105 protein-coding genes, 7 tRNA genes and 1 riboswitch (2 of these 113 only partly in view) are annotated in these 115,343 nt (G+C 45.0%); of the genes, 21 read left to right on the top strand and 91 right to left on the bottom strand.

Annotated features, from left to right (window positions below):
• A protein-coding gene (serS, locus tag ACPEIW_RS01740; RefSeq protein ID WP_425664013.1) for a serine--tRNA ligase crosses the window boundary here: on the top strand, nt 1-804 show its 3' portion. Its footprint begins 483 nt before the window's first position; only the last 804 of its 1,287 coding nucleotides appear in the window; its start codon lies off the left edge, out of view; it ends in the stop codon at nt 802-804.
• A 132-nt stretch (nt 805-936) separates the two neighbouring features.
• On the opposite strand, the gene ACPEIW_RS01735 is transcribed toward serS, so the two are convergent.
• The 9 genes from ACPEIW_RS01735 to pgi all read right to left on the bottom strand — a co-directional run bounded on the left by ACPEIW_RS01735 (nt 937) and on the right by pgi (nt 13,025).
• Entirely contained in the window at nt 937-1,710 is a 774-nt protein-coding gene (locus tag ACPEIW_RS01735) for an HNH endonuclease family protein (RefSeq protein ID WP_425664011.1), read from the bottom strand.
• Nucleotides 1,694-4,255, bottom strand: a complete 2,562-nt coding sequence (locus tag ACPEIW_RS01730; protein WP_425664009.1) for an ABC transporter ATP-binding protein — start codon at nt 4,253-4,255, stop codon at nt 1,694-1,696. The genes ACPEIW_RS01735 and ACPEIW_RS01730 overlap by 17 nt, the downstream gene beginning before the upstream one ends.
• Before the next feature lie 330 nt (nt 4,256-4,585).
• Nucleotides 4,586-5,269: a ribonuclease HII gene (locus tag ACPEIW_RS01725; protein ID WP_016636363.1), complete on the bottom strand. Its 684-nt coding sequence runs from the start codon at nt 5,267-5,269 to the stop codon at nt 4,586-4,588.
• A 76-nt stretch (nt 5,270-5,345) separates the two neighbouring features.
• On the bottom strand, nt 5,346-6,299 hold the full coding sequence (gene lepB, locus ACPEIW_RS01720) for a signal peptidase I (RefSeq protein WP_016636362.1): 954 nt from the start codon (nt 6,297-6,299) through the stop codon (nt 5,346-5,348).
• Nucleotides 6,300-6,334: 35 nt separating this feature from the next.
• Nucleotides 6,335-6,703: a 50S ribosomal protein L19 gene (gene rplS, locus ACPEIW_RS01715; RefSeq protein ID WP_004127473.1), complete on the bottom strand. Its 369-nt coding sequence runs from the start codon at nt 6,701-6,703 to the stop codon at nt 6,335-6,337.
• A gap of 257 nt (nt 6,704-6,960) precedes the next feature.
• A complete protein-coding gene (locus ACPEIW_RS01710; protein WP_425664006.1) occupies nt 6,961-8,493 on the bottom strand; it encodes a nitrate/sulfonate/bicarbonate ABC transporter ATP-binding protein in 1,533 nt (510 codons plus the stop codon).
• 138 nt (nt 8,494-8,631) lie between these two features.
• A complete protein-coding gene (locus ACPEIW_RS01705; protein WP_425664004.1) occupies nt 8,632-10,380 on the bottom strand; it encodes an ABC transporter permease in 1,749 nt (582 codons plus the stop codon).
• 106 nt (nt 10,381-10,486) lie between these two features.
• Entirely contained in the window at nt 10,487-10,630 is a 144-nt protein-coding gene (locus ACPEIW_RS01700) for a hypothetical protein (protein WP_162861482.1), read from the bottom strand.
• 113 nt (nt 10,631-10,743) lie between these two features.
• Nucleotides 10,744-10,904: riboswitch (M-box (ykoK) riboswitch) on the bottom strand.
• Between the two features lie 426 nt (nt 10,905-11,330).
• Entirely contained in the window at nt 11,331-13,025 is a 1,695-nt protein-coding gene (gene pgi, locus ACPEIW_RS01695) for a glucose-6-phosphate isomerase (protein ID WP_004131739.1), read from the bottom strand.
• 335 nt (nt 13,026-13,360) lie between these two features.
• Here pgi and ACPEIW_RS01690 point away from each other — a divergent pair.
• Nucleotides 13,361-13,433: transfer RNA gene (locus ACPEIW_RS01690), tRNA-Thr, on the top strand.
• 36 nt (nt 13,434-13,469) lie between these two features.
• Nucleotides 13,470-13,550: transfer RNA gene (locus ACPEIW_RS01685), tRNA-Leu, on the top strand.
• A gap of 69 nt (nt 13,551-13,619) precedes the next feature.
• Here the strand turns inward: ACPEIW_RS01685 and ACPEIW_RS01680 are convergent.
• The 3 genes from ACPEIW_RS01680 to ACPEIW_RS01670 form a co-directional block, all read right to left on the bottom strand.
• Complete coding sequence (locus ACPEIW_RS01680; RefSeq protein WP_016636464.1) at nt 13,620-14,303, bottom strand: non-canonical purine NTP pyrophosphatase; 684 nt, start codon at nt 14,301-14,303, stop codon at nt 13,620-13,622.
• A 114-nt stretch (nt 14,304-14,417) separates the two neighbouring features.
• On the bottom strand, nt 14,418-15,182 hold the full coding sequence (rph, locus tag ACPEIW_RS01675) for a ribonuclease PH (RefSeq protein ID WP_020758001.1): 765 nt from the start codon (nt 15,180-15,182) through the stop codon (nt 14,418-14,420).
• Between the two features lie 85 nt (nt 15,183-15,267).
• Nucleotides 15,268-17,343: an ABC-F family ATP-binding cassette domain-containing protein gene (locus ACPEIW_RS01670; protein ID WP_425664000.1), complete on the bottom strand. Its 2,076-nt coding sequence runs from the start codon at nt 17,341-17,343 to the stop codon at nt 15,268-15,270.
• Nucleotides 17,344-17,582: 239 nt separating this feature from the next.
• On the opposite strand from ACPEIW_RS01670, the gene ACPEIW_RS01665 reads away from it, so the two are divergent.
• Nucleotides 17,583-18,737 carry a quinone-dependent dihydroorotate dehydrogenase gene (locus tag ACPEIW_RS01665; protein ID WP_422111612.1) on the top strand — a complete coding sequence of 385 codons (1,155 nt, stop codon included), beginning with the start codon at nt 17,583-17,585 and terminating at the stop codon, nt 18,735-18,737.
• Nucleotides 18,738-18,780: 43 nt separating this feature from the next.
• On the opposite strand, the gene ACPEIW_RS01660 is transcribed toward ACPEIW_RS01665, so the two are convergent.
• The 5 genes from ACPEIW_RS01660 to ACPEIW_RS01640 all read right to left on the bottom strand — a co-directional run bounded on the left by ACPEIW_RS01660 (nt 18,781) and on the right by ACPEIW_RS01640 (nt 27,529).
• On the bottom strand, nt 18,781-21,204 hold the full coding sequence (locus ACPEIW_RS01660) for a transglycosylase domain-containing protein (RefSeq protein ID WP_425663998.1): 2,424 nt from the start codon (nt 21,202-21,204) through the stop codon (nt 18,781-18,783).
• Nucleotides 21,205-21,292: 88 nt separating this feature from the next.
• On the bottom strand, nt 21,293-22,012 hold the full coding sequence (locus tag ACPEIW_RS01655) for a Crp/Fnr family transcriptional regulator (RefSeq protein WP_004131732.1): 720 nt from the start codon (nt 22,010-22,012) through the stop codon (nt 21,293-21,295).
• A 30-nt stretch (nt 22,013-22,042) separates the two neighbouring features.
• Nucleotides 22,043-24,619: a S9 family peptidase gene (locus ACPEIW_RS01650; RefSeq protein ID WP_425663996.1), complete on the bottom strand. Its 2,577-nt coding sequence runs from the start codon at nt 24,617-24,619 to the stop codon at nt 22,043-22,045.
• A 95-nt stretch (nt 24,620-24,714) separates the two neighbouring features.
• Complete coding sequence (locus ACPEIW_RS01645) at nt 24,715-26,025, bottom strand: App1 family protein (protein ID WP_425663994.1); 1,311 nt, start codon at nt 26,023-26,025, stop codon at nt 24,715-24,717.
• Nucleotides 26,009-27,529, bottom strand: coding sequence for a L,D-transpeptidase (locus tag ACPEIW_RS01640; RefSeq protein WP_016782967.1), 1,521 nt, complete (start codon nt 27,527-27,529; stop codon nt 26,009-26,011). Before ACPEIW_RS01640 ends, ACPEIW_RS01645 begins: the two co-directional genes overlap by 17 nt.
• A gap of 301 nt (nt 27,530-27,830) precedes the next feature.
• Here ACPEIW_RS01640 and ACPEIW_RS01635 point away from each other — a divergent pair, with 301 nt between their 5' ends.
• The 4 genes from ACPEIW_RS01635 to rpiA all read left to right on the top strand — a co-directional run bounded on the left by ACPEIW_RS01635 (nt 27,831) and on the right by rpiA (nt 32,862).
• Nucleotides 27,831-28,958: a diacylglycerol/lipid kinase family protein gene (locus ACPEIW_RS01635; protein ID WP_016635463.1), complete on the top strand. Its 1,128-nt coding sequence runs from the start codon at nt 27,831-27,833 to the stop codon at nt 28,956-28,958.
• 188 nt (nt 28,959-29,146) lie between these two features.
• Nucleotides 29,147-30,820 (top strand): phosphoglucomutase (alpha-D-glucose-1,6-bisphosphate-dependent), encoded by a 1,674-nt coding sequence (gene pgm / locus ACPEIW_RS01630; RefSeq protein WP_425663991.1) that lies wholly within the window; start codon nt 29,147-29,149, stop codon nt 30,818-30,820.
• Nucleotides 30,821-30,947: 127 nt separating this feature from the next.
• Nucleotides 30,948-32,030 carry a ribonuclease H family protein gene (locus ACPEIW_RS01625; protein ID WP_425663989.1) on the top strand — a complete coding sequence of 361 codons (1,083 nt, stop codon included), beginning with the start codon at nt 30,948-30,950 and terminating at the stop codon, nt 32,028-32,030.
• A 133-nt stretch (nt 32,031-32,163) separates the two neighbouring features.
• Complete coding sequence (gene rpiA, locus ACPEIW_RS01620; RefSeq protein ID WP_016635466.1) at nt 32,164-32,862, top strand: ribose-5-phosphate isomerase RpiA; 699 nt, start codon at nt 32,164-32,166, stop codon at nt 32,860-32,862.
• Nucleotides 32,863-33,054: 192 nt separating this feature from the next.
• Here the strand turns inward: rpiA and ACPEIW_RS01615 are convergent, their stop codons facing one another.
• Together ACPEIW_RS01615 and ACPEIW_RS01610 are read right to left on the bottom strand one after the other, a co-directional pair.
• On the bottom strand, nt 33,055-33,144 hold the full coding sequence (locus tag ACPEIW_RS01615; RefSeq protein WP_004268639.1) for a 30S ribosomal protein bS22: 90 nt from the start codon (nt 33,142-33,144) through the stop codon (nt 33,055-33,057).
• 147 nt (nt 33,145-33,291) lie between these two features.
• Nucleotides 33,292-33,924 carry a hypothetical protein gene (locus ACPEIW_RS01610; protein ID WP_032817115.1) on the bottom strand — a complete coding sequence of 211 codons (633 nt, stop codon included), beginning with the start codon at nt 33,922-33,924 and terminating at the stop codon, nt 33,292-33,294.
• A 91-nt stretch (nt 33,925-34,015) separates the two neighbouring features.
• Here ACPEIW_RS01610 and radA point away from each other — a divergent pair, with 91 nt between their 5' ends.
• From radA to ACPEIW_RS01590, 4 genes are all read left to right on the top strand, one after another.
• Complete coding sequence (gene radA / locus ACPEIW_RS01605) at nt 34,016-35,449, top strand: DNA repair protein RadA (protein ID WP_425663985.1); 1,434 nt, start codon at nt 34,016-34,018, stop codon at nt 35,447-35,449.
• A gap of 33 nt (nt 35,450-35,482) precedes the next feature.
• Nucleotides 35,483-37,000: an adenosylhomocysteinase gene (locus tag ACPEIW_RS01600; RefSeq protein WP_425663983.1), complete on the top strand. Its 1,518-nt coding sequence runs from the start codon at nt 35,483-35,485 to the stop codon at nt 36,998-37,000.
• A 93-nt stretch (nt 37,001-37,093) separates the two neighbouring features.
• Nucleotides 37,094-38,515: an amidohydrolase family protein gene (locus ACPEIW_RS01595; protein ID WP_425663981.1), complete on the top strand. Its 1,422-nt coding sequence runs from the start codon at nt 37,094-37,096 to the stop codon at nt 38,513-38,515.
• Nucleotides 38,516-38,566: 51 nt separating this feature from the next.
• Nucleotides 38,567-39,100 (top strand): cupin domain-containing protein, encoded by a 534-nt coding sequence (locus tag ACPEIW_RS01590; protein ID WP_425663979.1) that lies wholly within the window; start codon nt 38,567-38,569, stop codon nt 39,098-39,100.
• A 22-nt stretch (nt 39,101-39,122) separates the two neighbouring features.
• Here ACPEIW_RS01590 and ACPEIW_RS01585 read toward each other — a convergent pair whose 3' ends face one another.
• A complete protein-coding gene (locus tag ACPEIW_RS01585) occupies nt 39,123-39,974 on the bottom strand; it encodes a nucleosidase (RefSeq protein WP_425663977.1) in 852 nt (283 codons plus the stop codon).
• 396 nt (nt 39,975-40,370) lie between these two features.
• Between ACPEIW_RS01585 and ACPEIW_RS01580 the strand changes: the two genes are divergently transcribed.
• The 3 genes from ACPEIW_RS01580 (at nt 40,371) to ACPEIW_RS01570 (ending at nt 43,191) form a co-directional block, all read left to right on the top strand.
• Nucleotides 40,371-41,240, top strand: coding sequence for an ABC transporter substrate-binding protein (locus tag ACPEIW_RS01580; protein ID WP_020759301.1), 870 nt, complete (start codon nt 40,371-40,373; stop codon nt 41,238-41,240).
• A 176-nt stretch (nt 41,241-41,416) separates the two neighbouring features.
• Nucleotides 41,417-42,367 carry an amino acid ABC transporter permease gene (locus ACPEIW_RS01575; protein ID WP_346284219.1) on the top strand — a complete coding sequence of 317 codons (951 nt, stop codon included), beginning with the start codon at nt 41,417-41,419 and terminating at the stop codon, nt 42,365-42,367.
• Nucleotides 42,367-43,191, top strand: a complete 825-nt coding sequence (locus tag ACPEIW_RS01570; RefSeq protein ID WP_425663974.1) for an amino acid ABC transporter ATP-binding protein — start codon at nt 42,367-42,369, stop codon at nt 43,189-43,191. The genes ACPEIW_RS01575 and ACPEIW_RS01570 overlap by 1 nt, the downstream gene beginning before the upstream one ends.
• Here the strand turns inward: ACPEIW_RS01570 and ribF are convergent.
• The 5 genes from ribF to nusA form a co-directional block, all read right to left on the bottom strand.
• Nucleotides 43,177-44,466 carry a bifunctional riboflavin kinase/FMN adenylyltransferase gene (gene ribF, locus ACPEIW_RS01565; protein ID WP_425664367.1) on the bottom strand — a complete coding sequence of 430 codons (1,290 nt, stop codon included), beginning with the start codon at nt 44,464-44,466 and terminating at the stop codon, nt 43,177-43,179. The two genes, ACPEIW_RS01570 and ribF, sit on opposite strands and share 15 nt — an antisense overlap.
• A gap of 105 nt (nt 44,467-44,571) precedes the next feature.
• Nucleotides 44,572-45,789 carry a tRNA pseudouridine(55) synthase TruB gene (gene truB, locus ACPEIW_RS01560; protein ID WP_425663972.1) on the bottom strand — a complete coding sequence of 406 codons (1,218 nt, stop codon included), beginning with the start codon at nt 45,787-45,789 and terminating at the stop codon, nt 44,572-44,574.
• 8 nt (nt 45,790-45,797) lie between these two features.
• Nucleotides 45,798-46,358 carry a 30S ribosome-binding factor RbfA gene (gene rbfA, locus ACPEIW_RS01555; protein ID WP_415696542.1) on the bottom strand — a complete coding sequence of 187 codons (561 nt, stop codon included), beginning with the start codon at nt 46,356-46,358 and terminating at the stop codon, nt 45,798-45,800.
• Between the two features lies 1 nt (nt 46,359).
• Complete coding sequence (gene infB, locus ACPEIW_RS01550; RefSeq protein ID WP_415696543.1) at nt 46,360-49,257, bottom strand: translation initiation factor IF-2; 2,898 nt, start codon at nt 49,255-49,257, stop codon at nt 46,360-46,362.
• A gap of 255 nt (nt 49,258-49,512) precedes the next feature.
• Nucleotides 49,513-50,559, bottom strand: coding sequence for a transcription termination factor NusA (gene nusA / locus ACPEIW_RS01545; RefSeq protein ID WP_004131711.1), 1,047 nt, complete (start codon nt 50,557-50,559; stop codon nt 49,513-49,515).
• Nucleotides 50,560-50,815: 256 nt separating this feature from the next.
• On the opposite strand from nusA, the gene ACPEIW_RS01540 reads away from it, so the two are divergent.
• Nucleotides 50,816-51,757: a hypothetical protein gene (locus ACPEIW_RS01540; RefSeq protein ID WP_425663969.1), complete on the top strand. Its 942-nt coding sequence runs from the start codon at nt 50,816-50,818 to the stop codon at nt 51,755-51,757.
• A 204-nt stretch (nt 51,758-51,961) separates the two neighbouring features.
• Here the strand turns inward: ACPEIW_RS01540 and ACPEIW_RS01535 are convergent.
• The 42 genes from ACPEIW_RS01535 to ACPEIW_RS01330 all read right to left on the bottom strand — a co-directional run bounded on the left by ACPEIW_RS01535 (nt 51,962) and on the right by ACPEIW_RS01330 (nt 83,252).
• Nucleotides 51,962-52,047: transfer RNA gene (locus tag ACPEIW_RS01535), tRNA-Ser, on the bottom strand.
• Between the two features lie 101 nt (nt 52,048-52,148).
• Entirely contained in the window at nt 52,149-53,060 is a 912-nt protein-coding gene (truA, locus tag ACPEIW_RS01530; protein WP_415701584.1) for a tRNA pseudouridine(38-40) synthase TruA, read from the bottom strand.
• A gap of 50 nt (nt 53,061-53,110) precedes the next feature.
• A complete protein-coding gene (locus ACPEIW_RS01525; RefSeq protein ID WP_425663967.1) occupies nt 53,111-54,415 on the bottom strand; it encodes an Mbeg1-like protein in 1,305 nt (434 codons plus the stop codon).
• A 150-nt stretch (nt 54,416-54,565) separates the two neighbouring features.
• Entirely contained in the window at nt 54,566-55,000 is a 435-nt protein-coding gene (rplQ, locus tag ACPEIW_RS01520; RefSeq protein ID WP_004131707.1) for a 50S ribosomal protein L17, read from the bottom strand.
• Between the two features lie 78 nt (nt 55,001-55,078).
• Nucleotides 55,079-56,074, bottom strand: coding sequence for a DNA-directed RNA polymerase subunit alpha (locus ACPEIW_RS01515; protein ID WP_004131706.1), 996 nt, complete (start codon nt 56,072-56,074; stop codon nt 55,079-55,081).
• A gap of 79 nt (nt 56,075-56,153) precedes the next feature.
• Complete coding sequence (gene rpsK / locus ACPEIW_RS01510) at nt 56,154-56,552, bottom strand: 30S ribosomal protein S11 (protein ID WP_004105468.1); 399 nt, start codon at nt 56,550-56,552, stop codon at nt 56,154-56,156.
• Between the two features lie 79 nt (nt 56,553-56,631).
• Nucleotides 56,632-57,009, bottom strand: a complete 378-nt coding sequence (gene rpsM / locus ACPEIW_RS01505) for a 30S ribosomal protein S13 (RefSeq protein ID WP_004105472.1) — start codon at nt 57,007-57,009, stop codon at nt 56,632-56,634.
• Between the two features lie 144 nt (nt 57,010-57,153).
• Nucleotides 57,154-57,267, bottom strand: a complete 114-nt coding sequence (gene rpmJ, locus ACPEIW_RS01500; protein ID WP_003842636.1) for a 50S ribosomal protein L36 — start codon at nt 57,265-57,267, stop codon at nt 57,154-57,156.
• A gap of 21 nt (nt 57,268-57,288) precedes the next feature.
• Complete coding sequence (gene infA / locus ACPEIW_RS01495; RefSeq protein ID WP_004105485.1) at nt 57,289-57,507, bottom strand: translation initiation factor IF-1; 219 nt, start codon at nt 57,505-57,507, stop codon at nt 57,289-57,291.
• A 158-nt stretch (nt 57,508-57,665) separates the two neighbouring features.
• Nucleotides 57,666-58,226: an adenylate kinase gene (locus tag ACPEIW_RS01490; RefSeq protein WP_004131705.1), complete on the bottom strand. Its 561-nt coding sequence runs from the start codon at nt 58,224-58,226 to the stop codon at nt 57,666-57,668.
• A gap of 66 nt (nt 58,227-58,292) precedes the next feature.
• Nucleotides 58,293-59,633: a preprotein translocase subunit SecY gene (gene secY / locus ACPEIW_RS01485; protein WP_016635990.1), complete on the bottom strand. Its 1,341-nt coding sequence runs from the start codon at nt 59,631-59,633 to the stop codon at nt 58,293-58,295.
• Nucleotides 59,634-59,844: 211 nt separating this feature from the next.
• Complete coding sequence (gene rplO, locus ACPEIW_RS01480) at nt 59,845-60,300, bottom strand: 50S ribosomal protein L15 (protein WP_004131703.1); 456 nt, start codon at nt 60,298-60,300, stop codon at nt 59,845-59,847.
• Between the two features lie 2 nt (nt 60,301-60,302).
• Nucleotides 60,303-60,485, bottom strand: coding sequence for a 50S ribosomal protein L30 (gene rpmD, locus ACPEIW_RS01475; RefSeq protein ID WP_004131702.1), 183 nt, complete (start codon nt 60,483-60,485; stop codon nt 60,303-60,305).
• Nucleotides 60,485-61,213 carry a 30S ribosomal protein S5 gene (gene rpsE, locus ACPEIW_RS01470; protein ID WP_004131701.1) on the bottom strand — a complete coding sequence of 243 codons (729 nt, stop codon included), beginning with the start codon at nt 61,211-61,213 and terminating at the stop codon, nt 60,485-60,487. The genes rpmD and rpsE overlap by 1 nt, the downstream gene beginning before the upstream one ends.
• The gene (gene rplR / locus ACPEIW_RS01465; RefSeq protein ID WP_004114376.1) at nt 61,210-61,581 is read right to left on the bottom strand and encodes a 50S ribosomal protein L18; all 372 of its coding nucleotides are present in this window, start codon (nt 61,579-61,581) and stop codon (nt 61,210-61,212) included. Before rplR ends, rpsE begins: the two co-directional genes overlap by 4 nt.
• Before the next feature lies 1 nt (nt 61,582).
• Complete coding sequence (gene rplF, locus ACPEIW_RS01460; RefSeq protein WP_004133436.1) at nt 61,583-62,122, bottom strand: 50S ribosomal protein L6; 540 nt, start codon at nt 62,120-62,122, stop codon at nt 61,583-61,585.
• Between the two features lie 16 nt (nt 62,123-62,138).
• Nucleotides 62,139-62,537 carry a 30S ribosomal protein S8 gene (gene rpsH, locus ACPEIW_RS01455; protein ID WP_004131699.1) on the bottom strand — a complete coding sequence of 133 codons (399 nt, stop codon included), beginning with the start codon at nt 62,535-62,537 and terminating at the stop codon, nt 62,139-62,141.
• 80 nt (nt 62,538-62,617) lie between these two features.
• Entirely contained in the window at nt 62,618-62,803 is a 186-nt protein-coding gene (locus ACPEIW_RS01450; RefSeq protein WP_004114370.1) for a type Z 30S ribosomal protein S14, read from the bottom strand.
• Nucleotide 62,804: 1 nt separating this feature from the next.
• Nucleotides 62,805-63,377 carry a 50S ribosomal protein L5 gene (rplE, locus tag ACPEIW_RS01445; protein WP_004114368.1) on the bottom strand — a complete coding sequence of 191 codons (573 nt, stop codon included), beginning with the start codon at nt 63,375-63,377 and terminating at the stop codon, nt 62,805-62,807.
• Nucleotides 63,374-63,709 carry a 50S ribosomal protein L24 gene (gene rplX / locus ACPEIW_RS01440; protein WP_004114367.1) on the bottom strand — a complete coding sequence of 112 codons (336 nt, stop codon included), beginning with the start codon at nt 63,707-63,709 and terminating at the stop codon, nt 63,374-63,376. The genes rplE and rplX overlap by 4 nt, the downstream gene beginning before the upstream one ends.
• 1 nt (nt 63,710) lies before the next feature.
• Nucleotides 63,711-64,079: a 50S ribosomal protein L14 gene (gene rplN / locus ACPEIW_RS01435; RefSeq protein ID WP_004114366.1), complete on the bottom strand. Its 369-nt coding sequence runs from the start codon at nt 64,077-64,079 to the stop codon at nt 63,711-63,713.
• Between the two features lie 90 nt (nt 64,080-64,169).
• A complete protein-coding gene (gene rpsQ / locus ACPEIW_RS01430) occupies nt 64,170-64,436 on the bottom strand; it encodes a 30S ribosomal protein S17 (RefSeq protein WP_004114365.1) in 267 nt (88 codons plus the stop codon).
• Nucleotides 64,437-64,438: 2 nt separating this feature from the next.
• Nucleotides 64,439-64,690, bottom strand: a complete 252-nt coding sequence (gene rpmC, locus ACPEIW_RS01425; RefSeq protein WP_004105502.1) for a 50S ribosomal protein L29 — start codon at nt 64,688-64,690, stop codon at nt 64,439-64,441.
• Nucleotides 64,690-65,109 (bottom strand): 50S ribosomal protein L16, encoded by a 420-nt coding sequence (gene rplP, locus ACPEIW_RS01420; protein ID WP_004114362.1) that lies wholly within the window; start codon nt 65,107-65,109, stop codon nt 64,690-64,692. The genes rpmC and rplP overlap by 1 nt, the downstream gene beginning before the upstream one ends.
• Before the next feature lie 4 nt (nt 65,110-65,113).
• Nucleotides 65,114-65,929 (bottom strand): 30S ribosomal protein S3, encoded by an 816-nt coding sequence (gene rpsC, locus ACPEIW_RS01415; RefSeq protein WP_425663957.1) that lies wholly within the window; start codon nt 65,927-65,929, stop codon nt 65,114-65,116.
• 2 nt (nt 65,930-65,931) lie between these two features.
• On the bottom strand, nt 65,932-66,291 hold the full coding sequence (gene rplV, locus ACPEIW_RS01410; RefSeq protein ID WP_004131697.1) for a 50S ribosomal protein L22: 360 nt from the start codon (nt 66,289-66,291) through the stop codon (nt 65,932-65,934).
• Nucleotides 66,292-66,307: 16 nt separating this feature from the next.
• Nucleotides 66,308-66,586 (bottom strand): 30S ribosomal protein S19, encoded by a 279-nt coding sequence (gene rpsS / locus ACPEIW_RS01405; protein ID WP_004114357.1) that lies wholly within the window; start codon nt 66,584-66,586, stop codon nt 66,308-66,310.
• Nucleotides 66,587-66,601: 15 nt separating this feature from the next.
• Nucleotides 66,602-67,432: a 50S ribosomal protein L2 gene (gene rplB, locus ACPEIW_RS01400; RefSeq protein WP_004114355.1), complete on the bottom strand. Its 831-nt coding sequence runs from the start codon at nt 67,430-67,432 to the stop codon at nt 66,602-66,604.
• A gap of 34 nt (nt 67,433-67,466) precedes the next feature.
• Nucleotides 67,467-67,763: a 50S ribosomal protein L23 gene (rplW, locus tag ACPEIW_RS01395; RefSeq protein ID WP_004114354.1), complete on the bottom strand. Its 297-nt coding sequence runs from the start codon at nt 67,761-67,763 to the stop codon at nt 67,467-67,469.
• A gap of 5 nt (nt 67,764-67,768) precedes the next feature.
• Nucleotides 67,769-68,434, bottom strand: coding sequence for a 50S ribosomal protein L4 (rplD, locus tag ACPEIW_RS01390; RefSeq protein WP_004133440.1), 666 nt, complete (start codon nt 68,432-68,434; stop codon nt 67,769-67,771).
• A gap of 5 nt (nt 68,435-68,439) precedes the next feature.
• Nucleotides 68,440-69,090: a 50S ribosomal protein L3 gene (rplC, locus tag ACPEIW_RS01385; RefSeq protein WP_004116043.1), complete on the bottom strand. Its 651-nt coding sequence runs from the start codon at nt 69,088-69,090 to the stop codon at nt 68,440-68,442.
• A 15-nt stretch (nt 69,091-69,105) separates the two neighbouring features.
• Nucleotides 69,106-69,414: a 30S ribosomal protein S10 gene (gene rpsJ / locus ACPEIW_RS01380; protein ID WP_003808013.1), complete on the bottom strand. Its 309-nt coding sequence runs from the start codon at nt 69,412-69,414 to the stop codon at nt 69,106-69,108.
• 380 nt (nt 69,415-69,794) lie between these two features.
• Entirely contained in the window at nt 69,795-72,500 is a 2,706-nt protein-coding gene (gene adhE, locus ACPEIW_RS01375; protein ID WP_425663952.1) for a bifunctional acetaldehyde-CoA/alcohol dehydrogenase, read from the bottom strand.
• A 376-nt stretch (nt 72,501-72,876) separates the two neighbouring features.
• Nucleotides 72,877-73,365, bottom strand: a complete 489-nt coding sequence (rpsI, locus tag ACPEIW_RS01370) for a 30S ribosomal protein S9 (RefSeq protein WP_004131694.1) — start codon at nt 73,363-73,365, stop codon at nt 72,877-72,879.
• Between the two features lie 20 nt (nt 73,366-73,385).
• On the bottom strand, nt 73,386-73,835 hold the full coding sequence (gene rplM / locus ACPEIW_RS01365) for a 50S ribosomal protein L13 (protein ID WP_004131693.1): 450 nt from the start codon (nt 73,833-73,835) through the stop codon (nt 73,386-73,388).
• A gap of 304 nt (nt 73,836-74,139) precedes the next feature.
• Nucleotides 74,140-76,308: a 4-alpha-glucanotransferase gene (malQ, locus tag ACPEIW_RS01360; RefSeq protein ID WP_425664366.1), complete on the bottom strand. Its 2,169-nt coding sequence runs from the start codon at nt 76,306-76,308 to the stop codon at nt 74,140-74,142.
• Nucleotides 76,309-76,420: 112 nt separating this feature from the next.
• The gene (locus ACPEIW_RS01355; RefSeq protein ID WP_425663949.1) at nt 76,421-77,113 is read right to left on the bottom strand and encodes an AbrB family transcriptional regulator; all 693 of its coding nucleotides are present in this window, start codon (nt 77,111-77,113) and stop codon (nt 76,421-76,423) included.
• Between the two features lie 122 nt (nt 77,114-77,235).
• A complete protein-coding gene (locus ACPEIW_RS01350; protein WP_016635654.1) occupies nt 77,236-77,877 on the bottom strand; it encodes an IMPACT family protein in 642 nt (213 codons plus the stop codon).
• 150 nt (nt 77,878-78,027) lie between these two features.
• On the bottom strand, nt 78,028-78,321 hold the full coding sequence (locus ACPEIW_RS01345; RefSeq protein WP_004131689.1) for a metal-sensitive transcriptional regulator: 294 nt from the start codon (nt 78,319-78,321) through the stop codon (nt 78,028-78,030).
• Nucleotides 78,322-78,545: 224 nt separating this feature from the next.
• Nucleotides 78,546-81,749: a proline-rich domain-containing protein gene (locus ACPEIW_RS01340; protein WP_425663946.1), complete on the bottom strand. Its 3,204-nt coding sequence runs from the start codon at nt 81,747-81,749 to the stop codon at nt 78,546-78,548.
• 358 nt (nt 81,750-82,107) lie between these two features.
• Nucleotides 82,108-82,194 (bottom strand) — tRNA-Ser (locus tag ACPEIW_RS01335).
• A gap of 119 nt (nt 82,195-82,313) precedes the next feature.
• Complete coding sequence (locus ACPEIW_RS01330; protein ID WP_422112769.1) at nt 82,314-83,252, bottom strand: EamA family transporter; 939 nt, start codon at nt 83,250-83,252, stop codon at nt 82,314-82,316.
• 127 nt (nt 83,253-83,379) lie between these two features.
• On the opposite strand from ACPEIW_RS01330, the gene dinB reads away from it, so the two are divergent.
• Nucleotides 83,380-84,711: a DNA polymerase IV gene (gene dinB / locus ACPEIW_RS01325; RefSeq protein ID WP_425663944.1), complete on the top strand. Its 1,332-nt coding sequence runs from the start codon at nt 83,380-83,382 to the stop codon at nt 84,709-84,711.
• Here the strand turns inward: dinB and fdxA are convergent.
• From fdxA to ACPEIW_RS01275, 10 genes are all read right to left on the bottom strand, one after another.
• Nucleotides 84,708-85,028 carry a ferredoxin gene (fdxA, locus tag ACPEIW_RS01320; protein ID WP_128813788.1) on the bottom strand — a complete coding sequence of 107 codons (321 nt, stop codon included), beginning with the start codon at nt 85,026-85,028 and terminating at the stop codon, nt 84,708-84,710. The two genes, dinB and fdxA, sit on opposite strands and share 4 nt — an antisense overlap.
• Before the next feature lie 154 nt (nt 85,029-85,182).
• Nucleotides 85,183-86,814, bottom strand: a complete 1,632-nt coding sequence (locus ACPEIW_RS01315; protein WP_425663941.1) for an APC family permease — start codon at nt 86,812-86,814, stop codon at nt 85,183-85,185.
• A 223-nt stretch (nt 86,815-87,037) separates the two neighbouring features.
• Nucleotides 87,038-88,321: an FAD-binding protein gene (locus ACPEIW_RS01310; protein WP_425663939.1), complete on the bottom strand. Its 1,284-nt coding sequence runs from the start codon at nt 88,319-88,321 to the stop codon at nt 87,038-87,040.
• 87 nt (nt 88,322-88,408) lie between these two features.
• Nucleotides 88,409-88,579 carry a 50S ribosomal protein L33 gene (gene rpmG, locus ACPEIW_RS01305; protein ID WP_004114322.1) on the bottom strand — a complete coding sequence of 57 codons (171 nt, stop codon included), beginning with the start codon at nt 88,577-88,579 and terminating at the stop codon, nt 88,409-88,411.
• Nucleotides 88,580-88,629: 50 nt separating this feature from the next.
• Nucleotides 88,630-88,703: transfer RNA gene (locus tag ACPEIW_RS01300), tRNA-Met, on the bottom strand.
• Between the two features lie 4 nt (nt 88,704-88,707).
• Nucleotides 88,708-88,779, bottom strand: a tRNA-Thr gene (locus tag ACPEIW_RS01295).
• Between the two features lies 1 nt (nt 88,780).
• Nucleotides 88,781-88,862 (bottom strand) — tRNA-Tyr (locus ACPEIW_RS01290).
• A gap of 139 nt (nt 88,863-89,001) precedes the next feature.
• Nucleotides 89,002-90,096: a histidinol-phosphate transaminase gene (gene hisC / locus ACPEIW_RS01285; protein WP_425663937.1), complete on the bottom strand. Its 1,095-nt coding sequence runs from the start codon at nt 90,094-90,096 to the stop codon at nt 89,002-89,004.
• A 179-nt stretch (nt 90,097-90,275) separates the two neighbouring features.
• Complete coding sequence (gene groES, locus ACPEIW_RS01280) at nt 90,276-90,569, bottom strand: co-chaperone GroES (RefSeq protein WP_004131681.1); 294 nt, start codon at nt 90,567-90,569, stop codon at nt 90,276-90,278.
• 156 nt (nt 90,570-90,725) lie between these two features.
• Complete coding sequence (locus tag ACPEIW_RS01275) at nt 90,726-91,748, bottom strand: hypothetical protein (protein WP_422112774.1); 1,023 nt, start codon at nt 91,746-91,748, stop codon at nt 90,726-90,728.
• Nucleotides 91,749-91,983: 235 nt separating this feature from the next.
• Here ACPEIW_RS01275 and ACPEIW_RS01270 point away from each other — a divergent pair, with 235 nt between their 5' ends.
• Both ACPEIW_RS01270 and ACPEIW_RS01265 read left to right on the top strand, forming a co-directional pair.
• A complete protein-coding gene (locus ACPEIW_RS01270; protein ID WP_425663935.1) occupies nt 91,984-92,160 on the top strand; it encodes an FmdB family zinc ribbon protein in 177 nt (58 codons plus the stop codon).
• A gap of 368 nt (nt 92,161-92,528) precedes the next feature.
• Nucleotides 92,529-93,257, top strand: a complete 729-nt coding sequence (locus tag ACPEIW_RS01265; protein ID WP_016830030.1) for a hypothetical protein — start codon at nt 92,529-92,531, stop codon at nt 93,255-93,257.
• Nucleotides 93,258-93,296: 39 nt separating this feature from the next.
• Here the strand turns inward: ACPEIW_RS01265 and ACPEIW_RS01260 are convergent, their stop codons facing one another.
• From ACPEIW_RS01260 to ACPEIW_RS01235, 6 genes are all read right to left on the bottom strand, one after another.
• Nucleotides 93,297-93,500 carry a hypothetical protein gene (locus ACPEIW_RS01260; RefSeq protein WP_004131677.1) on the bottom strand — a complete coding sequence of 68 codons (204 nt, stop codon included), beginning with the start codon at nt 93,498-93,500 and terminating at the stop codon, nt 93,297-93,299.
• Entirely contained in the window at nt 93,497-97,330 is a 3,834-nt protein-coding gene (locus tag ACPEIW_RS01255; protein WP_425663932.1) for a helicase, read from the bottom strand. The genes ACPEIW_RS01260 and ACPEIW_RS01255 overlap by 4 nt, the downstream gene beginning before the upstream one ends.
• A gap of 18 nt (nt 97,331-97,348) precedes the next feature.
• Nucleotides 97,349-98,767, bottom strand: coding sequence for an FHA domain-containing protein (locus ACPEIW_RS01250; protein WP_425663930.1), 1,419 nt, complete (start codon nt 98,765-98,767; stop codon nt 97,349-97,351).
• A 197-nt stretch (nt 98,768-98,964) separates the two neighbouring features.
• On the bottom strand, nt 98,965-99,873 hold the full coding sequence (locus ACPEIW_RS01245; protein WP_425664364.1) for a class C sortase: 909 nt from the start codon (nt 99,871-99,873) through the stop codon (nt 98,965-98,967).
• A gap of 371 nt (nt 99,874-100,244) precedes the next feature.
• Nucleotides 100,245-102,020: a SpaH/EbpB family LPXTG-anchored major pilin gene (locus ACPEIW_RS01240; protein ID WP_425663928.1), complete on the bottom strand. Its 1,776-nt coding sequence runs from the start codon at nt 102,018-102,020 to the stop codon at nt 100,245-100,247.
• Between the two features lie 294 nt (nt 102,021-102,314).
• The gene (locus tag ACPEIW_RS01235; RefSeq protein ID WP_425663926.1) at nt 102,315-104,930 is read right to left on the bottom strand and encodes a hypothetical protein; all 2,616 of its coding nucleotides are present in this window, start codon (nt 104,928-104,930) and stop codon (nt 102,315-102,317) included.
• Between the two features lie 420 nt (nt 104,931-105,350).
• Here ACPEIW_RS01235 and ACPEIW_RS01230 point away from each other — a divergent pair, with 420 nt between their 5' ends.
• Both ACPEIW_RS01230 and ACPEIW_RS01225 read left to right on the top strand, forming a co-directional pair.
• Entirely contained in the window at nt 105,351-107,402 is a 2,052-nt protein-coding gene (locus ACPEIW_RS01230) for a DUF6020 family protein (protein WP_425663924.1), read from the top strand.
• Nucleotides 107,403-108,524, top strand: a complete 1,122-nt coding sequence (locus tag ACPEIW_RS01225; RefSeq protein WP_425663922.1) for a helix-turn-helix domain-containing protein — start codon at nt 107,403-107,405, stop codon at nt 108,522-108,524.
• Between the two features lie 103 nt (nt 108,525-108,627).
• On the opposite strand, the gene rplA is transcribed toward ACPEIW_RS01225, so the two are convergent.
• The 8 genes from rplA to pstC all read right to left on the bottom strand — a co-directional run.
• On the bottom strand, nt 108,628-109,323 hold the full coding sequence (rplA, locus tag ACPEIW_RS01220; RefSeq protein WP_004118314.1) for a 50S ribosomal protein L1: 696 nt from the start codon (nt 109,321-109,323) through the stop codon (nt 108,628-108,630).
• A 15-nt stretch (nt 109,324-109,338) separates the two neighbouring features.
• The gene (gene rplK, locus ACPEIW_RS01215) at nt 109,339-109,770 is read right to left on the bottom strand and encodes a 50S ribosomal protein L11 (RefSeq protein WP_004112010.1); all 432 of its coding nucleotides are present in this window, start codon (nt 109,768-109,770) and stop codon (nt 109,339-109,341) included.
• Nucleotides 109,771-110,172: 402 nt separating this feature from the next.
• On the bottom strand, nt 110,173-110,556 hold the full coding sequence (rplL, locus tag ACPEIW_RS01210) for a 50S ribosomal protein L7/L12 (RefSeq protein ID WP_004112006.1): 384 nt from the start codon (nt 110,554-110,556) through the stop codon (nt 110,173-110,175).
• A 96-nt stretch (nt 110,557-110,652) separates the two neighbouring features.
• Nucleotides 110,653-111,174 carry a 50S ribosomal protein L10 gene (gene rplJ / locus ACPEIW_RS01205; protein ID WP_004112001.1) on the bottom strand — a complete coding sequence of 174 codons (522 nt, stop codon included), beginning with the start codon at nt 111,172-111,174 and terminating at the stop codon, nt 110,653-110,655.
• Nucleotides 111,175-111,640: 466 nt separating this feature from the next.
• On the bottom strand, nt 111,641-113,035 hold the full coding sequence (locus tag ACPEIW_RS01200) for an NCS2 family permease (protein WP_032816763.1): 1,395 nt from the start codon (nt 113,033-113,035) through the stop codon (nt 111,641-111,643).
• 308 nt (nt 113,036-113,343) lie between these two features.
• Complete coding sequence (gene pstB / locus ACPEIW_RS01195) at nt 113,344-114,123, bottom strand: phosphate ABC transporter ATP-binding protein PstB (protein ID WP_004131665.1); 780 nt, start codon at nt 114,121-114,123, stop codon at nt 113,344-113,346.
• Between the two features lie 61 nt (nt 114,124-114,184).
• Nucleotides 114,185-115,210, bottom strand: a complete 1,026-nt coding sequence (gene pstA, locus ACPEIW_RS01190) for a phosphate ABC transporter permease PstA (RefSeq protein ID WP_425663919.1) — start codon at nt 115,208-115,210, stop codon at nt 114,185-114,187.
• Nucleotides 115,207-115,343, bottom strand: partial view of a phosphate ABC transporter permease subunit PstC gene (gene pstC, locus ACPEIW_RS01185; RefSeq protein ID WP_060785845.1) — the 3' portion only. It continues 826 nt past the right edge of the window; 137 of the gene's 963 nt are visible here — the last part of the coding sequence; its start codon lies beyond the right edge, outside the window — the gene reads right to left on this strand; the stop codon is at nt 115,207-115,209. The genes pstA and pstC overlap by 4 nt, the downstream gene beginning before the upstream one ends.

Here is a 115,343-nt window from a genome sequence, read left to right as displayed (position 1 = left end):
CGCTTCTACTTCTTGCGCGGAGCTGTAGCTCGCTTGCAAATCGCAATGCTTACAATGGCTGTAGACCAAGCAGAAGAGCATGGTTTTACGCTTGCGATTACGCCAACACTTGTGCGTCCAGAAGTTATGCGCGGAACTGGCTTCTTGAATTCTCACGCAGACGAGATTTATCGCCTTCGCGAGCCAGATGACCAATACTTAGTTGGCACATCCGAGGTTGCTCTTGCTGGCATGCACGAAGATGAAATCCTTGACTTACGCAATGGCGCTTTGCGCTACTGCGGTTGGTCGAGCTGCTACCGCCGAGAAGCTGGTGCTGCTGGAAAAGATACTTCCGGCATTATTCGCGTGCATCAATTCGATAAAGTAGAGATGTTTGTTTATTGCAAGCAAGAAGATTCTCGCGCAGAACATCAAAAGTTACTCGGCATGGAGCAAGAGATGCTTGCTAAGGTGGAAGTGCCTTACCGCATTATTGACACCGCTGCCGGCGACCTTGGCTCTTCTGCTGCGCGCAAGTTTGATTGCGAAGCTTGGGTTCCAACGCAAGGCCGTTACCGCGAGCTTACTTCTACTTCTAATTGCACGGAGTATCAGGCTCGTCGCTTGAATGTTCGCGAGCGCATGGAAGATGGCGGAACTCGCCCAGTTAGCACGCTTAATGGCACTTTGGCTACTACTCGCTGGCTTGTTGCTATTTTGGAAAATCATCAGCATGAAGATGGTTCGATTGATATTCCAAAGGCTATGCAAGCATACATGGGTGGCAAAGAGGTTATTGAGCCTACTAAGTGGGAAGCCTAAAAGCCTAAGCCTAAGCCTAACGTGGCTTTAAGCCTTTAATATTAACGTTGACTAATAAGTGTGCAAATCAGTTTTGGTTTGCGCACTTTTTTATTTGCACAGCACAACAACGCAACAACGCCGCTCACCGCTCTACTTTGTAGGCAGCTCTTGCGCAGAACACCCATGCAAAGTCGAAGCCATACTCTGCTTTTCCGCGCTTGTAACACTAAGATCATACTTATACTTAACAGCAATCTGCCTAGCTACATAATCGCATCTAAAAGACTTATTAGATGGAAGCCAATACGCTGCAGAAGCAGAGCCTTTTTCTTGATTTGCTGCTCCTTGCACAGCAAGAAGGTTTAGCATATCGTTACCAAACTTAAGTCGCTTAGCACGATTCCACTTCCAAGCACCCGACTGCCAAGCATTTTCTAGAGCAACAACGTGGTCAATTTGAACAAGCGCGCTAGTTTTTCTGCCTCGCACAAAATTAATATCTAATCCTGTATATGGGTCGTGTAAAAGCCCAGACGCCACTTTGCAAGATCCCGCATACTTAAAGCGAACATGCGTTAAATCGCGCGCAAGAACGTCTTCTCGAACATCACAACCGTTTTTATCATCGTCTGTAGTTCTATACCCAAAAACGCTTCTGTTATATCCAGAAGCATGCGACTTATCTACTTTTAGCTTGCTAAGCTTTTCTGCAGCATCTCCACTGGCAACGTATTCTCCAGTAATATTCCCAACATCTTGGTTGATTTTAGGCAAAACTAAGCCAATAACAATGCCTACAAGAATCGCGAGCTCAATAAGCCATATAAAAGACGTTACGCTTCTAGAGATTGGAGCGTTGCTATAGCGCGCATCACCTACTCTACGGTTACTACGACTACTACGGTTACTACGATTGCGCAGCATGATTAATATCTACAACCCAAGGAATACGACGTATAACAATGTTGAGCACTTGCTGAATAAGGCTAATAAGAATAATGATTGCCATAACTGCGTACACAACGTTCCATTGCGGATTCTTAGTTACAAGCGGGTGGATTGTGCTAGAAACAAGCATTATTGCGTTTGCGATTCCAATAAGCGAAACCGACATAAGAATCGCTTGCATTCTGCCGACTTTGCGCGATAATCTTACGCGTTGCTGAGCCAATTTTCGCATTGAATCAACAACTCGTTTAACGCAATAGTCTCCTTGACGGAATGCCAATACTTCTTGCAAACCAAGTTCCACATCGTCTACTTCTAGTTCAACCATTTTTTGATCTAGATGAACTTTATTAATAAAGCTTTTAAGGCTCAAACTAAACAATCCTGGAATTACAAACACGATTAGCAAACAAATCACAGACGCAAAAATCGCGATTTGAACACTAAAGTAGCTTAGCAAAACGATTGCTGGAATAATCGAAAGAATCATTCCAACGCTCATACTAAGACCTGCCTTGTGTAAGTGAGCGTGATGAAGGTCTAGTCCTGCAAAAGACGCAACAAGCGTTAAGCATCTTAAGCATGCGCAAACAACTACAACAAGAACATAGTCTTTAACACCTAAGCCAAAAAGCGGCCTGCTTGCTATAGCAAACATTGCTGCGATTGCGCAAACAGGAATCAGCAAAGCGCAAACAATATTTATTACAGTTGAGAAGGCACTGAGAATGGCAAATAATGCTTTCTTTAAGTAAGACACTTTTGATTTTTTGCCACTATTATGCGCAATATTCTCACGCTCATTTTCACGCTCATCGCCACTTAAATCGCCACTTTGCGCGCGTAAATCTCCGTTTGAATCATCACTTAGTGCGCCTACAGATGCAGCTCGCGCACGCGAATCACTAAACACACTAACTTTAACTAAATTGTCTGCACTAGTGGCGTAGCTATCGCTTGGAAGAAACACAAGAATAGTTGCTTTTTTGGCAATTTTGCGCAAAATATCGCATAAGTTTTTAGCTTCTTTAGCGCTAATATCTTTAGAAGAATAGTCAAAAATGTATACAGGAGTGCGGCGAATCAGCGCGCGCGCCATAACAAGTCGCCTAAGAATGTCTTGCTTATTTTCGGCATGAATATTTTCTACTCGCAAGTCTAAACCGTTGTAATCTGCATAAACAACACCATCCGCGCGAGCAGCCCCAAGTGCCTGCCACATAGACGTTGTAGTAGCATTTTTAGACGCCATCAGTAAGTTTTCTCGCAAAGTGGCAGAAAACATGTGACTATTCTTGCGAACAATCGTTACAAGATCCGCCAATGCACCAGGATCTACATTATTTAGAGTTATATAAGAAGGATTTCCCACAATATCGCCAAAATCAGATGCCACAAATGGCGAATCCGCACCCAAATCAGGCAAAGCGTAACTATCACTGTAAGATAGCGCAACGTTTGATTTAGAACTAAAAGTAACGCCATTAAGAACGTTATTTGCAACTAAATCGTAATACTCGCTTGGCATTACATTCAGTTTTCCACTAGAAACATTAAAAGATGCGCGCAAAGGACGATTATTCTTAACAAAATTACAACGAACATGAAGAGAAACGTTGCTAGCGCCATCTGGAATACTCAAAGACGACTTATTGTCTATTTTTTCTAGCACGGATTGTGAATATTCGGAATCCAAAGTAGATGAATTATTGGAAGAACCACCATTAGCAACAACACTTTTGAACAAATTGCCAATATTATTTAGCCCCAAAACAGCACGATTTTTAATATGCATGCAATTAGCAACTCGGCGAATTGGATCCACGCTTAACATAAGCAGAGGCAAAGTTAGCATTGCTGCAGGAAGACCAACAGACCTAACTGAAAGAAGCCAAACCGTGCAAACAACAGCAACCGCAACCATAAAATACGCCAAAAAAGCGCACAAACAACGCAACAAAACACGAACGTTATAAAGCGCAGTACAAAGAGCTAAAGCAGAAAAAACGGCCGCAACGAGGGAAATACTCGCTAGATAAGTGTTGATTGAGAACAACGCAATGCTAACAGCAAAAGGCATAGGAAAAGCTGCAAAAATTTGCGGCAAAAGCAAACCAGCCCAACGCTGAACCCAAGCAATATCTTCATTTACGCAAATCGAAGAATATTCAACAGAATCATTACGGTTAGCCGAACTGAGCGAAATCATAGATCGCAACATCTTCGGTCGAAGCTTCATAGCTACGCGAGTGCCAATCTCGGTAGAAAAAATACAAGATTGATGGAAAGCAATGTATTTTATAATCAAAATACCAACAAGCGAAATCAAATAAGACGTTAACTCAACGGAGCTAAGCAAAGATTTACCAGTATATTTTGCTGGAATCAAAATAGGCGAAAGAATACCAACACAAACATACACAAAACCGATGTTTGCAAGAGAAGATATAGCAAGACACGCCGCTCTTAAGGCAACCAGATGTTTAACACCTGGAACAAAAGCAAAGAAACGACTAATCATTTAACTATCCTTTTCTTGTTCATAAAACCTACAAAATCAACGTAGTTATACTATGCATAAGAGCGAACACATTTAACCAGTGCAAACAAACACAAAAACAGTCAAACATCTAAATATCTAAACATCAAACATCAAACAAATCTAATACTCACAGCACATCTAACATCTAAACTCTTAAAGCACTATAAATCACTTTTCAAACCCGTAAAATGCACTTCTACAAGCACTCTCTAACACACAGATTCGCTACCTATTACAACACATAAGATTACGCTAAACGCCAGGCATCAACACGCCGAATTGTAGATTGCTAGCTACACAAAATGCGCACTACCCCAAATGCCAACTCAAACGGTGCAAATCGCTAGCGCCGTGCTCAAGAATCGCATCCCTATGCGCTTTAGAACCATAGCCCTTGTTATGTGCCCAATCGTAAACAGCATATTTTGGATTTTGCGCTAAATCAATCATCAACGAATCTCGAGTCACCTTTGCAATAACAGAAGCCGCAGAAACACTAGCACACTTTTGATCTGCCTTAACTAAAGTGTGAACTTTTACAGAAAATTGCATACTAGGCGCATCAAAAGTACCTAAAGCTTTGCCAACGTAATTGAACGGACCGTCCAAAATCGCAGCAATCCGCGCATCTTTAAGGCTAGAGCACATGCGATTTTGAACATCGTTAATTGCATTAATCGCAGCAACACCAAGAGCGTAACTAATACCCCACTCGTCAATTTGACGATTTGTACAAGAGCCAACAGCAAAAGCATTGCACCAATTTTCAATCGGATCCAGCAAACCCTCACGCTTATGCGCATTAAGAAGCTTAGAATCCGCTAAACCTTGCGGAAAACTACCCGATTTAATCTTTTGCGCACTAAAAAGCGCAGCACCAACCATAACAGGACCAGCAAGACTACCGCGGCCAACTTCGTCTAAGCCAATAACCCAGTCAAATCCGCTGCTTATAAGGTTTTGTTCAAAGTCAAAAGATGGAATAATTGCCAAATTTGCCTACTCTTAACTACTTATTTGCACTACTTATTTGCGATATCTACTTATGCTTAATTACGTATACTTACGTCTACTTATTTGCAGATTTGGCTTTTACATCGTCAAAAGCATCGCTGTGATTTTCAAAAATACCCATACGATTAAGTGGCCAAAAACGCATAAACGCAACGCCTTCAATTTTAGAAATTGGCACTAAACCGTCGTCTCCATCGTTCTTATGATACCTAGAATCCGCGGAATTAGCGCGATTATCTCCAAGAACAAAAACGTGACCTGGCTTAACTTTTACTTTAAACGCAAACGCACTAGGACTTACTCCTGGCCTAATGTAAGCAGATTCAAGAACTGGAACGCCATTAACCAAAATCGGGTCGCCATCTCCCTTGCACTCAACTGTATCTCCAGGAAGACCAATAAGACGCTTAATTAAATCTTTGCCTGCAAGAATGCCACCACTGCTGCTTTCTCCACTTAGCCAATTAGCGGGATCTTCAAAAACAACAATATCACCACGATTTAGCGGAAAAACCCTAGGAGTTAGTTTAGATGTAACAACGTAATCGCCTATATGAATTGTGTCTAGCATAGATCCCGACGGTATAAAATACACGCCAAGAATAAAAATACGCAAAAGAATCACAACAATAATAGGAACAAGATACCAAGCAATAAGCTCTTTCCAAGAAGTTTTGAAAAGCTTTACTGTTCTTGCTTTAGAGCCATTTTGCTCTTGAGAATTTTGACGATTATTTTGCTCCGAATTATTACCACGCAAAGCGTAATTCGTATAATCGCGATTATTCACGCAATTACCAGAAACGTGATTTCCCCTGATTTTGCAATGTTTAGAGTGCATACCAGCCCCAGCACTCTTAGAGCCAAAATTAAAAACGCTCATAACACCAAAGCCAGAAGCAAGATTACGCTTGACTTCTGGCTCGGGTGGAACAGGAGAAGGATTCAAGCCGTGACCTGCTACATTAACAATATGATTATCGCTATTTTGCAAGTCTTCGGAATGCATATTAATCCTTATGTAAATCCTTAACCTAAATAAATTTACTTAGCAGCGCTGTTGTCACGACGCTCGGCAATACGAGCAGCCTTGCCACGCAAAGCGCGCAAGTAGTAAAGCTTAGCGCGACGAACGCGACCACTACGAACCAGCTTAATCGAATCGATAGCTGGAGAATGAAGTGGGAAGCGACGCTCAACACCAGTACCAAAGCTAACCTTACGAACAACAAAAGTCTCGCGAACGCCAGCACCCTTACGAGCAATAACTACGCCAGTAAAAGTCTGAATACGAGTGTTGTTGCCTTCCTGAATCTTAACGTTAACGTCAACAGTATCTCCAGGACGGAAAGCTGGGATTTCTTCGGCAGCCTTAAGATGCTTAGCATCAAATGCTTCTACAGCATTCACCATAATAATTCCTCCATCGCCGCCGCATATCAGCGCAAGTTTTATCAAAGTAAATTGTCTAATTTTAATTTTGACTTTTTAACTTTACTTTGAATAATCTTTCCCAAAAAGTTTGCTCTTTGGGGCTTCCATCCGCCAATCTTCAAAAGCTGGCTAGACTACTAATAAGCAGACTATGCGGCATCCGCTTATTGAAAGCATACGAACATAAATTTATGCTCAATAATGGACATTATTTAGCACTATTTCGCACTATTTTATCACGCAACGCCATTAAGCGGCGCTGTTTCAACAGTACGCGTTAGCTCGTCGTCGTCTGCATCGTAGTCAAAAAGCTCACCATAACGACCCCAGCTAATCGCAATATCAAATTGCTGACGAGCCAAAGCGTCCGTATGCTTACTGCGAAGCAAATCCAAAATCAACTCACCGCGAAGCTTGCCGTTGCGGTTTCGGCTCAAAGCCTGGTCAATCGCGTGAACAAGAGGCGCGTGCTCAATCGCAAGTCGCGCAAACACCTGCTTGCTGTGCAAAATGTCGGCATTATGCCACTCTTGACCAGCTTGCGTAATCGTAATATGGCCATTTTCTGCTGTGAGCAAATCAAGCATTGTTCCAGCATCCACAAGCGGGAACAAGTCATCGATTTCAAACGACAAATCCGCAGCCAAATCAGCCAAATCAATGCCATCTGGCTCTTCCGATATAACGTCTAGCAAACCAGCCATGCCTCCTGGCGTTGCATTAGGCAGCAAGCGCACAGCAACTGGCTCTGGCTTTTGCTCGCCCGCATCAGCTTGCTCTTCGTTTTGCTTAGCTTCCACTTCTGCATCGTGATGCTTTTGAATAAGCATATCGGCGATTGCAGCAGCCTCAGTTTCTTCCGCATCCGCTTGCTCCGCAGGCAAAGAGTCGCTAGCAGCACTAGACGAATCGCTAGCAGCCGACGAATCCGCATTTTGCGATTCAAGATCGCTTTCTGGATTCGAGCCAGTCAAAATAGCATAAAGATTATCTACCATCGCCTCAAATTCAGCACTATGCTTGTCTCTTGGTCGAGGCAAATCAACTTGCACGTCTGCAATCAAATGACCTGGATGAGACCCCAAAACCACCACGCGATCCGCCATTTGCACAGCTTCTTCAATATTGTGCGTAACGATTACAACAGACTTGATATCACGCTCTTCACTAGACCAAAGCTTAAGCACTTCTTGGCGAAGATTTTCTGCTGTAAGAACGTCGAGAGCCGAGAATGGCTCATCCATAAACAAAGCGTCTGGGCGCAAAACAAGCGCGCGAGCAATGCCTACACGCTGGCGCATACCGCCCGAAAGCTCCTTTGGGTACGCTGTTTCAAAGCCGTCCAAGCCGATTGCATCTATTGCTGCGAGCGCAAGCTCCGTGCGCTTCTCTTTACTAACGCCTCTAGCGCGCAAGCCAAGCTCCACATTGTCTTGAACTGTAAGCCATGGCATAAGAGCAAAGGTTTGGAAGACGATTGCAACTCCTGGGTTTGGACCAGTAAGCTCGCGTCCGCGATATGTAACTGTTCCCTCTGTTGGCTGAATCAAGCCTGCCATTGTTCGCAAGAAGGTTGACTTTCCCGCGCCAGAACGCCCTAGAATTGCAACGATTTCGCCTTCGCGCAGCGTAAACGATATGTCGTGAAGTACGTGCTGAGTAGTGCCACTATCCGAAGTAAAGCTCTGGCTTATGTGCTTTGCGTCAATAATGTCGCTTGTAATTGAAGACTGCGCAGACTTTTGCGCGTTTTTGTTCAAAGTGTTCATAATTTTGCCAATCTTTTCGTAAAGTTTGTAAGTTTATAAGTTTAATTTTTGAATTTATTGATTTTATTTATATTGATTTAGCGATTAATGGCAACTAACAAGCAACTAATCATCGGTTACTTGCGATTAGCCAATCGTTTAATTCAACACGAATCTTTTTGCGGAGTACCTTTGCAAAGGCGCCCAGAACAGTCGATTACTTAACACAACTATTAAGCTCATAACCGTTACTCCCACAAGCGTTTTTACGGAATCACCAACGGTTGTTGCATTCGTAATATACGCGCCCAAACCTTGAGTTGCCATGTGATTCTTGCCGTATTCAACAATCTCTGCAACAATCGAAGCGTTCCAAGCGCCGCCAGCGGCCGTAATTCCGCCGGTGCACCAAGATCCAAAAATCGCAGGCAAAACAAGAGTCTTCCACTTAAGCAAACGATTTAATCTAAAGCTTCTTGTCATTTCTCGTAAATCGTCTGGAATCGCACTAGCGCCTGCAATAACGTTAAACAGAATGTACCATTGCGTGCCAAGAGCCATCAAAATAATACTTCCCCAGCCAAGGTCAATGTGCCAAGCCATAAACCACATCATTGCAAATGGGAACACAAAGTTTGCTGGGAAGCTAGCCAAGATTTGCACAACAGGTTGCATAACGCGAGAAATCTTAGGATTCATGCCAATATACACACCTACTGGCACCCAAATCAGCGAGCTTACAAAAATCAACACTGCAACGCGCACAAAAGTCAAAGCGCCTAACGCTCCAGCTGTAACAAACTCTTGCAAACCCGTACGAGTTGCTACAAAGTAAAGCATTTGCGCAGCCGCAGCAATAATTAGAACAATCATTACAACGTTGAAAACTAAATCGCCAAGCTTGCGGGCAGACGCTTTACGAGGCCATTTTGCACCCGTGCGTCCGAATGGGCGCGTAGCCAATTCCAGCCACTCGCGAATAGGCGAAAACAGCTTGCTAATAACTTCGTCGGCATGCGAATGACGAATCAGCGTTAAAATCGCACTCTTTCGCTCTTCATCGGACGCGCTTTGCGTTATGCGGAATCGCTCTGCCCACGCAGTAAGCGGCTTCCAAAGGAAGAAGTCGATTGCAAGCACAACAATAATCATGGATAAAATGGCCCACCAAATATTTCCAAGCTTGTTTTCTGCAGCAGATTGCGCAACAAAGCTACCAACTCCAGGCAGCGCATAAGTGTGATTGTTTACGGAAATCATCTCGGAAGCAGTAAGGAAGAACCATCCGCCGCCAACGCTCATCATGCAATTCCAAAGCAGCGGAATCATTGCGTTTGGCATATCCAGCACCCAGAATCTCTGCCAATGCGTAAGTTGCAAGCTGCGCACTGCCTCGTCTAACTCCTTTGGCTCACTTAAAAGCGAACGGTGGAATGAGAAAGTCATATTCCAAGCCTGGCTTGTAAAAATCGCAAAAATCGAAGCGGCTTCAACGCCCATCATCGATCCTGGGAAAATCACTAACCAAATCGTTACTGTAGCCGAAAGGAAGCCAAGAATTGGAACGGATTGCAAAATATCTAGCAACGGAATAAGAACCTTGCCAAGCCTACGGCTGCGCGCTGCAAGAGAGCCGTAAATAATCGTAAAAATCAGCGACGCAATAAGCGCAAGCATCATGCGGAACACGGATCTAAGCGTGTAATAAGGCAAATTAATCAGGTCGGTTGAAACCGCAGAAGGTATGCCACTAGGGCCAATTGGTTGGTTAATGCGCTGCAAAAGGAAAGCGCTTACTCCAAAAAGTGCGATTATGCCAACGCACACAATAATATCGGACCAAAAACGAGTGTTTTCGTCTACTTGCGCGCTGGCACTACTTTTTCCAGATGTTGTAAATATTGTCATGATAAGTCCTCTGGTAACGCGTATTTTCTTTGAGAGCCGCTTATCACCACTATTTTGCGTAATACTAATAAGGCTAGTAAGCCTAATCAGCTAAATCACTAAATCACTAAACGCAAGTATTTTGGCGGCGATTGCTGGCTTTTTTATATTCAGGAGGAACGTCCGTACTACTACTAACACTGTCTGAATCGTCACTAACAGCGTTAACAGTATTAGCACTTTGATTACAGCCCGTACTGTCATGTTTCACAGCAATCACCTCCTCTAGCTTGTGCGTGCCAACGCAAAACCGTACTATCGCATCGTCATTGAACCGGACGGCAAGCAAGAAGACACAATGTGATTTACAAATCAAAAGAAATCAACATTAATCTTGTCGTTCAAGCTTCAGCTTCGCAGGGCGATGGCGTTGCATTAGTCGAAGCCTTGAAATCGACAACGACTGTTGACCAACTTGCAGTGTCTCCACTGTGTTGCGGCAGCAACCCGTATCCCCGTGGTAGCCTTACCTACCGACCGTGCTTATTATAAATTATCACCACTCTTAAGTCAACCTATTTTTGAATTGATTTGACGCAACTTATATTGACATGAATTTACTTAAGAAGATTAGCCACTACAGCTTTATGTTTGTGTAGTGTGTTTGTATCAAAAAACACCAAAATTCAGTACAATCGCACTACAGGACTACACCAAGTTAGGTAGAGATTCGAGATTTTTCGCAGCGATTCAACAACTTTGAGCTGCGTAATGCGTCAACTATTTCCGCTTTTTGTTGTTGATTTTGCCGTTTAGAGCTACAAAAAGCGGAAATGTAGCTCGCGCGCTACAGCAGGTAATTGTTCGCGCGCTCTAAGCGCTCATGCAAGTCGATTCGCAAAAAGCCTCTTGAAGATTTAATCAACAAGAGGCTTTAGATCAACAATCAAATAAGATTGCTACTCGCTCACTTACTTGCGATGAGCGCGGTAGAAGCGAATCAAGCTCTGCGTAGAAGCATCCTGAGCTGCCAAAGCGCTATCATCCTTAGAGATTGCAGGAGTAATCTGCTTTGCAAGCTGCTTGCCAAGCTCTACACCCCACTGATCGTAAGAATCCAAGCCCCAAACAGTGCCTTCAACGAAGGTGATGTGCTCGTAGAGAGCAATCAACTCACCCAAGCTAAATGGGGTCAAAGCATCGCCAAAGATGGAAGTGGTTGGACGGTTGCCGCTAAATACGCGAGCCGGAACAATCTCTTCTGGAGTGCCTTCAGCGCGAACTTCGTCTGCAGTCTTTCCAAAAGCAAGAGCCTTAGTCTGTGCAAGATAGTTGCCCAAGAAAAGCTCGTGCACGTCTTGATCGCCATCTTTAGTAGGATTTGGCGTGTTTACAAAGGCAATAAAATCAGCTGGAATAAGCTGAGTGCCCTGGTGAATCAACTGGTAGAAAGCGTGCTGGCCATTGGTGCCTGGTTCGCCCCAGAAGATTTCGCCAGTTTCACTGGTTACAGGAGTGCCGTCCCAGCGAACCGACTTGCCGTTGGATTCCATAGTGAGCTGCTGCAAATACGCTGGGAAGCGATGCAAGTACTGATCGTATGGAAGAACAGCGTGGGAAGCAACCTTGTAGAAGTTGCGGTACCAAACGTTGAGCATACCAAGAAGAACAACAACATTCTTCTCGAATGGAGTCTCAGCAAAGTAGGTATCGATTGCGTGGAAGCCCTTCAAGAATTCCTCAAAGCGCTCTGGTCCCAAAACAACAGCCAAAGAAGTGCCAACAGCGGAATCAACGGAGTAACGACCGCCAACCCAGTTCCAGAAGCCAAAGGCGTTAGTTGGGTTAATGCCGAACTCTTCAACCTTTTCGAGGTTGGTAGAAACAGCCACAAAGTGCTTTGCAACAGCTTCTGCCTTCTTTGCATCGCTGCCGTCGATGGCGCCGCTCTCCTGAAGCTTGTTAAGCAACCATGTGCGAGCGCTACGAGCGTTAGTCAAAGTTTCCAAAGTGGTGAAAGTCTTGGAAACAATGATGAAAAGCGTGGTTTCTGGATCCAAATCCTTGGTCTTTTCTGCCATATCGTTTGGATCAATGTTAGAAACGTAGCGAGCGCTAATACCAGCGTCTGCGTATGGCTTTAAGGCTTCGTAAACCATGACTGGACCCAAGTCGGAACCGCCGATGCCAATGTTTACAACAGTCTTAATGTTCTTGCCAGTAACGCCCTTCCAAGCGCCGGAGCGAACTTCGTTAGCAAAATCGTAAATGCGACCCAAAACCTCGCGAACGTCTGCAACGGTATCTTGACCGTCAACAATAAACTTGCCAGCGTCTTCGGCTGGGCGGCGCAAAGCAGTGTGCAAAACTGCGCGGTCTTCGGTGTTGTTAATGTGCACGCCAGTGTACATTGCCTTAGTACGCTCGTCGAGCTTTACAGCCTTAGCAAGGTTTGCGAAAAGCTTAAGCGTTTCTGGCTTAATCAAATTCTTAGAAAGATCGAAGTGGAGATCTCCAGCTTCGAAGCTCAACTTATCCACGCGATTTGCATCTTCAGCAAACCACTTCTTCAGGCTCACGCCTTCGGATTGCAACTCATCATAGTGCTTTTGCAATGCAGCCCATTCTGGGGTCTTAACGGCGTCAACTGGTGGATTGATGGCCATTTCTAGGTCCTTTCATCTTTATTAAGTGATGTGATGATTTATAAATGTTTTATATAAATGTTTTAAGTCTAAGCACAATCTTTGGCACACTTAAACACAATGCAAAATCATCATGAATCGTAAGCAAAAATCATAATGTAAACAAGTGTAAAAATGAGCTAAAGCAAGGCGCTTGCATCACATCTTCCAATTGCCAAGATACTCACAAAAGCGGACAGAAATACACTTTGACTAGAACACATGCGAACATTACGGCGCGGCGCACTAGACAAAATCGAAATATTCATATATAGTATTTGATTTGTGCGCGAGTCGCGAATGCTTCTCGGGCAATTGCCACTTTAGCTCAGTCGGTAGAGCGTCTCACTCGTAATGAGAAGGTCGACAGTTCGATTCTGTCAAGTGGCTCTTAAAAACCCATTTTTTGCCTGTTTAGGCGATTTTGCGCGAGTGGCGGAATGGTAGACGCGCAGGATTTAGGTTCCTGTGTCTTACGACGTGTGGGTTCAAGTCCCATCTCGCGCACATTTTGTAGTTTAATCGCAAGCTAAAATCGTTAGTTTATCGCAACTATAATCGCAAATTAAATCGCAACTACTCAATAAACATAGCTTTTAATTCAGGCAAAATCGCCCTCAAAGCGTTGCCGCGATGAGAAATCGCATTTTTTTCTTGCTGACTAAGCTGCGCGCTAGTTAAATCGTGCATTTGAACACCATCCCTAACGGGCTGATTATTTGGCACAAAAAGCGGATCGTAGCCAAAACCGTTGCAACCTCTAGGCTCACGAATCAAGCGCCCAACCATTTCTCCAACGCGAACAGTCTCAAAACCGTTGTTTTTCCACATAGCGTTTTCCAGATCCGCATCAACGCAGTCTTTAGGAACAGCAAGAGCCGCCGCGCATCTAAATCGCGCAGTTCGGCATTCGTCTGGAATATCCTCAAGCTGCTTAAGCAAAAGCGCGTTATTGGCATTATCGTCTCCATGAACCCCGCTCCAGCGCGCAGAAAGTATGCCTGGAGCCGCGCCCAAAACGTCTACAATCAAGCCAGAATCGTCAGCAACCGCAGGTAATCCAGTTCTTTGCGCAACGTCTCTAGCCTTGATTAGCGCATTTTGCTCAAAAGTCACGCCTGTTTCCACTGGGTCTGGAAGCCCCAAAGAGCCAGCAGTAACAAGCTCAATATGCTCCGATATTTCCGCAAACTCTTCGTTAAGAATCCGCTTAATTTCAACGAGTTTACCCTCATTATGCGTTGCCACAACAAGTTTCACGCTCGCCACTCCTTAGTAATTTATCGAATAAACAGACATAAATTTTATCTAATTTTGAATTTTATTTAATTTTGGCTTAATTTAATTTTGGCTTAATTTAATTTTGACTTTTATTTAATTTTGACTTAAAGCTGCACGCTGAGCCGCTTGAAGCTCGCGATTCCCCTTAGATGCCAAATCAAGCAAAACGTTAAGCTCATCGCGATTAAACGGGCGATGCTCCGCCGTGCCTTGAATCTCAATAAAATTGCCCGAACCAGTCATAGCAACATTCATATCTGTCATAGCTTGACTATCTTCTACATAAGGCAAATCAAGCATTGGAGTGCCATTAATCACGCCCACTGAAACAGCAGAAACAGAGTCTTTAAGAACGTTTTTAGCGCTGCGAATATGCTTGTGCTTTTCGGCCCAATTTAGCGCATCTACAAGAGCAACATACGCACCCGTAATCGAAGCTGTACGCGTGCCGCCATCTGCTTGAAGAACATCGCAATCGATTTGAATAAGGCACTCGCCCATTGCCTTCATGTCTATAACGCCCCTAAGGCAGCGACCAATAAGACGACTAATCTCGTGCGTGCGGCCGCCGATTTTGCCCTTAACAGACTCGCGATCAGTGCGCTCAGCAGTGGCTCTTGGAAGCATTGAGTACTCGGCTGTAACCCAACCTAAACCAGTGTCTCGCCTCCAGCGCGGAACTCCAATAGTAAAAGTGGCAGTGCACATAACGCGCGTGTTTCCGCACTCAATAAGAACGGAGCCTTCTGGCACGTTTGTAAAATTGCGCGTGATTTTTACTGGCCGCAACTCGTCCACATCTCTGCCATCAAAGCGAATAGGTTTTACAGATTCCAACATATCCTTAATTTGAGCCATAATTCAACAATTTAGCACGCGGCATTAACTAGCACGCGGCATTAATCTTGAGCAAAATCGATCTGCAAAACCGTAGACTTTTGTATCAAATTTGCTCGCTAAGCGTAAGCCACTCTTCTTCTAACGCGCTAGATTCTCTTTGATTCGCCTGCAACTTCTCGTTAAGCTCTTGCAAGCCAACAAAATCGCTAGGATCGTGGCTTGCCATTTTTTGCTCAATCGCGCTTTTTTCTTCTTCAAGCTTTTCTAGCTTGCGCTCTATTGCAGCAACTCTTCTTGTAGCATCGTAATACGCTTTTCCGCTTAATTTTGCTTCATATTTTTGATTGGATTTTTGATTGGATTTTTCCGCAGAATCCGCATCTAGCAAATCGCCAGCAACCGCACTGGAACCATCACTGGAACTCGCCTCAAAATCTGCCTTAGATTCTTGCATATTTGCGCGATCATAGTCTTCCATAATCTTTAGATACTCATCAACTCCGCCTGGAAGATGGCGAATTTTCCCGTCAATCAACGCAAATTGCTGATCAGTCACTCGCTCAAGCAAGTATCTATCGTGAGACACAACAATCAAAGTTCCTGGCCAAGTGTCTAGCAAATCTTCCATAACGGCAAGCATGTCTGTATCTAAGTCGTTTCCAGGCTCGTCCATTATCAACACATTTGGCTCGTTTAGAAGAATCAAAAGCAATTGCATGCGGCGCTTCTGGCCGCCCGAAAGGTCTGCGATTGGCGTCATAAGCTGCTCTGGCTTAAAACCAAGCCTCTCCATAAGCTGACCAGGAGTCACTTCTTTGCCGTCGATTATGTAGCTTGGCTTATATCGGCTCAAAACCTCTTTAACCTTATATTTTCCAAGCTTTTCCAGCTCTTCTAAGCGCTGAGAAAGAACGGCAAATTTTACAGTTTTGCCAATATTTACATGACCTTTAGTTGGACGCAAAGAGCCGTCTATTATGCTTAAAAGCGTTGATTTTCCAGCGCCATTAGCTCCCACTATGCCGAATCGGTCTCCAGGTCCTATTAGCCACGTTTGATTGTCTAAAATCATGCGGCCGCTAATCGTTTTTTGTAATGCTGCACACGTTTCTTTTAATGACGATTCTTCTTGCGATAATTGCGATTCTTGCAACTGCGCGTCTGCTTGCAAATCTGCGGCTGCTTGCGATTCGTCTACAGAAATCGTAACGCTACCATCATGCGCAGGCTGGGAAAATGGCGATTTTACAATATCCGCATCGGATGCAACAGGACTTGATGAATCCTCAAAAATTTGCGTAACGTCAATCAAATCAACAACTTGCTTGCCAAGTCGAGAAGTGGCCATTCGCTTTAACTCAAGCGTATCTCGCATTGGCGGAACGTCTGCTATAAGCTCGCGAGCTTGCTTAACGTGGAATTTTTGCTTTGTAGAACGAGCGCGAGCACCTCTAGAAAGCCACGCAAGCTCTTTACGCGCCAAATTCCGCCTGCGCTCCTCGCGAACATCCGCCTGGCGTTCGCGCTCAACGCGCTGCATCATGTAAGCGCTGTAGCCGCCTTCAAACGGGTCAATTGCGCCATCGTGAACTTCCCACATAGAAGAGCAAACTTCGTCTAAAAACCACCTGTCGTGCGTAACAAGCAAAAGCGCACCCTGACCATCTTGCCATCTGTGCAAAAGATGCTCCGCAAGCCAATGAATTGTAAGCACATCAAGATGATTCGTAGGCTCGTCCAAAGCCAAAATATCCCAATCATGCAGCAGAAGTCTTGCCAAATCCGCGCGCCTACGCTGTCCACCAGAAAGCGTACCAACCTTAGCTTCAAGGTTGATTCCGCCCAAAAGAGCCTCCACAATTTCTCGCTGCTTTGAATCTGCAGCCCACTCGTAATCCTGGCGATTTTCTAGCGCAGCCTGGCGAACCGTAGCATTATCGTCTAGCGGGTCTCGCTGGCTTAAAATGCCAAAAGTTAGGCCATTTCTACGCGTAACTCTTCCCGAATCTGGGTCAATCGCGCCTTGAAGAAGCTTTAAAAGAGTGGATTTTCCATCTCCATTTTTGCCTACGATTCCTATGCGATCGCCTTCAAAAACGCCTTGAGTTACGTCTTTGAAAATCGTTTTTGTTGCAAATTCAAGGGAAACATGTTCTAGTCCCAAATCATAAGTAGGCATAACTCACAAATATAGCTGTGCTACTATACTATGCGCGCGAACGGTTCTTCCGCACTTTGTTGTTCTAAACAGCGCATTCGACTACAAAAAGCGGAAATAGTTGACGCATTTTGTAGCTCAACACACCAAAATCAACAACAAAAAGCGTCATTTTCTCCCGAATTCGTTGTTCAACACACCGATTAGAACTACAAAACCCGGAAAGTCGCATAATATTGGATGTCGTATAGTATTGAATCATGAGTTACGTATCTGAAAATTCTTTACACAATGCTGTGAATCTTGCTGCAACAGACTTATTTACTTTTAGCTACAAGCACATTATTAAGCCACACTTAGTGTTTAACATTCCTCCAGACGAAGCACACGACCGCATGATTGCATTTTGCAAAACAAGCGAGCGCATTCCTGGATTAATGTGGCTTTTGCGACAAATGCTTGACTACACGGATCCAATTTTACAAACGCAAGTTATGGGAGTGGATTTTGCGAATCCATTTGGCTTAAGCGCAGGACTCGATAAAAACTGCGATTTGTGTACAGTTCTAGATAACGCTGGTTTTGGATTTGAAACAGTTGGCTCCACAACTGCTCGTCCATGTGCAGGAAACGCTAAGCCTTGGTATCATAGGCTTCCGCAATATGATTCACTTCTTGTTCATGCAGGTCTTGCAAACGATGGCAGCGAATTTGTGATTCCTAGAGTAGAAAAAGCGTGGACGAATGCTAAAAGCATGCAAATTTCTGTGAGCATTGCGCGAACTAACGATAATCTTGTTGGTGATTTAGACGAAGGCATTGAAGATTATCGCATATCTATGGAGCGCGCAAGCGGCAAAAGCTCGATGATTGAGGTTAATATTTCTTGCCCAAACACTATGGCTGGCGAGCCTTTTAGCAATCCAGATGCTTTAGATAAGCTTTTTAGTGTTTTAGACAAAGTAAGCAGACCTCAGCCAACTCTTGTAAAAATGCCTTTGAACTTAAAGGGCGGATGGCCTCAATTTAAGTCTTTGCTAGACGTTTTAAGCGAGCATAAGGTTGATGGCGTTAGCATTGCAAACTTGCGCAAGAATCGAGATGGGCTAGACATTCCAGCGGATTGGCAAGGTGGAATCTCAGGGGCTCCAACATTTGCCGCAAGCAACGATCTTATTAAGCGCACTAGAAGCGAGTTCGGGTCTCGCTTTGCAATTGCTGGAATCGGCGGCGTATTTACCGCTGAACAAGCGTATCAAAAGATTAGAAACGGCGCTGACTTAGTTATGTTCGTTTCTTCTCTTATGTACAGAGGCCCTCAACAAATTACAACGCTAAAGCGCGGTCTTGCAAAAATGCTTAGAAAAGACGGCTTTAATAGTGTTAAAGATGCTGTTGGAGTAGACGCGCTCTAGGCGACGAGTCACACTAGTAACAACACACACTAGCGACCACACACTAGCGAGTTCCGCCAGAATACGAGCTGGAGGTATCTCCACTGCTGGCGTTACCAGAATATTGGTCTTGCCTTCCGTCGCCCGTTGCGTAGCGTCCGTTTGTAGCAGCATCTTGTTGCGAGTTTTGATCACCTTGCGAATCCTGAGAGCCTTGCGCACTCTGGTCGCTTTGTGAATCCTGGTTTTGCTCTTGAGCTGCCTGCCTGCGCGCTTCTTCTTCCCTATCGCGCTGCTGTTGCAACTCATACTGCCTGCGCATCTGCTCGCTAGTCAACGGCATTTTTCCGCCAGCCATATACTTTGGATCTGGTTTTCCGTAATCGTTATCCATAGGCGTGTTAGATGCCTTTAGGTACGTATCCATAAACTTTTTCCAAGCAGGCATAGCAATGTAGGTACCATACCATGTGCTGTGGTAGACGCCATTAATGCGCATGTTGTTAAAGCTCTTTTGAACTTCCGCATTTCCAACCGCAATAAACGCAGATACCTTATTTGGCACAAATCCAGCTGTTGACATGTAAAAGTCTTCGTTAGTACCAGTTTTAGTAAACGTTTTTCGTCCACCTTCTAGCTGAGCCATGTGTGCAACACCAGTTGGCTGAACAACGCCTTGATTAATAGCGTATGCTGCCGTTTGAGCAACCTTCTTTGGTATTGCTTGATGGCAATTAGCGCTAGGAACACGCAAACGCTTACCATTCTTGTCTACTACACGCTTAATGGCTATAGGATCGCATTGAACGCCATCAGCTGCGATTGTTGCATAAACATTTGCCATTGTAAGCGGCGAAGCTTGCACAGCACCAATCAGCATAGGAGGATTGAACGAGTTCTTAGAAAACACATCTTCTTGACCCAATGGCGAATTGTGATACCCCAACGTTTTAGCTGCCTCCGCAACAGCGCAAAGCTTAAGCTGGGTTCCCATTGCTGCCTGAATAGTGTTATGAGAATGAACAAGACCCATTAAAGGCGTTTCTGGGCTAACACTACCGCCACCAGAGTTTTGAACAGACCAGCGGCCAATTCCACGATACCTTGCGCAAGAAAAATCAGTGTTGTTATAAAGCATGCTTGTTCTTAGAGGCTGATTAATCGACTTTCCAGCAAGCAACCAAGCAACAATGTTAATTGGCTTCCACGTAGAACCAATCTGCCAGCCTAAGCCGCCGCCGTCTCGCTCATCTACAGCGTAGTTAATCGCAGTGTGCGTAGGGTCTGATTTTGCTGCATCTGTAGCATCGTAAATACGGTTGCTTCCAAATCCAAGCACTTCTCCAGTTCCAGGTTTAATAGCAGCAATCGAAACTTCAAAACCGCTTGGATCGTGTATTGGAACAGTAGCCCTAGCTGTATCCATTGCAGAAGAGTTTGCAAGAATATCCATTGTTGTGTAAATGTCTAATCCGCCTTCGTTAAGAAGCTTTTGACGCGCAACAGTGGTTTTACCAAACTCGCGTGAATTCAATATTTTTTTAGTAACATAATCGCAAAAGAATGCAGCATCTCCAGCAGCTTGGCATCCAACGTTTGCAACTTCGTGCTGAATATTAAGTGTATCTTTAATTGGAATTTTTGCAGCATCATCATGTTCTTTTTGGGTTATAAAATTCTGCCTAAGCATTAAATCAAGAACAATATTCCTCTGCTTTTGAGATTCTGGCCAATTTTCTTCTATAGAAGGATCATACCTAGAAGGATTTTTTGTGATTGATGCGATCGTTGCAGACTGAACAAGATTAAGCTTTGCTGCCGTAGTGTTAAAGTAGCGTTTTGCAGCAGTTTCTACACCATAAAGATTATTACTACCGAATTGTGCAACGTTTAAGTAACCTTGTAGAATCTCTAACTTTGAGTATTTTTTCTCCATTTGAATTGCGATTAGCATTTCTCGCAATTTTCTGGCAACAGTACTTTCTGCAGCATGATATTCCGATATAGGATCGTTATCTTCCCTAGCTTTAATCATAAGAACGTTTTTAACGTACTGCTGCGTTAAGGAAGATCCACCTTGCATATCTGACTTTTTAATAAACGTTTGCACAAACGCACGCATAACGCCTTGAACATCTACGCCAGAATGTTCAAAGAATCGTCGATCTTCTCGAGCAACCATTGCTTGTTGCATGTATTGCGATATTCGCCTAAGTGGCACAACAGTGCGGTTTTGAGCATAAAAAGTGGCAATAACAGTTTTGCCATCAGAAGCGTATAATCGCGATTTTTGCGGCAATGCAGTAACGTCAAAATCAATGCCATCTACCCTAAGAGAAGGCACAACAGACTTAACAACGCTGTTTATGCTCATTACCCCTGGAACAAATAGAATACTAGAAGCTACACCACCTGCAACACACAAAGTGATGTACGTAAGAAACAGTGCGAGTACTCTACGAGTTGTTAGGGATTTCTTTTTAGGCATGCGTACTATTCTAGAGGCTTGCCTCTACGTTGCGGCACGCAAAAATCGCAATTTATAAGATTTGTGCGATTTGCGCGATTTGCGCGATTTATCTTTCTGCTCTGCGAATCAACATTCCAGGCTCGTAAATAATAATCGACCTTCCGTGCCTTTTAATCCAACCTCTTTGCGCAAAATCCATCAACGCTTTATTAACTGTTTCTCTAGAAGATCCAACCAATTGCGCAAGCTCTTCTTGAGTTAAATCGTGAGGAACAAGCACGCCTTCTCTAACAGGCTCTCCAAATCTAGAAGCAAGATTCAAAAGCGTTTTTGCTAATCTTGCTGGAACGTCCATAAAAACAAGATCAGAAATATGCTCGTTGTTTGCTCTTAAGCGAGCAGCTAAAACTTGAAGCATGTCTACAGCAACTCTCGGATGATGACCTAACCAGTTAAAAAGTACTTCGTTTTCTAGCCACAGCACGCGAGTTTTATCTGTAATAGCAATCGCAGAAGCCGTACGCGGCCCACCATACGGGTCAAAAACAGGAATCTCCCCAAGAATTTCCCCATGCGTGTGAATGCTAAGCAATTGCACACGATTATCTCTAGAATGACGAACGAGCTTAACGCGTCCGCGCTCCAAAAGATACATGCGGCGATCCGTATCTCCTTCGTTAAAAATCGCCTGCCCCTTAGAAAAAACCGACTCATGCAAGTGTTCTAGCAGCTCCCTCGCTTGGTCTAGTGGCACTTGCTTAAATAACGCTGTATGCGTTAATGGAAGGTCTTCCGCATAGGGCTTATCTGGCTTAATTCTTACCACAATCAGCCTCCAATGTGTTTTAAGGATATTCTACGAAATACCCATGGCATCTAAACACCACGCGTTTTCGTAGCAAACTTCTTCCCACTTTTTATACCTGCCAGAGCCTCCGCCGTGGCCACCTTCTGTTTCAATGCGCACAATCGCATCCGCTCCAGCCGCCTGCAATCGCGCAAGCCACTTAAGCGGCTCCGTAACAAGAACTCGAGTGTCGTTAATCGAAGACGTTATAAGAATTTTTGGAAACTCTCCCTGCTCAATATGCTCAGGCACATTCTCGTAAGGCGTGTAAGACTTTAGATACGCGTAATCTTGCGCATTGTGCAACGGGTCTCCCCACTCGTCCCACTCGGTAACAGTAAGCGGCAGCGAGTCGTCTAGCATAGACGTAAGCGCGTCTACAAAAGGAACATCCGCTTCGATTCCTGCGTAGCATTGCGGAGCCATATTTGCCACAGCTCCCATAAGAAGGCCGCCTGCGGAACCGCCATTTGCAACAGTCTGATTCGCAGAAGCATAACCTGCTTGTTGCAAAGCGTGCGTAACGTCTACAAAATCCTCAAAAGTGTGTTTTTTGTTGCGACGCCTGCCATTCTCATACCACGCGCGACCCATTTCTCCACCGCCTCGCACATGCACTTGCGCAAAAAGCACGCCTCTGTCTAGCATGCTTAAACGCGCAACAGAAAAATACGGATCGCTGCTAATCTCGTACGCTCCGTAAGCGGTTATAAACATTGCGTTCGTTTTTGCAACAGCGTCTTTTTTCCAAACTAGCGAAACTGGCACACTCTCGCCGTCTCGAACTTTAACCCACACTCGCTTTTCTGCGTAGTCGTTTTCGTTAAAATCGCCTAAAATTTTTCCACGCTTAAGCAGAACGCTTTCACCTGTTGCTGGATCTAGTTCTTTTAACGCTCCAAGAGTTGCGTAACTTGAGCAAGAATAACGTATTTTTGGCGCTTCATAACACGGATTTCCCGTTGCAACAATAAGGCTGATTCGACTATTTTTTGCTTGTTCAAGACTTATTTTAGATAATTCTTTGCGAGCGCTTGTGGAACGGAAACTTGCGACTTTTGCGCAAGAATCGCTAGCCTCCAACGAATCGTTAAGATCCAAAGAATCGCAAGAAACCGCGCAATCGCAAGAATCTCCTACAAACCCATCTTCTTTTACAAGACGGAATCTCCATGGGCAGCCAGTCTTAAAATCTTCAACGGCATTGCTTTTAGTCATAACTGCTAATTGAGGCAAGCCATTCGCGCGGAAAGAAAGAGCAACGTAATTTTTATAAACGCTTAAACCATCTACACTTAAGCCGCGCAACCCTTGCAAAATCTTAGGATTTTGGCTGTTGTAATATGGCGCACTAATGGCTTTTTTGCTCGCGCCTTTTTCTATTAAATCACCATTTTGGCATCCGTATGGAGACCCTTGCGCAATGCAATAACCTTCGCCAATGTTAAATGGCATTGAATCTGCAGAGTATTTTCGCAAATCTATAACATCAATTTGAAAATTAGGATTTTTAAGATTGTGGCTTACAAACATTAGTGGAATATCTTTGCCATCTTGACCAGCATTTTCAAAGCACGCAAACGAAACGTCGTATTCTACGTTTTCTATAGGATTAAGCACCATTCTAAAATCGCCTTCTGGAGTGCTTAGAGGCAACATTAACACGCGTGAAGTGGTTTTAGAGCTGCTGTTTATAATAACGCTTCGCTCGTCGAAGCTTTCGTACACGCTAACAAAAAAACGTTCGTCTAAATCTTCAAAAACTTTAACGTCATTTTCTACACTTGTTCCAACCTTATGCCTAAACACTTGGTATGGCCTCCAAGCACTATCTAAAGTTACGTAGAAAACCCATTTTCCATCTGGTGTTAAAAGCGCAGAAGATATGCCTTTTATGCAATCCGAAAGTGTTACAAAACTACTGTTATAGCGAGTGATGTAATCGGCACTTTCGCTACCATTTTCTTCGATATTTTCGCCATTTTTGCAATCAAAATCGCCACTTTTCTCCGCGCAAAAATCGCGAATATAAAAGTCAAATCTTTCATCGCCCTTAGAATCAACTCCAAACAGCATTCGCTTACCGTCTAAGCTAATATCCATTCCGCCAAGCTGAAAGAATCCGCCATTAAAACGGTTAGCTTCTATATTTGCGTCAAAAATAACCTCTTCGCATGGCGTTTGACCAGCATGAGCGCGCTCATCTATAACAGGTGGATTCCAATCATCTTCGCTTTTAATTTTCATACGGCATTGAACGCCATATTGCTTTCCTTCTTCGGTTCTAACGTAATACCAATAGCCATCCATGCGAGTTGGAACCGACATATCTGTTTCTTGAACACGACTTTTTAGCTCACTAAACAAATGTTTACGTAAAGACTCTAAACTAGAAACGCGTTTGCTAGTGTACTCATTTTGAGCATCAATATACTCGCGCAACTCCTTGGATTTAGTGTTACTCATCCACGCATATTCGTCTACAAACACATCGTTGTGGAACTTACGAACGTAGTCAACTCGTTTTGCAAGAAGTGGCTTTTTAGCAGTATTAAAATCACCAACTTTTAGCGAATTATCTTCCATTTATAACCTTTACAATCTTTATGATCTTTACAACACTTAAAACACTTACAACACTTAAAACACTTAAGACACTTAAAATCAGTCTTTGATTAAAATCATTCTTTGTAATTAACAGAATCCATAATAAACGGAATCATAATATCTTCTAGCAAATTGCCATTTTGAGCAGCAAAAAATGGAACACCTTCAAAAGTACCAGCTGCACCCTTAGCTTCAACAAAAATATCATTGCAAGTTTTAGCAACTCTAGAAGATGCAAGAGTCACACCAAAATTCTTAGACATGCTTCGCCTAAAATCAACCAAAGTTGCGTCTTTTTTAAGCTGACGTATGCCAACAGCAAGAACGCGATTTGGGAATTTTTCAATGATTTTTGCATAAGTCGAAGGGTCTTTTTGACCGTCATCTCCAATAAGAACAAATCGCATGTCTGGAAAATCATCCATAAGCTGTTGAGCAAACTCAAGCTTGTGCTGTGGTCCAGTTGGAACAAAAGTCTTAGGACGCGGGTCTAAATCCCTAAGAAGAAGAGGTCCCGCAGGAAAACCTTCGCGCAAAATAAAGTGTCGGATTGAAGCTTCCACATTCCAAGGAGAAGTGGAAAGGTAGAAGAAAGGAGTGCTAGGAATTGAATCCTTAATACGCTTAAAAAAGTGACTCATTCCATCAACAGCATGCCTATGCTCTGGATTCATAATAAGCAAATTGTAAGCAGCTCTAAGAGGCGAAGGCGCTTGAGTGACCATAATAGTATCGTCAACATCGGAAATAATACCTAAAGGCGTTTGCTCCGATATAACAAACATGCTTGCTTCAACAGGATTGCGATTATCAACCTTGTACGAAACCTTGTGTTCGCCTGGCAAAAGCGACCTTTCGGTAACCAAATCCAAGTAACCCGAACAATCCGAAACGCAATATTCTGCGCTACTGTTATACGCAGAATCTGGCTTATCGTACACGGAAGAATCGCCAACTTGCGCCCATTCAACAGCAACGTTATCAATACTTAGAGCAACCTTAACACGAATTGCAGGAACAACAAGCATCGCGTAAATACCGCGCTTTAACGCGGAATGATGACCATTTTTAGGCGCTAAAACAGTTCGGCAAATCAAGCGCGCGTAGCGATCGGTACCGTAACCAATGTATGGCTCAACGCTAGGAAACCATCCAAAATGCCGAGCGATTTTGCCACTTATGCGCACCCAAAGTCCAAAGCTAGATGTTGCAAGCTTTCTAGCAAATTGAACAATCGGAGGTTTTTTATCTAAGCGCTCTTCGCTAGAAGGAGCATCAAACAGCGTTTCTGTAACACGAACCTGAATCGGAGTGCTACTAACTCTTCTAGCTGCAGCAGGCAAATCGCCCTTCAAATTCGGTGCTTTATTAGCGAACTGGTCCATCTGGTTGTTCTCCAACAACTTCCACAACGGTTCCGCGAGGGCAGTTTTCAAACACCCACTTTGCGTCCTGCTCATACATGTTTATGCATCCATGAGAACCGTACTTTGCAGGGTATCCTTGAGATATACCAACATTGTTCCAAAGAGCGGTGTGGAATGAGATTCCGCCGTTAAAGTAGCTAACCCAAGTGATTCCAGGCAAGAAATACCTAGAGCCGTTTCGGTTAAATCCGCGCATATCTTGCACTCGGTAGCGCAAGTAAATAAAGTACGTTCCGTTTGGCGTTTCGTAATAACCATTTGAGCCACTGCAAACTGGGAATGTTTTAAGAAGCTGATCATCTTTGTAAACGCTTATTGTTTGGTTTGACTTGTTAACAACAACGCGCATGTCAACAGTCTTTTTTTCAATTCCAAACTTAACAACATTTGTTGGAACACTAAGCTTTGCATCTGCCGACTTTTCTACAGCTTGAACAACCTTGTTTGCAAAGTCTTTAGAATACTTAACTTCTATGCCATTTGCACCCTTAAGCGTTGTTAATATAAACTTTCCTTGCTTGTTGTACGTATCTTCTTGGTCTACTTTTTGCTGATTAAGATTCTTAGCAAGCTCTTTAGAAAGCCATGCGTCGGCAGCAGACGAATCAACCTTGTACGAAATCTTCTTTTTTGCACAATCTGCATCAATCTTAATCCAAGATGCTAAAACAGCCTTTGAAAGCGTAAAATCTTTTGAATCGCCATTGTCTAACGTAATTTTTTTAGATATCAAATTATTGAGTTGATCAACAGTTTTCTGCGCTACATCACGTTTAATTGGAGCTTCTACCTTACGAGAGCCAACCGTAACTTTTACTGTTTTACCAGGATTTTCTAAAACACGCTTAATAGCCTCGCGAACTGGCAAAGTTATGATTGTACGCCCTGGAACACCATCTTCTACAACATAAGAGTTAGAAGAAGAATCGAACTTAGCAGTATAAGGCATTGCCCTATCTTTTTCGCTAACAAACTTTTTAACAATGTACGCGTCCATGCTTTCGTTGTCTAGCTTGGCTTTAAGTCCAACGTTTTCTTGCAACCAAGGCATAAGCATTGTAAACACATTATTGTGCTTTGCGCGCATAATGTTTTGCACAGTTGCGCTTTTATCTACGCTTACCGATAAGTCTTTAAGTGTTTCAACAGAGCTTTTTCCAGAATCGTCTTTAATCTCAATCTTTGTGTTTTCAATCGCCCTATTTACAGCATCTGTGACTTTTTCAACTTGAGCGCCCGAAACTTCACTGCTGCCAGCAAAATGCACTCCAGGAGCAACACGGTCACGGAAGTATGCTTGCGACCCTACAAAAGCCGCAACCACAAGTATCAAGAAAATAATAAACGAGTAAAGCAATACAAGCGCTGACTTATTTCCTTTAACACGTTTTTTCGATACTTCAAATTGTTCAGTATCGTCGGATTCAAAAACGCTCATATTATTTTCTTGCGATTCAGACATAACCTTAAACCCCTGCTAGTTCTACGCGCAAACGCACATTGTAAGTCTATCACTTGCTTAGCATATAAAAATCATATAAATGGCACTAACTAAGCAAACATGCCAGCGTCAAAATGTAGTTAAACGCATAATCAAGCTCATAATCAACGCGCTAATCAAATGCAGCAATCAAGCGCTTAATCAGACGCAGCAACGCGCGAAATAACGTAATAAGTGATGAAAATGTAAAGAAATAATCAAATTTTATAAATATTGTCAAAATAATGTCCATATCTTAAAGATGTGTGCAAGAATAATAAATATGCCAGATATGCCAATTCAAGCAACAATTGCGTTAATGGTGATTGTTTTTGCGCTAGTTTTTGCGCCATTCGTCATCATGATAGTTACGCGTACCCTGAAGAAGCATCATTTAGCAGAAAAACTGGCAGAAAGGCATGGAGACAGCGTTCACTACGCTTTTATACTAAATCCTTCTAAACCGCAAGCCGAAGAATACCGAAAAAGCATTAAAGATTACTGTGCTTCTAACGATTTTACGTACGAAATAATAGATACGCAGCTTAATAAAGACGGGCGCGAATGCGCGCTAGAAGCTTTGAAAAATGGCGCAAATGTTGTTGTTGCTGTTGGCGGAGATGGCACTGTTAGAACGGTTGCGAGCGCAGTTAGCGGAACAAACCACGCAATGGGAATAATTCCAATTGGAACGGGAAACTTGTTTGCGCGAAACATGGGGATTCCTGTAGACGATGTTCAAGCTGCGCTAAAAGTGGCAACTAGCCATGGATCTAGGTTTGTTGACGTTGGTCGCGTTTTTATACTCGATAAACCGTACGAAGACCACGGTCACGCGTTTTTGATTATTGCGGGAATCGGATTCGACGCGCTTATGATAGACGACACTAATCCAGCGCTTAAAAAGAATATAAGCTGGCTTGCGTACTTTGTTGCAGGCGTTAAGCACTTGTTTGCGCCAAAATACCGCGGAGACGTTACTTTTACGCGCAAAGATGGAACGGATTACACATCTAGTGCAATATCTTTCCGCACGCTTATGGCTGGAAATTGCGGCCAGATTCCAATGTTTTCACTTATGCCAGATGCTGCTTACGACGATGGCATACTCGACTTTGAGATTATTGACACTTCTGGCGGATTAATTGGATGGGCTAACTTGTTTGGAGATGTTGTGCACCAAACCGTTACAGGAAAAGCGCAACAAAGCCCACTTTCTACAAACTCCAAGATTGACCAATCGCAAGGTGTTGAAGCCGAAGTTAAGCTAGAACGGCCTGCTCCCGTGCAGGTTGATGGAGATATTTTGGGATACACAAAACACTTGCGTTTTAGTGTAGATAAACGAGCATTATGCGTGCGCGTGCCACAGAGTTTGCAATCTTCTTTAACTCAAAATACCGCAGTTTAGTCTACGATTTCAGCCGTTTAAGCGATACGCAATTGTTCAAGCACGTAAGAGGGCTGTAGATTTCTATACGAGCAATAAAAGAGGAGCGAAGTGACGGGACTTGCGAGGAGAGAAATCTGCAGCCCTCGCGCAACAGTAAACAGAAAAATACATTAGAAAATACCGCCGCCGTGGCAAAATAAAAAATTATGGTAGCAAAAAATGCGGGAATGCCCGCCACCCCAGAAGATCTAGTAGACGTTGACGCTTTGATTGGCGCTTACTACGATGAAGTTCCAAATTCCAATATTCCAGAACAGCGCGTTATTTTCGGCACGTCTGGTCACCGTGGTTCCGCTTTAAAAACTTCGTTTAACGAAGCTCACATTGTTGCAATCACACAAGCCATTGCCGAATACCGCAAGAAGGCTGGCGTAACTGGCCCACTTTATATTGGTAGAGATACGCACGCTCTTTCGGAGCCTGCTCAAAAAACCGCTATTGAGGTTTTGGTTGCTAACGGCGTTCACGTTCGTGTGGACTCGCGCGGCGACTTTGTTCCAACACCTGTTGTGTCGCAAGCTATTTTGACGCATAATCGCGCAGCAGATGGCACTCAGCGTTTTAGCGGAGATGGCTTGGCTGATGGTATTGTTGTAACCCCTTCGCACAATCCTCCAACCGATGGCGGCTTTAAGTACGATCCTGTAACTGGCGGCCCTGCCCCAGCAGACGTAACTAATGCGATTGCAAACCGCGCAAACGAATTGCTCGACAATTACAAGTCCATTAAGCGCGTGCCTTTCGAGGAAGCAATCAAGTCTGATTTGGTTGAAGGCTTCGATTACCGCGAACACTACGTTAGCGATTTGGCAAATGTTATTGACTTCGATGTAATTCGCTCTAGCGGTGTGCGCTTGGGAATTGACCCACTCGGCGGCGCAAGCGTAAACTATTGGCCACTTATGAACGAAAAGTATGGCTTAAACATTGGCGTTGTGCGCCCAGATGTTGACCCAACTTGGCGATTCATGACAATCGACCACGATGGCAAGATTCGTATGGACCCAAGCTCCCCTTACGCAATGAAGGGCTTAGTTGATCAGCTTAACGCTGGTGCTTGGGATAAGTACGATTTGGTTGGCGGCACCGATCCAGATGCTGACCGCCACGGAATTGTGTGCCCTTACTGGGGAGTTATGAACCCGAACCACTACATTGCAGTGTGCGTGGAGTACTTGTTCGGCGGCGCTCGCCCAGATTGGCCAAAGAATACTGCTATCGGCAAGACGCTTGTGTCTTCTTCTTTGATTGACCGCGTAGCTGCTTCTATTAACGCAAAGCTTGTGGAAGTTCCTGTTGGCTTTAAGTGGTTTGTTGAGCCTCTCTTTAGTGGCGAAGTTGCTTTCGGCGGCGAGGAAAGCTCTGGCATGAGCTTCTTGCGCAAGGATGGCCGCGTGTGGACAACCGATAAGGACGGCTTGATTCCTGATTTGCTCGCTGCAGAAATCACTGCAAAGACTGGAAAGAATCCTGCTCAGCTTCATCAAGACCAGGTTGCTCGCTTTGGCGAAAGCTGGTACAAGCGTGTAGACACTCCAACCACTCTTGAGCAAAAGCAAAAGTTTGCAGCTCTTAGCGGCAACGACGTTGAAGCGACTAAGCTTGCTGGCGAAGATATTACAGCAAAGCTCACTGAGGCTCCTGGAAACGGCGCCAAGATTGGCGGCTTGAAGGTTACAACTAAGAACAATTGGTTCGCTGCTCGCCCATCTGGTACCGAGAACATTTACAAGGTTTATGCTGAGTCCTTCGTTTCTCCAGAAGCGCTTGACAAGGTGCTTGAGGAAGCTACTGCTGTAGTTGACAAGGCTTTAGCGTAACGCTTTAATTGCGATTAGTTAAAATCAACTTCGGTTAGTCGAAGTTGATTTACGATTAGTCAAAGTTAACAGCTTTTATATATGCGCTGGTTGCTATGCTGCCAGCGCATTTTTGAAAGGTTTTGCAATGATTGTTGTTTCTACAGACGGATCTGCTCTAGGAAATCCAAATGGATCAATGGGCTGGGCTTGGGCAGACCACATAGACGAAGCGGGCAACGCTCACGAGCACAATCACACTGGAAACGCAGATGCAGGCGGAGCTACTAACGGCACGAATCAAATAGGCGAATTATGCGCAGTTCTAGAAGCTTTGCGAGCACACCCTGGAAGCGAGCCTTTAACAATCGAAAGCGACTCGCAATATGCAATTAATTGTGCAACAACTTGGATTCATGGTTGGAAAAAGAACGGTTGGAAGAACTCCAAAAAAGAGCCTGTAAAAAATGCAGAACTTATTCGCGCAATCGATTCAGAGATTTGCAAGCGCAAAGGCTCTGTTAAGTTCGTTTGGGTTAAGGGACACGCTGGGAACGCGGGAAACGAGAAAGTTGACGAGCTTGCTAGAACTTATGCTGAAGATTGCCGCAGCAAATTGAAGGATGGATATTTGCCATTAGAAGGATGGAAATCGTTGATTTCTTCTACATATTCAGATGGCGTTGACGTTCCGCAAGACGCAAAAATGCTATTGGATGGAAAAATTTCTAGTAGCGAATACCACATTGGCAGATGCGTTGGAGAAGATATTAATCCTGATTTTAATGGCGATAATACGCGCGAAACAAGCCGTGAAACAGAGTGTGAAACATTTAGCGATGCTGCCACCACTCACTACGCAAACAACAACGCTGCTTGCGATTTAACTGCACAAATCATTAATACAAATGATGAATCGCCAGCAACAGAAGAATCAAAAGACACAGACAAACCAAAAGGCACAGACGAATCGCAAGCAACCGAAGATTTGCATGAAAATAACGAATCACAAAATAAATCAGAACAAAAATATAAAGCAGTTCCAGGATTACGCGTATGCGGAACATTGCAATTCACGCCTGCTCCAAACACAAGCCCAAGTTTTAACGGGAATCCACGATTTATAACAGGCACAATACAATTAAGCGGATACGTTATGCCAGATGGCACTTTTAACCTAGAGCCAAGCGAGTTTTATATGCAAACAAACGCAAACAAATGCGAAAAATAACAAAACAAAAATCTTAAAGCAGACTAATATGTAATATGTATGGAACAGATGCGATTAGCAATCGCTAAAAATCGCACATAATCGCGCAAAATAGCGTGGTAATAACCTGCCAAAAGCAAGAAAGTAGGCACAAATGGATAAAGCACAACAAGACGCGCTAAAGAAAGCAGCTGGCATTGAGGCCGCAAAAATCGTACAAAATGGCATGATGGTTGGACTTGGCACTGGCTCTACAGTGCGCTTCTTAGTAGACGAGCTTGGCCGCAGAGTTAAAGAAGAAGGCTTGAGCTTTACGGGAGTTACAACTTCTCGCCGCACACAAGAGCAGGCAGAAAGCTACGGAATTAAGATTCTAGATATTAACGATGTTGACCATATTGACGTTACGATTGACGGATCAGACGAAGTTGATAAAAACTTTAACGGCATTAAGGGCGGCGGCGCAGCTCTTCTTTGGGAAAAGATTGTTGCAATCAACTCCGACCGCATTGTGTGGATTGTTGACGCAAGCAAGGTTGTAGACACAATCGGCAAGTTCCCACTGCCTGTTGAAGTGATTCCATTTGGTTCTGCTCAAGTGATTCGCAAGTTCGAGAAGCGCGGATACAAGCCAGTTTTGCGCTTGGATGCAAACGGCAAAGAAGTGCGCACAGACGAGAACAACTTTGTTGTTGACTTGCACTTGGAGCGCATCGACCACCCACAAGAGCTTGCTAAAGACTTGATTGAAACTGTTGGCGTTGTTGAACACGGACTGTTCCTTAACATGGTTGATACTGTGATTGTTGGAGATCCAAACGGCCCACGCACGCTTACAAACCCAAATAAGTAAACGGCATATCTAATATTTAACCAATCATTTCCCGAGAGTGTGCGTAAAATCCACTGTTTTACGTACATTTTCGGGAAATTTTTTACATTCTTCAATCAGGGTAATTTTCAATCGTAATAAAAAAAGCGCTGGAAAAATCCAACGCTTTCAAAAGTATTACGTGCCCAAACGGGCAGGCGCGCCAAACAGCTATTACTTACGCTGATGACGAGTCTTACGCAGCAGTTTGCGGTGCTTCTTCTTGCTCATCCGCTTGCGGCGCTTCTTGATGACAGAACCCATCTGAAGCCTCCATTCATATGTAAAGTGTGCAACTTGCCTAATGTTACACCGTTTTGACGACTTTGGAAAATCCTAAAGCAAAGTTTTACAAAAACACATGCAAAACATATACAAAACACATGCAAAACAGCTTATATTTTGCAAATTTTACATTGGGAATTGCTTATAGAATCTTTCAACAGATTGCTTTGATCCAGTTAACTCAAACACAGCTGTGTCGTTTTGCCAAATGGCACTAGCTTTCGCTTTATTTCCCGACTCAGTCTTTAACACATAGCTGCCAGTGGTTTTTCCAGAAACTTGAATTTTTCCAGAAGCAACATCTACTCCACTTAAACCATCTAGCAAAAGCTCATATTGTTTATTCGCTAAGTCACGACTGCTCCATTGAGCAACAACAAGAGAAACGTCACTTCCAGATTCTCCAGTTGAATACTTAACTGTGTATTCTTCTAAAGGAGAAGCCGAAGACCATTTTGCGCTAGCAGAAGCATCAACACGCGCAAAATCAAGAACGGTATCTGGCATAGCTTTTAACAACGCAGTAGATGTGCTAGGCAAATCTTTAGCCTTAATAGATGGCGTTTTTGCAGAAGGCACTTGCGTTTTAGCAGGTTGCGCATTTTGCTGGTGATTTAACGCCCAACCTGGCCAAACAAACGCGGAAACAATTGCCAAAACAACAACTATTAATGCAACAATAAGCACTTTTCGTAAATTGTTATGAGACGCAGAAAATCCTTGCGAAGAAGTAGAAGAATTATTTGTATAAGAATTCATTTTTTACCCCACATAACACTATTAAACATACTTGGATTATCTCACAAAAGTATGACGGTAAAATGTCTACAAATGCAGCTAGCGTCAAATCATGGCTGCAAAATCTTCTACTTATTACTTATGCTCCGAATGTGGTTGGAGTGGGTCAAAATGGTACGGCCGCTGCCCAGAATGTGGCGAATGGGGTACGCTAAGCGAGTTTAGCGAGCCAAAGTTGCAAAGTGGCGTTTCTAAAACTTTAAGATCGTCTAGAAATTCAAGAAGCGCAAAAGCTAACGCGATTGCATCATTAAGCCTTGATTCTAGCGTAGACGCACAGCCTATTAGCAATATTCAAGCAGATAATGGAATTAGAATACACACGGGATTTAGTGAATTTGACCGCGTTTTAGGCGGAGGACTTGTTCCAGGGTCTGTAACTCTTATAGCAGGCGAGCCAGGAATCGGAAAATCCACTTTGCTTTTAGAAACAGCTGGAAAAGTGGCCAAAAATGGTGGCGAATCCAAAGAAAGCATAGTCCTATACATTTCTGGCGAAGAATCAAAATCGCAAGTAAAATTGCGCGCATCACGCATAAACGCCATAAGTCAAAATCTTCTTCTTGCTAGCACAACAGACTTAAACACAGCTTTAGCACTAATCGAAAAATATAAGCCAACACTTGCAATTGTTGACTCAGCACAAACCATTGTTTCTAGCGATGTTGATGGCATTACAGGAGGCTCCACTCAAGTTAGAGAAGTAGCTAGCGCTCTTATTGACGTTGCTAAAACTTGTAATATTCCAGTGCTTTTAGTTGGTCACGTTACAAAAGACGGCTCGATTGCAGGCCCGCGCACGCTTGAACATCTTGTAGACACGGTTTGCCAATTTGAAGGAGACAGTCAAACGGCATTGCGCATGCTTCGTGCTGTTAAAAATCGTTTTGGACCTACAGACGAAGTTGGCTGCTTCGACATGAGCGGATGCGGCATTGAGGAAGTCCCCGACCCTTCTGGCCTATTCTTGTCTTCTAACGAGGATTGCAAAAACGAAGGCACATGCGTAACTCTTACATTAGAGGGCAATCGAAGCCTTGCTATTGAAGTTCAAGCGCTTGTTACAGACTCTGTTCTTCCTGCTCCTAGGCGTGCAGTTTCGGGAGTAGATGCAAACAGAATCGCTATGCTTACGGCAGTTTTATATAGGCATGGCGGATTAAATCTTCTATCTAAAGACATTTACGTTTCTACGATTGCTGGAGCAAAAGCAAAAGAGCCGGCTTGCGATTTAGCAATAGTGGCGTCTCTTGCAAGCGCTGCAAAAAATAAGCCAGTTTTGCCGTTTACGTGCGCAATTGGCGAGATTAGCTTAACTGGCCAAGTTCGCTCGGCTTCTAGAATGGAAACTAGACTTAAAGAGGCGGCAAGAATTGGCTATAAACGTGCGATTGTTTGCCACTTGCAAAAAAAGATTCACGTTGAAGGAATTGATGTAGTTGAAGTAAATAATCTTAAAGAAGCGTTGAACTCGCTGGGATTGTAGAAGATTAATTAAAGGGTTAATTAGGAGATTAATATGGTTGACTTTAGCAAATGGGCTTCGTTTACTTCGCAAAAAACTAATCGCTCGCTTGCTGGTTCGCGAGTGTTTATTGAAGATGTAATTGATGAGAATAACAGCGATAACTGCGATAACATCAACAACAGCAATGCGCAAAAATTCTTGCAAAACGCACAATCTTGGGGAATAATTCCTGTAGATTCTAAGGAAGACGCTGATTTTTGCGTAAAAATATGCGCAAAAAACCTAGAAACCACTATAGACGCGCCTAATTTAAGCGGAAAAGATGCCATTGACTACGCGCAAAGCCACATGCCAGTAATGCGCACACTACTTAACAATTTACAAGAAAATGGTCTTAATTTAGAAGGCGTTAGAATAGCTGTTTGCCTTGTGTTAGAGCCAAAAACAGCCGTTCTACTAAGAGAGTTACACGCACACGGCGCGATTGTTGGCGTTTTTTGCGGCCCAGACGAAACCGACCAGAGAGTAGCAGATCAACTTAAAAAAGAGGGCATTTTAGTGCAAGCAAACCGCGATTGGTCGCCTGAACAAACGCACGAAGGCGCTCTAAAACTTCTAGACGAGATACAGCCAGACATAATAATCGACGATGGCGCTAGTTTTGCGCGCCTAGCAAGCCTGGAACGCCCGCAAATCGCAGCAAATCTAATAGGCGTTGCAGAAGAAACAACAAGCGGAGTGCGCGCTTTTGAAGCAATGCAAAAAGCTGGACACTTGCACTACCCTGTAATCGCAGTAAATAATAGCGCTCTAAAAACCGATTTTGACAATCGTCATGGAACTGGAGAAACATGCGTTACAACAATGCAACAAATTCTTGGAAGTGAATGCTTTAACAATGCCAAAGTAACTGTTGTTGGATACGGACCAGTTGGCCGCGGATTTGCCTTAAGAATACGCGCATTGGGCGCGAAAGTTACGATTTGCGACACAAATCCTGTTCAAGCTTTACGCGCAGTTTTCGACGGATTTGAAGCTAAAAATCTTGAATGCGCTGCCAATACAAGCAATATGATTGTTTCTGCGACTGGAGTTCGTCACACTATTACATTGCAACACATGCAAAACATGCAAGAAAACGCGATTTTGGCTGTTATTGGTGGAATTGCAAACGAGATTGCACTAGACGAAATCCCTGATTTTAAGCCAGTTGTTGGAACAGCACAAAGAAAAATCCAAGTTCCGTGCGGTCCTCAAATTACGCTAATAAGCGAAGGAGACGGCACAAATTACACTACAGGCGGCGGAAATCCTATTGAGATTATGGACTTTAGTTTTGCTGTTCAAGTGAGCGCAGTTGCGTATTTGCTAGAGCACAATGGCAATAAAAATGGCAATAAAAATGGCGAAAATCGCCTTAATTCTGGAATCTACCAACTTCCAGAAAACTCCGATAAGCAAATAGCAAGCATCGCATTAGCAAAACGCGGATATAGCGCAAGCGAAACCAACAAAAACAATGGCTACAAGTGGGATTTAACGCGATTCGCAGAAGAAGAAAACATTTAGCATAAATCAATTAACCAAAACATAATAAATCTAAGCAATAATAGAATAAAGATAAAGCAAAAAGTAGTACAACGTAATTCCTTAAGGAACACAATGCTTACAGACCCAATACGCAAACTTGCACATCCAACACCACTTAGAGAAGTCACACTATACAGTGCATCAATGGTTATTCCAGTAACGGGGCCAATAATCCCCGAAGGTGCCGTTGCTGTATCTAACGGACGCGTTGTTCACGTTGGAACACGCCAATGGGTGCTTAATATTCTAAAAGACGAGATGCCAAGCGATTCTTATATGCAAATGTTTAGAAATGAGAAACATTGGCAAGGCCTTATGACACCAGGTCTTATTAATGCGCATACGCATTTGCAATACACGAATATGGCAAGCGTAGGCCGCGGAGAATATAGAAATTTCCACGATTGGGAGCAAGGATTTAACGTTGTTTACGACAAGTTGCAAGAAGATAAACAAAAAAATCCATCGCTAACAACTTGGAAGACTTCTGCATACCAAGGCGCAAGAATGATGGTGGAAGCTGGCACAACCGCAGCTGCCGATATTGTAACCGATATTGAAGCGGTTGGAGCGCTTGCAAGCCAGGGAATGCACGGAATTGCCTATTGGGAGGTAATGGGCTGGAAAAACGTTGATTGGAAGGAAGAAGGCTACGCTAAGCTGCTAGAAATGCTTGGGCAAATGATGAACAACGGCAGCATACCGAGTATAGGTATTAGCCCACATGCGCCTTATAGCCTAGAAACAGAGCCGTTTGTGGATTTGCCAGACATTGCAAGGCAGCTAAACATGCGCTTGCACATACACTTGGCCGAAACGCCGATGGAGGCAGGAAATCACGCAGATACGCTAACTACGTATTCTGCGCCAGATTGGAATAGCAATGTTTGGGAAAGCTATAGCGAACTTAAATCGCACGGAATGACTGCATCTGCAATTCAGTTTTTGGATCAGCTTGGATCTTTAGGACCAGACGTTCATATTGCGCACGGCGTTTGGGCGGACGGCGAAGACCGCAGAATTTTGCGCCAACGCGGAGTTGGAGTGGCACTTTGCCCAAGATCCAATCGCATTACTGTTACAGAGAGAGACTCGCCAATTCGCGACTATATGGAAGAAGGAAACTTGCTTGCAATTGGTACAGATTCCCTATCTTCTTCACCATCTTTAGACGTTTTAGACGATGCTGCAAAAATCTACGACCTAGCAACAGCACAGGGCTATAGAAAAGATGATTTAACGCATCGAATTATTCGCATGCTTACTTTAGGCGGCGCAAGCGTTATGGGCTTGCACGTAGGACCGCACAGAATTGGCCAAATTAATGCTGGAGCCACGGCCGACCTTGCATTCTTTAACATTCCAACAGACACAAGCTCGCCGCAAGGAGTTGAAGAGACTTTGCACAATTTTGTTCGTCACGGCGCAGGAAGCGCAAAAGCAACAGTAATATCTGGAAATCTTGTGTACAATAATGGCGCCTTTGCGCAATAAGTCTTGACTAATAAGTCTCGCAAAATAAATCAGAAAATATCAGGAGATATTATGAGCATTAAATTGGAAGATATGAGCGATTACGCAAAAAATCTTGTTAAAGAATTGCACTTAGAAGCCCACCCAGAAGGCGGATGGTACGCTCGCGATTGGCAAGCATCGCAACTATATAGCGCAAATAACAGCGCAGACGCGAGCGCAAACGCGACTAATACACAAGTTGACGAAAACTCCGCAGCCAGCGCTCCAAGACCACTAGCATCGCTTATTTATTTTCTTTTACCAGCTGGCGATTCAAGCGCGTGGCATAAAGTTGATGCAGACGAGATTTGGCTTTGGCATGGGCCAGCAAATCTTACGATTGAACTTGGCGGATGCAGCCAAAATCCTTGCACAGAGGCGGATTTGCAACGTTTTACGCTTGGAAACACTAAAGATGGTAACGACTTACTTACGCGCGGTCATCTTGTGATTCCTGCTGGAACATGGCAGCGAACTGTGCCTAGCAACGCAGATGTATTGGTGTCTTGCGTTGTAAGCCCTGGCTTTACTTTTAGCGGATTTAATTTAGCGTCTAAAAACTAGTATGCTACTTTGAAGGCGTAAGCTATTTAACAAGCGCGTTCAAAACGCTCAAAGTCAAGCTTCCAGCGCGATTTGCAGCAAGAACTAAATCGTCTTTATGCTCATCAAGCGATTCGTAAGATTCTCCGCAACGGTTGCTCATTGCACGAATCGCAAGGAACGGCACGCTATTTTTAGCTGCAATATGCGCTACTGCAGCGCCTTCCATCTCTTCGCAATCGCCAAAAACCTCTTCGCGAACTGCATCTAGAACCTTTGGGTCTGTGTTAAATTGGTCGCTTGTTGCTATGTTTCCACAAACGTATGCAACTCCATTTTCGCTCTTATTAGACGCGCTTTGCTTAGATTCCGCGGAAAAATCGCAAGCAGCCGAAGATGATTCTTGCAAAGACTTTTCAAGCCTAAAACCTAATAGCTTCGCTTGATTTGCCGCTAAATCGCATAACTTTGAGTCCGATTCAAAAACTTCTTTGTATGGAGCACAATCTGCAATAATTTGCGTATTTGTTTCTAAATAGTGAAGATTCTTGCCTATAACAATGTCTCCAACATTAAGATGCGGATTTAATGCTCCTGCGATTCCACTAAAAATCAATACTTGTGGCTTAGCTTCGATTATAAGCGCCTGAGCTGCTGCAGCTGCAGCACACTTTCCCATTCCAGCAATACATATTGTAAGAATCGCACTATTTTCGTTGTTGTTAGAGGCGATTTTACCTTGAATAAAAGTAACACCGTAATCTTGCCAAGACTTATATTCGCCACTAAACGCTTGCAAAATAGGCTGAGCCTCTTTTTGAAGTGCCACTATAACAGCGAGATTTGAAAGATTGCTAAAATCGCCAGAATTACCGATTGAAAATTCCTTTTGCATAGTCTCCCCTAAAATAAGTTCGATAAATCTAATCTAATAAAATCTAACAAAATCAAATATAGTCAAACATAATCAAATACAACCAAATACAGTCAAATACTTATGACTCTAAAATCGTAAATACACGCCAAAACAACACAACACACCGCAACACACCGATTGTAACAGCCACTTAACATTTACAAAATTGAACATAAGTAGAGCAAATTTACGCCATTAAATCAACAAAATATAGCACGTTATAAACAATCACGATAACAATTCTGTAACAATTAAGCCTTAAATGCATCTATCGTCTTATAAACTATCAAATGTACGGCCGCAAAACCTACTTAAATCGCTTAAAAAACGAATAAGCGAAAAATTTTAAGGTTTTAGCAAAAACAAGGAGAAAAAATGGCTATTTTCGTACATAACAACTTGCACACTAACCGCGTAGCAATCGCAGCTACTAAAATCGCTGCAGCAGCATTAGCAGTGGCTGCAATGGTTAGCACAGCGGCATGCGGAAGCCAAAACGCACAAGATCCAAACCAAAAGACAATCACTCCAGGCGTTTTGACAATCGGCACAGCTCAGCCAACTTACACACCTTGGATGTACGATAACAAGCCAGAAAACGGCAAGGGATACGAATCCGCAGTAGCATACGCTGTTGCAAAGAAACTTGGCTACGGCAAAGACAAGGTTAAGTGGGTTCGCACAACCTTCGACTCCGCAGTAACTCCAGGCCCAAAGGACTTTGATTTTAACCTTCAGCAGTTCTCTATTACCGAGGAACGCAAGAAGGCAGTAGACTTTTCGCCAAGCTACTACAACGCAACTCAAGGCGTTGTTGTTAAAAAAGACAGCAAGTTTGCTAACGCAAAGACTTTAGCAGATCTTAAAACCGCGCAGATTGGCGCAATGGTTGGAACAACAAGCTACAGCTTTGCTAAAGACAAGATTAAGAGTGATATTCAAACCTTTAACGATAACGACGCTTTGGTTCAGGCTCTTGACTCTAAGCAAATTGACGCACTTGTTATAGATACTCCATCTTCTGTAAATATTGTACGCAGCAAGCAGGTTAAAGATGGCGTTGTTCTTGGACAGATTGCAGGATCGGAAGATAAGGAAGGAACTGGCCTTGTGCTTCCAAAAGGATCTAAGCTTACTGCAGACGTTACTAAGGCTGTGAATGCTCTAGAAAAAGATGGCACTTTGAAGAAGCTTCAAGAAAAGTGGCTTGCAGAGTACACAACTGATGTGCCAGTTCTTAAGTAAATTGATCTAAATTAAATCAAACAAAATAGATTAAAAATAGATCAAAATAAATAAAAATCGTACCAACGTCATTACCAATACGCATTATTGTAAGCAATTTGTAACCCAATCGTCACATAAAAGTGCTTACAATAGTGCGTATCATTCATTATGTCGAAAGGCTCAGGCTACCGCCAATGACAGTACTTAACGGCAGTACAACAGATTCTGCAAGCAACGAATCAAATAAGTTACTCACTAATGCGTCGTCACTATCTAGCGCTAATACGGCATTAGATGAAGGAACGTGCGTTTTAAGCAATATCGAGCTTGAGCGCAGAGCAATCCGCAAAAAACAGAATCTTAAATCTGTTTTAACAAGCATAATAAGCACTTTAGTATTACTTGGCGTGTGCATTGTGGCACTTGCAATGAGCCCTGGTTGGCCAAGAGTGCGCGAAACGTTCTTTTCTGGCAAATACTTTATGCTATCTTTGCCATCTGTTTTGCAAGGATTAATGCTTAACTTGCAAGTGCTTGTATTTGCTGTAATCGGAGTTGCAATACTTGGAACTTTAATCGCAGTTATTCGCACAAGCGTAAGCCCAATGCTTTTCCCGTTGCGAGCTATAGCTCAATTCTACACAACCATTATGCGCGGCATACCAATGCTTGTTGTTCTTTACTTAATCGGCTTTGGCATACCAGGCTTGCAGCTTTTTGGGCGCATTCCACCAGCAATACTCGGCACAATCGCAATTGTTATGAGCTACTCCGCATACGTTGGAGAGGTATTGCGCGCAGGATTTGAAGACGTGCATCCGTCAATGCGAGCATCTGCAAGGTCTCTTGGCTTAACATCTGGTCAAACTGTGCGATTAGTGGTAATTCCTCTTGGCTTAAGAAAAGTGGCTCCTGCTTTAATGAACGACTTTATATCAATGCAAAAAGACGCAGGGCTTATATCTGTTTTGGGCGCTGTAGACGCAGTTCGAGCAGCTCAAATATCTGTTGCAACTTCTTATAACTTCACTCCGTACGTTGTAGCAAGCGTTGTATTTATAGCGCTGAGCATTCCGTTTATTGTTCTAAACGATTGGTATACAGCAAGACTTCGCAAGCGCGAGCTAAACGGAGGAACTGTGTGATGAATAACGTAACAAATCAAAAGGTAAATCAACAAATGAGTGATTACACAAACACAAGCAACCAGACGGATTCAAGCAACCAGACGGGTTCAACTCCAGTTTTGCGCTTAAGTAATATTAGAAAATCGTATAACTCAACACCTGTTCTTAAGGGTATTTCTTTTGATATTGCGCCTCACGAAGTGGTGGCTCTTTTAGGGCCTTCTGGAAGCGGCAAATCTACTCTTATGAAGTGCATTAATTTGCTTGAGCGAGTAGACGACGGCCAAGTTTGGCTTGGAAACACAGATATTACAGATCCACGCATAAACCAAGATCAAATTAGATCTCAAATCGGAGTTGTGTTCCAGCAATTCAATCTTTTTACGCATATGAGTGTTTTAGATAACGTGACTCTTGCTGCGCGAAAAGTTCATCATTGGAGCAAAGATCGCGCAGAAAGCCGCGCAATGGAGCTTCTATCTAGGATTAAGCTAGAAAATAAAGCAAAGTCCTACCCAGATCAGCTTTCGGGCGGACAGCAGCAACGAGTGGCGATTGCTCGCGCGCTTATGACAAGCCCACAACTCTTGCTTTTAGACGAGATTACTTCCGCGCTAGACCCAATGCTTGTTGGCGAAGTTCTAGACATGGTTGCAGAGCTAAAGCAGCAAGGAACAACCATTTTAATGGCCACTCACGAGATGCATTTTGCGCACGAAGCTGCCGATAGAGTGGTTTTGCTTAGAAACGGCGTTGTTGCAGAAAACGGCACGCCGTACGAAGTTATGGACACTTGCAGCGACCCAGAAACGCAAAACTTCTTTAAATCATTCCGCCACTAGCGCGCGCGTTTGCTCAACGTCTTTGCTAATAGCGTCCTTAAGCTGCTCTTGCGAGTCAAATGCTTGCTGAGGGCGCAAGAAGCGCGCAAACTCAATGCAAACCCTATGCCCGTATAAGTCTTGAATCTTATCTGTTAACGCGTATGCTTCAACAGTTCGATTAGACGATTGCTCTTCTAGAGTATCGTCGTAGGCATCCGCGCTATTTGATGCGTTTGATGCGTTTGATGCGTTTGATGCCTCATCTTCAAAAGTAGGATTAGTGCCAACTGAAATCGCAGCAGCCCAACGCCAAGGCGAATGCAATCCAAGATGAAGCTCATCTTTACGCAAAACACCCACGCTAGGAATGTTTCTGCTATACGAAGCGCCATTTTGCTCGTCTGCGTCTAAATCAATAATCCAACCAGCATACACACCATCAACAGGAATATATCCGTCAATTCGCTCCCCAAGATTTACAGTTGGGAAGCCAATTTGATGGCCGCGACCAGCTCCGTGAACAACAATACCTTCTACTCTATGCGGCTGGCCAAGAATATCTCCAGCATCTCGAACCCTACCATTTGCAAGCATCCATCGCACATTTGTAGAGCTCCAAGCACGAACCTTTTTATTCGGAATACCCTTGCTCCAAGCGCGATATTCCGCCTTATTCATGCCATCTGCAGGGTCTTTTGGCTCTCCGCCTTCTAAAGGAACCTCTGGAACAATCGGGTCTGGAACTCGAACGTCTCCTGGCCCAAAATCATCTACAACAACAAGACTAAAAACGCCTGTAGCTTGAGAAAGCTCTTTAATAGCATGAACGTTTCCAGCTCTTTTAGCGCCCAAAGCTGCATCCGACCCCAAAACAAGCGCGCGCATGCCAAGCTTTCCAACCAGCTGACCAAGGAAGAATCTGTACGATTTTGCCGCAAAAGCAAGGCTATATCGAACTATAATAACGTGGTCAACGTCTAACTGTTGCAAAACCCTAAGCCGCTGACGAACGCTTGTTAGAGCTTGCGAATCTACTGGAATTTGCGCATCATCGCCAAAATCGTCGAATAAATCTGGATTTTCGTGCACAACGCTTGGACGAGGATCAAACATTATAACAACCGAGAACGCGTTGTTTTTACGCGCAATCTCCACTGTTCGCTCAATAACTTTACGATGCCCAAGATGCATTCCGTCGAATACACCTATTGTAACAACTGACTTACGTTGAGCGCTCAACGTTGGCCAACTAATCATACCGTTGGCATCTGGTCGAATGTCTATGACCTTCATCATATCCTTACTGTTCACAAGAGCCGCAAATATTGGTATCGCTTTATTTTAGACGCCACTTTGCCGCAACCCCATTTTCACACTAACATCTATTTTACCAGCAAACTAGCTTTGTACAAATACTACAATTGGTTTAGCTTCTATTTGATTTGTATTTTTTTCGATTTTTTCGATTTTTTCTTGAGATTTAAACAGCGTGCTGCTTGAGCTTGCGGTTGCTTGCGATTTTTCAGCGGTTTCCAGAACTGCTACAACATCGTTTTGCTCATCTTTTGTGGCTTTTACGTATGCAATCACGTTTTTTGTAGCGTCTTTTGCACTAATAGCAGAAATCGTGATTTTTCTGCCAAATCGCAAGTCTTTAGCTTGATTTTCACTTACTTCTACTGTTTGCATTGTTAATTTTGCAGATTCAAACATGCTTAGCAAGCGTTGATTAAGAGTGTTTTCTAGAGGCGACGAGGCTGGCAAAGCAACCGACGAATCGCCAGCAGCTTGCGATTCGCATGAACCTTGCAAATAGTATGAATCATCTAAAACAGCCTTCGCGCGAGACTGTACAACACCATTTTTGTCTGTAAATGTGCGAATAACACTTTTAAGCTTAAGTACGCGACTATCTTCTATAGAAAAATCGCCAATACGCGTTCTTCTAAGGCTCACTAAGTGTCCTCCAACTCCAAGAACACGCCCCAAATCGCGTGCTAGAGCGCGAATATACGTGCCACTAGAGCAAGAAACGCTTGCGCGCACATCAATAACTTTCGCGCCACTTACGCCCACACTAAAATGCGCATCTAGCAAAGAAAAATCGTAAATAAAAACTTCTCTAGGCTCTAAATGAACATCTTTACCTTCACGCGCTAAGTCGTAAGCGCGAACGCCGTTTACTTTTATAGCAGAAAAAGATGTTGGCGTTTGCATAATCGAGCCAGTAAAATTCTTTGCTATTACAACGCGCAATTCTTTAAGAATTTCATCAATATTTGCAAAGTTTATAATGCCATTTTCATCATCCACGCTTGAAACAACATCACCATCTGCGTCGTCCGTATTAGTTGACTCGCCAAGACGAATCACAGCTTCGTACGTTTTATTGTGACCAAGCAAATAGTTAAGCAAGCGCGTGGCGTTACCAAAGCCAAGAATCAGCAAGCCCGTTGCCATTGGGTCTAAAGTGCCAGCATGACCCACTCGTTTAGTGTGCAACAGGCCGCGCGCAAAAGATACAACATCGTGACTGGTAACGCCTTTTGGCTTATCTACTAGCAAAATGCCAGAAGATGGCATCTTGCTAGAAGATTGCATTTGAAAATTACTCATTGCCCTCGCTAAAATCGATCACTATTTACATCGCTATCAAAGTCGCTAGAATCCGCAGAATCGCTAGAATCAGCAAAGTCGTCGTCTTCAAAGTCGTCGTCTTCGTCAAATTCCTCGCCGTCAAATTCCTCATCTTCACGCGGCTTTTTATACGGATCGGCTTCTCCAGCGTATTGAGCTGTTTCTCGAGCTTTAGCTAGCTCCTCGTCACGCTTACGCGCAGCAACCAAAATGTCTTCAATCTCGTGAGCTTCGCTAGGAACTTCATCGTAAACAAATTGGATTTGAGGCGTTAATCGCAAGCCTGCTTTAGCTCCAACTAAAGTGCGCAAACGCCCCTTAGCCTGCTGCAAAGCCTGGTTTGCTCGCATTCGCTCACCCTGCTCTTTTCCAGCAGTGCCAAGCTGAGTCCAATACACTTTAGCGATTTGTAAATCGTTAGTAACTCTCACTTCTGTAATCGTTACGTTAGCAAGTCGCTTATCGTGCAAATGCGATTCCATATTGGACGCAATCACTCTGTGAATCAAAGCCGCAATTCGCGCGGCTCTAGGGTTTGTTCCAGCCATATTACTTGCGCTCAATCTGCTTCATTTCAAAGGTTTCGATTACGTCGCCAAGCTCAATGTCGTTAAAGCTGCCAAGGTTAATGCCTGCCTCGTAGCCTTCGCTAACGGATTGCACATCATCCTTAAACCTACGCAAAGTGGAGATTTCAAGATCGTTAACAGTAGCAACGCCGTTTCGCAAAATACGGCACTTGGTTCCGCGCTTAACTTCGCCATCTTGAACCATAACGCCAGCAATATTGCCAAACTTGGACGAGCGGAAGATTTCGCGAATCTCGGAATGAGATGTAACAACCTCTTCAAACTCTGGCTTAAGCATACCCTTCAAAGCAGCTTCAATATCTTCGATTGCCTTGTAAATAACAGAGTAGTACTTAACTTCCACGCCTTCGCGATCTGCCAAGTCTGCAACCTGGCGATTTGGACGCACGTTAAAGCCAATAATAACGGCCTTATCAACTGTTGCAAGGTTCACATCGTTTTGAGTAATTGCACCAACACCGCGGTGAATAACCTGAATTCCAACTTCGTCGGAAACCTCAATCTTCATTAAGGAGTCTTCCAAAGCTTCAACAGAGCCAGAAGAATCACCCTTAATAACAATGTTGAGCATATCCACTTCGGACTTAGCAAACTGTTCCTTAAGGCTTTCAAGAGACACAACCTTACGACGCTTTGCAAGCTGAGCCGCGCGTTCTGTAGCCTGGCGCTTTTCGGCAATTTGACGAGCAGAACGATCGTCGGAAGTAACCAAGAACAAGTCGCCTGCAGTTGGAACAGAAGTCAAACCAAGCACCTGAACTGGCGTAGAAGGACCTGCCTCTTGCAAGTGGTTGCCATTTTCGTCGAGCATTGCGCGAACGCGACCATAAGACGTGCCTGCAACAATCGAATCTCCGACTTTAAGCGTACCTTGCTGAACAAGAACAGTTGCAACCGCACCGCGACCCTTATCCAAGCGAGCTTCAACAGTTGCACCGCGAGCATCCATGTTTGGATTTGCTTTAGGATCAAGCTCCGCATCTGTAGTCAAAAGAACAGCCTCAAGAAGCTTATCTACGTTGGTTCCCTGCTTTGCAGAGATATTCACAAACATTGTGTCGCCGCCGTATTCTTCTGGCACAAGACCGTACTCTGTAAGCTGACCGCGCACCTTATCTGGGTTTGCTCCAGCAACATCAATCTTGTTTACTGCAACAACAATAGGCACGTGAGCAGCCTGTGCGTGGTTGATTGCTTCAACAGTTTGAGGCATAACGCCGTCGTCTGCTGCAACAACAAGAATTGCAACGTCTGTAAGCTCCGCACCACGAGCACGCATAGCTGTAAACGCTTCGTGGCCTGGAGTATCCAAGAACGTAATCTTGCGCTTGTCGCCGTCTAAAGTAACTGTAACCTGGTAAGCGCCGATGCGCTGCGTAATACCGCCAGCTTCTCGAGCTACAACATTCGACTTACGAATTGTATCGAGCAAGCGAGTTTTACCGTGATCAACGTGGCCCATAACAGTAACAACTGGAGGGCGAGTTACAAGATTATCGTCTTCTTGAAGCTCTTCTTCGTCTAAGTCAATATCGAACTGCTGAAGAAGCTCTTTATCTTCCTCTTCTGCAGAAACAAGACTAATATTCCAGCCGATTTCTTCGCCAAGAATTTGGAATGTTGTTTCATCCAAAGACTGCGTAGCTGTAGCCATTTCTCCAAGATGGAACAAAACGGTTACCAAAGCTGCTGGATTTACATCAATCTTTTCTGCCAAATCAGAAAGCGTTGCTCCCTGACGAAGGCGGATTGTAGCGCCATTACCCGAAGGAATACGCACACCACCAATAACTGGTGCTTTAAGCTCTTCGTATTCCCTGCGCTTTGCAAGACGATTCTTGCGAGCCTTAGAGGACTTTCCACCTTGGCGACCAAACGCACCTGCGGCTCCTGCACGACCACGACCACCCCTGGATGGGCCTGCGTTTGGAGCGCCTGCAGCCGCTGCTTGGAAGCTTGCTGCTTGATTTGCGTTAAAGCGCGACTCTGCCGATGGGCGCGATCCTGCCCCACCATTGCCGCCGCCTGAACGATGCGAACCTTGCCATTGGGAACGATTTGCTCCGTTTCCACCATTGCCATTGCCGCCGCCTTGACGGTTTCCGCCGCGACCACCGCGTCCGCGACCACCGCCATTGCCGCCGTTGCCATTGCCAGATCCTGGCTTTGAGCCACGAGCATTCTCTGCAGCTGCGCCTGGGCGCGACATTGGGTGTGGGCGTGGAATGTCTCCAGGTGTAGGCGCGCGCATACCCTGCTTTCGACTAAACGGATTGTTTCCTGGACGAGGAGCGGCTCCCGAGCCAGAGCCTTGGTGTGGTCTAGGGCGTGGAGGCATTTGCGCAGAACGCTCTTGCTTAGCAGATTTAGATTCTGCACCACTGCGCTTTTCTGCGTTGCGCTTTGAATCGCCAGACCTAGAAGCATTATTAGGCTTTGCGTTTCCAGCCGAAGGCTTAGGAGTTGCAGTGGTAGTAGCATGCGCGTTAGAAGTCTTAGATTCATGATTTTCATGCACTTTTTGCGCAGAATTCTGCTTTGCAAAAGACTTTTGTTCTGGCTTTTGATTAGCCTTCTTTTCTGCATTTTGACCATGCGATTCTGGCTTGCTATTAGACGCAGAATCCGCAGATTTATTAGATGCATGATCAACATTCTTAGACGCAGAAGGCTTCGATTCGCTCTTTGCAGCAGAATCCGCAGGCACAAATTCCGTCTTTAGACGACGCACTACAGGAGCTTCAACGGTTGAAGATGCGGACTTTACGAATTCGCCCATGCTCTTCAAACGTTCTAATACGGTTTTACTATCTACGCCAAATTCTTTGGCCAGTTCGTATACGCGCTTTTTTACCACTCAGTGTTCTCCTCAGTCTGTGGCAGCGTAAAACGAACGCAGCCACTTTATATTGTTATAAGATTCTTACTCTTATGCTTTTTATTTAGATATCTCATAATGCGATATCTCATCGTGTAACCATGATTTCAACCATGATTTTGTACCTCGTTCCCTAGGCAAAAAGCTGTTAATAAGCCCAGATTGCAGCTTTCAGCTTACTCGAAACGTTGGATTCTCGGGAGTGTCGCAAGTTTGCTAAATGCTAGCAAAATCTTATTCCGCCGAATTAGAATCAGCGTTCATTGCTTCTTGCTTTTTAGCATGCTCTTCCGCAGACTCAATTCCAATCTTCCAACCAGTCAACTTTGCTGCAAGTCGCGCGTTCTGTCCCTCCTTGCCAATGGCAAGAGAAAGCTGAGAATCGTGAATAAAAGCAACAGCAGTCTGACTTTTCTCACTAACAACATGAACTTCAGTTACTACTGCTGGAGACAACGCAGCGGAAACAAACTGTGCTGGATCTTGCGACCAATCAACAATATCGATTTTTTCTTGACCAAGATTTTCCAATACAGCACGAACACGCGAACCACCAGGGCCAATCAAAGCACCCTTTGGATTAACGCCATCTGTGTTAGCGCGAACAGCAATCTTAGTGCGAGCGCCAGCTTCGCGAGCAATTGCCATAATCGAAACAGCTCCCGAAACAAGTTCTGGAACTTCTCGCTCAAAAAGTCTGCGAACAAGATCTGGGTGAGACCTAGAAACAACTATTTCTGGTCCGCGCAATCCGCGAGCAACGTTTACAACATAAACGCGAATACGCTCGCCGTGACGATACCTTTCGCCAGGAACTTGCTCTCTTCTAGGCAAAATGGCTTCAACGTCTCCAACAGCAACGTGAATATTAGAAGGATCTTTAGAATCCTGCTGCACAATGCCGTTAATAAGCTTTCCTTTTTGACCAGAAAAAGCTCCAAATACGCGGTCATCTTCCACTTTGCGGAAAAGTTGAGTAATAACTTGGCGAGCTGTTGCTGCAGCAAGACGCCCAAAATCTCTAGGTGTATCGTCATACTCCTCGCCCAAAGTAAATGCTGGGTGAGGATTATCTTCTGTAGGAACACCCGGAATCTCATCTCGTGCCCATACAGTAAAGCAGCCAGCACGCTCATCTAGCTCAACTCGAGCATGCCTTGCTGGGTGGGAAGTCTTCATGTATGCAAGACGCAAAGCCTCGGCGAGTGCCTCGTCCAGCTCATCGGCATTAATCCCCTGCTGAGCCGCAAGCTGATGCATTCCCGCCAAATCCAATTCCATCGTGCACGTCCTCCTGTGATTCATTTATAAATTTTCACTTATAAAATTAACTTATTCTTCTTTTATACGTTTTACGCATAACAAAACGCTAAAATCTAATTTTAACAAGTACGTAAAGCGCAAAATCTTATGACTATGATTAAAAATGTTAAGCATAAAATGTTAGACACAAGGCAAGCCAACATTGGTCACAGTCACAGACTATTTTAGTAGATTATGCAGACACGTTTTGTTTTGTCCTAAAGCCTTGCAAGGCGTGCAAAATATTATCAAACGCGTAGCAAAAGGTGTTCTAATGCGCAAAAAAAAGTTTGTTCTAGTATTTGCATCACTTATTGCTGTATTAATGGCTTTTAGCTCTTGCTCGGGATCAAGGCAATTTAATAACGTTAACAACACTTCGGTTAGTTCATCTAAAAGCAATAATGAGTGCTACCAGGTTCTACAAAGCGCAAAGCACAATCAAAAAATCGTAGATAAAAACGAAGCAAACGTAACTAGAAACAACTTGCAAAATGCTGCGGATTCTTGGAAAAACGTTGCAATACAATGCAACGCACGATTTGCTCAAGGCGTTGTTTTTAGCGCGCAAAACACTTGGAAATTGGCCAACTTAAGTCAAGGTAACGAGAGCGGAGCAGCAAACGCCTCTAAAATCGCAAATCAAATGGAATCAAGCGTTTACAAAAAATTGTATGACTTTGCAAATAATACTAGTAACTTGTATTGGAATCACGACCCACTTGCAAAAGCGGCATTAGAACAAGACAAACTAGCTTTTATGTTACAAACTTTAGCTGCAAAAGATGTTGATAATGTTTCGTTAAGACAAAGCGATATTACAGCTACGATTGCTAACACGCTTATGCACTTTGCTTCAAGCGGAAGCGACTTGCGACAAAAAGTATACGAAATACCACAAAAGAATCTGGATTCTGGCATTGCAAAAGACGAAGCTAGCGCAAAAGACTTGCCAATAGTTGCAATAGCATATATGGATTGCGCGCGCGGAGAACTAGATGCGCTAAATCAAGCCATTTTCCCTACAAACAAAGACGGCAGCGTAAATCATAGCGCACTTTCTAGCAGAACAAATCAAGAGTTTATTGAGATTCTTGCAAACATTACTATTTCGCATATTATGAGCGCGTACGCTTATGGATACCCTAGCGATTCTTCTATGATTTATGCGCTTTGACTGAGCTTGAAATTGCATAGCGCGTTTCAAGCTCCTTCAAAGCGCTGAGCCACTCAAGGCAGAAGCACTGCTTCTGCGTGGCGAAGACGTTCGCGCGCTTAGACCGCGCGAACGACGACCTGCATTTTCACTTAGAGCGTAGCGCGAAAAGGCAGGTCCGAGTATGAAAAAGGGCTTCTGGCTAATCGCCAGAAGCCCTGCTTGCGGATGAAGCGAGATTTGAACTCGCGGAGGGTGTAGCCCTCACACGCTTTCGAGGCGTGCTCCTTAGACCGCTCGGACATTCATCCTTTGCGCCAATCGCAAATGCTCAAAACGCAAATGCAAAAAGAAACGCAACTTTTCAATTGTAAAACAACCCTAGAATATACAAGCGCATGGCGCGTTGAACTCACCCAAGCTCTTCGATCGTGCGCTTAGCACGAATCGCGTTTGCTCGCGCACCAAGCTCCTCGTCTTTAGGGTATTCAACATATTCCAAAGTCAAGCCATTTGCTGCAATCGGCCCAGTAGAGCCTTCTCGAATAGGATTTTCAATCTTATTTTTGAACCAATCAACAGAACGCTTTGCACACCCAACTTGCACGCACGCTCCAACAAGTGAACGAACCATGTTATGCGCAAACGCGTCTGCAACAATAGTAAACTCAAGCAAACCGTTCTCAATGCAAGGAATTTTTCCAGTTGATTTAGATAAACAGCTCCCCACGCAAACGCGATTCCAAACAGCCTTTTTAACGCAGCGAATCGTAGTTCCACCAGGATTTGGCCGCGCAAAAGAGCCAAAATCGTGCAAACCAACAATCAAAGACGCCGCCTGATTCATGGCATCAACGTTTAAGTCGTAGTCAAGTTGCAACACAAAGCCACGCATGCGCGGATCCAAATTCTCGCGATTTGCAGCATCGCTAATCCTATACACGTATGTGCGATCCAACGCAGAAAAACGCGCATCAAAACCGCTTGGCGCAATGCTTACGCTGTGAATTGAAATGTCTTTAGGCAAAACGCCACAAAGCCTATATTCCAAGGCTTTTACTGGCGTAAGATTTGTGTGACCGACGCAATTTTGCAAAACGGATTCCGAAACGTCTAAATGGCAAACTTGGTAAGATGCGTGAACGCCCGTATCTGTGCGGCCAGCAACGCTAAGGCGCAAAGGTTCGCTAGCATCGTCTTTATTCACGCGCAAAACCTTATGCAATGCGTCTTCTAAAACACCTTGAACGGTGCGCAAAGTAGGCTGCTTTGCCCAACCATAAAAATCGCCGCCATCATACGCTAAATCCAAACGAAGACGCATTCAAAACCTTTCCAAACAGACTTACAAACAGACCTACAAACAAACTTACACTAGTTTTCCTTATCTGAAGGCACACTAGCGAGCGCAAAAGCACTCATAACGCTACGAATCAACTCATGTGTCTTTGAATCCATACGCATTGCAATCTTCAATAATGCAGGAACAACCTCCGACCAATGCGCAGACATCTCGTCGAAAGTCGAGTACCCTAAACTACTAAAAATGCTGTAAACACTATCAATTCTGCGTTTTCGCTCTTCAAATGGCAAATTCATCATCCACTCGTTTGCAGCCTTAGAAACGGCCAGAGCGCGCGGAGTTACACAATCACAGTAGTCAAAATCACCATCTTTAACTTGCCAATACATGCCAAAATGTTGCATTAATCCAATCGAATCAGCAGCTGTAACCTTATACGGCACTCCAGTATCCATAATCAATCCAATAAAAGCAGATTGCGGAACAACTTTTTCGATTCTGGAAACAACGCGAGAAAAAACCTTTGGATCAACAACATCCGAGCCAAAACTAGGGCCGTCCATTGAGTAGATTTTATTAATATGGTTTCCAAGGCTTCGATCTTGCGCGTCTAATCGCATTGCCGCGTATGCAGCCATATTCCCGCCTTTTGAATGACCCACAACAAATATTTTAGGATTATCACTTAAATCGCAATCATTTAAATCGCAATCATTGCTATTTGTGTTATTGCTATTTTCTAAATCGCTATTCTTAAAATCACTCTTCTTATTAAACAAATTCGCAAAATAATCACCAACACTGCTAAAAATCCCACGAATACCGCCACTTTTGCAAGAATCTTTACACGCGCGCCTAGATATAGAGAGCAAATACTCCGCTGCCGACTCCTGCGCTGGAACTGGGCATCGAAATGCCATGTTAAAGTCTTCCTTCCAGCCAACAAGCGTGTTGTCTGTTCCCCTAAAAGCTACAACAAAGCAGCTAGACCCAACGCAATCTGTTAAATCAAAAGTAACAGCCGCAAATTGCTGTTCGCAAGAGTCATCAATATTCGACTCATCAAAACGTTCAAGAACCTCACCAACACGCATGCCCCTATAACGCGGGCTAGACTCAACAGCCAAAAGTAGATTCTTGCGAAACTCATCTACCTTAGTAGAACCAGAGCTAAACATTGAAGAAAAATCCTCGCCGCGAAGCAATTCACTTAAAGGAACGGTTGCTAGTGCGTTAGAATCGTCATTATACTTTGGAATCGATTCAGGCATGCAAATATACGCCAACTCGCATAAAATAAGCGAATCTACGGCGTTGAATTTTCGCTCTTTAAAGTTAGTAAAATCGTTATTCAGTAAATCGAGAATATTTGGCATAGTTCAATAGTAATTGATACCAGATATAGAAAAGATATGTCAGATATAGAAAAACGGGCTGGAGATATCTCCAACCCGTTTAATAAACCTTTATACTTGCGATTAATCGCAAAAGATTTACTTACCGATGCATCAAGATGCTAATCTCAACTACTCGGCTGCTTCTTCTTTAGCAGCAACCTTAGTAGCAGACTCAGCTTCCTTAACAACAGCCTTCTTTGGGCTTACTGGCTCAACAACAAGCTCGATAATAGCCTGTGGAGCAGTATCGCCACGACGAGGGGCCATCTTAACGATGCGAGTATAGCCACCTTCACGCTGCTTCATCTGCTCAGCAATCTGAGTGAAAAGCATGTGAACAACGGACTTATTGCGAATTACGCGCAACACGCGGCGGCGCGAATGCAAATCGCCACGCTTAGCGAATGTTACCAAACGCTCAGCAAGTGGACGAAGACGCTTTGCCTTTGGCAAAGTAGTCACAATACGACCGTGCTGGAAGAGGCTTGTAGCCATATTGGCCAGCATCAGGCGCTCATGCGCTGGGCTAGAAGCCAGACGAGGCCCTTGTTTCGGTGTAGGCATTATTACTCCTTATTGCCGCGGAATTCAGGTGGGCAAAAACCCGAACATCCAAAAACCGCGACGATTTGCGGTGGTTGTTTACTCGTCTTCTGGCGAGAAGAATGTGCCACCTTCGAGATTATTGGCGTCAAAGCCAAGCGGTGAAGGCTTAAGAGACAATCCCATGGATTGCAACTTTTCTTTAACCTCATCGATGGATTTCATGCCGAAATTACGAATATCGAGCAAATCCTGCTCAGTGTGAACTACCAGCTCACCAACTGTGTGGATTCCTTCACGCTTCAAGCAGTTGTAGCTGCGCTGCGTTAGGTTCAAATCCTCAATTGGAGTGGCCATTTGGGAATCAGCTTCCGCCATGACTGGAGCTGGACCAACTTCAACACCTTCAGCATCGACGTTAAGCTCACGGCAAAGACCGAAAAGCTCAACCAAAGTCGAACCTGCGGACGCAACCGCGTCGCGTGGTGTAATAGCTGGCTTAGTTTCCACATCCAGGATGAGCTTATCGAAGTCCGTGCGCTGTTCCACGCGGGTAGCTTCGACCTTATAGCTCACCTTCAAAACTGGCGAGTAGATCGAATCCACTGGAATGCGACCGATTTCGCTGTTTTCCTGCTTATTCATTTGAGCAGGCACGTAGCCACGACCACGCTCCACAGTGAACTCAATTTCGAGCTCGCCATCTTCAGCAAGTGTAGCGATATGCATCTGTGGGTTGGCAATAGTGACGCCAGCAGGAGGAGTAATATCTCCAGCTGTTGCCTCACCCTTGCCGCTCTTGCGTAGATACATCACTACTGGCTCGTCATACTCACTTGTAAGTACGATGCCCTTGATGTTCAGCAGGATTTCAGTGACATCCTCTTCAACACCTGGCAGAGTCGTGAACTCGTGTAAAGCACCAGAGATGCGTACCGAAGTAACGGCCGCACCTGGAATGGAGCTCAACAAGGTACGACGCAGCGAATTGCCGAGCGTGTATCCGAAACCTGGTTCCAACGGCTCAATAGTAAAGCGAGAACGCTGGGGATTCAGTGATTCCTCGGTAAGTGTTGGACGCTGTGCGATAAGCACTTTTGTATCCTTTCAGCTTCTGGTCGGTGGTGCACTCGCCGCCCATAAGCGGGTTGGATGGATGGATTCGTAAGAGTGCTCAGACGCGGCGACGCTTTGGTGGGCGAACGCCGTTATGCGCTTGTGGGGTGACGTCGGTAATAGAACCGACCTCAAGACCCGCGGACTGAAGGGAACGGATAGCGGTTTCGCGACCGGAACCTGGACCCTTAACAAACACGTCGACCTTTTTAAGGCCATGTTCCATTGCCTTACGAGCAGCAGACTCAGCGGCCATACCTGCAGCGTAAGGAGTCGACTTACGGGAACCCTTAAAGCCGACATCGCCACCGGAAGCCCAAGAGAGGACTGCACCCGATGGATCGGTGATGGAAATAATCGTGTTATTGAATGTTGATTTAATATGCGCCTGCCCAACCGGTACCGACTTGCGGTCCCGGCGACGCGGCTTGCGCGAGGCTTGCTTTGCAGCTGCCATTGACCCTCGTTTCCTATGACGAATTAGTTGGTATGTCTAGGCGATGAGAATTAACTCGTGGCCTAGAGCCGACCACCGACTATCGGGTGGCCTTCTTCTTCCCGGCGACAGTACGCTTTGGACCCTTACGAGTACGAGCATTAGTCTTAGTACGCTGACCACGCACAGGAAGACCCTTGCGATGACGCTGGCCTTGATAGCAGTTGATCTGAATCTTACGACGGATGTCAGCGTCGATTTCACGACGCAAATCGCCTTCAATCTTATAGTTGGCCTCAAGATAATCACGCAAAGTGATTAACTGTTCATCCGTAAGATCCTTGACGCGGGTATCCGGATTAACACCGGTCGCGGCAAGCGTTTCCTTAGCGCGAGTGCGGCCTACACCAAAAATATAGGTGAGGGCAATCTCAATGCGCTTCTCATTGGGAATATCTACTCCGGCAAGACGTGCCATTGTAATTCCTTTACTATTACGCAGGTCGTGCACCAAGTCTCCCGCAATAATATCAATTATTTGCGGCCTGGGCCTGCGCACCCAGGGTTCAGCTTAAGCTGCGACTTAGCGCCTTATTCCTTTATATTCGCGGTGGAGATCCACTCAGCCCTGACGCTGCTTATGACGTGGGTTGATGCAAATCACCATGACGCGACCGTGACGGCGGATCACGCGGCAGTTTTCGCAGATCCTCTTCACGCTAGGGCTGACCTTCATGGTTTTCCTTTGCTTGTACCTTTACTTATAACGGTACGTAATACGTCCGCGGTTCAAATCGTAAGGACTCATCTCCAGCACAACACGATCTTGCGGAAGAATGCGAATGTAATTCTTACGCATTTTTCCCGAAATCGTCGCTAGTACGATGTGCTCGTTCTCAAGCTGAACGCGAAACATCGCGTTAGGTAGTGCTTCTACTACCGTGCCTTCGACTTCAATCACACCGTCTTTTGCCATGAGCCTCGTTCCGTTCCTTGGATATACTACTTTGCGCATCCGAAGACACGCCAATCTTCTATGATACAGTAAATGCGCCCAATACAACACTCGGCGTGTCGCAAGGGCGCATTATTAATATGAGAAAATCTAAATCTTAAATAAATCTTAAATAAATCTCATACCAAGGATTCAACTATGCGATTGTTGATTTCGGCAATATCTCCAACGCCATCAACTTCAACAAGCTGACCGCGGCTTTCGTAAATATCCAGCAAAGGAGCTGTTTCCTTCTCGTAAGTTTCCAAACGCTTAGCAATAACTTCTGGAGTATCGTCGGAACGACCCTGCTCTACAGCACGCTTTTGCATGCGCTCGAGCAAAACCTCACGCTCCGCCTCTAAAGCAACAACGTGATCGAGCGGAGTACCAAGCTCTTCCAACATGCGATCAAGAGCCTGAACTTGAGAAGCGTTACGAGGGTAGCCATCGAGAATCCAGCCATTCTTTGCATCATCTTGAGCAAGACGATCTTTAACAATGCTATTTGTTAATTCATCTGGAACAAGCTCTCCCTTATCGAGATAACCTTGAACCTTCTTGCCAAGCTCCGTTTTATTCTTTAAGTTGTAACGGAAAATATCGCCAGTAGAAATAGCAGGAATATTGTAATGCTCTGCAAGCAAAGCGGCTTGAGTGCCTTTACCTACTCCTTGCGGACCCATAATTAACAATCGCATATTAATCTCCTAGTTTTATGCCAATGCAAATCCAATACAAATATTAAACAAAACCTATCTGAAATACTACTTAGCAACCTGCTTATTATTGCTGTGATCAAACAGGAATCCAGCATACTGGAATTGCTCAGTTTGAGCCTTGGCTTGACGCAAAGTATCCAAACCAACACCAGCAATAATCAGAATTGTTGTACCACCAAATGGAAGCTTCATATTAAGATGCAAAGACATAATCAAAACCGTTGGAATCAAAGCCACAAACAGCAAGTAAATAGCACCAACTGTATTAAGCCTATTCATAACGTAGCTAAGATAACGGCTTGTAGCGCTACCAGCGCGAATACCAGGAATAAATCCGCCGTATTCCTTCATGTTGTCTGCAGTCTCATCTGGATTAAAAGTAATCTCGGTGTAGAAGAAGCAGAAGAACACGATCATAACGGTGTACAACGCTATGTACCAAGCAGAAGTAGAGTTTGCTAAATTGGCATTAATCCAACGCACCCAATCCTTACGACTATCTCCAAATTGAGCAAGAAGTGTTGGAATAGCAAGAATCGAAGACGCAAAGATTGGTGGAATAACGCCACTCATATTCACCTTAAGAGGCAAGTATGTGGAAGAGCCGCCATACATCTTGCGACCAATCATTCGACGCGTGTACTGAACAGGAATCCTGCGCTGAGCAAGCTCCACAAAGTCAACGAAAATAAGAATCACAAGGAAAACGCCAGCAACAATGGAGAACTTAGTCCAATCTCCATTAAGGCCATTCGTACCCCAACCGATTTCCCACAACTTTGGAAGGAATCCAGAGCAGATAGACATAAAGATTAATACAGACATACCCTGGCCAATACCCTTATCTGTAATAAGCTCTGCCATCCACATTATGAGGCCAGTGCCACCAGTCATGATTAAGACCATTACAATAAGGCTCCACATAGAACCGTCTGGAATAACCTGGCCGCATTGATAGTTAAATAGCGCGCCAGAACGAGCCGTAACCAAAATGGTAGTTGATTGCAAAACAGCCAAACCGATGGTTAAGTAACGGGTGTACTGAGTAAGCTTTGTTTCTCCAGATTGACCTTCTTTGTGAAGAGCCTCAAAGCGTGGAATCACAACTCTAAGCAACTGAATAACAATGGACGCCGTAATGTATGGCATAACACCCAATGCAAAAATCGAAAGCTGCAAAAGAGAACCGCCAGAGAACAGATTCACCAACCCAATAAAGTTCTCGCTAGAAGAAGCCAGCTTAGCGGTGCAAGCTCGAATAACTTTGTAGTCAACTCCAGGAATCGGAATAAATGAGCCGATTCGGTAGATAATAATCATTGCGAAGACGAAGAGGATCTTATTCCTCAACTCCTTCGTCTTGAAGGCCTGGATTAACGTTTTCACCTGGGTCTTCCTCCCTTTTTTGCGCTACGATCTAGGCGCACCAGTAAAAAAACAAACTCTGAGGCAATAGTTTATATCACGGTACATACTGAAACAATAATTGAGTGAGTTTTGCAATAAAATAATCCCCCCAGCGCAAACTAGGGGGATTATTAAACAGTTAAATCACTGCGTTAATTAGCATTACTAGCTTAAGTATTACTACTTATTACTACTCTTCGCTAACAGAGCCACCAGCAGCTTCGATCTTGGCTTTAGCGGATGCAGAAGCCTTAACTCCCTTAAGAGTCAAAGCAACCTTAAGATCGCCATCGCCCAAAACCTTAACTGGGTAACCATCACGCACAGCGCCCTTAACTACCAAATCAGCAACAGTGACTTCACCACCCTTTGGGAAGAGTTCTGCAAGGGCTGCAACATTAACAACCTGGAACTCCTTCTTGAATGGGCTCTTAAAGCCACGAAGCTTAGGCAAGCGCATGTAAAGTGGAAGCTGGCCGCCTTCAAAGCCTGGACGAACTTGGTAACGCTTCTTCGTACCTTTGTCTCCACGACCCGAAGTCTTACCCTTAGAGCCTTCACCACGACCCACGCGGATGCGATCCTTCTTAGCTCCTGGAGCTGGACGCAACGTGTGCATGTGCAACATTGGTTCTTCATTAGCCATAATCAGTCAACCTCCTCAACGCTCAGCAAGTGGCGAACGGCCATAACCAAGCCACGATTGACTGAATTGTCCTCGCGAACAACGCTTTGACCAATCTTGTGAAGGCCAAGAGTCTTAACGTTAGCGCGCTGACGCTCGGTGGAATGAACTAAACCGTGCACCAGAGTGATCTTTAAGTTAGCCATCACTCACCATCCTTTGCCTGGGCAGCCTTAGCAGCCTGAGCTTCTTCACGAGCCTTGCGTGCTTCGGCAATGCCAGCAGCGCGCTCACGAAGCAATGCGTCTGGTGCAACTTCCTCGAGGGAAAGTCCACGACGAGCGCAAATTTCTTCTGGCTCTTCAAGCTTCTTCAAAGCATCCACAGTAGCGCGAACCACGTTAACAGCGGTTGCGGAGCCCATGGACTTGGTGAGGATATCGGTAATGCCAGCGCACTCCATAACAGCACGCACAGCGCCACCAGCGATTACACCAGTACCTGGAGCAGCTGGACGAAGCAAAACTGTACCAGCAGCATCGTGACCCAACACAGGGTGAGTCACGGTACCACGAATGCGTGGAACAGTAAACATGTGCTTCTTAGCGTCAAGCTGACCCTTAGCGATAGCTGCTGGAACTTCGCGAGACTTACCGTAACCAACACCAACAGTGCCCTTACCGTCGCCAACAACAACAAGTGCTGCAAAGCTAAAGGTACGGCCACCCTTGTGGGTCTTGGAAACACGGTTAATAGTAACTACGCGATCCAAAAGCTCTTCGCCGCGGTTTTCTTCACGACGGCTACGACGTTCGCTACGCTTACCTTCGCCCTTAGAACGACGGGAACGACGATCGTCGGTACGCTCCTCAGCGGATGCCTGAGTGTTCTGAGTTTCTTCAGCCACTTGGGTTTCCTTTTCGTTATCGCTCACAGTGCTAGACCTCCCTGACGGGCGCCTTCAGCTACGGCTGCGACGCGACCATGATACTTATTACCGCCACGATCGAAGATAACAGCGGTGATTCCCGCTTCCTTCGCCTTGGCTGCGATTAACTCGCCAACCTTGGTAGCAGCTTCAGTCTTCGTACCAGTAAAACCAGCGAAGTCAGAAGTCAAGGTGGAAGCGCTTACAAGGGTAAGACCCTTAGTGTCATCCACAATCTGAGCAACCATGTGACGGTTAGAACGAGAAACTACCAAACGTGGGCGCTCTGGAGTGCCAGAGATGCGCTTACGAAGGCGGGCGTGACGACGCAAACGTGCGACTTTGGTACCCTTACCGAAAATCTTAACGCTCATATCACTTACCAGCCTTTCCAGCCTTGCGCAAAATACGCTCATCGCTGTACTTAATGCCCTTGCCCTTATAAGGTTCTGGAGCACGAAGCTTGCGAATGTTAGCGGCAGCCTGACCAACGGCCTGCTTGTCAGTACCCTTGACGATTACCTGATTTGCGTTTGGCAATTCAAACTCAATGCCCTCAGGTGGCTGAACGGTAATAGTGTGCGAATAGCCGAGCGAGAACTCAATGCCCTTGCCCTTCATTACAGCACGATAACCAGTTCCAACAATGTCTAGAGTCTTGGCGTAGCCTTCGTGCACACCCTTAACCATAGACGCCACGATTGCGCGAGCCAAGCCATGCTTTGCACGAGTTGGACGCAAATCGTCAACTGGGGTCAAAACGATCTTGCCATCAGCAACTTCAGCGGTAATACCTTCTGGAATTACATAGGAATCAGAGCCCTTAGCACCCTTAGCGCTAAAGGACTGACCTTCAATCTTAACTTCCACGCCTGCAGGAATGTCGACGGGGAGCTTACCAATATGCGATGCCATTTTCAGCTCTCCTTTCTCACCATACGTAGGCGACGATTTCGCCGCCAATGCCTCGATCGAGGCATTCCTTCTGAGTCAACAATCCCGAGCTGGTCGAGATAATAGCGATACCGAGACCGCCAAGAGGCATAGGCAAAGAATCAGACTTTGCATAACGACGCAAGCCTGGCTTAGAGATGCGCTTAATGCCCTGGATGGAACGCTGACCATTGGAGCCGTACTTTAACGTAACTTCCAAAGTCTGTCCAACCTTAGCTTCTTTAGCAGCAAAGTCTTTAATGTAGCCTTCGCGCTTAAGAATCTCGGCGATATTCGCCTTGAATTTGGAGTACGGCATTTCCACGATATCGTGCTTTGCCGCGCTCGCATTACGCAGACGTGTCAACATGTCTGCGATAGGATCTGTCATTGTCATGTTGGGCTAACGCCCTTTCTCGCCGTGGTTTCCACCGCCTGTTTGTTATTTATAAAGCAGTGGACCTTCAGCGTCGATATTTACCAACTGGACTTCGTAACACCCGGCAACTCACCGCGATGTGCCTTTTCACGAAGGCATACACGGCACAGACCGAACTTGCGATACACGGAGTGAGGACGACCACAAACCTGGCAACGCGTATAAGCGCGCACCTTGAACTTCGGCTTAGCGGCCGCCTTGTTTTTCAGAGCGGTTTTTGCCATATCAGTTCTCCTTGAATGGGAAACCGAGGTGCTTAAGTAGCGACTTCGCTTCCACATCGTCCTTGGTGGTGGTCACCACGGTGATGTCCATACCACGCTGATGATCAATCGAATCAGGATCAATCTCGTGGAACATTGATTGCTCCGTAAGACCGAAGTTGTAATTACCCTGACCGTCGAACTGGTTGCCATTAATACCACGGAAATCGCGGATACGTGGCAAAGCCAGAGTGAGCAAACGATCCAAGAATTCCCACATACGATCGCCACGAAGAGTTACGTAAGCACCAATAGCCTGTCCTTCGCGCAAATGGAACTGCGCAACAGACTTCTTAGCCTTAGTAACCTTTGGCTTCTGACCAGTGATCAAAGTGAGATCCTTAATCGCACCTTCGATGAGCTTGGAATCGCGAGCTGCAGCGCCAACGCCCATAGAGACGACGACCTTCTGCAAACGAGCCACCTGCATAGGATTAGTGTGGCCAAATTCCTTTTCCAAAGCTGGAACGATTTGATCATTGTATTGCTGCTTTAAGCGCGGAGTTGCCGGCGCCTCAACTGTAGTATCGGTCATGCCAGCTCCTTTCCGGACTTCTTAGCTACACGCACGCGCACGGTCTTTACTTTGCCGTCGCGAGCTTCTTGCTTAACAATCACGCCCACGCGGGTTGGCTGCTTTGTCTCTGGGTCAATCACCATAACGTTAGAACGGTGAATTGGAGCCTCAACAGAGACGATGCCTGCCTGCTGACCCTGCTGGGTAGCACGCACATGCTTCTTAACAACCTGAACACCCTCGACGATCAAACGGTCTTCGGCGAGTACACGAAGTACTTTGCCTTCCTTACCGCGATCCTTGCCGCGGATAACCTTTACCTGGTCGCCGGACTTAATCTTGGCTACCATCTCAGATCACCTCCGGGGCGAGGGACACAATCTTCATGAAGCGCTTATCGCGCAATTCACGACCGACTGGTCCAAAGATACGAGTGCCCTTTGGTTCACGGCCGGAGCCGAGAATAACAGCGGCGTTCTCGTCGAACTTAATATAGGAACCATCAACACGACGATGTTCCTTGACAGTACGGACGACGACAGCCTTAACTACGTCGCCTTTCTTGACCGACCCGCCAGGAATAGCATCCTTAACGGAGGCGACGATGATGTCGCCGATGCCGGCATAGCGTCGCTTCGATCCACCGAGCACGCGGATGGCAAGTAATTCCTTAGCACCCGTGTTGTCGGCGACATGAAGCCGCGTTTCCTGCTGAATCATTGATTCTCCTTAGTCGAGCTGGTTCTCCCCGCTCACCCGTACCGCTCAAATGAACAGCACAGGTGAAGCGCGGAGCCTTGCTGAACTTGTTTACTTGGCGCGCTCGATAATCGAGTCGAGACGCCAACGCTTGGTCTTGCTCAAAGGCCGAGTTTCCATAATACTCACGAGGTCGCCAATATGCGCCTCATTGTGTTCATCATGGGCCTTGACCTTGCGGGTGGAGCGGACGACTTTACCGTAAAGTGGGTGTGTCGAACGCTGCTCCAACTCCACGGCAATCGTCTTGTCCATGGCCTCGGACACGACGTAGCCGCGACGAACCTTGCGGAAGTTGCGCTCTTGGTTCTCAGCCATGCTTACTTCTCCTTGACCTCAGTGGCGCCAGGCTCTTGGCTGATGCCGAGTTCACGCTCACGCAGGATAGTATACATCCTGGCTATGTCGTGCTTGACCGCCTTGAGGCGAGCGCTGTTTTCAAGTTGACCAGTTGCTGCCTGGAAGCGCAAGTTAAAAAGCTCTTCCTTAGACTTCTTTAAGAAGCCTTCGATTTCAGCATTAGTCTTCTCGTTTAAATTCTTGATGGTGTAGTCTGCAGTTCCGACTGGCATCAGATGTCACCGCCTTCACGCGCAATAACACGGCATTTCATTGGGAGCTTGTCGATAGCGCGGCGCAAAGCCTCGCGAGCGACGTCCTCAGAAACACCACCGATCTCGAACATTACACGACCTGGGTGAATGTTGGCAATCCAGAATTCTGGAGCACCTTTACCGGAACCCATTCGTGCACCAAGCGGGTGCTTGGTTAATGGACGATCAGGGAAAACCGTAATCCACACGCGACCACCACGCTTAATATAGCGGGTCATTGCGATACGGGCTGCCTCGATCTGACGGTTAGTGATGTACGCCGGAGCCAGCGCCTGAATACCGAAATCGCCGAAAGCGATAGCGGTTCCACCCTTAGACATGCCGCTACGGGTAGGACGGTGCTGCTTGCGATATTTAGTCCTTTTTGGGATAAGCATCTGCTCACTCCTTCGTTTCCGTTGCGGCAGGAGCTTCAGCAGCTACAGCCTCGGCTGGCTTTTCGGCCTGTGCCTCGGTAGCCTTCTGCTGATTGGCAGAGCGTGCGCCACGACGTGGACGACTATCGCCACGGCGACCTTCACGCTTACCCTGCTGAGCCTGCTGCTCTTCAAACTCACGCTCAGTCATATCGCCCTTGTAAATCCAAACCTTTACGCCAATACGGCCGTAAGTGGTCTTGGCTTCAAAGAAGCCGTAATCAATAAGGGCGCGCAAGGTCTGCAGTGGAACGCGACCTTCGCGGTAGAACTCAGAACGGCTCATTTCGGCGCCACCAAGGCGACCAGAGAGCTTAATACGGATACCCTTGGCACCTGCGCGCATTGCGTCTTGCTGTGCCTTACGCATAGCGCGACGGAATGTAACGCGGTTAGTCAACTGTTCCGCAATTCCCTGAGCAACTAATTGAGCGTCAAGTGCAGCGTTCTTTACTTCAAAGATGTTGAGCTGTACTTGCTTACCAGTGAGCTTCTCAAGCTTTGCACGAACACGCTCGGCTTCTGCGCCACGACGACCGATAATAATACCTGGACGAGCGGTGTGAATATCCACACGAACGCGGTCACGGGTACGCTCGATAACAATGCGGGACACGCCTGCACGTTCGAGGTCATGGCTCATTTCCTTGCGAATCTTGTCATCCTCAAGGACGAAGTCACGGTAACGCTCGCCGGCTTTAGTAGAATCGGAGAACCACCTAGAGCGATGATTCTCGGTAATGCCCAGGCGATAGCCGAAAGGATTGATCTTCTGACCCATCTTTAGCGATCCCCTTCCTTAAGCGAGACGATAACAGTGATATGGCTTGTGCGCTTGTTAATGCGCGCAGCGCGACCCTGTGCACGAGCGCGGAAACGCTTAAGCGTTACACCCTCATCCACATAGGTTTCCTTGATGACCAAGTTCTGCTCGCGGAATGGTTCTCCAGCTTTCTCAGCCTTAACGCGAGCATTAGCAATCGCGCTTTCAAGAACCTTGCGCACCGGCAACGATGCGTCTTGAGGAGCAAACTTCAAAATGGTAATGGCTTCGCTTGCACGCTTGCCTCGGATGAGGTCGACCATGCGGCGAGCCTTGCGCGGCGTCACACGTACGTGACGAGCGATTGCTTTAGCTTCCATGTGTCCTAACTCTCCTTTAGCGGCGTGCTTTCTTGTCGTCCTTCACATGACCCTTGAAGGTCTTGGTTGGGGCGAATTCACCGAGCTTATGACCAACCATTGCTTCGGTAACGAATACCGGCACATGCTTGCGGCCATCGTGTACGGCAAAGGTGTGTCCAATGAAATCAGGAGTGATCATCGAACGACGCGACCACGTCTTGATGACGTTATGCGTGCCCTTGTCGTTTTGTTCATCGACTTTCTTCTGTAAGTGGGCGTCGACGAAAGGGCCCTTCTTGATGCTACGAGTCATCTGTTCGACACTCCCTTACTTGCGGTTCTTACCATTCGGACGACGACGAACAATCATCTTGTTCGAAGCCTTCTTCGGACGGCGGGTACGAACCTCGCCCTTGCCCCATGGAGAAACAGGTGGTTTACCACCACGGGTACGACCACCATGAGGGTGATCAACAGGGTTCATAGATTCGCCTCGGGTGATTGGCCTGCGACCAAGCCAACGAGCACGACCTGCCTTACCAAGCTCGATATTAGCGTGGTCGGAGTTGCCAACCTCGCCGATTGTAGCGCGGCAACGAGCGTCCACGTTACGAATTTCGCCAGATGGCATACGCAACTGAGCGTAAGCACCATCCTTAGCTACGAGCTGAACGGCAGCACCTGCGGAGCGTGCAATCTTTGCGCCACCAAGTGGACGAAGCTCGATTGCGTGAACCACGGTACCAGTTGGGATGTTCTTAAGAGGCAAGTTGTTGCCTGGCTTAATATCAGCCTGGGCGCCAGTCTCAATAACATCTCCCTGGGAAATGCCTTCAGGAGCGATAATGTAGCGCTTCTCACCATCTGCATAATGCAACAATGCGATGCGAGCGGAACGGTTAGGGTCATACTCAATATGAGCGACCTTTGCTGGCACGCCATCCTTATCCCAACGCTTAAAATCGATGAGACGATACTGACGCTTGTGTCCGCCGCCGCGATGGCGGGAAGTCATGCGACCGTAAGAGTTACGACCGCCAGTTTTGCTGAGTTTGCGTACCAACGACTTTTCAGGAGTAGAACGCGTAATCTCGGAGAAGTCCGAAACCGAAGCGTTACGACGTCCTGCAGTCGTAGGCTTATAAACGCGGATAGCCATAATATAGTATTCCTTTACTTTTCTCGGCTAGCCTTCAGTTACCAAAGATATCGATTGTCTGGCCTTGTGCCACGGTGACAATAGCGCGCTTTTGATTCACACGACGACCGAAGCCGGTGCGAGAGCGCTTGAGCTTGCCAGCGCGATTCAAGGTGTTAACATTCGTTACCTTGACTTTGAAGATTTCTTCGATAGCCTGCTTGATCTGAACCTTGTTAGCGTTTGGAGCTACAACGAAGGTGTACTGGCCACGATCGGAAGCTGCATAGCTTTTTTCAGAAACAACTGGCTTTAAAATGATGTCATGTGCTGGGTTATGGACTGCGACCATTTAAATCAGGCCTCCTTAACTTCAGGCTCGGTCTTAGCTGCAACGAAGGCTTCGAAACCTTCCTTGGAGAAGACGACGTACTGAGCGGTGATGACATCGTAGGTGTTGAGCTGATCAGCGAAGATCACATGCACCGTAGGAATGTTACGAACAGACATCCACTCGTTAATGTTCTCGCGAGAGAGAACAACAGTGGTGAACTGATCCTTAGTTACTGGTGTGAGTGCTGCAACAGCTGCCTTTGTGGATGGAACATCCTTAATGCCAAAGTCCACAATTGCAATGCGACCAGCATTTGCACGATCCGAAAGAGCATAACGAAGAGCAGCTGCCTTCATCTTCTTTGGAGTACGCTGATCGTACTTGCGAGGAACTGGGCCGTGTACAACGCCACCATGTACCCACTGTGGAGCACGAATGGAGCCTTGACGAGCACGACCAGTGCCCTTTTGCTTCCATGGCTTCTTACCGCCACCAGATACGTTAGCGCGATTCTTAACCGCGTGAGTACCCTGGCGAGCAGCAGCAAGCTGAGCAATAACGACCTGATGAACCAATGGGCCGTGAGCTAAAACGTCTTCGTTGGAGATGCCGAAAATCTCGGCAGGAGCTTCAACAGTGCCGTTTGCATTACCCTTGGTGTCAGTTACGTTCAGAGTTACGTTTGCCATTTAAATCAGGCTCCCTTCACTGCCGAACGGACTAGAACGATAGCACCCTTAGGTCCTGGAATAGCACCCTTGATAGCTAAAATACCGTTCTCAACATCCGAAGAAACGATTGTGAGGTTGAGCGCAGTAGAAGTCACATGACCCATGCGACCAGCCATACGCTTGCCCTTCAAAATGCGGCTTGGAGTTGCACATGCGCCCACAGAACCTGGACGACGTTCATTCTTGTGCGAGCCGTGAGTACGACGGTAAGACTTGAAGCCCCAACGCTTGATTGTGCCAGCAAAGCCTTTACCCTTTGTAGTACCCGTTACGTCAACTTCTGCACCTTCAGCAAATACTTCAGCGGTCAATTCCTGACCTGGCTTGTAATCTGCTGCATTTTCAGTGCGCACCTCAGCGAGGTGACGACGAGGAGTCACGCCAGCCTTTGCAAAGTGACCAGCCAATGGCTTGGTAACCTTGGTAGGATCAATCTGGCCATAACCGAGCTGCACGGCGCAATAACCGTCAGTTTCTTCGGTCTTAACAGCGGTAACTACGTTGGTAGCAACCTCAACCAGAGTTACGGGGACAAAAAGGCCGTTTTCATCCCAAACCTGGCTCATGCCCAGCTTACGGCCGAGCAAAGCAGTGCGATTCTTATTTTGCGACATTATTTACCCCCCTTCCTACAGCTTAATCTCGATATTTACATCCGCAGGCAGGTCAATGTGCATCAAAGAATCCACAGCCTTTGGCGTTGGATCAACGATGTCAATGAGGCGCTTATGAGTGCGCATCTCGAAATGCTCGCGAGAATCCTTGTATTTGTGAGGAGAACGGATAACAACAAACACGTTCTTCTCGGTCGGCAGAGGAACCGGACCCACTACTGTGGCGCCCGCGTTCGTCACCGTCTCGACGATTTTCTTCGCCGATTGGTCGATGACCTCATGGTCATAGGACTTAAGCCTGATGCGGATTTTCTGTCCCGCCATTGCCGTCCGCCCTTTCTAGCGATTCGTTTACTGTTTACCAACCTGTATTAAAGGACACCGGGAGAATAGACACTAAAGGCCATTCCACATCAGTGCGCAGCCTACAAAAATCAACAAAAAACTGCGATTTCTGCTTCTGCGCTCGCTTTTTTGAATTACAATATGCGAGCCTTAAAAACAGGCAACTAAGTAATTAAACCATCAACCTTGGATTAACAAAAATCGGGCGTGTCGGCTATTTTCCAACGAAAAATGGCAGAAACTACAGCTAGTGCAGCCTCTGCCATTTGTAACTAAATATGCAATAATCATTCAATAATTACCTAGATAATCACTTAGATAACCACTCAAATAATCATGCAATAAATTTTACTTAAATTCTACTTCGATTCGCGCTGTAGGCGCATACGATGTCCTTCTTCTTGAGAAACACCATAATACGCTGCAATCGCAATATCCTTCATATCTTCGATTTGAGGAATACGCGGATTTGCAGGAGCGCACTGATCTTCGTAAGCACGCATACCAATCTGATCCAACAAAGACCAGTAGTATTCTTCGTCCACACCGCATGCCTTAAACGAAGCATCCATGCTAAGAAGATTATCCCTATAATTTTCAACAGCACGCGCCAAATTCTCAACGCCCTCTTGAGGAGTTTTACCAGGATTTACACCAAGATTCTTAGCAAGCTGCTGGTAACGCTCTGGAGCGATGTAGCGATTGTACTTTGGCCAGCTTGTAGGCTCTTGTGGAATTTGACCATTGTAGCGAATTACATAAGGAAGCAAAATCGCATTTGTGTGGCCGTGCGCAACGTGGCACAAAGCTCCGATTGTATGTGCCATTGCGTGGCACATTCCAAGGAACGCCGAGCCAAACGCCATTCCAGCCATCGTAGCTGCATTATGCATCTTCTCTTGAGCTTGAATCTTGCGCTCGGAATCGTTGGAATTCACAGAATCGTTAAGATTCTCCCAAATCAACTTTGCTGCATGCAATGCCATTGCATCCGTAAAGTCGTTAGCATAAACAGAAGCAAAAGCTTCCATAGAGTGCGTCAAAGCGTCAAAACCAGAATCGCAAGCAAGCTTTCTAGGCTGCGTGCGCGCCAAAACTGGATCCACGATTGCAACCGAAGGCGTAATCGCGTAGTCCGTAATCGGGTACTTGTAGCCAGTCTTATGGTCTGTAATAACAGCAAACGGAGTAACTTCCGATCCTGTTCCAGAAGACGTTGGAACGCAAATCAAGCAAGCTTTTTTACCAAGAGGTGGAATCTTAAACGCGCGCTTTCTAATATCGAAGAACTTCTCGCGCAAATCAGCGAAGGAAATTTCTGGGTGCTCATAAAGAAGCCACATAATCTTTGCAGCATCCATAGGAGATCCGCCGCCAACAGCAATAATCGTGTCTGGCTGGAACTCTTCACGCATCATTTCCGCGCCGCGCTCAACAGTTTCAACGCTTGGCTCTGGCTCAACGTAATCAATAATCCTAAACGTTACGCGATTGTCTCTAGCGCGAAGCTGATCAATCACCTTGTCTATAATGCCAAGCTGTTCCATCACTTTATCGCACACAATAACAGCGCGCTCAATTCCATACATGTCTCGCAAATAGCGAACAGCATTCGGCTCAAAATACGTTTTGGCCGGAATCTTGAACCATTGCATATTGTTATTCCTTCGCGCTATGCGCTTTATATTAATAAGATTTACCGCTTGAACGTTTCCAGAAACAGAGTTTCCGCCATAAGAACCGCATCCCAAAGTTAAAGAAGGCGCGATTGCGTTGTAGATGTCTCCAACGCCACCCAAAGATCCTGGGGAGTTCCAAATGATTCGGCAAGCATGCATGCGGCTGCCGTATTCGCGAGCAAGCTGCTGATTATTGGTGTGAATCACAGCAGTGTGGCCAGCTCCGTGCACAAGCATTTTCTCGCACATTTCAAAGCCTTGTTCCTTGTTATCTGCGCGAAGCAAAGCGTGAACAGGAGCCAACTTTTCCATTGTTAGAGGCTCCATCTCGCCAACTTCCTTGCACTCAGCAATAAGAATCACGGCATCTTCTGGAATCCCAAATCCTGCTTGTTGCGCAATAAATTGAGGAGATTTTCCAGGAACAACAGAATTAAGCTTTGGAGTTTGGCCACTATAAGACGTGCAACCAAACATGTACTTCTCGAGCTTTGCTTTTTCTTCTTCGTTTACAAAGTAAGCTTTACGGCGCTTTAATTCGAGCTTCAAAGCATCATACACATCTTTATGCGCAATAATCGCCTGCTCTGTTGCACAAATCATGCCGTAATCAAAATGCTTTGAAAGCACCAAATCGTTTGCAGCGCGCTCAATGTCTACATCTGCATCAACGTATGCCGGAGCGTTTCCTGCACCCACGCCAAGTGCTGGCTTACCAGAAGAATAAGCAGCTTTAACCATTCCAGGGCCACCTGTTGCAAGAATTGTTGCAACATCTGGGTGCTTCATTAAAGCTCCCGTAGCTTCGATTGATGGATGCTCAATCCACTGAATGCAATTTTCTGGCGCTCCTGCTTCTATTGCTGCATCGCGCACAATTCTTGCTGCTTCCGCGGAGCACTTTTGAGCAAATGGGTGGAATCCAAAAATAATTGGGCAGCGAGTTTTAAGCGCGATTAGCGACTTAAAAATGGCTGTAGACGTTGGATTTGTGACTGGTGTAACGCCAGCAACAATGCCAACTGGCTCAGCGATTTCGTCGATTCCAAGAACATCGTCTTCTCTAATAATGCCTACTGTGCGCTGGCCTGCAAGATAATGCGTAATATGTTCGCATGCAAAGATGTTTTTTGTAGCTTTATCTTCTACTAATCCTCTGCCTGTTTCTTCAACAGCCATTTTTGCTAAGACTAAATGCTTGTTTAGAGCTGCAATCGATGCTTTTGCTACAATTCTGTCTACTTGAGCTTGATTTAACTTTTCAAATTCATCTAAAGCGACTTTTGCTTTTTTAGCTAACTCATCAACTTCTTGTTTTGCAACTAATGCCGCTTGCTCTTTTTCATCGAGCACATTTTCTTGCGCTGTTTCTTGCGCTTGCGCCATTTGGTCCTCCTTGATCTTTAGATTCCTTACGTACTTCTACGCTTTTTGCACATCAACATTTACATGCATAATCTTCTATGAAAGACGCATCATAATGCTGGTATGTGATACATTTCACAATTTACTTGAATTACTGTACTATTTTGGCTTTGCAGCGAGTTGCGCTATTTATGAGCGAGGTTTATCCTCTAATGTTCGTTATTTGTTCTTATTTGTAATGATTTATGTGCGATTTGCTGAAAAATTTTCTAGAATGTTAGATTTAACTGTTACTTGCAAACGATTAATAACATTTAACTTAATTCTCGATTACACACGAATAAAAAATGGCTCCCAGCATAAACCAGGAGCCATTGAAGTTGTAATTCTTCGCAGCTTAACGCTTCGAGAACTGAGGTGCACGACGTGCCTTGTGCAAACCAGCCTTCTTACGTTCCACAACGCGAGCGTCGCGGGTCAAGAAGCCAGCCTTCTTTAGGGAAGCACGGTTTGCATCGCGGTCAATAGCGTTCAAAGCGCGGGCAACGCCCAAGCGAATTGCGCCAGCCTGACCAGTGGTGCCGCCGCCGTCTACCAAAACGACAACGTCGAACTTACCTTCAAGCTTTAGAAGCACGATTGGGGAATTAACTTCGCGCTGCAATAAGCGAGATGGGAAGTATTCCTCAAGAGTGCGGCCATTAATAGTCCACTTACCAGAACCTGGAACCAAGCGAACGCGAGCAACGGCTTCCTTACGACGACCAGTGCCATAGCCTGGAGCGATAGCGGAAGTACCAGTGCCTGCACCAGCGTTGGTTTCGGTGGTGTAGCTAGTCAGTTCTTCTTCGTTCTCAAGAACCGCGGAGTTGTTGTTATCTACCATAATCATATTCTCCTTACGATTCACTTAGCCTGCTGGCTAACCTGAGAGATCTCAAAGACCTGTGGCTTTTGCGAAATATGAGGATGCTCAGCGCCAGTGAACACACGAAGGCGATCAAGCTGAACCTTAGCAAGACGATTCTTTGGAAGCATTCCCCTAACAGCGGAAACGATGATGCGCTTTGGATTCTTCTCCAAAAGCTCAGCATAGCTATCGCGGCGAAGTCCGCCTGGACGGCCAGAGTGGGAATACAATTCCTTGCTCAACTTATTGCCAGTCAAAGCAATCTTATCTGCGTTAATAATAATAACGTGATTGCCAGAATCAGCGTGAGGAGCATAAGTTGGCTTATTCTTACCACGAAGCAAAATAGCTACCTGGGAAGCCAAGCGACCAAGCACCACATCAGTGGCGTCGATAATGTACCAGTCATGAGTTAAATCTGCTGGTTTCGGTGTGAAAGTCTTCACAATCGTACCTTTTCTCTATTGTGTTTCGAGCTTTATATCTTCTTGGTTTATAGAAGATACTCTACTCATAATCCGTGGGCTCCCTGAAAGTCCTCGATGGCGAGTGGGAAAAGCGCTTTGAAGGACCCCTTAGGGAAACACAACAATCTGCAAGTATATCGCCATATGACGACTATTTGCAAACTTCTATTTTACATACAATGCGGACTACAACGTTATGCAAATGCGGACTACAACGCTCGCAAGTCAAAAACAAACGCTGCAGCCCGCAATTAATAATGCATCTACCTCTATTTATTCATCCCTATTTATTCATGATTTGCGCTAAAGACTTAACTCTAGGCAAGTCGAATAAATCGTCCAAAAGAACAGGATTGCAATCAGCATCTGCCAAAGGAATACGCCAATTTGGATATTCGTCGTTAGTTCCAGGCTGATTTTGCGCTCTGTGCTCGCCAGTGGCGTCAACAATAGACGCAGCAAGCAACTTAGAAGGCGCAGCTTTAAGCGCTTTATACAACGCTTCAACAATCTCTTGCTCATGCTGCGACTCATCCTCTAGCGCACTTTCGTTTAAGAATCCGCTAGAAACAAGCATCTTAAGCATTCCATTATGCTCTTTAACGGCGGCGGCGCGGAACTCTTCTACAGAGCCAGTAAGAAGATTCAAACGCTCGCGAATATTAACGTGCTCGTAGTTTAAGTACCCTGCAGCAGGTGGCATATCGTGAGTATTTACAGAAGCAAGCGTCATTTCGCGCCACTTCTTAGGCTCGCGGAATACGTTGCCCCTCTGTTCAAACCACTCAACGGTGCATCCAAGAACCTTGTTCTTAGCCAAAACATCTAGAGCTTCAGCTGGAACAACGCCAAGGTCTTCTCCAACTACAACGCCATTTGCGCGCGTGGCTTCAATCGCAAGAATGCCAAGCATAACGTTTGCATCGTAGTAAACATAAGCTCCGTCTCCTGGAGTAGATCCTTCTGGAATCCACCAAAGTCGGAAAAGTCCAAGAATATGGTCGATTCGCACAGCTCCTGCAGAAGCAAACATGCCATGAACCATATCTCTGTAGGTCTTAAAGCCTGTGCGCTCAAGCTCAAATGGATTAAGCGGAGGCTGAGACCAGTTTTGACCTTGCTGATTGAAGTAATCAGGAGGCGCACCAACGCAAGCACCATTGGCGAATCGCTCTGGATTCCACCAAACTTCCGATCCTGCAGGATGCACGCCAACAGCCATATCCGACATAATTCCAATGCGCATTCCTGCTTTTTTAGCTGCCATTTGCGCATCGTGCAACTGGCCGAACGCAACCCACTCAAGCCAGCGATAAAACTCTAACGTATCTGGGAATTGCTTTGCTAAAGCGCTAATCTCATCGGAATCTTTAGTAAGATGCTTCTCCCAGCAGTCATCGCCATTAGGCGCGCCCCACTTGTCGTAGCAAAGGCACCAAGTTGCGTAGGATTCAAGCGTGTCTCCCATATCTTTCTTAAACGCTTCAAACTTTTGCGCGCGCTTATCTGACATGCCCGACTTAAAAATAATCCACAAAGCGTGCATTTTTACGCGCCACATTGCGTCGCGATCAATAATTTGCGCATCATTATTAAGCGGCTCTACTTGATTGTGCAAATCGTCAACGCTTTTGCGATCTTGATCGCTAAGAAGATTATATTCTGGAATGTTTTCTGGGCGAATATACGTAACGTTTACCATAGACCTAGCAACAGGCAAATATGGCGAAGGCGTTAACGGAGCAACTGGCTCTCCAGCGTGAAGTGGATTTACAAGAACAAAGTCCGCTCCCGACTTTTCTTTAGCTTTAACAAGCAAATCCGCCAAATCTGCGTAATCGCCAACTCCCCAAGACTTAGAAGAGCGGATTGAATAAAGCTGAGCCATCCAACCCCAAATCTGCTTGCCATCTTTTTCTAGCTTTTCAATAGTATCAATGCTTTCTGGCGCACTAATAAGAGTGGCCTCTTCTACGCGGTTCTCAACACTAACACGCAAAGTGTGGTAGCCCATTGGAACGTCTGCAGGAATCTTAAGCAAAGAAGTTGCTACAAACTTGCCGTCTACTGGAATTGCAACGTCATTTTTAGAAGGCAAAATCTGCAAATCACCCTTGTATTCACTGCCATCTTCCAAAATAAGCGTTGCTGTAGGATACTCTAAAATCCCAGTATTTATACTTACTTCGCTTTCTTTACCAACTGTGTGCAAAACTGTTGGAGCAACTAGGCGAGTATGACGCTCATTAAGAATTTTTTGAGTTGCTTCTTCGATTTGCTTATTGTTTTGAGCCTCTACGCATAGTGATTGCAATACTTTTACAAGCACGCTATCTGCTATTTTATGCTCTACACCATCCGATCCAACAAATTTGGAGCGAACGCCCATTAGTTCAGCCAAATGTATTAACGGACTTGTTGGCTGCACTGTTTCTTCATTTTTAGTGTTCATATTTTCCATCGAGTCTATTTGTGGGGTTTTAATGCAAACGTATGCAATTATTATTCATTTTACTTTTATACTCAAGACTTATTTTTATATTTAAGACTTATTTAAGACTTATTTAAGACTTATTTAAGACTTTTGACGCAGCAAGCGAGACATCCGAGTCCTTATCTTTAGACAAAGCAATCAAAGTTGGCTGCGACACACCAGGATTAAGAGCCACTGCTCTTCTTACCATTGCAGAGAGCACAGGAGAATCGCCACTTTCTTCGCTTGCACCAAGAGAAGCCAAGTAATCCAACGTTTTTGTGCTAACACCATTTGTTTGCGCACCTTCTAATCGCATTTTCCAAGATGTTCGCGGATTGCACAAAGCGGCATCTCTAACTTGTGCACAAGAATCTTTAGTAAGCCTTCCAACTAGCCAATTCTTAGCATTTTCGTTCTTTGCAACAGCTAAGCGAACATTACTTGATTCGTCTTGAGAAAGCTTAACCAAGATATTCGGGAATGGCATTACTGTTGCTAAGTGAATGCGATCTTCTTCTGGAGTGTTTGAATTGCCTGCTACAGCTTCCAAAAGTGCAGTCGCTCTAGAAAATCCTGCCTGATCAGACCTATCTGGCAACTCTTTTACAGCAAATTCATGCAATTCTTCAGAATCACTGGAATGCCTTAAATGCTCATACACCGCGGTTAACGGCTCATATGAATTGCTAGAATCATTAGATTCAATAGATAAATCGCGGCTTGCACCATTGCCTAAATCATCGTTTTGCTCAACGCCATTAAGCTTTTGCGTATCATTCATAAACGACTCACCAACCTTTGCTTAATCACTTATATAATCTATCAGCTTTGTAACACAAATCTTAAAACCAAGAATCAAACAAGTGTCAAATAAGAATCAAACAAGAATCACTAAAATAAAAATCAGCAAATTCTAGTGCAAACACCACAAAAATCTGGAATTATTACTCCAGAAAACGTATTTTTTACTGCTTCAAGGAATCTATCTGATTCTTCACGCGGCAAACTCACTGTTAATTCAATAGAAACGCCGTATTCTTCGCTTATAATTTCCGCATTATTTTTTAACAATAAATGCTTAAACATTCTTAAATGCGAGTACTCAACTTTGCAAGAAAAACAATTACACTCTACAATATCCGCTATTTTACTAGACTTTATAGCACCTGCAGCCGAAGCAGAATACGCTCTTATTAAACCACCAGAGCCAAGCAAAATCCCACCAAAATAGCGCGTAACTGTTACAACTGCGTCTACAACATTAGAAGACCTAATAACATCTAAAATCGGCTTACCTGCAGTGCCAGATGGCTCTCCGTCATCGCTCATACGCTCGCACAATCTGCCATTTTTATCTGCGTAAATCGCAGCGTACGCAACATGCCTTGCTTTGGGGTGAATCATCCTAATTGACTCTACAAACTCAAGCGCTTCTTCAGCACTAGAAACGTGGCAAGCGTCCGAAATAAACTCGGACTTCTTTTCCACAAAAGCAAAGTGCGCAGGATTCTCACATAAATCAGTTACGGTTCGCATATTCTTCATATTCGATATTCAATATTATTCGACATTCGACATTCGACATTCGATATTCAATATTCAAATCGTTTTCAATTCAAACAGTCTTAAAGCTACAAAAGATTATATGCAACCGCTAGAATTACAAATCGCAAATCACAAATCGCAAATCACAAATCACGACTTATCGTAGCGCATTAAGTGATCTACAACGTCTACAAGCTCTGCAACTTTCTTATCTGTAACCTTTTTATTTCCAGCGTCTTGCGCTTCTTCTAAGGCCTTTGATATTTCTTGATGAGCAACTATAAGCGCAACTGCCCTAAGAGCTGCCGTAGATGCAGAAAGTTGCATAAGAATGTTGTTGTAGTCTTCCCCTTTTTCAACCATATTTTCAACAGCGTGAACTTGCCCACATACTCTATGCAAGCGAACCAACATCTTTTCTTTATCTATGTTGTAGTCACTCATAAAAAACCTCATTTGAAAACAGTGCTTTTATATACCATTTACATAATAATTGTGCGTTGTATAGTACGCAAAACTATAAGCGCCAAAAAGCTATGTTTATAGAATAAATTATGCATATTATACAACGCAACTATTTTTATCTGTTTTAATACTTTATTAATATATCTCAACATACATGTTTTACAAATTTATGCACATATGAATCAAATATTTTATGATAGATTTTATGCAATGTAGCTTACACGTTTTGACAAAATCACAGATCCTGCAATAAGCAATATAGCCAGAGAGAACATTAATGTTGTTTCAACTTTTACGCCAGTTGTTACTAGATGCCCAACATTAGCACCTAGACGAGCATGGCGTCGTTTTGAATTCTTTGTTCCACTTACATATTGATTATTTGGCTGCGAGTTCTGCTCTACATTAGAGTCGCTTACTTGTTGATTATCTCCATACTGAGAATCTCCCTGTTTAGAATCTCCCTGCTGAGTAGCGCTTTGATGAGTATCAACCTTCTTAGAATCACCTCTCTGAATAGTACCTGATTTAGTAGCTGTATATTTACCTTCCTTGCTATCTTCCTTGCCTTCAACATGCTCAGATTTATGCTGAGAATCCGCATTAACATTACTTTGATTATCTTTTTTATTGTTTTTTTCATTAATTTTATCGTTATTAGCATTACTCTTAGCATTACTCTTAGCAGTCGCATCTGCATTTTGATGAACTGTATTATTGGTTCCAGCATCTACTTGCGCACCGAGCGTATTATTATTCGCTCCAGCGTTTACACCAGATTGCGCATTGTTGCCAACTTGCGTGCTGCCAGACTGTGTGCCAGCAACTTCATTCTGCGCACTAGAACCTTGTGTGCCGCCAGGCTTTTCGCTAGAACCGCCAGGATTATCCTGCTTACCAGACTCACCAGTCCCAGGCTGCTTCTGATTACCAGGCTTTTCGCTAGAACCACCAGGCTTTTGCACACCAGGCTCACCCTTTCCAGGCTCCTGCTTACCAGGCTCGTTTTTCCCAGAGCCCTGTGTGCTACCAGACTGATTATTATTGCCAGCTTGCACACCAGAACCTTGCTGATTCTGAGGACTCTGAGGATTCTGCGGATTCTGCTTTGAAATAATATTATCTACAACGCCACCACTAGGAGACGTCTTTGGATCAACTTCACTACCCGTAACATTTCCACTACCAACAGGCTCGCTCTTACCTGGATCTTGCTTACCAGGCTTTTCACTAGAACCTCCAGGATTATCCTGCTTACCAGGATCTTGCTTACCAGGCTTTTCACTAGAACCACCAGGCTGCTGCTTTCCAGGCTCACCCTTACCAGGCTCACTCTTTCCAGGCTCACCCTTCGCACCAGCATTCTCCGCCTTATTAACAGTCACAGTAACAGGCTTATTTCTATCAAAGAAGCTTCTACTATCTTCGTTATTAAACGACGTCTTAAACTCTTGCGCTCTAGAAGAACCTGGGAATTCATAAACAAAAACATACATTCCACTTTTAGCCGTATTGCCGTCTAAAAGATCGATCATATCTCCAACTTTTTCAAACTTTTCTTTTTTATTCTCAGCACTTCTGTTCTCTTTGTTATCTTCACTGCCCTTGTTATCTTCACTATCGCTATCTTTGCCAGCTTCTTTGCCAGATTCTTTGCCATTAGACTCGTTATGAGTAAGAATTATCTTGCCGTTCCCAAGAGTGTAAGTTCCATTACGCAATGGAACATCCCATGAATCTATTTTCTTATGATTTTCGTCTTCTTTAGGCTCTTCTACAGAGCTAGAAACAAGCTTTACCATATTTTCGTTGCTCATTGAACCATCTTTGTTTCCAACCCACCAAAGACGAATGTTCATCTTTGCATCTTTACTAAACCCATAATCAGTATTTCCATCAAATTTTCCGTAGTCTTTTGGAACGCCACTAACAACTATCGCATCCGAAACGTCATTTGTATCTTTATTTTTTAGATTCTTAACATGTTCAATCGATATTTTTGCCTTATGCGAAACTGTTGAATTTACGTTTCCAAATTCTTCAACAAACTTTTCTGGAATAAACTCTCTAACGTCGTCTTTTTGATTTCCAGGATCAATAAACCAAACCCACGTTCCAAATAATCCTGCATCATCTTTGTTCACTTTATAAACTTTTGCGCTAGCAAGTTCATCTTTAGATAAGTCACCTTTTGCTTCGTGCGCAACCGCTTTAACTTCTTGATTTTCTCCCGAAAAATAAACATCGGCTGCAGCAACTTGACGAATATTCTTATCTTCTCGTAGTTCCTTTATATACTCTTCTACTTTGTCTTTTTTATTTTCGCGTTTTTTCATAATATCGTTATAAGAACCAACAAAGTAGTATCCGCGAGCGCGAACATCTTTACCACTTACCCACTCATCTTCAGTAGGATTCTTTAGCGCAGAAGTAACAGTATCTTCTACAGAATCGCCTACTTTTAACTCTTTTACAATCGACTTAGAAGAAATCGAAGGCTGGAACTTTCTGTGCGCTCTCTCTGTTAATACATTTGTAAATTCTCTGACTTTTTCATCTTTTGCTACTCGTATTAAAGCTGCCCCATTTCCTATATCTTTTCTTTGCAAATATGGAATGTAGTATTCACCTTTAATTTCTGCTTCGCCTTCTCCTGTTGCAACCCAATCAATTCCACACTGCAAGTTATAAGGATTAAGTAATTCTTTAAACTCTTTAACCTGTTTTTTATCTTTTATAAAACGCAACTTATCGCCTACTGCAGTAAGCTTAAATTCTGTATTGTCTCTGTAATATCCAACATTTCTTGCATCAACACCATGTGCATCAATAATTACCCTTCCACTCCTTGCATAGTAGGTAGAATAAGGGTCAAGTATTTTGAATCCCATACCCTTAGGTGTTTTTTGGGTTACTTCATTCCACACTTTTTCTGCATCTTCTTTCAAGTTGGATGCACCTTCAAATCCTCTACGCTTTGCTTCTTCCCACCCGCGTTTATCTTCATCATAGCGCTCATGAATTAAATATGCTGCTTCCTCCATTTGGGATGTCAAATTATTTTCAATAGCATACTTAGCTATTCTTGCCGTAATTTCATTAATATTGTTAACATCAAGCGGCATATCTCTCCAATCGGAATCAGCTTTTACAGTTGATCCAGTATTAATGCAAAATACGTAATTACCATCATCATCTTTTTTTACAAGTTTTCCGTATGGTTTCACTTGTGAACAAGCATCCTTATATGTAGAATATTGGGCAAAAATATCTGCAGAAGCCGCATTTATTGCGCCATTCCCAACAACAATTGCAATAGTCGCCAGCAACGCTGTCAGTAAAGAGAACATTCGCGTGCGCTTATTGCGTAAAAAGATTGGAATCCCTTTACATCCATGTTTTCCCATATCAACTCCTTAAAACGTTGTTTTCTCTAACGTGACAAACGTTTTTGCTAGCCACGATGAACGAAAAATTCGCTCATGCTCTAACTATGATTTAGGAATTTCAATCTGTAAATAAAAAACTTTCAATGTGGTTAAAGGCTATTTTAGAGGGCAGTTATCCACATTGTTATGCACAATTGTGCACAATCATACACAGTAGTGGTGGTTGCTGGCGACTCGCGTTTATAGGAATATGTTGCAATCAGAAAAATAGGGGTTATATCGTCTATAGGCCAAAATAGCAACCATGGTGCTATGTGCAAAATCAAAACAAAAAGCTCTAAACCGCTGATTTTTCAACGATTTAGAGCTAAAACCGCGGAGTCAGAGAGATTCGAACTCTCGAGCCGCTTACGCGACTAACACCTTAGCAGGGTGCCCCTATCGGCCACTCAGGCATGACTCCACTTTGTAACTATTCAAGATAGCAACAGATTCAGACTATATCACCTCTTGAGGACGTGCACAATGCTTAAGCGACACACCAAAAGCGCAAAAGTGGATTTAATAGCCAAACAGCAATATTTATGCGGGATTATGATCTCCCGAAAATGTAATCACAACAGCCAACATAACTAGAGCCATTCCGCAAACGTCAATCAACGTTGGCATTTCGCCAAATCCCATTCCAACAATTGCAGCAATCGCAGGGTAAAGCGCTTGCATAACCGAATACCGTGCAGAAGACACACGCTTTAGCAAAACCTGGTCTAAAAGCGTTGGAATAAAAGACGCACAAGTTGCAATAACAACCATTAATCCAAGAAGTTTCAAAGATCCGTAAGGCTGAGCAGCCCAAGTTGCACTAGATTTAGGATGCACAACATGCAAAATTGCAGGAACACCAAGAACACTCGATTGCAAAAGCCAACCGATTAAAATAGCTATACTAACTCTGTCAATTGCATTAGAGCCTCTTGCAAGCATGCGCCCAGATACAATGTACATTCCCCACATTGATCCGCCAATAAGAATTGCCACTAATCCAACAAGAAAATGCGGGCTTTCGTTAGAACGCATAGACGCGCTTGCAAGAAGCACAATTCCACAAGCAGCAATAACAATTCCAACGCGCTCTCGCCATGTTTTACCCGTTATAACAGCAACCATTAAAGGCCCTACAAACTCAATAGTTACAGCCACTCCAACAGCCATACAACTAATAGCTAAATAAAACATTGTGTTCATAAGAACAACAGAAATGCCTACTGCAACAACAATTAACCATTCTTTTAATGTTTTAGGAAGAGAGTTGCGAGCGCGCTTTTTACGCGAAAAAGGTCTTCTCCAAGCAAGCAAAAACAAAGACATAAACCCAACGCGATACCACACAGAATATAGCGGATCGAGCTGGCTAAACGCGACCTTTGCTATAGACGTTGCTAGATAGACCGTTGCAGCTTCTACAACAACGATTAGCAAAACAGGCATGCGATTTAGCGCGTTTACTATGATTTGTTTCATAAAGCATACCCTACACGGCAGTAGTTATATTTGCCAGTAGTTATTTTGCGTATTTTACACTTATTTTTCGTAAACTTATTGCGACACGCTATTGTACAAAATCGAACGTTTGTTCTACTATAAATTCATGAGCACAGCACCGCGAGTTAATGCAGCTAAACGCGATTGGGGGCGCAACACGTCTGGCTGCACAATACTTCATATCGATATGGATGCATTTTATGCATCACTCGAGGCGGCGCGTAATCCTAGGTTACTTGGCAAACCTGTGATTATTGGTACAGGCTCGCGCTCCGTAGTTTCGGCAGCCAGCTACGAAGCACGTAAGTATGGCGTGAATTCCGCTATGCCTACAGCGCGAGCACGAAGCTTGTGCCCTAATGGCATTTTCCTGCCGGTAGATATGCCATATTACGTTTCCATTTCATCTAGGATTTTTAAGGAGGTCTTTTCAAAGATCACAGATAAGGTTGAACAAGTTTCTGTAGACGAGTGTTACATGGACGTTAGCTCAGCGTTATTACGCTGGAAAACGCCCATCGCCATAGGCAAGTGGATAAGAAGCGAAGTCGCGCGCAAGTTTCATATCACTTGCTCTGTGGGGATTGCATCAAATAAGCTGATCGCAAAAATGGCGTCAACGAACGCAAAGCCAAACGGAATGCTGATTATCCCCCAAAATCGCAATGCCGACTTTGTTTCAATAATGCCATTACGAGCAATACCAGGAATAGGACCCGCGCTTGCCAAAAAACTAGCTACGTGGGGAATAAACAGCATTGAGATGCTTAGAAGTGTAGATGAGAAGACTTTGGAACGAGTTGCTGAATCTAAAGTTCTTGCGCGAATGCTTTATAACACTTCGCGCGGAATTGATGCACGGCAAGTAACGCCCCACGTTCCAGAAAAATCCATTGGAACAGAAAGCACTCTTGATAAAGACACCACGGATATTGCAGCAGTGAAAAACCTGATCAGGCACTGCTGCAACGAAGTGGCGCAAGAATTACGCAATCGCAACACAATGGCAAAAACAATAACGTTAAAATTGCGATTTAGCAATTTGCACTATGCAACAAGATGCAAAACATTAAGAAACGTAACCGATTGCGCACCAGAGTTATACAAGCATGCTTGCGATTTACTAGAATCAGTAAACCCAACAGTTCATGACCATAAATTAGGCGGAAGTCATATTTGTTTACTAGGCTCCGTCAGGCTTGCTGGCGTTAGCGTAAGCAATCTTGTAGATAAAAGCAAAGCGCTTGTTCAGCCTACGATTAGCGACATCTTAGAAGAGAACGAAAGAGAAAACACCATAAGTGGTATGCGTAAAAATTCAACAGAAATTGCGCAAAACGCAATAAAAAATACGCATGCAAGAATAAGTCACGCAGAACACGTATTAGATGCAGTAAGAAAAAAGTACGGCAACAATGCTGCTCAAATGGGCATTTAAGCATCTTTTTTAGGAAGAGCAGCTACGCGATCCTCATCCCAACCAGATGGGCCAGCTTCTTGCGCACCACCTAAATCGCCAAGCTTGTTAAAGTATTCAACAGCAGCGTCTTTATACCATTCCCACTCTTCTGGAACGTCATCTTCGTAAAAGATGGCCTCTACTGGGCATACAGGCTCGCACGCACCGCAATCAACGCATTCATTAGGGTTTATATAAAGCGTGCGATCGCCTTCGTAAATGCAATCAACAGGGCACTCGTCAACACACGCTTTATCTTTAACGTCAACGCACGGTTCTGCAATAACGTAAGGCATAACAAACGCACCCTTTCACACTCAAAAATAAACTAACTCTTCTATTATAGTTCACGTTACGAGTGCAAAACGCATTGAGTCGGCATACGTAATCGCATACCGACTCAACACATTAAATCAACGTCTCAAAAAATCAACGTCTAAAAGCAAAAGCCTATTGAGCATCCTCTTGAGCAGACCCAACAGCTGCCTCTTGAGCAGCTTCAGCTCGCGCTTGGTCTTCCGACTCGCCTTCCGCAACTTTTTCGGCGGCAGCAGCATCTTGCGCAAACAAGGTTTCTACTGGAACACCAAGCTTCTTAGCTTTACGAAGTTGCCTTCCAAGCAAAGAATTGCGGTAAGAATAGCCAAAGTACACAATAAAACCGATTGCAAGCCAGATTGCAAAACGAATCCATGTAAGCACAGAAAGGTTTAGCATAAGCCAGAACGTAGAAAGCGCGGCGAAAATTGGCAGAACTGGATTCCATGGAACCATAAAGGATCGATGCAAATCAGGTCTACGCATACGCATAATAGGAACGCCTGCGGAAACAAGCAAGAACGCAGAAAGCGTACCAATATTCACCATATCGGAAAGAATTCCAATATCTAACGTAGAAGCGATTATTGCAACAACAACGCCAGAAACAATCTGAATGCGTGCAGGAATTCCTCGCTTGCTAACCTTAGAGAAGCTACGTGGAAGCAAACCATCTCGGCTAACAGCAAACACAATACGTGTAAGGCCCAAAAGAAGAACCATAACAACAGTTGTTAAGCCGATTACAATGCCAAGAGAAATAATCTTAGCAGCCCAAGTTGCGCCTACAAGCTCAAAGCTAGTAGAAAGCGAAGGAGCCTCTTGCTTAGCCAAATCCTTGTAAGAGACCATACCAGTTGTAACAACAGCAACAAGAATGTAAAGAACAGTCACAATCAAAAGACCAAGACCAATGCCCTTAGGAATGTTCTTGTGCGGGTCTTTAGTTTCTTCTGCCGTAGTTGCAACAACGTCAAATCCAATAAATGCAAAGAACACAAGTGCTGCACCAGAAAGAATACCCGTAACGCCGTAAACAGCTGGCTGCATGCCAGTAACCCACTGCCAAAGCGGCTGGCTCATAGTGCCAGAAACGTGAATTCCCTTAACGCTAGCAACGTCTGTTGCAGGTGGAATAAATGGAGTGAAGTTAGAAGCCTTAATGTAGAAGAATCCAACAACAACAACAAACAGAACAATGCCAATCTTCAAGATTGTTAAAGCACCGTCAAAACGAGCAGAAAGCTTTGTTCCAACAACAAGCATAATCGTAAAGAACGCAACAATAACTACTGGAGCAAGATCAAAAGTAAAACCGCCAATATTTACCGAAGTAGATACGTTAAGACCAAACAAATGCATTAAATCGTTAAGATAAACGCCCCAATATTTGGCTATAACAGATCCTGCCATAAGCATTTCCAGAATCATATCCCAGCCAATAATCCAAGCAATAAGCTCGCCGACTGTTGTGTACGTAAAGGTGTATGCAGATCCTGCAACAGGAATCATCGAAGCGAACTCAGCGTAGCACATTGCAGCCGTTCCGCAAACGATTCCAGCAATAATAAAGCTAATAATCACCGCTGGTCCCGCATGGAATGCAGCTGCTTGAGCGCCAACAGAGAAGATTCCAGCGCCAACAGCAACCGCTACGCCCATAACCGCAAGATCCCAAGCATTTAGCGTGCGCTTAAGATGGCGATCACCATCCATTGTTTCTGCAATAGTCTGCTCAACAGACTTTTTTCTCCATATTTGCATAATCCAACCTTCTCTAAAACTACGTCTAAAACATTCCATATAAGGGGTTATATGTTATAAATCGCAAAAAATACGGTTCAACACACATTAAGTGCTATTAAACAATAATTTTTACGATATTAAAAGAGCATAGTACTTTGTCTAGCGGAAAATCACAACACAAATCGCAATTTATTATGTTAAATTATGCTAAATTTGTGTTAACAATGTCTTAACAAATATCTTAACAATCCACACTAACGCCGATTAAAACAGGTTCTGGAACAAGTTTTACTCCGAACGAATCGTAAACACCATCTATGATTTTGCGCGCTAAATCAACAATATCCGAGCACTTTGCGCAACTACGATTAGTCAACGCCAAAGTGTGCAAAGAAGACAACCCAGCTTTACTTTTTTCGCCATCGCTTTGCGTAAGTCTAAATCCCCTGTGGAATCCAGCATGGTCAATAAGCCATGCTGCAGAAGTCTTAACTCCTTTAGAGCCATCTGGCAAAGTGGCGTCAAAGCGCGGAGCGTCTTCTGGCAGCAAATCTGCTTGAGCTTTAGTCAAAATCGGATTCATAAAGAAGCTTCCGCAACTATGGCGATCAGCATACTTAGAATCGCCTTCTAACAAATCTCCAGCAGAATAGTCTTCATTTTGAAGCCTAATCGAATACTCAACACCATTTTCGCTTTTTGCGTAGCACATCCACTTATTTGCGTAGCGCATAGCATCTTCAAGCATGCCCTTAGACGCTCTGACGCGCAAAACTTCGCGACGAATCTTAGATGTTTCCATCCTATCTCCAACTTGCACACCAAGCGCGTGAGCAAGCTGCAAATGAGCCACAACACCCGTTTTTGAATGTTTTAAGCAAAAAGTAACAGATAAAACAACGTATCTAGGCGTTGGGAAGAAGCAATCAGCAGCAACACCAGGAGCCTTATACATGCTTTTTTTAAGAACAGAAGTGCGGTAGCCAAACTTAAGATCTGCAAGATTCATATAAAAAGTGGTTTTATCTTTACGATCCCAAACCTCTACAGATTCAACGCTTTGCGCCACTTCCGCACCGTATGCGCCGATGTTTTGTACAACAGACGCTCCAACCGTTCCAGGAATCCCAGATAGCGCTTCTACGCCTTGCAATCCAAGCTCAATAGTGTGAGACACAAAATCATCCCAATTGCAGCCAGCTTCTGCACTAACGTGAACCAAAAAATCTCCGCTAGTTTTATCAACGCCGTCTATGCCAGGAGCAGCCTCATCTAAAACGCAAATCTCGCGACGAGCATCACGCACAACAACTCCGTTAAACGGTTCGTCGCTTACAAGCATGTTAGACCCGCCGCCAATAACACAAAGCGGCAATCCAGCGCAATCTGCGTCTTCTACAGCTTCGATAACAGCTACTCTGCTAGTAGGCTCTACAAAACGAGCAATAGAGCCACCAACACCAATTGTTGTAAGATTTGCAAAAGTTGGATTATCAGATTCCAATAAGGATGATTGCATACTCATACGATTAATCCTAACAGCAATAAATAACAAAAAACCCCGCAAAACGCGGGGTAATAAAGCTATAAAACTTCGCCGAAGTTCACGCTTTTAGCGAGTCTCGCGATGGAGAGTATGCTTGCCGCAGCGTGGGCAGAACTTGCTCAACTCAAGGCGATCAGGCGTATTACGACGATTCTTCGTCGTGATGTAATTACGCTCCTTGCACTCCGTGCATGCAAGCGTAATGCCTGGACGGATGTCTGCGCTCTTACTTGCCATTTTGTTCACCTCTAGAATATTGTATGTTGACCAACTCCTGCTGGCCATTGTAGCGAGGAAGAGACTCGAACTCTTGACCTTACGATTATGAGTCGTACGCTCTAGCCAGCTGAGCTACCCCGCCAGAGAGCCTCGAGTGAGAATCGGACTCACGACCTCTTCCTTACCAAGGAAGTGCTCTACCACTGAGCTATCGAGGCGTGGCGGGTAGTGGATTTGAACCACTGAAGCACGAAGCAACTGATTTACAGTCAGTCCCATTTGGCCGCTCTGGTAACCCGCCAACGTTTCCGTGCGGAGAAGAATATCTCCAAACGGCAACTTTGTTATTTTGCCACGAACGCGCGACTAATGCAAGTTCAAGACACGCCGAAAGCAAAAATCACATCTAAATGCATCTAAAAAATGCGATTATTTATCTGCTATTTAAGCGAAAAACCATCTTTCTTTAAAGACTCGCACACTTTAAGTACGCGATCATTTGCCTCGGTTTCTGCGATTGTAATGCGAATACCTTCCCCAGCAAACGCGCGCACAGAAAGACCTGCATCAACAAAACGCTGATTAGCTAGCTCTGTATCTTCGCCAAACGGCATCCAGAAGAAGTTTGCGTATGGCTCGGCAACATTCCACCCTTGCTCTCGCAAACCGCTCACAACGCGGTTACGCTCCTTAACAAGCGCATCTACGCGATTGCGCATTTCTGCAAGCGCTTCACTCTCCAAAGACGCAAGAGCAGCCACTTGTGCAATTTGGCTTACACCAAACGGAACAGCCACTTTTCGCATACCATCTACGACTTGCGCGTTTGCAATAGCGTAGCCAATGCGCAAACCAGCCAAACCGTAAGCCTTAGAGAATGTTTGAGCAACAACAACGTTTGGATATTCGCGGTAGAGTTGCATGCCATCTGCCGTACCCTTTGCGTTGTTAAATTGCACGTAAGCTTCGTCAATAAGCACCAAAACATTGCTTGGAACAGCGTCCAGCACTCGTCTAGCTTCCTCGTCTGAAAGCGATGCAGATGTAGGATTGTTTGGATTGTTCAAAATAACAAGACGCGTGCGCTCATTAATCGCATCAATCATTGCGTCCACATCGTGCGATCCATCTGCGCGATTAGGGATTTTAACGCTTGTAGCGCCAGCACCAGTAACAATAATCGGATACGCTTCAAAGCTTCTCCACGGGTATATGACTTCGTCTCCAGGGCCTGCAACAAGATTCACAAGTTGCGTAATAACCTCTGTAGAGCCGCATCCAAGAACAACCTCGTCGGGAGTAACGTTAAACTTCTTAGCTAACTCTTCTACGACTTCTGTTCCGCGCATGTTTGGATAACGATTAATAACCCCAAGCGCACGGCTAGAAATGGCGCTTTTCACGCTTTCTAACGGCTCAAATGGATTTTCGTTGCTAGAAATCTTATATGCGCGAATGCCATCTAATGCGGGCGCTGGTTTACCTTGCTTATAATTTGGCAAAGTATCTAAAATACTGCGATGTTTGTAATCCATGATTTTATAATAGTCGCGTCTTAAACAAATTAAATAAATTATTAAACGTATTAAAACAAATCAGACACACTAAACGATTAAACAAAAACGCTGAAAACAGCGGTAAACCGTCATTTTCAGCGCTAAATAGCTTTATATTACTTGACTAATACAAGTAATTAGCCAAGCGAGTAATAAAATCAGCCAAGGATTGCAAGAACGTCACGAGACGAAACGATTAAGTAATCTTCGCCTTCGTAATGAACTTCTGTGCCACCATACTTGGAGTAAAGGATCTTGTCTCCAGGCTTAACATCCATAGGGATGCGCTCGCCCTTATCGTCGCGGCGGCCTGGGCCAACAGCCAAAACCTCTCCCTGCTGTGGCTTTTCCTTAGCATTATCTGGAATGTACAAGCCAGAAGCAGTTTGAGTTTCTGCCTGAGCTTGCTTAACAATAATCTTATCTTCCAAAGGTGTGAGTTTAATCGACACTTCGGTACCTCTTTCTAGAGAAATGTAACCTTTGCGCGAATAATGTTGACGAGGCTGACGATCACGTCAAAACTATCGAGCACTGAACCTTATAATAGCGCGTTTTTAGCACTCTACCAACTAGAGTGCTAAAATTTTAGAAAATTTTTACAAACTTTAAGCAGCGCGACGAGCCAAAACATCCCTTAAATCGGCTTTACCAAGCGAGTCTTTTGTACTAACTGGAGGCTCTACAGTAACTTCAGATACTTCAGAGACTTTGCTTGAATCGAAAGCCGCCGCCGATTCGTTTGAATCGTCTGTTGAAATCGCTTTAGTAACTTGCTTAGTGGACTTTATCTCTAAGCTTTGCGGACCCGCATTTTTGCCATTAGCACCAAAATCACTAGAATCATCGCCAAACGAGAACGATATAAGATCTTGGTTAGAGTTGGAGGCATCGGCTTGCGAGCGCGCATCATTAGCAGCGGAAAAATCGCCAGCAACCGCGCTTTTTGCCACCTCTTTACTGCTTGATCCAGCTAAAGCCATGCTTATATCTCGCTGTTGCATAACCGAAGTCTCTGTGTTGTCTGGATTTTCGGCATGCTGTGAGTTTTCGGCATTTTCAACAACTGAGTTTACAGCAGCGTCAAAAATTGGCTCCACAACAGAATCATTAAAAGCTGCAGAACGCTTGTTATACAAAGCAACTTTTGCTTCCCACTTGCGCGCTTGCTTAGCAGCCATAGAACCAAAATAGAGAACAGTGCAAACAGCAGCAAGAGGAATGATTGCAAACCACGCACTATAAAGGCCAGAAAGACCCGCAGCAAACACAACAAGAGTTAAAAACGCTAGAGAAAGCACCAACGCACGGCGACGGCGGATTGCTGCACGACGAAGCGCGCGAATACGGGCAACGTGTGCAGGCGTAAAAGCACCATTAAACTGCTTAGCGCACTTATGTTTATTAGCGTTCACGCCATTGCGACTGAACTTGCCATTGTTAGGCTTTGTATTCGCTTGCATCTTCGACGGCTGCATGCCAACCCCTTTCGCCATCGTGCCGCTACACGCGTGGAAAAGCGAATCACTGCTATAATCCACAATGTGCAACGAAGGTGAATACCTATCTTCGCTGTGCTCCAGCATTGACTTCATGCTGTTTTCAGTGCGTTTAGGCAACCAACCAAACATTAAGGCTACGATGATGATCAATACCGTTAACGCGCTCACCGATTCATAACCCATACGTACAAATATAAAGTGCATTAAGGATGTAAAGGCTAAAAATAAGTCGGCGTGTCGAATTTTTTGCGATTGTTTCGCAAAATTTTACAAACAAAAAGCGTTTACGATTAGCGATTAGCCGCTTTAACGAGGCGGTATTATGAGCTAGGATATGTGATGGAATTATAGATTGGAGGAACCGTTGCCTACTTATCATTACCGTTGCAAGCAATGCGGATATGATTTTTCACAACATCAATCGTTTGAAGATAAGCCAATTACCGTGTGCCCAAAGTGCGGAAAGCAAGAAGTTCGTAAGGTTTTTAGCGCACCACCAATCAGCTTTAAGGGTAGCGGATTTTATCGCACCGATAAGTAACGTGCAAATAACCCATTAAAATTTGTGCATATGTGCATAAGTGAAAAAATATGACGCAACTTATGTGTGTATGTGAATAAATTGAAAATTTATAACGCCACTTATGTGCTTATGTGCGTAAGTGGCGTTTATTTTGCTACGCATGTGTGCGTATGTTAGTAATCACTTATATTGATATATGTTGATATGTGGATTAATACCAATCAAAAATGGCTATTTATGTGCATATGTGCGTAAGTAACTATTAAACTTCATCAAAAATGTTTATATGTGAATAAAATCCTCATAAAATCCCCATCTAAGCTAGCCTTTAACCACATTGCACAAAAAAGCTTGCAAAAGCGCTACGCGTGATAAATGATGCTTATATGCGTACATCATTTTTACTAAAAACAGTTGGCTACAGCGCGGAAAACAAGGTGCCAGTAGAGCTTATAAAGCGCAGAAAAAGGGCGCAAACCTTAAACATGCTTTCAATATTTTTTATAAGTGTTGCAACATTGTTTTCAATACACCTTATTTCAACGTTTCAAGCTACTCAAAGCGTGCCAGTAGCCATTAGAAACATAGCAAAAGGCAGCGTGATTAAACAAAGTGACCTGCATTACGTTAACGTGCCTAAAAGCAGCGTTTTTAACAATGTTCTTAACCAAACTTCTATAAACAATTCCTCTAAAAACGCTATTATTGCTGCGTGCAACATTAAATACGGAACGCCGATTTTTAGCAATCAAGTTACAAAACAAACAAAAATTCCGCCTGGCTTTACAACGATTTCGGTTAATCTTGCAAGCAGTAGCGCCAGCCTTGCGCCAGGAGACGTTATTTCTATAGCGTTTAGCAAAGTTCCAAACAGCTTAAATACAGCCAACCATTCAACAAATCCAACACAAATAGAAACCTCTAGCGACGCCAGTTTTTCCGATAACATTACTTTGCAAGACAAAAACGTTTCGCTTGTTCACAACGTAATCGTTGTTAACGTAAACAATTCTGCGCAAAGCGCACTGCTAGCAATGCCAGCAGAAAACGCGTTGCAAATCATAAACACGCAAGCGATTATTCCAAACCTTGCGGTAATAGCTGTACAAAACTAGCAAGCAATAAATAAACGCATGCCAGCAACTATGCAAAGCTTATCTACCGCGTTCGCTAAAAACCGCCCAATGCGGAGGAAGCTCGCCAAGAATACGATTATCGTCGTCTTTTGCGCGCTGCTCAATCGTTTGAGCATCACCTGGCTCTTGCTTTACGCCATCCGCGTCAAAAAGCTCCGACCCTTTACGAACCACGCGCGAATGGCCCCTAGAACACCTGCGATTAGCGTTGTATTCGCTCATTGCTGCTCGCCGCTTTTATAAAGCTCGCCAATTCTAGAAACAATTCGCTCAACTTCTTTTTCGGGATTAACGAATGCTCCAACGCTCCAAACGTTCATAACAGACCAGCCAAGATATTCCAAATCTTGAGCGAGTATGCGATTGCGCTCACGAGTAGACTCAAGGCTCATAAAACTCGCATCGTCGGTTAGAACAGCCAAAGCAAACGGCTTATCTGGCAAACCAACAACAAGAGGAATGCTATGATCTTCACTAAAACCGTAGTTTACTGCCACATTAAGGCCGCGAGAGCGAATTCGTTCTGCCAAATCCGCAAACAAAACGTTGCTAAAGCCGTTTGCGGAAAAGTCGCCAGCAGCTTGCGATTTAGTAGGCTCGCCCTCGTTACCCTCGTCGCTAGCCTCGCTAGCATCTCCAGAATCACCAGCAACCGCTGTATTTACTGCATAAACTGGATTATCGTCCAAATTCTGCGCCCAAGTAAGCAAATCCTTAAGAAGCTTAGGTCCGTCTTGATGCAAACGATCATCTTCCATATCGCTAGACTTAAATGCGCAAACAATGTCCAAGTTTCTTCTAGCCAAAGCCAAGGAGTCAAGAAGCATGGACTTTCCGCCTTCTTCTTCCAAAACTCCAAACTGCTGCAAAAGCCTTCCGTGCGAAGTCTTTGCGTAGCACAGCGAAAGAATAACATCCGTTGCATATGCACCAACAGCTTCGTTTACGCTTACAAGTCGTACATGCCTAAGGAATCTACCCATATTTTCGTCTTTAACAGCCAACGCCTTAAGCTCCGCTCCAAGCCTGTTTCTAAACACGCTTGTAAGAGTCACAACTGCAAGCACGTAACTAGAAGGAACAACGCTAAAAGTCTTAGCGCGCTGCTTAATCAAAGACACAACTTCATCAATCTCGCGCTGGCTGCTTTCAATAAGACCAGTTGCCATAACTGGAACGCCAGCGGCTTCTACTTGATGAAGCTTAACCTTGCCTTGCATTTTTTCTACAGGAACATCGTGTCTAAGCACGCCGTAGCCGTGATTTTCAAGGAAATCGGCAAGATACGCGGAACGCCTGGTTGCTCGCGACTTAACGCAAACAGTAGGCAAAACGCTAATAAGGTCACTTACGCTTTGCGAGCTAACAGTTTGCTTGTGCGCAATAACAACGACTTGGCGTGCGCGCGCAAGAATGCTAAGCAGCTCAATGTTGTTAATATGCTCTGCAGAATCAATAATCACAACGTCTACAATCGGCTTAAACTCAGTCATCATAGTTAAAGTAGACGGCATTGCAACCAGAATCGGCTTAGCAGCAAGCAGCAAATCTGGGTAGGAGTTCATCAACTTAGCAAAAGTTACACCCGAACCATTGCTTGCAAGAGCAGTGTGAAGCTGATTTGCCTCTTGAGAACGCGCAAAAAGCAAGTCGCAAAGCTTTTTAAGTGCTTCTTGCTGAACCATTGGTCCTACGGAACGCACGTGCTCTGTGTCTACTTGCACAAAACGATCGGAAGCGTCTTGCAACGCGGAACCGTCTTGATTAGATATAATCTCGGAAGAATTAACAATATCTTCAAAAACGGTAGTCCACCAAGCTAGATGAAGCTCGCCATCTAAGGCCTGGCCCGTAACTTTACGCCTACGCAAGTCGCAAACAAGATCTTCTAAACCAACGCCGCGCAATTCACGCTCAATAACACACCTACCTGGTAGCGTGTCTAAAGATTCGCGACTATCGTGCAAGGCTTGCAAGCGCTCGTCAAGCTTAGTAAACTCAATGTTTTCAAGGTCTGCGCCAAGTCGCGTTGTAGAAAGCACAGCGTTAAGCGCTACAAGATTACGGTCTAAAAGCTCCTGCGTGCTAACGATTTCGTCTAGCTTAGGAGGCAATACAGGCCAACCGCCATGAGGCACAAAAGTACGCCATTGCGCAGCTTGCGCGGCAACAATCTTTAACGCTTCGTGAAGATCGTCTACCTTTGCGCCAACACGCAAAAGGCTGCGCGCTTCTTTAATATGATGCCTGCGCTCCCAAAAGCCCATTGGCGTGCCTTCGCGCTTGCGAACAGCTTTAGGCTTGCTCGCTTCAATCATTGCGTTAAGATCGCGCTCAAAAATATCTGGCTGGAAAACGTCTAAAACGCGGCGAAGATTCTTTAGAACCGTAACCTGCCTACCCCATTCTCGCGCCGTAGAAGGAATAGGGAAACCGCAATTTTGCACAGTTGACTTAACGTGCTCGCGCGCGGCTGGCAAAAGCTTTGTAAGAACGTCTACAACGCGCTGATACACTGTTACAGCCTCGTTCTCGCTAAACAGCGAAGCACCAAACCACGGCGTATCTTCGGCATTAGTAGTAAATTCACCAAGAGAATCTGCCTCGTGCAGCTTTTGCGCCCACTCGTCTAAATGACCAGAAAGCGAGCGCGCAGCATCTACACTAAGACGAACATGCGTGCAAGGATGCGTAGGCAGCATGGCGATTCCTGCAAGATTTTGCATAGTCTGATAAGCGGAGACACCCCATCGCTCGTTTACTCCGTGCAAATCACCCAAGTAGCGGTTTAATCGCGTTTTAACGCCAACAAGCTCGTCGCAAACTTGCTCAAAACGGCTAGAAGCAACGCTTTGGCGAGACCCAACGGCCGCTATAAGCTGCGCATCAACGTGCTTTGCAAGATGTGAATCCGAAACGTCTAGCGAAAGCGAAGAAATCTCGTTTGCGCTAAGAGCGTGGCGGAATCGGCGCTGCTGCTCCATAACGTTTGGAACGTACAAAACGGACTTTCCTGCAAGAACGCAGCGCGAAGAGATCGCAGATGCGATTAAAGCGGAATCACATCCAGCATCTGCGTCTATTGCCAAAGAAGCGCCATTTGACGCCATTCCTGCAGCGTATCGCACAGCGTTACTAACGTCACCAACTTCATATTCGTAGTGTGGGTCTGCATCTAGTGGAGAATAGTCGGAAGTAGCTTTTGCGCCCAGCGATTCAACGGCAATATCATCTCCCGCAATCGCGTCAATCATTGTATTTCCAACGTTCCCCAGCTTAAGCGCACGTAAAATCTGACCGCTTTCTGCTAAGAATCTAGATCCCGAGTCCGTAAAACAACCGAGCACAATATCTCGCTCAATGTCGAAATCTGGGAAAACTCTTTGCGCAGCAGCACAAATCGCGTCAAAAACTGCAGATGTTTCTGGCGTGCCGCTCTGGTAGTTTGAGCCATCAAAAAGCGCGTCTTCGCTAAGGTGTACGCCTCTTTCTTGCAATCTAAGAACAAGAGCGTGGTTTAGGCGAACGTTTCCCGAAAAGTAAATCGTTGCAGCCGTCTCGTCTTTTCCAGCTTCTCGCAAAACGCGTACTGGGTATGTTAAAACTGGCACATGATTGCCGCTCCAAGACGCAACTCCAACAACAAGCGAAAGCTCCGAAACGCCATTTTCGTGCGCTTTGTTGTCTCTGTCTTCAAAAACTCTGTCTAGCCTTCTACCTGCCGCACGCAGCATTCCCGAATCGCGGAAAAGCGCTTGAAGAGTGGCCTTTCCACTGGCAAAAAGCTGGGCGATTCCCGAAGGATGCGCGTGAGTCAACTCTAGTTGCGCACAAAGTTTTGTTATGTCTTCTAGCGGAGAAGGAGCAAGCTGCGACTTGTATTTTTCATGCCATTTGTTCATGCGCTCGAGCTTCTCGGCGCGCAAAGATTGTGCAGATTGGCGAGGCGCAGCCTGGTCTGGCTTGTCTGAAAGATTTTGCTGATTTTGCTGGCTTAACTGACTTGCCTGGCCTTGCTGGCTGTGCATAAAGTCATTTTGATTATCGCTCATACTACTCAACTCCCTTGTTTACAAGCCGATTGCATTGCGATACGCGCTGTATCCGCTATTTTGCGCCAACGCTTGATCCACGTCTGCATTCCCCTGCGCCGAAAGCCACGCATACAAATCGTCGTACAAATTTGTGTTCATTGCCAAGAATGGCAGCAACTCTTGGTACTTTGCCATCTCAAATTGCTCGGCAAAATCGTCTGTTTTTTGCGCTTCTTCCGATGTAAATCCTCCAGCAGAAACCACTTCTTTGCGAGCGCTAAATTCGCCATTTGAAACTTTTTCAAACACGGATCCTGGCTCAAAAGCTGGTGTAAATTGCGCGGAATCGCTTGCGATTGTAGCGCTTACATCGCTTATGTTGTTAGCGTCACTTACATTGCTAGAATTGCTTACATCGCTAGCATCATCGTTAGTAGCATCATTGTTAGTAACAGCATCGTTAGTAGATACATCATTATCTACAGAATCGTTAGTAGCAGCATCGTTACTAGCATCATTGTTACTATCAACATCATTACTAGCAACATCGTTACTAGATACATCATTACTAGCAACATCGTTACTAGATACATCGTTATTTGCAGCATCGTCAAATAAATTGCGCGGTTCCACAGGCGATTCAAACTCATCTCGAACAACAGGCAAAACAACCTGACCTGCAATAACAGGCTTAATTTGCTCTGCAACGCTTTCTGCAACGCTTGCAACATCTAGAACGCTTGCAACATCCGCAACACTTGAAGGCGCAACACTTGAAGGCTCAGCAGAAGTTACAGCAGAATTATTATCCGCATTATCATCCGCATCCGCACCAGCATCCGCCGCCGAAGCACTACCAAGGTCATCCGCCGCAGCAGCATCATTAAGCCGCTTTTGACTATCCCAAACCAAATCAGGCCGCGAAACCGACTGCGCATGGAACACTCCCGTTGGCTCCCCCGCGCGAATGTCAAGAATATCATCTACCGACAAATCCGCCGCGTCTGGCTCCTTAATATCATTATCTGGCGCATAAGAGAACAAATCGCGCACTGGCTGCGCACCCGCATCGCTTCCCTGCGGTGCCTTTTCTTCAATGCGCACAAAATCAACTGGAACATCGCCAAATTGCATGCGAACAATGCTATCTGGCATATGAAAATCAACGCCTGGGTCTAGTCGCAGCAAATCGCCGCTTTCGCTAACCAAGTAAGTTCCGTTTGTAGAGTTCAAATCGCGAATCGTAGCCGCGCCGCTTGCATCAACAATAAAAAGCGCGTGTCTTTTAGACATAGAGCGCTTATTGTCTACAACGTCTACGCGTATAAAACCATCTTCGCGCAAAGGGCGTATAGGCTTCCTGCCAATCTCCACAGACTGACCCGCGCCAACGCGTGCCTGCTCCACTCCACCTACCGTAATCATCCAGCGCTGCAAGGTTTGTTGAACACTCACGGAACCTGCTCCCTTCAAAAAACACACTACACACTATTGTGTCATGCTTTGTGTATATTGCGCTAATGGCGATTGCGCAATCTTTCCCGAAAATGTACGTGATTTGGGTAAAATATGGTACAAAATGCGGAAGATTTTCCCGAGTTTGTACGTGATTTGGGTCAAATATGGTACAAAAAGCGGAAAATAAAGCAGATTTAAGCAAGAATCGACAAATGCTTAGCGTGCAAATCAAACCTGCCGCGCTTTCTTTTAGCATCTGCAACAACCATAGTCGCAAGAATCACCGCGCACCCAACAAGCGCAATAACAAACAGCGTCATCCAAAGCGGCCACTGCAGCTTGTCATCTGGCGCCTTAACAAGATCAGGCAGCACGCGATACCCCGTAACCAGCAGCCTTTGCGAGTTCACACCGTACGGCGTGCAAGTAAGCAAAGTCACCAAATCACGCCCCTTCTCGCGCTGCAACAAGCTGATGTCATTTGGTTCTACAACGCTAATGCGAAACACCTTGTATCGCAGCGTCTCGCCTTGAATATCCAAATAGAAAAAATCGCCTTTTTTAAGGTAAATTAAGTCGTCAAACATAGTCGCATGCGGCAAACCCGTATGCGCAGTAATAACAGAATGCCTATTTTTGCCACCAACTGGCAAATCCGTGCCATACAAATGACCAGCGCCATATGCTAAAACATCCTGCGAGCTACCGTGATAAATCGGCAGCTTAACGCCAATCTTCGGGATTTTCACGATTCCCATAATGCCCATTGGCTCATCCAGCACGCTATCGTACTTTTTATACTCAGGTGTTTTCTTAAAATCTTCCGTTCCGTTATATGGATCTGCCGTAAAAATCGCGTTGCGATGCGCGTTATAGCGGCGAGCCTTTTCTAAGCTAATTGCACGCGCATCTTTAGGCTGCTCGCGGCTAAGCTTGTCGTAAATGGCAGAAAGCTGCTTAGACGCGTGATTATTCCACAGCGTTGACGCTACTGGGTACGTGAAGCATAGGATTGCTGCAAGCGCTAGAACGATTGGCTCTAAGATACGACGCAAATGCGATTTTTTGCGTTTTGCTTGCTTTTCCTTCTTATTAGGCTTCATTCCTACTCCAATGCGCGAATCGACTTGCATGAGCGCTTAAAGCGTGGCGCGCGAATGCACTTCGATTCGCTGAGCCACTCAAGGCAGAAGCACTGCTTCTGCGTGGCGAAGACGTTAGCGCGCTTAGACCGCGCTAACGATACGCCTCGATAGCGGCGAAAAATCTCGAATCTCTACCTAGTTTGGCGTATTTGCGCAATCTGCATAGCGGGCAAAAAGATTAGAGCACTTTGTACCAGGACACGCCAGCGTAGAAACAAAATACTCAATGCATTTTGTTTCAAACGCTGCGGCGTGTCTTCTGGTACAAAGTGCCTAAATCTTTTTAACGCTAAACCGAACGTTTAATCAACGCTGGTTATCTAAGCCAATCAGGCTTTTGCCTGCTGTTCTTCTTCCTTGCGATTGCGCATGTATAGGAACACACTTGCCGCAATCAAGCCCATGCCAGCAAGCGCAAACAGAATCACGCCAGTAGCACCAGTTGCAGGAAGGTTGAACCATGTATCAATCTTAAGGTCGCTAATCTTGGTATTAGGGAAGTCAACTGTTGTTGTTTTGCCTTCTTCAACGGTTACACCTCTAACCTCATTAGCTAAAGCGTAGTCAGTAGGAGCAGTAACCTCAACGAGATAAACCATTCTGCCAGCTATAACCTTTTGATCAGTTGCAAATTTACCTCGACCATCTGTGGTTCCAGCAAAGTTCTTTGAAGCACCGTCAGAGCACTCAGTAGGAACATCAGTACTACCAGCAGAGCGCTTAAGCAAAGCAGCCTTGCAAGCTTCTGCCTTTGCTTCGGAGTTGAAGATCTTGAATACAGCACCAGAAAGCTTTGTTGTAGTAGTTGTCTTATCATGCTTGTCTACCTGAAGGAAACCAAACTTAACGGTAGAAGTACCTTTATCATCATCGCCAGACACGATTGGATCTGGATCCTTAGTGGCGTTAGATGGATGAGACTTAAAGAAGCCAGACTTGTTCTTAATCTCGTTCTTGTTACCAGCATTACCCTTATATGCTTCACTCAACTTGAACGAGACTGTAACGTGAACCTTAGGCTCGTCCGTCTTCTTGGCTTTTACCGCGCCGTTCAAAGCAGTAGCAATTTTGCCTAAGCCAGCTTCAGTGAACTTAACCAAAATACGCTTGTGGCCTGTGGCAAGATTCTTGCCGCCATCAGCAGATTCAGAATCCACTATAGAAACGCTGTAATCAGTATCCTTAGTTAGTGCAGTAGCACCGTCACCCTCGCCAATCTTTACGGATTCAACAATCTTACTCGTATCAGTAAAATCAAACGCCTCAGTTGGAGCGTCATCGAATACCATGTAGTCTTGAATGCTATTTGCGTCCAAAGTTCCAGTAGGATGATTCACTTCCGAACTAATTACGTACTTAAAATCATCCTTAGTCGAAACAGCGTTGCTGCCTTTTTCGGTGCTGAAAACCTTTGTGATTGCGCTAGAAAGATCTTTGTTCTTAATCTTTACAACAGGATTGTAGTTGTAGTTTGTATCAATTTTGGTGTTATCATCCTTCTTTTGCTTGCGCTCAATCTGTGGCAAAGTCATGTAGAACACAGTCATGTCGTTTGCGCCGTAGTTGCCAGTAGGCATCTTAGTTTCTTCAACCTTGTAGAAGCCGAGCGGAACTTGCTCAAATTTAGCTTCGCCTGTATTACCAACGGTTTGAGTCTTTATTGTGCTTGTATCCGTATCAAGCACAATCTTTGCGGCCTTCTCGTCACCGCGATTCAAAGCGTCGATTGTTTCAGCAATCTTGGCCCAAGTTTCTGCATTCTTGAAAGCATCAGCATTAAGCTCGGTATCGCCAATCTTCTTGATTGGCGTAAGCTTAAATTCCGCACCCGTAAGTGGCTTGTGATTAGTGTCACATTTGGTAGTTGTGCTGCCGCTAGCTGCGCTAGTATCCGCCTTTGCATCGCAATTTACGATTGTTATGCTGTATGGTGCGTTTGGAAGGTGTTGACCCCACGGCTCCTGAGAAACAGGATCTTGATGCACCACAGGATGTGGACTACCCCACGCAACGCTTGCCATAGTCACGGCGCCAGCAACGCACAGCGTGCCAGCCATCGCGAGCGACGCAATCGCCGCAACGCACTTTCTTGTTAGTTTATTCATATTTTCTCCTTTACTCGCGCTCCTAAGAGCTGTTTGAGATAAGTTACTTTGTGTTTTTAGTTTGTGTTTTGTGTGTTTGCGCGCCGATTGAGCCTTGTTTGCACTTGCTAAGCACTTGTTTGTACCCATTCGGCACTTGTTTGTGTTTGTGTTTGTGTGTTTGTTTTGTTTTTTGACTACCTGGAATATCTTGTTGAAATATCTTGGTTTAGTTAATCTAATTATGTTTTTATTTTTGCTACGCGCACTGCACTAATACGCGCGCACAACTTTATTACGTAGGCAGCTTTCACATTAGCATCGCCGCCTTTTGTAAAGCAGCTTTCTGCATGCTTCACTTTGACTTATAACAAATCCAGCAGCGAGCACGCTCACCATAACGGCAGCTACAGCACCCAGCTGCAAGTTCCAACTGTGCCCACCCGTATGCGGCAAAGTAAATTTTTCTGGCACGTTAATGTAAACGGTCAATTTCGCATAGTCTTTGTTGGCTGTTAGATTCGCACCCTTAAAGGCATCAGATATTTTCTCTGGCGTTACGTCTGTAGTAACTTCATTGAACTTATTAAGCGCATCTGGTTTTTTAAGCGCATACACAACGCATTTATAATCGCCAGCTTCCGTTGACTTAAATGTAGCGCTAGCGTTAGTTCTAGCAGCAAACCTGGTAGTGGATCCATCAGGCGTGCAAGACTGCTCGCCTTCGTTTGAAGTACATGGGTTTTGAGCCTTGTCATCTGGGAAACTAAAGCCAAGACTGCTTGGATCTACCCATTTTGTATACTCAAAACCTGCAGCGCCTGTCTTGGATGCGTTACTTGCGCCGCCTGCAGCGCCTGCGTTAGTTTTTTGCGGCTTCTCACCCTTCGAGCACAACATTTTAAGCGTAATTTGTTTTGTGGAATCCGCCTTAGACGTAGCTTCAATAAACGGCTTAAGCTCCATTCCCTTCATAACAGAAACAGTGTCGCCATCCGCCAACGCCGCAGAAGCGCCACCAGAGCCAGAATCATTGTTCTTAAACGGATACACGCTCAGCTTAAGATCGCCATCTTTAACATCAAGCTTCTTCTTTTTCTTCGACTCAAAAACAATCTTAATGGTCTTAACGTCCCAGACTTTCTTTCTGTCATATGCACCCGATTCAAAAATGCCATACGGGTTAGGAGTCGGATCTTCCGGGCTCTGTTTTTCCGGGACATACGCACTGAATATATCTTCCACTTTTACATTCGTATCAAAAAGATTCTGTTTAAGATGCGTGCTACTATCGCTAATTTTGCTATCAAATACTTGATCAAATGTATAATGATACGTTTTAACACTGCTAGACGATACACTAACACCCTTAAGCGCAAGAACTTTGCATATAAAAGTTCCAGCCTCTTTAGGCGTGCCAGTAATCCAGCTTTGCGAGCGCTCGATAATATCATCACTTTCATATAAGTTGCCACTAGACTCGCTAAGTTTATTGTCATCTGGGCGTTTCCCTAAAGCATGATCCCACTGCTTTTGTGTAGGCGGTGGATTATGACTAGTTGAACCACCAGCAGGCGTAGCACTATCGCTAAGAGTTAAGCCATTAATTGAATTAAGGTAGTAATCACTATCTTTAGTTTCATCTCCGTCTTTATGGCAAACCATGCGATGATAAATAAGATTTGGCCTCTTAGAAGATGTAGTGTCAATAAAAATCGGAGTTATTGGGCTAAAGTTTCCTTTATCATCCGATTCAACAGTAGCGGCAATACCGTTATCTTTAACTTCAGCACGATCTTTAGAGTCCTGGTGATTATAAACCTTTAACGATAAAACATCATTCGTAGGATTTTTGTATCTAATCTGTATACTAAAGCGTGAATATTTATTATATGAAGGACTACAGCTATTAGTGCACCATTGCGAACGAGTAAGAGTAGAATTGTCTTTATATTTTACCTTTACAAACACATAATAACTGCCATTATTCAACCATTTATTAGCATGTATTTTAATTTCGCCAGAAGTAGGATCTACTTTAACAAAATCATTATTTTCTACATTTGACTCAAGTGCAGTACTTTCAGTTGAAAGTCTCTCTAAAGAAAAACTTTCAATAAGGCCTTTAACACTACTAGATGCGTCTGTCTCTTCGTCTATTGTCGGAATACCCTTATCATTAATTTTCTTAACACGACGAAACACTGGCGTTATAGTATGAGATTCACCTATGTTGTTTATTGTAATAGATTTTTTAATTACAACCCTTTTTTTCTTTCTAATAGTATAAAAATACTCTGCTACATAACATTTTGCGAGTTCTGTTATGCCAGCATCGCTGCACTCTTTCGGAAGCGGAGTACTGTCCGCGGCGGCGCGAGTGTTGCCCAGCTCACGCTTTTGCCGACGCAATGCATTATTTGCAGATTTGGATTTTTCAGCGCCTTTGGCAGCGTCTTTGGCAGTGGCAGCACCTTTATTAAGGTTATTGTTTACGCCTTCTACACCATTGTTTTGCTGCTGCTTCGTTGAGTCAACGCTTTGTGCGCTGGCTGCACTCGAGCCGTCTTGTTTAGAAGAAGTTTGCGGATCTTTAGGGTCTACAGCTTTTGGGTCGGCAGGTTTAGACTCACCATTTTCTCCGCTTGCAGAAGCCCCGCCTTTTGCATCAGCTTTGCTTTCAGCCGTATTAACATCCTGCTCAGTCTTAGGCTCAGCATTTTCGCTCTTAGTTTGCGACTGAGTTTGCTCCTGATTAGATTCATTTTGCGAGCTAGCGCCCATAGAGGCGGATGGCATAATCATAAAAGTGGCAAGAATAGTAGCAGCAACAACAAAAAGCGCAACAATCGCGCGGCGAGCGCACGCTGTTTTAGCGCAAATTGAACGTAAAAATCGAAGGAAACGGCCACTGCAATGTAAATTACGCATCGGCACACCTCCCTCTCCGCGTATTTACTAAGCTTGCAAAGCAAAATGCAAAACTTACAGATTAAATAATCATCTGCTAACTACGGCCAGTAAATGGGCACTTATCATAAGCCTTTAATAATATACCCCCCCCCCTATGAAAATATCAAGTGCGATTATATGACGACACGCCGTATTATTCCTCGCGGCTATTAGTAGTCGCTCGGCTGATTTGGCGCATAAAGTCCACTGGACTTTATGCTTAAGCCAAATCACGCTTTGAAGGAGCTTGAAATGCGTTATGCAATTTCAAGCTCAGTCAAAGCGCTTTTCGCGCTACGCTTTAAGCTCGAAGGCAGGTCGTCGCGCTTAGAGCATAGCGGGTATAATTAGAGTGCAATAAAAACACAGACCAAACAAAACACAAGCATTAGGTGGAACATGAAACGCATTAAAACGAGCACAAAAGCGGCAAGCAAAATCGCCGAAAACTCGCTAATCGTTTTTACATGTATCTTCCTTGCAACTTGCACAAGTCTGGGCGTAATCTACCGCGCACAAGGATCTTTAACAGATTTTAATTGGCTAAATGCGCTGATTTTTGTAATCACATTTTGCGCATATTACGCGATTTTGAGAGTTCTTATTTATTTTGGCAAAAACGGAGTTATGCCAAAAATCGTAAGATTTATGCGCGCAGAATCATCGCCAGAATTATCGCCAGAAAAATCAAAAACAAAACAATCACAGCCAAAACAATCGAAATCAAAAATCGCAACAACCCTACGCGCCGCATTTTTTAACGCAAAACGCGCCCTAAAGTGGTGTTTTTACCACTCAACCCGCCGCAAGCGAAACATTTTTCTAACGCTGATTATCGGCTGGCTATGGGCGCCCGCAACGCTGCTCGCCGCATACGGAGCCGACATTTGCTCGCAAATCCGTGAATACAGCTGGGCGTGGAATCAAGTAACTGGCCTAAAACAGCCATACATTGGCTTCTTTAGCTTTGTTCCAGCAGACATTTACCCAACAGCGCACTACCTTTGGCCCGCAAAGCCAACGTACTTAAGCGACCAGCACAACATTGTTTTAACGCTCATTTACGGCGCTACAGCCGCAATATCGCGCTATTTTACAGAGTCGAACGACGCAGGAATCGTGCTTCTTGCCGTTATGCAATTTGTGCTCGCGGCATTTTGTTGTGCTGCAACCGCAAACCGATTCTTAAACACGCCGTGGGCTAGTGCTAAAACAGGCGAATCGCAAGCTGGCTACACAGCAACACCAATCACAGCAACACCAATCGCCTTGCGCGCCGCCGTAATAATCACATTTTTATTCAGCCCACTCGTAGTATTTTCAACAATTTCGCTTACAAAATCGCCGCTGTTCGCGTTTGCATTTGTGTGGTGGTTTGGCATAATGTACGAGCTTAATCGTCTTGATTTCAAGCAAAAGCCAGCTGCACACACAATCGTCGAACTAATAATCAGCGTATGCATTATGCTGATTGCCGCAAAATACGCGTGGTACATTCTTGCGATTCAATTTGTGTTGATGATTATATCTAGCAGAAAACGTTGGAAAATATGGGTTTTATGCATTCTGCTACCAACAATTCTTATACATGGCGCAATTATGCTTGCCATTTCTAGCGGCGCTATTATAAATGGCGACCCAATCGAAAGCCGCGGAGTGCAACTTCAGCAAATCGCAAGAATCGCAAAGCTAGACCCCAAAAGCATACCGCATGCAGCAAAGCGCGCAATATCGCCAATTTTCAATCTTAGTCAAACTGCAGAAGCGTACACTCCTCAAGACGCGGACCCTGTAAAATCTTCTGGCTTGCAATCTAAAAAAGTGAGCTACCGTTGGCGTTATATTACAAAAGACAACATGAAAAAGTTTAACCACGCATGGTTGCTTATGATTACGCACAGCCCGATTGTTGCAACGGATGCGCTGCTAGCAAAGTCGTACGGCTACTTCGACATTCTAGACGTGCCTTATGTTGGCCCCGAATACTATGTAAACACCGAGAATATAAAGAATTCTGAGTGGATTCGCTACTGGCTGCCCGAGTGGCGTGGCGCTGTATCGAGCAGCGCGGAAGCGTGGAGCAATACGCCGATTTTTGGGTGGATTATTCACGGAAACTTGTATGTTGTTGCAACGTTGCTTATTGGCGTTGCCGAAATAGCATTGCGCAGGTGGAAAACGCTGGTTTTGCACGCGCCTCTTGCGCTTTTGATGGGCGTAATGGTGTTGGCTCCTGCAAACAATTTTGAGCGACACATGCTGCCGATTGCGTTTGTGTTCTTCTTTACGGTTCTAATGTTTGTAAGGGATAGCGTTTGCATCTCATGCCGTAACACATGCCGTCAAAGTGATAAAATAAATTGCGATTTGGTGCATGATAGTACGCGCGAGGATTCGCAACAATACACACAAGGATTCGCACAAGACGGAGCACAAGAATTGAGGGAGTGAATGGACGGAAACGCTGACTTTCTTACAATTCTTACAGGCGTAAAGCCGAATGACGAATGCGATGTGGCAAATAATAATACTGATTCCTCGAGTGATGATTCGAGTGACGCCTCAAGTGACGCCTCAAGCTTTACTCCAAGCTTTACACCAATGCCATGTGCTCCAAAAAGCGAAGATGCACTCGGAATTTTTGACATTCGAGACGGCAAAATTTTTGACGCGGCAACACGCTTGCGATTGCACGCGCTAATCGGAACGTGCCTTATGAACGGCATTGCAGATAGTCGCGTAAGCGCGCTAATGCACCTCTTACAATGGCAAGAAAATACGCGATTTGTGGCGATTGCAGGCACGTATAAAACGGAATCGAACTCAAACGACGACAACCCAAATCCAACACCGCAAAACGCGGGCGCGCATGCGGCGCAAAACAACACAGACTCTTTAAGACGCGCAATATGGACGCAACTCGGCGCATGCGGCGCATACGATGCGATAGTTGACAGCGTGCAGCTAGACGCCATTAGCGCGCGTGCAAAAACGTGGAAAATCGGCGGAAAATCGCAAGAAAGCGTCGACGCGAGCAAACGCAAAGATGCAGCTCCTTCGCACATAATCATTCTTGCGCTAAGAGAAAACCCAAATCCAACAGCATTAAACAAGATGTGCGAAGTGTTTGCAAAGTCGGGAAAACCCGTTTGCATAAGCGAAGTTGTAGTCGGCGCGCAAAAAATATGCAAAGAAATCACAGCAACACTTGCAGCGCTTGCCGTTGCGCCGTCTGTAACACATTTGCCGCAAATAATCCGCTGCGACGACGTTCTTCCAGAGCGCGCACTTATAGGTGATGAAACCGCCGTAGAAACCTTATACACTAAGGTGTATCAAAGCTTGGCGCCGTACAACCCAGACGACCCGACTTTGCAAACAGTCGACGCTTTCTTGCGCTTTGGCGGCGCGCTGGATCAAACTTCGCACAATCTTAACGTGCATCCAAACACAATACGATACCGTTTGCGCAAAGTTGCGCAAACAACAGGCTGGGACGCCACTGACCCTAGAGAGGCGTACGTTTTACAAACTGCGATTACGATTGGGCGAATCCGCGATTCTGCGCTCTAAAAGCAGAAAGAGCTAAAACAAAAGCGCCGAAAACAACGTGCTCTATAAAAGAACACACTATTTTCAGCGCTAATAAAATTACTCAGCTATGCTTAGCTAAAAATCACGCAGCAATGCTTGCAATATCCACTGGAACGCCAGGAGCCATTGTAGAGGTAATCGTTACCTTAGTGATGTAACGACCCTTAATGGTAGTAGGCTTCAAGCGGCGAATCTCATCGGCAACAGCCTTGAAGTTCTCTTCAAGAGCCTTATCGTCGAAGGAAAGCTTGCCAAACAGGAAGGAAAGATTGCCCTGACGATCAACGCGGAACTCAATCTTACCACCCTTAATATCGGCAACAGCCTTTGCAACATCCATTGTAACGGTGCCAGTCTTAGGATTTGGCATCAAGCTACGAGGACCAAGCACACGACCAAGGCGACCAACCTTGCCCATCATGTCTGGGGTTGCAACAACGGCATCGAAGTCAAGGAAGCCACCGGCAACCTTCTCGATAAGCTCGTCATCGCCAACAATGTCTGCGCCAGCTTCTTGAGCCTCAGTAGCCTTTGGGCCACGAGCAAACACCAAAACCTTAGCGGTTTTACCAGTGCCATTAGGCAAGTTCACAACGCCACGAACCAACTGATCCGCCTTGCGAGGATCCACATTAAGGCGCATAACAGCCTCAGCAGACTCGTCGAAAGCGTGCTTTGGCATGCTCTTAAGCAAAGCAATAGCCTCAGCTGGGGTGTAAAGGTTGTTGCGGTCGATCTTCTCAGCCGCTTCACGATACTTCTTAGAACGCTTCACCATTTTTTCCACTCACTTTCAGTCGGTAACGGTAATACCCATCGAGCGAGCAGTGCCCGCGATAATCTTCATACCAGCTTCAACATCTCGTGCAGAAAGATCTGGCATCTTGATTTCGGCGATTTCGCGCACCTGAGCCTTGGTTACAGAACCAACCTTGTGGGTCAATGGGTTCTCGGTGCCCTTAGGAATGCCAGCAGCCTTAAGCAACAAAGCAGCAGCTGGTGGAGTCTTAAGAATAAATGTAAAGGAACGATCTTCGTAAACAGTAATCTCTACTGGAACGATCTGACCCATCTTGTCCTTCGTCTGGTCGTTATAGGCCTTGCAGAAGTCCATGATGTTTACGCCGTGGGAGCCTAATGCAGGACCCAGTGGTGGGGCTGGATTTGCTTTACCAGCCTGAATCTCGAGCTTAATAAGCGCAGAGACTTTCTTTTTTGGAGCCATAATATGGTTCTTCTTTCTTTTGAAGCGGTTAAATCGGCACCCTAAAACGTTGATATTAAGCCGTTTTAAGGATCCTCCCGCAACTTATATTGCTGTGCTGTGCTAGCGGATTACTCCTCCAGTCACAAGCTTTCCTATTATGCCACTTTGCCGCGACGATTTGGTGAAATGTTTTCCCGACTTTGTACGCGATTTAAGCCAAATATGGTACAAAAAGCGGAAATAGCGCTAGCACGGATTAGCTACGCAGAGAAGCAAAAACGGCAAGGAATTCGTGATAACCACAAAAACCCTGCCGCATTCAAAACGCATCCGCGACTAATGCGCTAGCAAATCGCTAACCAGCAAATCACGCTAGCAACCAGCCGCATGCGTTAACAAAGTTAACAAAAGAGCCTAGAACTACTTAAGTTCAACAGTTGCGCCGGCTTCTTCAAGAGCAGCCTTAGCCTTGTCGGCATCTTCCTTCTTAGCCTTCTCGAGGACTGGCTTTGGAGCATTGTCAACAATGTCCTTAGCTTCCTTCAAGCCGAGGCCAGTCAAAGCCTTAACAGCCTTGATGACGGCAACCTTCTGAGCACCTGCAGAAGCGAGGACAACGTCAAACTCGTCCTTCTCTTCCTCAGCAGCGCCAGCGGCAGCAGCTGGAGCAGCAGCAACAGCAGCTACAGGAGCAGCAGCCTCAACATCGAACTTCTCTTCAAAGGCCTTGACGAACTCAGAAAGCTCGACGAGGGTCATTTCACCGAAAGCTTCAAGAAGCTCTTCGCTAGTGAGCTTAGCCATAATGGCTTCCTTTCTTACTTGGCCAGACACACCTTGTGCCTTAGAGCCATAACATTTTTATTATTTTTTGGTCTCATGCAGCAAGCTGCAAGGGAATCAAGCGGCCTTTTCCTGCTTCTCGCGCAAAGCGTCGATAGTACGTACTGCCTTGGTTGGCAAAGCGTTGAACAGGTAGGCGGCCTTGGACATGGTGCCCTTGAGCGCGCCAGCCATCTCGGAAAGCAATTCTGGGCGAGACTTGAGGTCTGCCAGCTGCTTGGCGCCTTCGGCATCGTAAACGGTTCCATCTGCGAAACCGCCCTTGATGACGAGGGTCTTATTCTCTTTGGCAAAATCACGCAAGGTCTTAGCAGCCTCAATGAAATCGCCCTTTACAAAGGTGATTGCAGTTGGGCCAGCAAGAAGCTCATCAAGACCTTCAATGCCCGCTTCCTTAGCGGCAATGCGAGCAAGCGTATTCTTAGCCACAGAGTAGGAAGTATCGCGGCCTAGCTTTTCGCGCAGAGAAGAAATCTGCGGAACTGTAAGCCCGCGGTACTCGGTAAGGTAGACAGCGTCGGCGTTACGGAACAAATCCGTAAGCTCTGCAACTACCGCTTCCTTTTCGGGCCTCTTCATGGCGTTCCTTCCTAAATTGGCCGCTGGAATGGAAATAACATATCAAAAAAGCCCTGCGCACGGCAGAGCATCCAAAAAAACACATAGTGTTAAAAAGTTTGTGAAAAATCGCAAATCAACTGCAACAATCACTGCTCAACCTGTGCTGGCATGACACATCATTTTCAGGAATCTTTCGACTCCACCAACGGTCTGTGGTTTACGTTGGGCAAGTTTAATACCCACGCGCGACAATGTCAATATTTTTTCGCAAACTTTATAATTTATTTTTATTTAGGATTATTTATCTAGGATTATTTAAGAGCGCACTCAACACGCGCGGTTGCTGGCGACTTATCCCAAACTAACGCGGAAAAATCGCAAGGGAAAAATCGCAAGCAGCCGTACGCATCAAATACGCTCGTAAAATAATTAATTAAATTAATATCTAACTAATATCTAACTTAACTAATACAAACTAGCAGATTTACAAAACTGCGTTAGCAACAAAGTCAAGAATGAACAAAAGCGAAACAATCCAAAGCATTGGATGAACGTCTTTAGCACGCTTCTTGCAAGTCATAACTAAGCAGTACATGATGAATCCAGCGGCAATGCCGTAAGAAATCGAGTAAGAGAACGCCATAAACACGGCAGCGAAGAACGCAGGAATTGCTTCGGAAATATCGTCCCAAGCAATCTCCTTTAACGAGCTTGCCATCATGCAGCCTACAACTACAAGCACGCCAGCCGTAGCAGCTGCAGGAACAGCGCTAGCAAATGGCGCAAGAACAATCGAAAGCGCAAAGCACACGGAAACAACTACAGAAGTCAAACCAGTACGACCACCAGCACCAATACCAGCAGCAGACTCAACGTAAGTAGTGGTGTTAGAAGTACCGCAAATTGCGCCAACCGAAGTTGCAATCGAATCAGCAAACAGCGCGCGATCCATCTTGGAGCTAAAGCCAGAGCCGTTTTCCAAAGCCTTCTCATCTGCCTCCGAGAAAATGCCAGTTCTGCGGCCTGTACCAATAAACGTTCCCAAAGTGTCGAAAGTATCCGACATAGAGAAGGCGAAAATAGTTACCAAAACAAGCGGAATGCGTGCTGGATTAGAGAAGAGAGCAGGGAAACCTTGCGGGCCAAAAATAGCACCAAAGGTGGTTGGAAGCTGGGCAAAAGCGTCTGTAACAGAAACAGCATTATTTAACGAAGTTAAGCCAAGCGGAATACCAATCAAAGATGTTGCAATAATCGTAATAAGCAAGCTTGCGCGAACCTTAAGAACGGTAAGAACAATAGCCAAAACAAGTCCAATAAGGAATAGCCACAAAATAGGATTATTAATAACAGCAAGGCCTGGAATAGCAGCGGTTGGCTTACTCTTAGCGGCAGCTGCAGGATCTTTAGAAGTAAAGGTGATTAAGCCAACGCTCATAATGCCAACGTATGCAACGAATAAACCAATGCCACCACCAATCGCGTGTTGCAACGAAGTTGGGATGGCACGAATAATCATCTTACGAATCTTGGTAACGGTAATAATAATGTTAATTAAACCGCACAAGAACACCATACACATGGCTTCTTGCCACGTAAAATGCAAGCCAAAGCACACTGTGTATGTGAAGAATGCGTTAAGACCCATGCCAGCAGCTTGAGCGTAAGGCACGTTAGCAAACAAGCCCATAACAAGCGTGCCAATAATTGCTGCGATGATTGTAGCGAGGAAAACGCCACCCTTAGGCATGCCAGTTTGGCTTAAAATCATTGGGTTTACAACAATAATGTACGACATTGCAAAGAATGTAGTGAGACCTGCAGTGATCTCCGTTGATACATTCGTGCCGTTTTCTTTGAGATGGAAGAACTTTTCCATAAACTCTCTGTTCCTTGGTTTTACAGCGCAAAAGACCATAAAAAGCGTGGCGAGAGCACTTGAGCAATCGCGGACGCAATTACATTTGGGCATTCACGCAGAGGTTACTGCGACTCGCTCGGCGCGCAAAGCACAAGCCGAATAAACACTCTAGAAAACTCGCGAGAATTAGAAACGACTTATAGAACTTTGAACAACCGAACAGGTTCGACCTTACGCGCACGTGCTGACCAAAGAAAAATCGCGCAAAAATTATGCAAAAATCGCCTAAAAATCGCGCAGAAAACACCCAGAAATCGCTGCAAAAATCACCCAAATCGGCCAGAAATATAGCGTTCCGCCTCCGCATTGCGCGGATTGTTGAACATAGTGGTTGTATCTGCAAAATACTCAAGATGCCCTGGTTTTCCAACCGCCTTAAGGTTAAAGAACGCGGTGTAATCGGCAACGCGCGCCGCCTGCTGCATGTTATGCGTTACAATCACAATCGTGTAATCGCGCTTAAGCTCGTTAATCAAATCTTCTACAGCAAGAGTAGAGATAGGGTCAAGAGCAGAGCACGGCTCGTCCATAAGAAGCACTTGCGGATGCACAGCCACGGCTCGCGCAATACAAAGTCGTTGCTGCTGACCGCCAGAAAGCCCGATTCCTGGCTTATCGAGTCTATCTTTAACCTCGTTCCACAAATTCGCGCCACGCAAAGCCCACTCAACTAGGTCGTCGGCGTCTTGCTTTGAAATATGGCGATTGTTTAAGCGAACTCCTGCAAGAACGTTTTCTCGAATAGACATTGTTGGGAAAGGATTTGGGCGCTGGAACACCATTCCAACATCTCGGCGAACGGCCACAGGGTCCACATCTTTGCCATACAAATCGCGGCCTTCAAGCAACACTTGACCTTCTACGCGAGCGCCTGGAGTAATCTCGTGCATGCGGTCTAAAGTGCGCAAAACCGTTGATTTTCCACATCCCGAAGGCCCAATAAAAGCCGTAACCTTGTTTGGCTCAATGCTTATGTTAACGTCTTCTACTGCTAGAAAATCACCATAGTAAATGTTCAAATGCTTAACATCAATGCGCTGACCCATTTGCGCCTCACTTTCTAAAATCTATTTCGCTCTGTTTCGACTTATTTCGCATTATTTCGTCTTACTTTGCTTTTACTGAAAACACGCGAGCCACAACTCGCCCAACAATATTCAGCAGCAAAACAATCACAATCAACGCAAGCGCCGCTGCCCACGCGCGCTCCATCGGAATCGTAGTAACGCACGAAGATGGCGTGTTAGCTGGGCAATTCGCCGAAAGCTTTGAATACTCCTGGTAAACGTACACTGGCAAAGTGGTCATTTGCCCGTCAAAAAGATTGAAATTCGTGGATGCAATAAACCCAGCTGCCATTAAAAGCGGAGCCGTCTCGCCAATCACGCGCGCAACAGCAAGAATACAGCCAGAAACAATGCCAGGCAAAGCGGTTCGCAATACGATTTTTGTAATCATGCGCTGCTTTGTAACGCCTAGAGCAAGCGCCGCTTCTCGTAAATCGTTCGGCACAATTTTTAACATTTCTTGACACGACTTAACAACAGTTGGCAGCATAAGCAGCGAAAGCGCAACCGACCCTTCAAAACCGTTGATTGTTCCAGGACCCACAAAAATCGTAAAGCTAGAAAACGCAAACAAGCCAGCCACAATCGAAGGAATTCCGCTCATAACGTCTACAACAAGATTAATCACCCTAGCTAAGCGACTTCCTCTCGCATACTCAATCAAATACACGGAGCACATAATTCCAATCGGAATCGAAATCAGCATTGCGCCAAGCGTAATCTCCAAAGTTCCAATAATGGCGTGCAAAATACCGCCGTAACCGCCTGTTCCAGTTGCAGCGCCACCAACAACATAAGTCATATTATGCGTTAAAAAGTCAAGATTTAATCGCTTAATGCCGTTTGCAATAGTCGTAAAAAGCAAAGAAAGAAGCGGAATTAGCGCAACTATAAAAGACAGGAAGATTAGAACGCGCATAAACGCGTCTTTTCGCTTGCGACTTGCGATTCTAGAGCGCGTTGGGCGGAACTTGTTAAAGTCGATTTTTGGGGATTCGCAGCTATCTTCAATAGTCTGATCAACCCCAACAACCCCAGCTTGTAACGATTGCGAATTTTGCATCATGCACTCGCCTTTCCCGTGATTTTGCGAGCAATAAGGTTTACAGCGAATGAAATAACAAACAGCACCAAACCTGTAGCAATAAGCGCACTAACACCCAATCCGTTTGCTTCTGGGTATTGCGCTGCTATGTTTG

The organism is Gardnerella piotii (genome assembly GCF_049815665.1).
GTDB lineage: Bacteria > Actinomycetota > Actinomycetes > Actinomycetales > Bifidobacteriaceae > Bifidobacterium > Bifidobacterium piotii.
The sequence above is the reverse complement of the archived record's forward strand: the minus strand, read 5'-3'. Positions and strand labels throughout refer to the sequence as shown.

Coding starts and splice junctions, on each gene's coding strand:
- ACPEIW_RS01735 (WP_425664011.1), bottom strand. CDS start 1,710: ATGCTGCGCAATCGTAGTAACCGTAGTAGTCGTAGTAACCGTAGAGTA.
- ACPEIW_RS01730 (WP_425664009.1), bottom strand. CDS start 4,255: ATGATTAGTCGTTTCTTTGCTTTTGTTCCAGGTGTTAAACATCTGGTT.
- lepB (WP_016636362.1), bottom strand. CDS start 6,299: ATGCATTCCGAAGACTTGCAAAATAGCGATAATCATATTGTTAATGTA.
- rplS (WP_004127473.1), bottom strand. CDS start 6,703: ATGGTGAATGCTGTAGAAGCATTTGATGCTAAGCATCTTAAGGCTGCC.
- ACPEIW_RS01710 (WP_425664006.1), bottom strand. CDS start 8,493: ATGAACACTTTGAACAAAAACGCGCAAAAGTCTGCGCAGTCTTCAATT.
- ACPEIW_RS01705 (WP_425664004.1), bottom strand. CDS start 10,380: ATGACAATATTTACAACATCTGGAAAAAGTAGTGCCAGCGCGCAAGTA.
- pgi (WP_004131739.1), bottom strand. CDS start 13,025: ATGGCCATCAATCCACCAGTTGACGCCGTTAAGACCCCAGAATGGGCT.
- rph (WP_020758001.1), bottom strand. CDS start 15,182: ATGGCTCAAATTAAGGATATGTTGGAATCTGTAAAACCTATTCGCTTT.
- ACPEIW_RS01670 (WP_425664000.1), bottom strand. CDS start 17,343: ATGCCTACTTATGATTTGGGACTAGAACATGTTTCCCTTGAATTTGCA.
- ACPEIW_RS01665 (WP_422111612.1), top strand. CDS start 17,583: ATGAGTTACGTATCTGAAAATTCTTTACACAATGCTGTGAATCTTGCT.
- ACPEIW_RS01660 (WP_425663998.1), bottom strand. CDS start 21,204: ATGCCTAAAAAGAAATCCCTAACAACTCGTAGAGTACTCGCACTGTTT.
- ACPEIW_RS01650 (WP_425663996.1), bottom strand. CDS start 24,619: ATGGAAGATAATTCGCTAAAAGTTGGTGATTTTAATACTGCTAAAAAG.
- ACPEIW_RS01645 (WP_425663994.1), bottom strand. CDS start 26,025: ATGGACCAGTTCGCTAATAAAGCACCGAATTTGAAGGGCGATTTGCCT.
- ACPEIW_RS01640 (WP_016782967.1), bottom strand. CDS start 27,529: ATGTCTGAATCGCAAGAAAATAATATGAGCGTTTTTGAATCCGACGAT.
- ACPEIW_RS01635 (WP_016635463.1), top strand. CDS start 27,831: ATGCCAGATATGCCAATTCAAGCAACAATTGCGTTAATGGTGATTGTT.
- pgm (WP_425663991.1), top strand. CDS start 29,147: ATGGTAGCAAAAAATGCGGGAATGCCCGCCACCCCAGAAGATCTAGTA.
- ACPEIW_RS01625 (WP_425663989.1), top strand. CDS start 30,948: ATGATTGTTGTTTCTACAGACGGATCTGCTCTAGGAAATCCAAATGGA.
- rpiA (WP_016635466.1), top strand. CDS start 32,164: ATGGATAAAGCACAACAAGACGCGCTAAAGAAAGCAGCTGGCATTGAG.
- ACPEIW_RS01615 (WP_004268639.1), bottom strand. CDS start 33,144: ATGGGTTCTGTCATCAAGAAGCGCCGCAAGCGGATGAGCAAGAAGAAG.
- ACPEIW_RS01610 (WP_032817115.1), bottom strand. CDS start 33,924: ATGAATTCTTATACAAATAATTCTTCTACTTCTTCGCAAGGATTTTCT.
- radA (WP_425663985.1), top strand. CDS start 34,016: ATGGCTGCAAAATCTTCTACTTATTACTTATGCTCCGAATGTGGTTGG.
- ACPEIW_RS01600 (WP_425663983.1), top strand. CDS start 35,483: ATGGTTGACTTTAGCAAATGGGCTTCGTTTACTTCGCAAAAAACTAAT.
- ACPEIW_RS01595 (WP_425663981.1), top strand. CDS start 37,094: ATGCTTACAGACCCAATACGCAAACTTGCACATCCAACACCACTTAGA.
- ACPEIW_RS01590 (WP_425663979.1), top strand. CDS start 38,567: ATGAGCATTAAATTGGAAGATATGAGCGATTACGCAAAAAATCTTGTT.
- ACPEIW_RS01585 (WP_425663977.1), bottom strand. CDS start 39,974: ATGCAAAAGGAATTTTCAATCGGTAATTCTGGCGATTTTAGCAATCTT.
- ACPEIW_RS01580 (WP_020759301.1), top strand. CDS start 40,371: ATGGCTATTTTCGTACATAACAACTTGCACACTAACCGCGTAGCAATC.
- ACPEIW_RS01575 (WP_346284219.1), top strand. CDS start 41,417: ATGACAGTACTTAACGGCAGTACAACAGATTCTGCAAGCAACGAATCA.
- ACPEIW_RS01570 (WP_425663974.1), top strand. CDS start 42,367: ATGAATAACGTAACAAATCAAAAGGTAAATCAACAAATGAGTGATTAC.
- ribF (WP_425664367.1), bottom strand. CDS start 44,466: ATGAAGGTCATAGACATTCGACCAGATGCCAACGGTATGATTAGTTGG.
- truB (WP_425663972.1), bottom strand. CDS start 45,789: ATGAGTAATTTTCAAATGCAATCTTCTAGCAAGATGCCATCTTCTGGC.
- rbfA (WP_415696542.1), bottom strand. CDS start 46,358: ATGGCTGGAACAAACCCTAGAGCCGCGCGAATTGCGGCTTTGATTCAC.
- nusA (WP_004131711.1), bottom strand. CDS start 50,559: ATGGAATTGGATTTGGCGGGAATGCATCAGCTTGCGGCTCAGCAGGGG.
- truA (WP_415701584.1), bottom strand. CDS start 53,060: ATGCGTCTTCGTTTGGATTTAGCGTATGATGGCGGCGATTTTTATGGT.
- ACPEIW_RS01525 (WP_425663967.1), bottom strand. CDS start 54,415: ATGCCAAATATTCTCGATTTACTGAATAACGATTTTACTAACTTTAAA.
- rplQ (WP_004131707.1), bottom strand. CDS start 55,000: ATGCCTACACCGAAACAAGGGCCTCGTCTGGCTTCTAGCCCAGCGCAT.
- rpsK (WP_004105468.1), bottom strand. CDS start 56,552: ATGGCAGCTGCAAAGCAAGCCTCGCGCAAGCCGCGTCGCCGGGACCGC.
- rpsM (WP_004105472.1), bottom strand. CDS start 57,009: ATGGCACGTCTTGCCGGAGTAGATATTCCCAATGAGAAGCGCATTGAG.
- rpmJ (WP_003842636.1), bottom strand. CDS start 57,267: ATGAAGGTCAGCCCTAGCGTGAAGAGGATCTGCGAAAACTGCCGCGTG.
- infA (WP_004105485.1), bottom strand. CDS start 57,507: ATGGCAAAAGACGGTGTGATTGAAGTCGAAGGCACGGTAGTAGAAGCA.
- ACPEIW_RS01490 (WP_004131705.1), bottom strand. CDS start 58,226: ATGCGATTGTTAATTATGGGTCCGCAAGGAGTAGGTAAAGGCACTCAA.
- rplO (WP_004131703.1), bottom strand. CDS start 60,300: ATGGCTAATGAAGAACCAATGTTGCACATGCACACGTTGCGTCCAGCT.
- rpmD (WP_004131702.1), bottom strand. CDS start 60,485: ATGGCTAACTTAAAGATCACTCTGGTGCACGGTTTAGTTCATTCCACC.
- rplR (WP_004114376.1), bottom strand. CDS start 61,581: ATGAGCGTTAAGATTTTCGGTAAGGGTACCAAAGTCGCACGTTTGCGT.
- rplF (WP_004133436.1), bottom strand. CDS start 62,122: ATGGCATCGCATATTGGTAAGCTCCCCGTCGACATTCCTGCAGGCGTG.
- rpsH (WP_004131699.1), bottom strand. CDS start 62,537: ATGACAATGACAGATCCTATCGCAGACATGTTGACACGTCTGCGTAAT.
- ACPEIW_RS01450 (WP_004114370.1), bottom strand. CDS start 62,803: ATGGCAAAAACCGCTCTGAAAAACAAGGCGGCCGCTAAGCCGAAGTTC.
- rplE (WP_004114368.1), bottom strand. CDS start 63,377: ATGACCGATACTACAGTTGAGGCGCCGGCAACTCCGCGCTTAAAGCAG.
- rplX (WP_004114367.1), bottom strand. CDS start 63,709: ATGGTAGCCAAGATTAAGTCCGGCGACCAGGTAAAGGTTATCCGCGGC.
- rplN (WP_004114366.1), bottom strand. CDS start 64,079: ATGATTCAGCAGGAAACGCGGCTTCATGTCGCCGACAACACGGGTGCT.
- rpsQ (WP_004114365.1), bottom strand. CDS start 64,436: ATGGCTGAGAACCAAGAGCGCAACTTCCGCAAGGTTCGTCGCGGCTAC.
- rpmC (WP_004105502.1), bottom strand. CDS start 64,690: ATGCCAGTCGGAACTGCAGACTACACCATCAAGAATTTAAACGAGAAG.
- rplP (WP_004114362.1), bottom strand. CDS start 65,109: ATGCTTATCCCAAAAAGGACTAAATATCGCAAGCAGCACCGTCCTACC.
- rpsC (WP_425663957.1), bottom strand. CDS start 65,929: ATGGGTCAGAAGATCAATCCTTTCGGCTATCGCCTGGGCATTACCGAG.
- rplV (WP_004131697.1), bottom strand. CDS start 66,291: ATGGAAGCTAAAGCAATCGCTCGTCACGTACGTGTGACGCCGCGCAAG.
- rpsS (WP_004114357.1), bottom strand. CDS start 66,586: ATGACTCGTAGCATCAAGAAGGGCCCTTTCGTCGACGCCCACTTACAG.
- rplB (WP_004114355.1), bottom strand. CDS start 67,432: ATGGCTATCCGCGTTTATAAGCCTACGACTGCAGGACGTCGTAACGCT.
- rplW (WP_004114354.1), bottom strand. CDS start 67,763: ATGGTCGCAGTCCATAACCCAGCACATGACATCATTTTAAAGCCAGTT.
- rplD (WP_004133440.1), bottom strand. CDS start 68,434: ATGGCAAACGTAACTCTGAACGTAACTGACACCAAGGGTAATGCAAAC.
- rplC (WP_004116043.1), bottom strand. CDS start 69,090: ATGTCGCAAAATAAGAATCGCACTGCTTTGCTCGGCCGTAAGCTGGGC.
- rpsJ (WP_003808013.1), bottom strand. CDS start 69,414: ATGGCGGGACAGAAAATCCGCATCAGGCTTAAGTCCTATGACCATGAG.
- adhE (WP_425663952.1), bottom strand. CDS start 72,500: ATGGCGCAAGCGCAAGAAACAGCGCAAGAAAATGTGCTCGATGAAAAA.
- rpsI (WP_004131694.1), bottom strand. CDS start 73,365: ATGGTAGATAACAACAACTCCGCGGTTCTTGAGAACGAAGAAGAACTG.
- malQ (WP_425664366.1), bottom strand. CDS start 76,308: ATGAACACTAAAAATGAAGAAACAGTGCAGCCAACAAGTCCGTTAATA.
- ACPEIW_RS01355 (WP_425663949.1), bottom strand. CDS start 77,113: ATGAATGATACGCAAAAGCTTAATGGCGTTGAGCAAAACGATGATTTA.
- ACPEIW_RS01350 (WP_016635654.1), bottom strand. CDS start 77,877: ATGAAGAATATGCGAACCGTAACTGATTTATGTGAGAATCCTGCGCAC.
- ACPEIW_RS01345 (WP_004131689.1), bottom strand. CDS start 78,321: ATGAGTGACTACAACATAGATAAAGAAAAGATGTTGGTTCGCTTGCAT.
- ACPEIW_RS01340 (WP_425663946.1), bottom strand. CDS start 81,749: ATGGGAAAACATGGATGTAAAGGGATTCCAATCTTTTTACGCAATAAG.
- ACPEIW_RS01330 (WP_422112769.1), bottom strand. CDS start 83,252: ATGAAACAAATCATAGTAAACGCGCTAAATCGCATGCCTGTTTTGCTA.
- dinB (WP_425663944.1), top strand. CDS start 83,380: ATGAGCACAGCACCGCGAGTTAATGCAGCTAAACGCGATTGGGGGCGC.
- fdxA (WP_128813788.1), bottom strand. CDS start 85,028: ATGCCTTACGTTATTGCAGAACCGTGCGTTGACGTTAAAGATAAAGCG.
- ACPEIW_RS01315 (WP_425663941.1), bottom strand. CDS start 86,814: ATGCAAATATGGAGAAAAAAGTCTGTTGAGCAGACTATTGCAGAAACA.
- ACPEIW_RS01310 (WP_425663939.1), bottom strand. CDS start 88,321: ATGAGTATGCAATCATCCTTATTGGAATCTGATAATCCAACTTTTGCA.
- rpmG (WP_004114322.1), bottom strand. CDS start 88,579: ATGGCAAGTAAGAGCGCAGACATCCGTCCAGGCATTACGCTTGCATGC.
- hisC (WP_425663937.1), bottom strand. CDS start 90,096: ATGGATTACAAACATCGCAGTATTTTAGATACTTTGCCAAATTATAAG.
- ACPEIW_RS01275 (WP_422112774.1), bottom strand. CDS start 91,748: ATGTTTGGTTGGTTGCCTAAACGCACTGAAAACAGCATGAAGTCAATG.
- ACPEIW_RS01265 (WP_016830030.1), top strand. CDS start 92,529: ATGCGTACATCATTTTTACTAAAAACAGTTGGCTACAGCGCGGAAAAC.
- ACPEIW_RS01260 (WP_004131677.1), bottom strand. CDS start 93,500: ATGAGCGAATACAACGCTAATCGCAGGTGTTCTAGGGGCCATTCGCGC.
- ACPEIW_RS01255 (WP_425663932.1), bottom strand. CDS start 97,330: ATGAGCGATAATCAAAATGACTTTATGCACAGCCAGCAAGGCCAGGCA.
- ACPEIW_RS01245 (WP_425664364.1), bottom strand. CDS start 99,873: ATGAAGCCTAATAAGAAGGAAAAGCAAGCAAAACGCAAAAAATCGCAT.
- ACPEIW_RS01240 (WP_425663928.1), bottom strand. CDS start 102,020: ATGAATAAACTAACAAGAAAGTGCGTTGCGGCGATTGCGTCGCTCGCG.
- ACPEIW_RS01235 (WP_425663926.1), bottom strand. CDS start 104,930: ATGCGTAATTTACATTGCAGTGGCCGTTTCCTTCGATTTTTACGTTCA.
- ACPEIW_RS01230 (WP_425663924.1), top strand. CDS start 105,351: ATGAAACGCATTAAAACGAGCACAAAAGCGGCAAGCAAAATCGCCGAA.
- ACPEIW_RS01225 (WP_425663922.1), top strand. CDS start 107,403: ATGGACGGAAACGCTGACTTTCTTACAATTCTTACAGGCGTAAAGCCG.
- rplA (WP_004118314.1), bottom strand. CDS start 109,323: ATGGTGAAGCGTTCTAAGAAGTATCGTGAAGCGGCTGAGAAGATCGAC.
- rplK (WP_004112010.1), bottom strand. CDS start 109,770: ATGGCTCCAAAAAAGAAAGTCTCTGCGCTTATTAAGCTCGAGATTCAG.
- rplL (WP_004112006.1), bottom strand. CDS start 110,556: ATGGCTAAGCTCACTAGCGAAGAGCTTCTTGAAGCTTTCGGTGAAATG.
- rplJ (WP_004112001.1), bottom strand. CDS start 111,174: ATGAAGAGGCCCGAAAAGGAAGCGGTAGTTGCAGAGCTTACGGATTTG.
- ACPEIW_RS01200 (WP_032816763.1), bottom strand. CDS start 113,035: ATGGAAAAGTTCTTCCATCTCAAAGAAAACGGCACGAATGTATCAACG.
- pstB (WP_004131665.1), bottom strand. CDS start 114,123: ATGGGTCAGCGCATTGATGTTAAGCATTTGAACATTTACTATGGTGAT.
- pstA (WP_425663919.1), bottom strand. CDS start 115,210: ATGATGCAAAATTCGCAATCGTTACAAGCTGGGGTTGTTGGGGTTGAT.